The sequence below is a fragment of the Arthrobacter sp. TJ-263 genome (genome assembly GCF_058269155.1).
On record NZ_JBZCNE010000001.1, the window covers coordinates 458,504 to 571,975 of the forward strand.

General features: G+C 69.4%; 108 protein-coding genes, 1 tRNA gene, 1 pseudogene and 1 riboswitch (2 of these 111 only partly in view). Of the genes and pseudogenes, 68 read left to right on the forward strand and 42 right to left on the reverse strand.

What is annotated here, in order from left to right; translation table 11 throughout:
- Window positions 1-309 carry the start of a response regulator gene (locus AC4D2F_RS02135; protein WP_490909325.1) on the reverse strand. The gene continues 339 nt to the left of window position 1, outside the view, so the window shows 309 of its 648 coding nt (coding positions 1-309); its start codon is at window positions 307-309; its stop codon lies off the left edge, out of view.
- Window positions 306-1,454: a sensor histidine kinase gene (locus tag AC4D2F_RS02140; protein WP_490909326.1), complete on the reverse strand. Its 1,149-nt coding sequence runs from the start codon at window positions 1,452-1,454 to the stop codon at window positions 306-308. Before AC4D2F_RS02140 ends, AC4D2F_RS02135 begins: the two co-directional genes overlap by 4 nt.
- A gap of 162 nt (window positions 1,455-1,616) precedes the next feature.
- On the opposite strand from AC4D2F_RS02140, the gene AC4D2F_RS02145 reads away from it, so the two are divergent.
- The 4 genes from AC4D2F_RS02145 to AC4D2F_RS02160 all read left to right on the forward strand — a co-directional run bounded on the left by AC4D2F_RS02145 (window position 1,617) and on the right by AC4D2F_RS02160 (window position 4,367).
- Window positions 1,617-2,123, forward strand: a complete 507-nt coding sequence (locus AC4D2F_RS02145; RefSeq protein WP_490909327.1) for a DUF6326 family protein — start codon at window positions 1,617-1,619, stop codon at window positions 2,121-2,123.
- A gap of 27 nt (window positions 2,124-2,150) precedes the next feature.
- Window positions 2,151-2,288, forward strand: coding sequence for a hypothetical protein (locus AC4D2F_RS02150; protein ID WP_490909328.1), 138 nt, complete (start codon window positions 2,151-2,153; stop codon window positions 2,286-2,288).
- Between the two features lie 540 nt (window positions 2,289-2,828).
- A complete protein-coding gene (locus AC4D2F_RS02155; RefSeq protein ID WP_490909329.1) occupies window positions 2,829-3,572 on the forward strand; it encodes a universal stress protein in 744 nt (247 codons plus the stop codon).
- A gap of 468 nt (window positions 3,573-4,040) precedes the next feature.
- Window positions 4,041-4,367: a hypothetical protein gene (locus AC4D2F_RS02160; protein WP_490909330.1), complete on the forward strand. Its 327-nt coding sequence runs from the start codon at window positions 4,041-4,043 to the stop codon at window positions 4,365-4,367.
- 113 nt (window positions 4,368-4,480) lie between these two features.
- On the opposite strand, the gene AC4D2F_RS02165 is transcribed toward AC4D2F_RS02160, so the two are convergent.
- Together AC4D2F_RS02165 and AC4D2F_RS02170 are read right to left on the reverse strand one after the other, a co-directional pair.
- The gene (locus AC4D2F_RS02165; protein ID WP_490909331.1) at window positions 4,481-6,610 is read right to left on the reverse strand and encodes an acyl-CoA dehydrogenase family protein; all 2,130 of its coding nucleotides are present in this window, start codon (window positions 6,608-6,610) and stop codon (window positions 4,481-4,483) included.
- Window positions 6,607-7,398, reverse strand: coding sequence for a TetR/AcrR family transcriptional regulator (locus tag AC4D2F_RS02170; RefSeq protein WP_490909332.1), 792 nt, complete (start codon window positions 7,396-7,398; stop codon window positions 6,607-6,609). The genes AC4D2F_RS02165 and AC4D2F_RS02170 overlap by 4 nt, the downstream gene beginning before the upstream one ends.
- A gap of 64 nt (window positions 7,399-7,462) precedes the next feature.
- Between AC4D2F_RS02170 and AC4D2F_RS02175 the strand changes: the two genes are divergently transcribed.
- The 6 genes from AC4D2F_RS02175 to AC4D2F_RS02200 all read left to right on the forward strand — a co-directional run bounded on the left by AC4D2F_RS02175 (window position 7,463) and on the right by AC4D2F_RS02200 (window position 14,311).
- Window positions 7,463-8,776: an acetyl-CoA C-acetyltransferase gene (locus AC4D2F_RS02175; protein WP_490909333.1), complete on the forward strand. Its 1,314-nt coding sequence runs from the start codon at window positions 7,463-7,465 to the stop codon at window positions 8,774-8,776.
- A 2-nt stretch (window positions 8,777-8,778) separates the two neighbouring features.
- Window positions 8,779-10,155: a 3-oxoacyl-ACP reductase gene (locus AC4D2F_RS02180; RefSeq protein WP_490909334.1), complete on the forward strand. Its 1,377-nt coding sequence runs from the start codon at window positions 8,779-8,781 to the stop codon at window positions 10,153-10,155.
- Entirely contained in the window at window positions 10,152-11,060 is a 909-nt protein-coding gene (locus AC4D2F_RS02185; RefSeq protein WP_490909335.1) for a MaoC/PaaZ C-terminal domain-containing protein, read from the forward strand. Before AC4D2F_RS02180 ends, AC4D2F_RS02185 begins: the two co-directional genes overlap by 4 nt.
- Window positions 11,061-11,214: 154 nt before the next feature.
- Window positions 11,215-12,165, forward strand: coding sequence for a trypsin-like serine peptidase (locus AC4D2F_RS02190; protein ID WP_258069670.1), 951 nt, complete (start codon window positions 11,215-11,217; stop codon window positions 12,163-12,165).
- A gap of 113 nt (window positions 12,166-12,278) precedes the next feature.
- Window positions 12,279-13,559 (forward strand): kynureninase, encoded by a 1,281-nt coding sequence (locus AC4D2F_RS02195; protein WP_490909336.1) that lies wholly within the window; start codon window positions 12,279-12,281, stop codon window positions 13,557-13,559.
- Between the two features lie 11 nt (window positions 13,560-13,570).
- Complete coding sequence (locus tag AC4D2F_RS02200) at window positions 13,571-14,311, forward strand: M50 family metallopeptidase (RefSeq protein WP_490909337.1); 741 nt, start codon at window positions 13,571-13,573, stop codon at window positions 14,309-14,311.
- A 2-nt stretch (window positions 14,312-14,313) separates the two neighbouring features.
- Here the strand turns inward: AC4D2F_RS02200 and AC4D2F_RS02205 are convergent, their stop codons facing one another.
- Window positions 14,314-14,634, reverse strand: a complete 321-nt coding sequence (locus AC4D2F_RS02205; protein ID WP_490909338.1) for a hypothetical protein — start codon at window positions 14,632-14,634, stop codon at window positions 14,314-14,316.
- Between the two features lie 258 nt (window positions 14,635-14,892).
- Here AC4D2F_RS02205 and AC4D2F_RS02210 point away from each other — a divergent pair.
- The 5 genes from AC4D2F_RS02210 to AC4D2F_RS02230 all read left to right on the forward strand — a co-directional run bounded on the left by AC4D2F_RS02210 (window position 14,893) and on the right by AC4D2F_RS02230 (window position 20,277).
- Window positions 14,893-14,976: transfer RNA gene (locus tag AC4D2F_RS02210), tRNA-Leu, on the forward strand.
- Window positions 14,977-15,144: 168 nt separating this feature from the next.
- Window positions 15,145-16,896, forward strand: coding sequence for an alkaline phosphatase D family protein (locus AC4D2F_RS02215; protein WP_490909339.1), 1,752 nt, complete (start codon window positions 15,145-15,147; stop codon window positions 16,894-16,896).
- A gap of 350 nt (window positions 16,897-17,246) precedes the next feature.
- Window positions 17,247-17,609, forward strand: coding sequence for a cupin domain-containing protein (locus AC4D2F_RS02220; RefSeq protein WP_104166640.1), 363 nt, complete (start codon window positions 17,247-17,249; stop codon window positions 17,607-17,609).
- A gap of 162 nt (window positions 17,610-17,771) precedes the next feature.
- Entirely contained in the window at window positions 17,772-19,073 is a 1,302-nt protein-coding gene (locus tag AC4D2F_RS02225) for a M20/M25/M40 family metallo-hydrolase (protein ID WP_104164971.1), read from the forward strand.
- A 28-nt stretch (window positions 19,074-19,101) separates the two neighbouring features.
- Window positions 19,102-20,277: an acyl-CoA dehydrogenase family protein gene (locus AC4D2F_RS02230; RefSeq protein WP_490909340.1), complete on the forward strand. Its 1,176-nt coding sequence runs from the start codon at window positions 19,102-19,104 to the stop codon at window positions 20,275-20,277.
- Window positions 20,278-20,320: 43 nt separating this feature from the next.
- Here the strand turns inward: AC4D2F_RS02230 and AC4D2F_RS02235 are convergent, their stop codons facing one another.
- Window positions 20,321-20,554, reverse strand: a complete 234-nt coding sequence (locus tag AC4D2F_RS02235) for a DUF5703 family protein (protein WP_104120479.1) — start codon at window positions 20,552-20,554, stop codon at window positions 20,321-20,323.
- Between the two features lie 40 nt (window positions 20,555-20,594).
- On the opposite strand from AC4D2F_RS02235, the gene AC4D2F_RS02240 reads away from it, so the two are divergent.
- Window positions 20,595-20,861, forward strand: coding sequence for a hypothetical protein (locus tag AC4D2F_RS02240; protein ID WP_104164975.1), 267 nt, complete (start codon window positions 20,595-20,597; stop codon window positions 20,859-20,861).
- Between the two features lie 52 nt (window positions 20,862-20,913).
- Here AC4D2F_RS02240 and AC4D2F_RS02245 read toward each other — a convergent pair whose 3' ends face one another.
- Window positions 20,914-21,840 carry an aldo/keto reductase gene (locus AC4D2F_RS02245; protein WP_490909341.1) on the reverse strand — a complete coding sequence of 309 codons (927 nt, stop codon included), beginning with the start codon at window positions 21,838-21,840 and terminating at the stop codon, window positions 20,914-20,916.
- 50 nt (window positions 21,841-21,890) lie between these two features.
- Between AC4D2F_RS02245 and AC4D2F_RS02250 the strand changes: the two genes are divergently transcribed.
- Entirely contained in the window at window positions 21,891-22,715 is an 825-nt protein-coding gene (locus tag AC4D2F_RS02250) for an undecaprenyl-diphosphate phosphatase (RefSeq protein ID WP_490909342.1), read from the forward strand.
- Window positions 22,716-22,738: 23 nt separating this feature from the next.
- On the forward strand, window positions 22,739-24,013 hold the full coding sequence (mshC, locus tag AC4D2F_RS02255; protein ID WP_490909343.1) for a cysteine--1-D-myo-inosityl 2-amino-2-deoxy-alpha-D-glucopyranoside ligase: 1,275 nt from the start codon (window positions 22,739-22,741) through the stop codon (window positions 24,011-24,013).
- A gap of 51 nt (window positions 24,014-24,064) precedes the next feature.
- Here the strand turns inward: mshC and AC4D2F_RS02260 are convergent, their stop codons facing one another.
- A complete protein-coding gene (locus tag AC4D2F_RS02260; protein WP_258069786.1) occupies window positions 24,065-24,922 on the reverse strand; it encodes a PAC2 family protein in 858 nt (285 codons plus the stop codon).
- A gap of 136 nt (window positions 24,923-25,058) precedes the next feature.
- Here AC4D2F_RS02260 and AC4D2F_RS02265 point away from each other — a divergent pair, with 136 nt between their 5' ends.
- The 18 genes from AC4D2F_RS02265 (at window position 25,059) to AC4D2F_RS02350 (ending at window position 46,010) form a co-directional block, all read left to right on the forward strand.
- Window positions 25,059-25,859, forward strand: a complete 801-nt coding sequence (locus AC4D2F_RS02265) for an HAD family hydrolase (protein WP_490909344.1) — start codon at window positions 25,059-25,061, stop codon at window positions 25,857-25,859.
- Window positions 25,856-27,022, forward strand: a complete 1,167-nt coding sequence (locus tag AC4D2F_RS02270) for a site-2 protease family protein (protein WP_104164983.1) — start codon at window positions 25,856-25,858, stop codon at window positions 27,020-27,022. The genes AC4D2F_RS02265 and AC4D2F_RS02270 overlap by 4 nt, the downstream gene beginning before the upstream one ends.
- 96 nt (window positions 27,023-27,118) lie before the next feature.
- Entirely contained in the window at window positions 27,119-28,189 is a 1,071-nt protein-coding gene (locus tag AC4D2F_RS02275; RefSeq protein WP_181033526.1) for a tRNA (adenine-N1)-methyltransferase, read from the forward strand.
- A gap of 136 nt (window positions 28,190-28,325) precedes the next feature.
- The gene (gene arc / locus AC4D2F_RS02280; protein ID WP_104164987.1) at window positions 28,326-30,083 is read left to right on the forward strand and encodes a proteasome ATPase; all 1,758 of its coding nucleotides are present in this window, start codon (window positions 28,326-28,328) and stop codon (window positions 30,081-30,083) included.
- A 77-nt stretch (window positions 30,084-30,160) separates the two neighbouring features.
- Window positions 30,161-31,726, forward strand: coding sequence for a depupylase/deamidase Dop (dop, locus tag AC4D2F_RS02285; RefSeq protein WP_490909345.1), 1,566 nt, complete (start codon window positions 30,161-30,163; stop codon window positions 31,724-31,726).
- A gap of 46 nt (window positions 31,727-31,772) precedes the next feature.
- The gene (locus AC4D2F_RS02290; protein ID WP_490909346.1) at window positions 31,773-31,982 is read left to right on the forward strand and encodes a ubiquitin-like protein Pup; all 210 of its coding nucleotides are present in this window, start codon (window positions 31,773-31,775) and stop codon (window positions 31,980-31,982) included.
- Between the two features lie 3 nt (window positions 31,983-31,985).
- Window positions 31,986-32,813, forward strand: a complete 828-nt coding sequence (gene prcB / locus AC4D2F_RS02295) for a proteasome subunit beta (RefSeq protein WP_490909347.1) — start codon at window positions 31,986-31,988, stop codon at window positions 32,811-32,813.
- A 3-nt stretch (window positions 32,814-32,816) separates the two neighbouring features.
- Window positions 32,817-33,551 carry a proteasome subunit alpha gene (prcA, locus tag AC4D2F_RS02300; protein WP_490909348.1) on the forward strand — a complete coding sequence of 245 codons (735 nt, stop codon included), beginning with the start codon at window positions 32,817-32,819 and terminating at the stop codon, window positions 33,549-33,551.
- Window positions 33,551-34,912 (forward strand): Pup--protein ligase, encoded by a 1,362-nt coding sequence (pafA, locus tag AC4D2F_RS02305; RefSeq protein WP_104164993.1) that lies wholly within the window; start codon window positions 33,551-33,553, stop codon window positions 34,910-34,912. The genes prcA and pafA overlap by 1 nt, the downstream gene beginning before the upstream one ends.
- A 172-nt stretch (window positions 34,913-35,084) precedes the next feature.
- Window positions 35,085-36,059, forward strand: a complete 975-nt coding sequence (locus tag AC4D2F_RS02310) for an FKBP-type peptidyl-prolyl cis-trans isomerase (protein ID WP_104164995.1) — start codon at window positions 35,085-35,087, stop codon at window positions 36,057-36,059.
- A gap of 31 nt (window positions 36,060-36,090) precedes the next feature.
- Window positions 36,091-36,486, forward strand: a complete 396-nt coding sequence (locus AC4D2F_RS02315) for an FKBP-type peptidyl-prolyl cis-trans isomerase (protein ID WP_490909349.1) — start codon at window positions 36,091-36,093, stop codon at window positions 36,484-36,486.
- A gap of 120 nt (window positions 36,487-36,606) precedes the next feature.
- Window positions 36,607-38,595: a helix-turn-helix transcriptional regulator gene (locus AC4D2F_RS02320; RefSeq protein WP_104164998.1), complete on the forward strand. Its 1,989-nt coding sequence runs from the start codon at window positions 36,607-36,609 to the stop codon at window positions 38,593-38,595.
- A 9-nt stretch (window positions 38,596-38,604) separates the two neighbouring features.
- A complete protein-coding gene (locus AC4D2F_RS02325; RefSeq protein ID WP_104165000.1) occupies window positions 38,605-38,967 on the forward strand; it encodes a hypothetical protein in 363 nt (120 codons plus the stop codon).
- 37 nt (window positions 38,968-39,004) lie between these two features.
- Window positions 39,005-39,397, forward strand: a complete 393-nt coding sequence (tatA, locus tag AC4D2F_RS02330; protein WP_490909350.1) for a Sec-independent protein translocase subunit TatA — start codon at window positions 39,005-39,007, stop codon at window positions 39,395-39,397.
- 69 nt (window positions 39,398-39,466) lie between these two features.
- Complete coding sequence (gene tatC / locus AC4D2F_RS02335) at window positions 39,467-40,252, forward strand: twin-arginine translocase subunit TatC (protein WP_104165002.1); 786 nt, start codon at window positions 39,467-39,469, stop codon at window positions 40,250-40,252.
- 101 nt (window positions 40,253-40,353) lie between these two features.
- On the forward strand, window positions 40,354-43,176 hold the full coding sequence (locus AC4D2F_RS02340; RefSeq protein WP_490909351.1) for a DEAD/DEAH box helicase: 2,823 nt from the start codon (window positions 40,354-40,356) through the stop codon (window positions 43,174-43,176).
- A 48-nt stretch (window positions 43,177-43,224) separates the two neighbouring features.
- Window positions 43,225-44,865: an amidohydrolase gene (locus tag AC4D2F_RS02345; protein WP_490909352.1), complete on the forward strand. Its 1,641-nt coding sequence runs from the start codon at window positions 43,225-43,227 to the stop codon at window positions 44,863-44,865.
- A gap of 419 nt (window positions 44,866-45,284) precedes the next feature.
- Entirely contained in the window at window positions 45,285-46,010 is a 726-nt protein-coding gene (locus AC4D2F_RS02350; RefSeq protein WP_490909353.1) for a polyprenol monophosphomannose synthase, read from the forward strand.
- Window positions 46,011-46,078: 68 nt separating this feature from the next.
- Here the strand turns inward: AC4D2F_RS02350 and AC4D2F_RS02355 are convergent, their stop codons facing one another.
- The 4 genes from AC4D2F_RS02355 to AC4D2F_RS02370 form a co-directional block, all read right to left on the reverse strand.
- Window positions 46,079-46,426 carry an RNA polymerase-binding protein RbpA gene (locus AC4D2F_RS02355; protein ID WP_043445375.1) on the reverse strand — a complete coding sequence of 116 codons (348 nt, stop codon included), beginning with the start codon at window positions 46,424-46,426 and terminating at the stop codon, window positions 46,079-46,081.
- A 206-nt stretch (window positions 46,427-46,632) separates the two neighbouring features.
- Entirely contained in the window at window positions 46,633-47,565 is a 933-nt protein-coding gene (locus AC4D2F_RS02360) for an SPFH domain-containing protein (RefSeq protein WP_104165008.1), read from the reverse strand.
- A 74-nt stretch (window positions 47,566-47,639) separates the two neighbouring features.
- Window positions 47,640-48,116 (reverse strand): NfeD family protein, encoded by a 477-nt coding sequence (locus AC4D2F_RS02365; protein WP_104165010.1) that lies wholly within the window; start codon window positions 48,114-48,116, stop codon window positions 47,640-47,642.
- Window positions 48,117-48,217: 101 nt separating this feature from the next.
- On the reverse strand, window positions 48,218-49,108 hold the full coding sequence (locus tag AC4D2F_RS02370; RefSeq protein ID WP_490909354.1) for a putative RNA methyltransferase: 891 nt from the start codon (window positions 49,106-49,108) through the stop codon (window positions 48,218-48,220).
- A 71-nt stretch (window positions 49,109-49,179) separates the two neighbouring features.
- On the opposite strand from AC4D2F_RS02370, the gene AC4D2F_RS02375 reads away from it, so the two are divergent.
- Window positions 49,180-51,225 carry a S9 family peptidase gene (locus AC4D2F_RS02375; protein WP_490909355.1) on the forward strand — a complete coding sequence of 682 codons (2,046 nt, stop codon included), beginning with the start codon at window positions 49,180-49,182 and terminating at the stop codon, window positions 51,223-51,225.
- An 18-nt stretch (window positions 51,226-51,243) separates the two neighbouring features.
- Here the strand turns inward: AC4D2F_RS02375 and AC4D2F_RS02380 are convergent, their stop codons facing one another.
- On the reverse strand, window positions 51,244-51,900 hold the full coding sequence (locus tag AC4D2F_RS02380) for a peptide deformylase (RefSeq protein ID WP_490909356.1): 657 nt from the start codon (window positions 51,898-51,900) through the stop codon (window positions 51,244-51,246).
- 156 nt (window positions 51,901-52,056) lie between these two features.
- On the opposite strand from AC4D2F_RS02380, the gene AC4D2F_RS02385 reads away from it, so the two are divergent.
- Window positions 52,057-54,444, forward strand: a complete 2,388-nt coding sequence (locus AC4D2F_RS02385) for an ATP-binding cassette domain-containing protein (RefSeq protein ID WP_490909357.1) — start codon at window positions 52,057-52,059, stop codon at window positions 54,442-54,444.
- On the opposite strand, the gene AC4D2F_RS02390 is transcribed toward AC4D2F_RS02385, so the two are convergent.
- The 4 genes from AC4D2F_RS02390 to cls all read right to left on the reverse strand — a co-directional run bounded on the left by AC4D2F_RS02390 (window position 54,434) and on the right by cls (window position 58,107).
- A complete protein-coding gene (locus tag AC4D2F_RS02390; protein ID WP_490909358.1) occupies window positions 54,434-55,735 on the reverse strand; it encodes an alpha/beta fold hydrolase in 1,302 nt (433 codons plus the stop codon). The genes AC4D2F_RS02385 and AC4D2F_RS02390 overlap by 11 nt on opposite strands.
- Window positions 55,736-55,816: 81 nt before the next feature.
- Window positions 55,817-56,281 carry a hypothetical protein gene (locus tag AC4D2F_RS02395; RefSeq protein WP_490909359.1) on the reverse strand — a complete coding sequence of 155 codons (465 nt, stop codon included), beginning with the start codon at window positions 56,279-56,281 and terminating at the stop codon, window positions 55,817-55,819.
- Between the two features lie 11 nt (window positions 56,282-56,292).
- Complete coding sequence (locus AC4D2F_RS02400) at window positions 56,293-56,511, reverse strand: hypothetical protein (RefSeq protein ID WP_490909360.1); 219 nt, start codon at window positions 56,509-56,511, stop codon at window positions 56,293-56,295.
- A gap of 111 nt (window positions 56,512-56,622) precedes the next feature.
- Entirely contained in the window at window positions 56,623-58,107 is a 1,485-nt protein-coding gene (gene cls, locus AC4D2F_RS02405) for a cardiolipin synthase (protein ID WP_490909361.1), read from the reverse strand.
- Window positions 58,108-58,454: 347 nt separating this feature from the next.
- Here cls and AC4D2F_RS02410 point away from each other — a divergent pair, with 347 nt between their 5' ends.
- Complete coding sequence (locus AC4D2F_RS02410; RefSeq protein ID WP_258069674.1) at window positions 58,455-59,291, forward strand: alpha/beta fold hydrolase; 837 nt, start codon at window positions 58,455-58,457, stop codon at window positions 59,289-59,291.
- Between the two features lie 49 nt (window positions 59,292-59,340).
- Here the strand turns inward: AC4D2F_RS02410 and AC4D2F_RS02415 are convergent, their stop codons facing one another.
- A complete protein-coding gene (locus tag AC4D2F_RS02415; RefSeq protein ID WP_104165028.1) occupies window positions 59,341-59,556 on the reverse strand; it encodes a transcriptional regulator in 216 nt (71 codons plus the stop codon).
- Between the two features lie 521 nt (window positions 59,557-60,077).
- Here AC4D2F_RS02415 and AC4D2F_RS02420 point away from each other — a divergent pair.
- Entirely contained in the window at window positions 60,078-60,611 is a 534-nt protein-coding gene (locus tag AC4D2F_RS02420; RefSeq protein ID WP_490909362.1) for a universal stress protein, read from the forward strand.
- A 35-nt stretch (window positions 60,612-60,646) separates the two neighbouring features.
- Here the strand turns inward: AC4D2F_RS02420 and AC4D2F_RS02425 are convergent, their stop codons facing one another.
- A complete protein-coding gene (locus AC4D2F_RS02425; protein ID WP_490909363.1) occupies window positions 60,647-60,823 on the reverse strand; it encodes a CsbD family protein in 177 nt (58 codons plus the stop codon).
- Between the two features lie 719 nt (window positions 60,824-61,542).
- On the opposite strand from AC4D2F_RS02425, the gene AC4D2F_RS02430 reads away from it, so the two are divergent.
- The 4 genes and pseudogenes from AC4D2F_RS02430 to AC4D2F_RS02445 all read left to right on the forward strand — a co-directional run bounded on the left by AC4D2F_RS02430 (window position 61,543) and on the right by AC4D2F_RS02445 (window position 66,278).
- A complete protein-coding gene (locus tag AC4D2F_RS02430; protein WP_490909364.1) occupies window positions 61,543-62,037 on the forward strand; it encodes a universal stress protein in 495 nt (164 codons plus the stop codon).
- Between the two features lie 76 nt (window positions 62,038-62,113).
- Window positions 62,114-63,249, forward strand: a pseudogene (locus AC4D2F_RS02435) (lycopene cyclase family protein).
- Window positions 63,250-63,842: 593 nt separating this feature from the next.
- Window positions 63,843-65,321 carry a DUF4389 domain-containing protein gene (locus AC4D2F_RS02440; protein ID WP_490909365.1) on the forward strand — a complete coding sequence of 493 codons (1,479 nt, stop codon included), beginning with the start codon at window positions 63,843-63,845 and terminating at the stop codon, window positions 65,319-65,321.
- Between the two features lie 51 nt (window positions 65,322-65,372).
- A complete protein-coding gene (locus AC4D2F_RS02445; protein WP_490909366.1) occupies window positions 65,373-66,278 on the forward strand; it encodes a hypothetical protein in 906 nt (301 codons plus the stop codon).
- Between the two features lies 1 nt (window position 66,279).
- On the opposite strand, the gene AC4D2F_RS02450 is transcribed toward AC4D2F_RS02445, so the two are convergent.
- Window positions 66,280-67,146, reverse strand: coding sequence for a universal stress protein (locus AC4D2F_RS02450; protein WP_490909367.1), 867 nt, complete (start codon window positions 67,144-67,146; stop codon window positions 66,280-66,282).
- Window positions 67,143-67,637: a universal stress protein gene (locus AC4D2F_RS02455; protein ID WP_490909368.1), complete on the reverse strand. Its 495-nt coding sequence runs from the start codon at window positions 67,635-67,637 to the stop codon at window positions 67,143-67,145. Before AC4D2F_RS02455 ends, AC4D2F_RS02450 begins: the two co-directional genes overlap by 4 nt.
- 205 nt (window positions 67,638-67,842) lie before the next feature.
- Between AC4D2F_RS02455 and AC4D2F_RS02460 the strand changes: the two genes are divergently transcribed.
- The gene (locus tag AC4D2F_RS02460; RefSeq protein WP_490909369.1) at window positions 67,843-68,532 is read left to right on the forward strand and encodes a response regulator; all 690 of its coding nucleotides are present in this window, start codon (window positions 67,843-67,845) and stop codon (window positions 68,530-68,532) included.
- On the opposite strand, the gene AC4D2F_RS02465 is transcribed toward AC4D2F_RS02460, so the two are convergent.
- On the reverse strand, window positions 68,480-70,099 hold the full coding sequence (locus AC4D2F_RS02465) for a GAF domain-containing sensor histidine kinase (RefSeq protein WP_490909370.1): 1,620 nt from the start codon (window positions 70,097-70,099) through the stop codon (window positions 68,480-68,482). The genes AC4D2F_RS02460 and AC4D2F_RS02465 overlap by 53 nt on opposite strands.
- Window positions 70,100-70,305: 206 nt before the next feature.
- Here AC4D2F_RS02465 and AC4D2F_RS02470 point away from each other — a divergent pair, with 206 nt between their 5' ends.
- Entirely contained in the window at window positions 70,306-70,755 is a 450-nt protein-coding gene (locus AC4D2F_RS02470; protein WP_490909371.1) for a pyridoxamine 5'-phosphate oxidase family protein, read from the forward strand.
- On the opposite strand, the gene AC4D2F_RS02475 is transcribed toward AC4D2F_RS02470, so the two are convergent.
- Window positions 70,685-71,608 carry a universal stress protein gene (locus AC4D2F_RS02475; RefSeq protein ID WP_490909372.1) on the reverse strand — a complete coding sequence of 308 codons (924 nt, stop codon included), beginning with the start codon at window positions 71,606-71,608 and terminating at the stop codon, window positions 70,685-70,687. The genes AC4D2F_RS02470 and AC4D2F_RS02475 overlap by 71 nt on opposite strands.
- A gap of 295 nt (window positions 71,609-71,903) precedes the next feature.
- On the opposite strand from AC4D2F_RS02475, the gene AC4D2F_RS02480 reads away from it, so the two are divergent.
- The gene (locus tag AC4D2F_RS02480) at window positions 71,904-72,167 is read left to right on the forward strand and encodes a hypothetical protein (protein ID WP_490909373.1); all 264 of its coding nucleotides are present in this window, start codon (window positions 71,904-71,906) and stop codon (window positions 72,165-72,167) included.
- Window positions 72,168-72,603: 436 nt separating this feature from the next.
- Here AC4D2F_RS02480 and AC4D2F_RS02485 read toward each other — a convergent pair whose 3' ends face one another.
- On the reverse strand, window positions 72,604-73,032 hold the full coding sequence (locus AC4D2F_RS02485) for a hypothetical protein (RefSeq protein WP_490909374.1): 429 nt from the start codon (window positions 73,030-73,032) through the stop codon (window positions 72,604-72,606).
- Window positions 73,029-73,310: a hypothetical protein gene (locus AC4D2F_RS02490; protein ID WP_146067365.1), complete on the reverse strand. Its 282-nt coding sequence runs from the start codon at window positions 73,308-73,310 to the stop codon at window positions 73,029-73,031. The genes AC4D2F_RS02485 and AC4D2F_RS02490 overlap by 4 nt, the downstream gene beginning before the upstream one ends.
- Before the next feature lie 180 nt (window positions 73,311-73,490).
- Here AC4D2F_RS02490 and AC4D2F_RS02495 point away from each other — a divergent pair, with 180 nt between their 5' ends.
- From AC4D2F_RS02495 to AC4D2F_RS02540, 10 genes are all read left to right on the forward strand, one after another.
- On the forward strand, window positions 73,491-73,760 hold the full coding sequence (locus tag AC4D2F_RS02495) for a BON domain-containing protein (RefSeq protein WP_490909375.1): 270 nt from the start codon (window positions 73,491-73,493) through the stop codon (window positions 73,758-73,760).
- Window positions 73,761-73,967: 207 nt separating this feature from the next.
- The gene (locus AC4D2F_RS02500; RefSeq protein WP_490909376.1) at window positions 73,968-74,696 is read left to right on the forward strand and encodes a hypothetical protein; all 729 of its coding nucleotides are present in this window, start codon (window positions 73,968-73,970) and stop codon (window positions 74,694-74,696) included.
- Window positions 74,697-74,799: 103 nt separating this feature from the next.
- Window positions 74,800-74,927: riboswitch (SAM riboswitch) on the forward strand.
- Window positions 74,928-75,063: 136 nt separating this feature from the next.
- Window positions 75,064-76,725 carry an ABC transporter substrate-binding protein gene (locus AC4D2F_RS02505; protein WP_490909377.1) on the forward strand — a complete coding sequence of 554 codons (1,662 nt, stop codon included), beginning with the start codon at window positions 75,064-75,066 and terminating at the stop codon, window positions 76,723-76,725.
- Entirely contained in the window at window positions 76,726-77,658 is a 933-nt protein-coding gene (locus AC4D2F_RS02510; RefSeq protein WP_104165063.1) for an ABC transporter permease, read from the forward strand. It begins immediately after the preceding gene.
- Entirely contained in the window at window positions 77,655-78,578 is a 924-nt protein-coding gene (locus AC4D2F_RS02515; protein ID WP_490909378.1) for an ABC transporter permease, read from the forward strand. The genes AC4D2F_RS02510 and AC4D2F_RS02515 overlap by 4 nt, the downstream gene beginning before the upstream one ends.
- Entirely contained in the window at window positions 78,575-80,317 is a 1,743-nt protein-coding gene (locus AC4D2F_RS02520; RefSeq protein ID WP_490909379.1) for a dipeptide ABC transporter ATP-binding protein, read from the forward strand. The genes AC4D2F_RS02515 and AC4D2F_RS02520 overlap by 4 nt, the downstream gene beginning before the upstream one ends.
- Entirely contained in the window at window positions 80,314-81,783 is a 1,470-nt protein-coding gene (locus AC4D2F_RS02525; RefSeq protein WP_490909380.1) for an LLM class flavin-dependent oxidoreductase, read from the forward strand. Before AC4D2F_RS02520 ends, AC4D2F_RS02525 begins: the two co-directional genes overlap by 4 nt.
- Window positions 81,784-81,792: 9 nt before the next feature.
- The gene (locus AC4D2F_RS02530; RefSeq protein ID WP_490909381.1) at window positions 81,793-83,070 is read left to right on the forward strand and encodes an acyl-CoA dehydrogenase family protein; all 1,278 of its coding nucleotides are present in this window, start codon (window positions 81,793-81,795) and stop codon (window positions 83,068-83,070) included.
- A gap of 44 nt (window positions 83,071-83,114) precedes the next feature.
- Window positions 83,115-83,687 (forward strand): MOSC domain-containing protein, encoded by a 573-nt coding sequence (locus tag AC4D2F_RS02535; protein WP_104165071.1) that lies wholly within the window; start codon window positions 83,115-83,117, stop codon window positions 83,685-83,687.
- Between the two features lie 181 nt (window positions 83,688-83,868).
- Window positions 83,869-84,732 carry a helix-turn-helix domain-containing protein gene (locus AC4D2F_RS02540; protein ID WP_490909382.1) on the forward strand — a complete coding sequence of 288 codons (864 nt, stop codon included), beginning with the start codon at window positions 83,869-83,871 and terminating at the stop codon, window positions 84,730-84,732.
- Between the two features lie 4 nt (window positions 84,733-84,736).
- On the opposite strand, the gene AC4D2F_RS02545 is transcribed toward AC4D2F_RS02540, so the two are convergent.
- The gene (locus AC4D2F_RS02545) at window positions 84,737-85,600 is read right to left on the reverse strand and encodes a helix-turn-helix transcriptional regulator (protein WP_490909383.1); all 864 of its coding nucleotides are present in this window, start codon (window positions 85,598-85,600) and stop codon (window positions 84,737-84,739) included.
- Between the two features lie 205 nt (window positions 85,601-85,805).
- Here AC4D2F_RS02545 and AC4D2F_RS02550 point away from each other — a divergent pair, with 205 nt between their 5' ends.
- From AC4D2F_RS02550 to AC4D2F_RS02565, 4 genes are read left to right on the forward strand one after another with little or no spacing between them, the layout of a single operon-like run.
- Window positions 85,806-86,051, forward strand: coding sequence for a LapA family protein (locus AC4D2F_RS02550; protein ID WP_490909384.1), 246 nt, complete (start codon window positions 85,806-85,808; stop codon window positions 86,049-86,051).
- Window positions 86,051-87,127, forward strand: coding sequence for a glutaminase A (gene glsA, locus AC4D2F_RS02555; RefSeq protein WP_490909385.1), 1,077 nt, complete (start codon window positions 86,051-86,053; stop codon window positions 87,125-87,127). The genes AC4D2F_RS02550 and glsA overlap by 1 nt, the downstream gene beginning before the upstream one ends.
- A gap of 56 nt (window positions 87,128-87,183) precedes the next feature.
- Window positions 87,184-87,612, forward strand: a complete 429-nt coding sequence (locus AC4D2F_RS02560) for a DUF3054 domain-containing protein (RefSeq protein WP_490909386.1) — start codon at window positions 87,184-87,186, stop codon at window positions 87,610-87,612.
- 34 nt (window positions 87,613-87,646) lie between these two features.
- On the forward strand, window positions 87,647-87,928 hold the full coding sequence (locus tag AC4D2F_RS02565) for an Lrp/AsnC family transcriptional regulator (protein WP_104165081.1): 282 nt from the start codon (window positions 87,647-87,649) through the stop codon (window positions 87,926-87,928).
- Window positions 87,929-87,956: 28 nt separating this feature from the next.
- On the opposite strand, the gene trpD is transcribed toward AC4D2F_RS02565, so the two are convergent.
- Window positions 87,957-89,015 (reverse strand): anthranilate phosphoribosyltransferase, encoded by a 1,059-nt coding sequence (gene trpD, locus AC4D2F_RS02570; RefSeq protein ID WP_490910509.1) that lies wholly within the window; start codon window positions 89,013-89,015, stop codon window positions 87,957-87,959.
- Between the two features lie 150 nt (window positions 89,016-89,165).
- On the opposite strand from trpD, the gene ctaE reads away from it, so the two are divergent.
- The 4 genes from ctaE (at window position 89,166) to qcrB (ending at window position 93,460) form a co-directional block, all read left to right on the forward strand.
- Complete coding sequence (ctaE, locus tag AC4D2F_RS02575) at window positions 89,166-89,804, forward strand: aa3-type cytochrome oxidase subunit III (protein ID WP_104165083.1); 639 nt, start codon at window positions 89,166-89,168, stop codon at window positions 89,802-89,804.
- Between the two features lie 85 nt (window positions 89,805-89,889).
- A complete protein-coding gene (gene qcrC, locus AC4D2F_RS02580) occupies window positions 89,890-90,681 on the forward strand; it encodes a cytochrome bc1 complex diheme cytochrome c subunit (protein ID WP_104165085.1) in 792 nt (263 codons plus the stop codon).
- A gap of 69 nt (window positions 90,682-90,750) precedes the next feature.
- Window positions 90,751-91,773, forward strand: coding sequence for a cytochrome bc1 complex Rieske iron-sulfur subunit (gene qcrA / locus AC4D2F_RS02585; protein ID WP_490909387.1), 1,023 nt, complete (start codon window positions 90,751-90,753; stop codon window positions 91,771-91,773).
- A gap of 1 nt (window position 91,774) precedes the next feature.
- A complete protein-coding gene (qcrB, locus tag AC4D2F_RS02590; protein WP_490909388.1) occupies window positions 91,775-93,460 on the forward strand; it encodes a cytochrome bc1 complex cytochrome b subunit in 1,686 nt (561 codons plus the stop codon).
- 115 nt (window positions 93,461-93,575) lie between these two features.
- Here qcrB and AC4D2F_RS02595 read toward each other — a convergent pair whose 3' ends face one another.
- The 6 genes from AC4D2F_RS02595 to AC4D2F_RS02620 form a co-directional block, all read right to left on the reverse strand.
- Complete coding sequence (locus AC4D2F_RS02595) at window positions 93,576-94,367, reverse strand: GntR family transcriptional regulator (RefSeq protein WP_104165091.1); 792 nt, start codon at window positions 94,365-94,367, stop codon at window positions 93,576-93,578.
- Between the two features lie 113 nt (window positions 94,368-94,480).
- Window positions 94,481-94,882, reverse strand: a complete 402-nt coding sequence (locus tag AC4D2F_RS02600; RefSeq protein ID WP_104165093.1) for a cytochrome c oxidase subunit 4 — start codon at window positions 94,880-94,882, stop codon at window positions 94,481-94,483.
- Entirely contained in the window at window positions 94,879-96,606 is a 1,728-nt protein-coding gene (gene ctaD, locus AC4D2F_RS02605) for an aa3-type cytochrome oxidase subunit I (RefSeq protein WP_490909389.1), read from the reverse strand. Before ctaD ends, AC4D2F_RS02600 begins: the two co-directional genes overlap by 4 nt.
- Window positions 96,606-97,478: an aa3-type cytochrome oxidase subunit II gene (ctaC, locus tag AC4D2F_RS02610; protein ID WP_104165097.1), complete on the reverse strand. Its 873-nt coding sequence runs from the start codon at window positions 97,476-97,478 to the stop codon at window positions 96,606-96,608. Before ctaC ends, ctaD begins: the two co-directional genes overlap by 1 nt.
- A gap of 170 nt (window positions 97,479-97,648) precedes the next feature.
- Window positions 97,649-98,029 (reverse strand): HesB/IscA family protein, encoded by a 381-nt coding sequence (locus tag AC4D2F_RS02615; RefSeq protein WP_104165099.1) that lies wholly within the window; start codon window positions 98,027-98,029, stop codon window positions 97,649-97,651.
- Window positions 98,030-98,186: 157 nt separating this feature from the next.
- Window positions 98,187-99,611, reverse strand: a complete 1,425-nt coding sequence (locus AC4D2F_RS02620) for a dipeptidase (RefSeq protein WP_490909390.1) — start codon at window positions 99,609-99,611, stop codon at window positions 98,187-98,189.
- 107 nt (window positions 99,612-99,718) lie between these two features.
- Between AC4D2F_RS02620 and AC4D2F_RS02625 the strand changes: the two genes are divergently transcribed.
- Window positions 99,719-100,309, forward strand: coding sequence for a DUF3043 domain-containing protein (locus AC4D2F_RS02625; protein WP_490909391.1), 591 nt, complete (start codon window positions 99,719-99,721; stop codon window positions 100,307-100,309).
- An 81-nt stretch (window positions 100,310-100,390) separates the two neighbouring features.
- Here the strand turns inward: AC4D2F_RS02625 and AC4D2F_RS02630 are convergent, their stop codons facing one another.
- Window positions 100,391-101,473, reverse strand: a complete 1,083-nt coding sequence (locus tag AC4D2F_RS02630; protein ID WP_104165105.1) for a quinone-dependent dihydroorotate dehydrogenase — start codon at window positions 101,471-101,473, stop codon at window positions 100,391-100,393.
- Window positions 101,474-101,559: 86 nt separating this feature from the next.
- On the opposite strand from AC4D2F_RS02630, the gene AC4D2F_RS02635 reads away from it, so the two are divergent.
- On the forward strand, window positions 101,560-102,594 hold the full coding sequence (locus tag AC4D2F_RS02635; protein WP_490909392.1) for an alpha/beta hydrolase: 1,035 nt from the start codon (window positions 101,560-101,562) through the stop codon (window positions 102,592-102,594).
- Window positions 102,595-102,607: 13 nt separating this feature from the next.
- On the opposite strand, the gene AC4D2F_RS02640 is transcribed toward AC4D2F_RS02635, so the two are convergent.
- The 3 genes from AC4D2F_RS02640 to leuA form a co-directional block, all read right to left on the reverse strand.
- Window positions 102,608-103,408 (reverse strand): isoprenyl transferase, encoded by an 801-nt coding sequence (locus AC4D2F_RS02640; protein WP_490909393.1) that lies wholly within the window; start codon window positions 103,406-103,408, stop codon window positions 102,608-102,610.
- The gene (recO, locus tag AC4D2F_RS02645; RefSeq protein ID WP_490909394.1) at window positions 103,405-104,151 is read right to left on the reverse strand and encodes a DNA repair protein RecO; all 747 of its coding nucleotides are present in this window, start codon (window positions 104,149-104,151) and stop codon (window positions 103,405-103,407) included. The genes AC4D2F_RS02640 and recO overlap by 4 nt, the downstream gene beginning before the upstream one ends.
- An 81-nt stretch (window positions 104,152-104,232) precedes the next feature.
- Window positions 104,233-105,975 (reverse strand): 2-isopropylmalate synthase, encoded by a 1,743-nt coding sequence (gene leuA, locus AC4D2F_RS02650; RefSeq protein WP_104165112.1) that lies wholly within the window; start codon window positions 105,973-105,975, stop codon window positions 104,233-104,235.
- A gap of 228 nt (window positions 105,976-106,203) precedes the next feature.
- Here leuA and AC4D2F_RS02655 point away from each other — a divergent pair, with 228 nt between their 5' ends.
- Complete coding sequence (locus tag AC4D2F_RS02655) at window positions 106,204-108,162, forward strand: M13 family metallopeptidase (RefSeq protein ID WP_490909395.1); 1,959 nt, start codon at window positions 106,204-106,206, stop codon at window positions 108,160-108,162.
- 75 nt (window positions 108,163-108,237) lie between these two features.
- Here the strand turns inward: AC4D2F_RS02655 and AC4D2F_RS02660 are convergent, their stop codons facing one another.
- The 5 genes from AC4D2F_RS02660 to AC4D2F_RS02680 all read right to left on the reverse strand — a co-directional run.
- On the reverse strand, window positions 108,238-109,800 hold the full coding sequence (locus AC4D2F_RS02660) for an LCP family protein (RefSeq protein WP_490909396.1): 1,563 nt from the start codon (window positions 109,798-109,800) through the stop codon (window positions 108,238-108,240).
- 154 nt (window positions 109,801-109,954) lie between these two features.
- Complete coding sequence (gene era / locus AC4D2F_RS02665; protein ID WP_490909397.1) at window positions 109,955-110,884, reverse strand: GTPase Era; 930 nt, start codon at window positions 110,882-110,884, stop codon at window positions 109,955-109,957.
- Window positions 110,871-112,181, reverse strand: coding sequence for a hemolysin family protein (locus tag AC4D2F_RS02670; RefSeq protein WP_490909398.1), 1,311 nt, complete (start codon window positions 112,179-112,181; stop codon window positions 110,871-110,873). Before AC4D2F_RS02670 ends, era begins: the two co-directional genes overlap by 14 nt.
- Window positions 112,178-112,651: an rRNA maturation RNase YbeY gene (gene ybeY, locus AC4D2F_RS02675; protein WP_490909399.1), complete on the reverse strand. Its 474-nt coding sequence runs from the start codon at window positions 112,649-112,651 to the stop codon at window positions 112,178-112,180. Before ybeY ends, AC4D2F_RS02670 begins: the two co-directional genes overlap by 4 nt.
- A protein-coding gene (locus AC4D2F_RS02680) for a PhoH family protein (protein WP_104165121.1) crosses the window boundary here: on the reverse strand, window positions 112,648-113,472 show its 3' portion. It continues 210 nt past the right edge of the window; only the last 825 of its 1,035 coding nucleotides appear in the window; its start codon lies off the right edge, out of view; its stop codon occupies window positions 112,648-112,650. The genes ybeY and AC4D2F_RS02680 overlap by 4 nt, the downstream gene beginning before the upstream one ends.

Below are 113,472 nucleotides of genomic sequence, written 5' to 3' on the forward strand. Positions count from 1 at the left end.
GCCCCGGGCACCGGCCTTCAACGCCCCATGGACGTACTCGTCGAGGTCGAAAGTGGTGATCACGATGATCGGCAGGGGGTCGGCGACTTCGGGTCCGGCGAGCTGGCGGGTGGCTTCGATACCGTCCATCAACGGCATGCGGATGTCGAACAGGCACACGTCCGGGTGCAACTGACGCGCCAGGCCCACCGCCTGTCGCCCATCGGTGGCGGTGCCCACGACCTCGATGTCGGGCTGGGCGTTCAGCAGCATCGTCAGGCCGGTGCGCACAATGTCCTGGTCGTCGGCGACAAGCACCCGGATGGTCATCGGGGAGCGCCCGCTCGGGGCAGCATCGCCTCGACCCGCCAGCCACCGCCCGCGCTCGGGCCGGCGTGGAACGTGCCACCCAGCAGCGTGGCGCGTTCCCGCATACCGACCAGGCCGTAACCCGACGGGCTGCCGCCGGCTGCACTGATGGCACCATCGTCATCGACCGTCAATTGCACCCGCTCGGCGTCACCCACGACACGCACGGCAACCCGCGTCGCGTAGCGGGCGTGCCGTCGCGCGTTCGTGACCGACTCCTGGGTCAGGCGGTAGAGCGCGGCCCCGACCGCGGGGCTGAGATCGTCGAGTTCACCGGACAGCTCCACGTGGACCTGTGGCCCTCCCTCGGCTCGACCGGCGAGACGCCCGAGGTCGGCCACGCCCCGGCGTGGCGCGAAGTCCGCCCCCTCGGAGGCGCGCAGGACACCGACCATCGTGCGCAACTCGGTCAGCGTTCGCGAGGCGGCGTCCTCGATGACGGCAAGGACCTCAGTGGCACGCTCGGGGTGCGACGTTGCGACGGCACGTCCGGCCTGGGCCTGGATGGCGATGCCGGAGACGTGGTGGGCGACCGTGTCGTGGAGGTCACGTGCCAGCTGCTCGCGCTCCCGGGCTTTGGCCTCGTCGATGTCGCGAGTGCGCGTGTACGCGTGGTAGCGGATTGCAGCGCCCAGCGCTGCGGCGAACAGGAAGAAGGCGTATGCAGCCACCGTATCTGCCGGGCTGGTCAGGTCGGCGACGTGGGTGATGACCAGCCAGACCAGGATGACTCCCAGGCCGATGGCGGCCTCACGGCCGGCTCCCCACCGGAACAGCGCGTAGGTCAGGACGAGCACGCCCGAGATGCTCATCAGCAGCGGAGCCTCCTCGCCCGCGAGGATCCTCGCGACGTCGACAGCCGTCAGAGTGCCGAAGGAGATCGCGACCGCCGCCAGGGGGTGAGTGCGGCGCCACCACAGGGGAGCAAGGACCACGAATACGACGGCGAGCACCAGCGGGCGCGACGTCAGGTCCTCGCGGAGCACCACCTCCACCACGGACCACGCCAGGAGCACCGCGACGAGCGCCCCGTCCCGCCACACCCGCCGCGGGGGGTCCGCAGGTCGAGGCTCCGACCACAACGAGCGCAGCACCTTCGTCACCATCTGTCCAGCGTAGGGCCAGCGCGGCAGCGGCGGATCAGCCGAAAGCACGAGGGAGAGACCATGCCATCGGCCGGGCGAACTCCGGCCTCCGGGACGATGTGCGGGCCGCCGGGCTCAGCGATCGTGGAACTGCCGATCCCCACTACAACAACGGAGCCCATCATGAGAACACGTCAACCCACCATGACCGCACTGGAGAACCAGCGGATCCCGGTGCAGGCCAAGCTCGCTGCCGCCTGGACCAGCTTGATGTTCTTCGTTATCTACGTCGACTACTTCCACCTCTACAAGCCCGGCGCCATCGACCAGATCCGGGGTGGCGAGATCTTCGAGTTCGACATCACCCCGACGTTGTTGACCATTTTCGTCGCGGTCATAGGCATCTCGGCCCTGATGATCCTGCTCTCCATGACGCTGCCCACCGGGGTGAACCGCGCCACGAACCTCGTCGTGGCATCGCTCTACATCCCCGTCATGGTGTTCAACGCGGTAGGTGAGTCCTGGGAATGGGCCTCCTTCTACGGCCTTTCCATCGGAATCGAGGTGCTGATCCTGGCCTTCATCCTGCGCTCCGCCTGGACCTGGCCCCACACCGCACCGTCAGCGACCATGCCGACCATGCCGACCAGCCCGGACCGTGAAGCCGTTCGCGCCCAGCAGCAAGCGTGACCCCAAGAGCAGTCCACGACGACGCGCTTGATCACGGACTGGACCGGCCTGGCCGGGGCCGTGACCGAGCGCGTCGGCGGGTTCTCCCTCGGCCTGAGCCGACACCTGGGCATCGCCGCCACCACCCCGAAACATCGGCGGCGACGCGTCGCCCTTCAGGGGTGATGATCCCGGATCAGGGACTAAAGGCCCTGACGAGGTTGGTTCTTCCCGGCAACAATCAATGGGTGACCTGCATCTGGCAAGGCAGTGATGAACGTCCAAGCCGCAGAGGGACCCAAGAGCACAGTGATGTGGGGGAGTTCCTTTCGTGGACACGTCAACGAGCAGGACACCACAAATGAAGGCTCAACACGGCAACACCAGCCGGCAGCGAGCAGGTAGCGCTCCGACGAATTCCGGACCCCTGTGCGTCGCATTCCTGCGCGACCTCGGACAGGTCCGGGTCCCGGTCCGGGTGCCTCTCCGGGGGCGAAACTCGGTGACGCCGCCTTGGCGTCGCGCCCGCGGTGGACACGCAGGGGTACCGGTTGTCGTCCAGGGCGAATTCGGTGGGTTCCCGTGCTGACAGCTTCGCGTGCCTCTGATCGAGTCCTGTCGCCCCCGATCGACCTGCCAGGAGTCCTGGTCGCGGTGCGCGCACCGTTGTTCGGCTATTGGTGTCTTCAGTGGGCTGCGTGCCGGGCACGGGAGTCGGGTGTTCCGGTGACCCTGATCCACAGTGTTGCCGCCGCCGATTCACTGCCTCGTGGAACCTGCGACGCTGATGCTGTCCGCGCGGGTAGCTCGCTGCTGCGACGTGAAGCGTCTCGCCTGTCGTCCGGATTTCCGGCACTGCAGGTAGACGTCGGCCTCTACCGTGGCAGCTTCGTCCAGGTGCTGGTCGGGCTGTCCGCGAGTGCGTCGCTGCTGGTGGTCGGCGCGGACCGGGTTGCTCTCGGCCCTGGTGGGGTTCAGGATCCGGTGGTGCTGGGGGTCGTGTCAGGGTCTCTTGCTCCTGTCCTGGTGGTGCCGGCCAGCCCGCGGGGGGTCGGCTCCCATCAGAGGACCGTCACGGGTCATGTGGTGGTCGGGGTCGATGGATCGGCGCAGTCCTCCGTGGCACTGATGTACGCGGCGGCCGAAGCCGACCGGCTTGGTGCGGCCCTGCGGGTCATCATGGCGCTGAAGTCGGGATCGGCGGAGTCCAGGACACTGATAAGCGGAGCTTCCGCATCTCTTTCGAAAGTGCAGACCGACTTTCCTCACCTTGCCGTGAGCTGGATCGTGGACGTGCTGCGCAGCCCTGTTCATGCCCTGATGCGGCACAGCCGCGACGCCGTGTTGCTGGTGGTCGGCCGCCATGGCGAGGGCGCCAGGGCCGGGGGGAAGCCGGGCTCGGTGACGCGCACCTTACTCCTGTGTCCGCCGTGCCCGACGCTCGTCGTACCCGCCACCGAGAGCCCCTGACTCCCGAGCAGCGACGGTCCGGTACCAGCGTTCGTATCTTGCGGCACGTGCAGGATGCTGCGAACCTCGCTGCCGCGATCCGTGATCGGCCCGCCCTTGTTGTCCACGCCGATCACTTCCTGAATCCTTCGCCCATCAGGTACGCGGAAGGTCGTCCTTCGCCGGAGGGTTTCCGGGCGGACACCTACGACTACGCGGCCCTGTGCGACCAGGGAGCAATCGCGACCCCGAGCATCGTTCGATGCGCCGCTATGTCAATGGTCAGCGCCTCTATTTCGAGGCCGTACGACCTCGGGAACGTGCCACGGTCATCGTGGACCACCGGGATTCCACCGCACCGGGGATCATTCCCTCGGACGCGGTCCCGGCTCTCCGGTGACAGGACATCGCATTCGAGAAGAACGATGATTGCACGATGACCGGTCACCAGGTTGCACTGATCCGCAGCGTCATCGGAGTTCTGGCCTTATGACAGCGGTCGCCGTGGCAATCGGTGGCCTGGAGGCGGCTCTGCTGGCGGCGTGGCATTTACTTTCCGCCCGGAAGAAGGGGAGGCCGCCTGGTCGCTCGAAGCAGTGGGTCGATGCAATGGCGGTGTCCCTCTGTCTGATGGCACTGCTCATCGCGGGGATCTGCCTTCACGCCGGGTCCGTCGCCAGGGTCGGCGGCCCGGCGATGTTGTTGGGGCTCCTCGGTTCCATTGCCTTTGTCGCCGTCGTGATCGTTTCCAGGAGCAGGGCACTCGCCTGCGTGCTGGACGGGGACGGCACCGTCTCCCGTGTCAGGTCAGGCTGATCCATGGATGCTGAGGACCTCCCGGTGAGGGCGGAGCCTGGAAGCTCCACCTCACCGGGAGGTCCTCGTGGGTCATCCGGCCCGACCGCTCGTGACCTCGGGCCGCCGTACCGTCAACCCGCGGCAGGCGTCGACGCTGTCTTCCGGGCCTTCTTCACCTTCTTCTCCCGGGCCTCGCGGGCCAGCAACGTCTTCTCATCGATCGGCGCGTCGCCGCTGGCCCGCCGACGCCGCATGTACTCGGCGGCCTCCTCCTGGCGTTCCTGCTCCGCGCCGCCGGCGATCGCCGAGCGCAGGTGCTCCTGGCCGTAGCCGAACGCCTGCACGAGGTCGAGGGCGTGCGGACGGATCTTCACCAGCAGGCGGTTGATGTAGCCGTCGAGGGTGCGGGCACGCTGCGCGGAGAGTCGCCCGTTCATGAGGAACCATGCCAGGTCCTTCTCGATCAGACACAGGCCGAACAGGTCGCGCAGGCGCGTGAGGACCTGTCGCGTGCCCGGGTCGGTGATCCTGTGGAGGCCGCGTGTGAATGCCTCCCACTGCAGCAGCTCCGCGTGGGCGTGAGCCACCTCGATGAGCTCGTTCTGGTGCTCGTTGAAGAGCGCGGCGGCCTTCTCCTGCGACATCCCCTTCGCGGCGCGCAGGGCGGCGGCGAGATCGACGACGCGGGACTGCACACGATCGGTCAGCAGCTCGCGCTGGGTGTCCTCGTCACGCAGGGCGATGGCCGACTTCTTGCCTGAGCCCGTATCCGCAAGGGTCTGGGCGACGCGGCGCAGGCCCGAGCGGTGCAGCGTCCTGCCGGCGGCCTGCGACACCGCATAGCGGGCCAGGACACCGAAATCCACGCCCGTGAACTCCTTGGCGTAGTCCGTCAGGAGTCGCTTGGCCACGAGCTGCAGCAGGACGTTGTTGTCTCCCTCGAAGGTCACGTACACATCGAGGTCCGCGCGCAGCGAAGTGAACCGGTTCTCTGCCAGGAAGCCCTGCCCGCCGGTCGCCTCTCGGCACTCCTGCAGGGTGTCGAGTGCCAGCCAGGTGCTCAGGGGCTTGAACGCGGCGGCGAGGGTCTCGAGGTCCTGGCGGTCCTCGTCGGTGTCGAGCTCACCGGAGAAGACACCGTCGAACTTCTCGAGGAGCTCCTCGTGCGCGAAGGATGCGGCGTAGGTCGCGGCAAGGCGAGGCAGGAGCCTGCGCTGGTGCCGCTGGTAATCCATCAGCACCTCTTCCTTGAGGTTCGAGGACGCGTTGAACTGGCGGCGCTGGGTCGAATAGGTGATCGCGGCGGTGAGGGCGAGCTTGCTCGCCGCGACCGCCGCGCCGTCGAGCGAGACGCGGCCCTGGACCAGGGTCCCGAGCATCGTGAAGAAGCGGCGTCCCGGAGATGCGATGGGCGAGGTGTACGTGCCGTCCTCGGCGACGTCGCCGTACCGGTTCAGCAGGTTGGTCCGGGGGATCCGGACGCCGGTGAAGTGCAGGCGGCCGTTGTCGATGCCGTTGAGGCCACCCTTGATGCCGTCATCCTCTCCGCCCACCCCGGGCTTGAAGGACCCGTCCTCGTTGCGCAGCTCCACATAGAAACCGTGCACGCCGTGGCTGACGCCGTTGGTGACCAGCTGGGCGAACACGACGGCGGCCCGGCCGTCGATGGCGCCGTTGCCGATGTAGTCCTTCCAGGCTGCGCGGAAGGGCGTGTCGATGACGAACTCCTCCGTGGAGGCATCGAAGGTGGCGGTGGTGGCGATGCTCGCGACGTCGCTGCCGTGGCCCGTCTCGGTCATGGCGAAGCAACCGGGGATCCGCATGTCCATGATGCCCGGGAGCCATGCCTCGTGGTGCTTCTCGGTACCGAGGTGCATGACGGCTGAGCCGAAGAGACCCCACTGCACGCCCGCCTTGATCTGCAGCGACGGATCCGCGACGACGAGCTCCTCGAAGCCCGCGACGTTTCCACCGTGGTCGTCGTTGCCGCCCAGGGCCTTGGGGAACGCGCGGTGGACGGCCTGCTGCTCCACGAGGTAGTGGAGCTGGTCGAAGCAGCGCAGCCGGTGATCGGTGTGGGTGAGGCCCTCGATCTTCTGGACCTCGGGGCGGCCTGCGAGGTCCCGTGCGGTGCGGCGGATGTGTGCCCACCGGCCGAGGAGCAGCTCCCCGAGCTCGGCGGTGTCCACGGTGGCCTGCTCGTCGTCCTTGATGTCAGCCGTGGCGGGGATCTGCTGCGGCCGGGTGATGGTCTGGGTCATGGCGTGTCCTTCGCGCGTTGGCGGGTTGGGGAATGGGGGGCCGCCGGTGGCACGAGTGCCTCGTACCGGCTGATGCCGTCGAAGAGCCAGCCGGTGACGTGCCGGGCCATCTGCTCCTCGGTCGGTTTGTCGGGGGTGTCGGGGGAGGAGAGCCAGTGCTCGCCGGCGGCCCGGACCATGCCGATCGCGGCGGCGGGCCAGTACTCCGGTGCGGCATCGTCGGGAGCCGAGGGTCGGTCCGGGGAGAGCAGGTAGCCACGCATGGGACGCGCGATCATGTCGGTGACCGCGGCGAGGAAGTGCGCGAGGGTGTCCTGGCCGTCGATCGCCGTGGAGGCGGTCGAGGAAGCTGGAGCGGACGTCGCCGACGGTTCGGCGACACCGACGCGCGTGACGAACGCATAGACGCTGGGCGAGGTCCGGGCCATCTGCAGGTAGGCGAGCACCATGGCGTAGAGGCCCTCCCGAGGGGTGGGCGCGGCCTTCGCAGCGTCGAGCACCTTCTGCTGCATCTGGCCGATGACCACTTCCGCCATGGCCCGCTGCAATCCGGTCTTGTCCCCGAAATAGCGGTAGTACACGGACTTCGAGGTCTCGGCCGCTGCGGCGATGTCCTCCATGGAAGCCCCGGGACCGAGCGCGTCGACGGCGCGCCTCGCGGCCTTGATCAGCTGCCGCCGCCGCTCGGCCCGGTGCCCCTCCCATCGGCTCGACCGGCCGTCCTGGACGGGGGCCGCGCGGCCGGCATTCTTCGCGGAGGCACCCTTGAGGGCTTGGGCAAGCTTCATGATACCCAGCGTATCAGGTACGCTAGGTATCGGTAATCCACCTTCTCGTACCAGGAGCACTCCCATGGCAGATCAGGCCGGGGCGCACACCGCCGCCCTCCCACCGCGCACGGCAGTCGTCATCGGCGGCAACCGCATCCCCTTCGCCCGTTCCGGCGGCGCCTACGCCTACTCGTCCAACAAGGACATGCTCATCGCCGCGCTGGACGGCCTCGTGGCGCGCTTCGGCCTGCAGGGCGAGCGCATCGGGGAGGTCGCGGCCGGTGCCGTCCTCAAGCACTCGCGGGACTTCAACCTCACGCGGGAGGCCGTCCTCGGTTCGGCGTTGTCCCCGGAGACGCCTGCCTACGACCTGCAGCAGGCCTGTGCCACGGGCCTCGAGACCGTCGTCGGCCTCTCGAACAAGATCAGGCTCGGCCAGATCGACTCCGGCATCGCCGGCGGCGTCGACTCCGCCTCCGACGCCCCGATCGCCGTCAGCGAGGGTCTCCGCCGCGTGCTGCTCGACCTCTCCCGCGCCAAGACGACGCAGCAGAAGATCAAGGCACTCGCCACGCTCCGTCCGAAGGACCTCTCGCCCAACGCACCGACCACGGGTGAGCCCCGGACGGGCCTGTCCATGGGGGAGCACCAGGCCCTGACCACCGCGGCCTGGGAGATCACGCGCGAAGCGCAGGACGAACTCGCGTACCGCAGCCACCACAACCTCGCCGCCGCCTACGACCGCGGGTTCTTCTCCGACCTCATGACGCCGTACCGGGGCCTGACGAAGGACGCCAACCTCCGGGCGGACACCTCGCTGGAGAAGCTGGCCACCCTGAAGCCCGTCTTCGGCAAGGGCCTCGACACCCCGGCCACCATGACCGCCGGCAACTCCACCCCGCTCACGGACGGCGCCGCCGTCGTCCTGCTCGGCAGCGAGGACTACGCGCGGGCCAACAACCTCCCGATGCTCGCGACCATCGTCGACGCAGAGGCGGCGGCAGTGGACTTCGTCACCGGCGAGGAGGGCCTGCTGATGGCCCCCGTGCACGCGATGCCCCGTCTGTTGCAGCGCAACGGATTCACCTTCGACGACTTCGATTTCTTCGAGATCCACGAAGCCTTCGCCGGGACGGTCCTCAGTTCCCTCGCGGCATGGGAGGACCCGGACTACTGCAAGCGCGTCCTCGGTCTCGACGGCGCCCTCGGCAGCATCGACCGCTCGAAGGTCAACGTCAATGGGTCCTCCCTCGCCGCAGGCCACCCGTTCGCGGCCACGGGCGGGCGCATCGTCGCCTCGCTCGCCAAGACCCTCTCCGAGAAGGGCGGCCGCGGCCTCATCTCCGTCTGCGCTGCCGGCGGCCAAGGCGTCGTCGCGATCCTCGAGGCGAGGTAGGCATGACCGACAACTACCTGAACCTCGTGAACAGCCCCCTGCCCGGCAAGATCGCCAAAGCCCTCGGCCTGCCGCGTCCCTCCGTCCTGCGCCGCTACACCCCAGGGGAGTCCATCGCGTCGAAGCCGGTGCTCGTCACCGGATCGGGTGCCGGGGCCGAGGCGCTCGCCGACGTCCTGCTGAGCTGGGACGTCGAAGTACGGCGCCACGTCCTGCCGGGCGAGAAGCTCAGTGCCGCCGTCGTCGTGCTGGACCGGGCGGCCTCGCCCGCGGATCTCGCGGCACCCCTGCTCGAGCTCGGGCAGGCGCTCAAGGTGCTGGTGCCGGGCGGTCGCGTGGTGGCGGTCTTCCGCTCCTCCGCGGACACCACGGACCCCGCAGTGGCGGCGGCACGGCAGGGCATCGACGGCGCCATCCGGTCCGTCGCCCACGAACTGCGCGGTGGAGCCACGGCCAACGGCATCATCCTGCGCGGGGACGCGACGACGACGGATGCCACCACGCTCGGCGCCCTCCGGTTCTTCCTGTCCGGCAGGAGTGCTTACGTCGACGGCCAGTTCCTCGAGGTATCGGGGACGCCGGCCGAGAGCCTCGCCGGACTCGCGGCCGCCACGACGGCGGTGGGGGAGGGCGTGCCCGACCGACCGCTGGCGGGCAAGACCGCCGTGGTCACGGGAGCGGCCCGCGGCATCGGCGCGAAGATCGCCGAGATCCTCGCCCGGGACGGAGCCCGCGTGGTCGCGGTCGACGTCCCGGCGGCGGGCGAGCAGCTCGCGCAGGTCGCGAACCGGGTGGGCGGGACGGCCCTGCAGCTCGACATCACCGACCCCGACGCGGCGGCACGGATCCTCGAGCACGTCGGGGGGCGCTACGGCACCCTCGACGTCGTGGTGCACAACGCCGGCATCACGAGGGACAAGCTGCTGGCCAACATGGATGCCTCCCGGTGGGACTCGGTCATCGCCGTCAACATCGCCTCCCAGCTGCGCATGAACGAGCAGTTCCTCGCTTCATCGGTCTTCTCCACGACAGGGCGGATCATCAGCCTCGCCTCGACGAGCGGGATCGCCGGCAACCGCGGGCAGAGCAACTACGCGGCGTCGAAGGCCGGCGTGATCGGCATGGTCCGGGCGCAGGCCGCCTCCTTCGACGGCGCCGGCCGGACCGTCAACGCCGTCGCCCCCGGCTTCATCGAGACGGACATGACGGCGAAGATCCCGCCCCTCACCCGCCAGGTGGCCCGCCGGCTGAGCAGCCTGCAGCAGGGCGGTCTTCCCGTGGACGTGGCCGAGGCGATCGCCTTCCTGGCCTCCGACGCCGCGGCGGGCATCAACGGGCAGGTCCTCCGGGTGTGCGGGCAGAACCTCGTGGGCGCATGAGCGGGACACCCCGCGAGGAGGTGATGCTGCTCGGTGTGCCGGCCCTGCCCGGGCTCTACCGCCAGGCCCTCGGGCTGGCCGCTCGGCGGAGGATGCTCCGGGCGGCCGTCCCGCCCGCCGTCCCCGCCGTGCAGCACCGCGCGGACGGCGTCCGGGTGGACCTCGGTGCGCTCACCCGGTTCCAGCAGCTGCTCGGGTCCGCAGCGCGGGACACTGTGCCGTCCGCCTACGTCCACACGCTCGCGTTCCCCGTGGCCATGAGCGTCCTCGCGCGACCCGACTTCCCGCTGCCCCTGCTCGGCATGGTTCACCTCAGCAACGAGGTGCACCAGGAGCGCCCGATCGACGCTGCCGAGACGTTGAACGTCGTGGCCTGGGCGGAGCACCTGCGCCCGCACGCGGCCGGCACGCAGGTCGACGTCGTCATCGAGGTGCGTATGGGAGCCGAGCTCGTGTGGACCGGGCGGTCGGTCTACCTGGCGCGCGGTGTCCGGCTCGACAGTGCAGGCTCGGACGGGCGCCGTGACGAGGACAGGCCGTCCTTCACCGCGCCCACGCCCACGGGTGTCTGGCGGCTCGGCGCCGACACGGGCCGGCGGTACGCCGCGGTCTCGGGCGACTGGAATCCCATCCACCTCAGCGCGCTGACCGCGAAGGCGCTCGGGATGACGACGGCGATCGCGCACGGCATGTACCTCGCCGCCCGCATGGTGGACCAGGCCGTCCCCGCGCCGTCCGGAGCCCTGCAGTGGCGCATCGATTTCGCCACGCCGGTGCTCCTGCCCGGGAGTGTGACGACGTCGTTCACGCGGGCCGGTGACGAGTCCGGGCGCCGGACGGACGTGGTCGGGTGGTCCGCGAAGCGCCGCCGCCCCCACTTCACAGGCTGGGTGCGCGCGGAATAGTTCCATGCCGGCCGGGCCCTGTCCAGACACACCGTGATTTTCGGGGGCAATCCGTGGAAAATCCGTCGTTCGACTGGGCAGGCGCCCGCTCGTCGGGGCAGACTCCGACTACCAGCCCCCGACGGCTGCCCCACTGTATGGAAAGAGGAGTCCCGTGAACTCTCGAGGTCTCAAAGCAGGGCTGATCGCAGCCTCGGCCCTGATGGCATCAGCGCTGATGACAGCCGGTCCCGTCCAGGCAGCACCCTCCACCGACGCCGCCACCGTGTCCCACACGCAGAACGAAGGCCAGGCCGCCCTTGACGCCTACTGGACGGCGGACAGGATGGAGAGCGCCAAACCCGCCAACACGATCAACTCCGGATGGGCCGCCGAGGGCCGCTCGGTCATGCCGAAGGCAGGACAGCAGTCGGTGGCGAAGGCACCCAAGGAACCCCTCGTTGAGGCGCGTGCCACCGCGCAGTCGCCGGTCCCGCGCATCGGGAAGGTGTTCTTCACCCAGGGCGGACAGAACTACGTCTGCTCCGGCAACGCGGTCCAGAGCGGGAACCAGAGCGTCGTCGCCACCGCAGGACACTGTACGCACGATCTCTCGACCGGATGGGTCACGAACTTCGTCTTCGTCCCCGGTTACAACAACGGCGCCGCGCCCTACGGCAAGTTCACCGCGCGGTCACTGCACCCGACCAGCGAGTGGGTGGCCCGCAACGACATCAGCTATGACGCCGCCTTCGCCGTCATGAACACGCTCAACGGCAGGACGCTCTCCGCGACCGTCGGTGCATCGAGCATCGGTTTCAACATGGCGCGCGGCCTCACCTACAGTGCCTACGGCTACCCCGCGGCGACCCCGTTCAGCGGCGAGCGCCTCCTCAGCTGCTACGGGAAGGCCTCGGCGGACCGCATCGGCGGCACCCAGTCCCAGGGCATCCCCTGCAACATGACCGGTGGTTCCTCCGGCGGCCCGTGGTTCATCGGCTCCGGCTCCACCGGGACCCAGAACTCGGTCAACAGCTTCGGCTACAGCACCCAGAGCAACGTGATGTACGGCCCGTACTTCGGCAGCTCCATCCAGTCCGCCTATTCCACGGCGGCCAGCCGGTAGTCCAGCCGGTCAGCCAGGAGGAGTGCACGGGTGGTTCCCTCACGGGGGACCGCCCGTGCCTCGTCCGGCCCCGCCCCGCCGCCCTCGTCCCTGCCGCCCCTAGACTTAGGCGCATGACCGGCTTCGACCTCTTCACCCGCGCGGCGGAGCTCGACGCCGCTGACCCCCTCGGCAGGCACCGGACCTTGTTCCTCGGCACCGACGACCACACCGTGCTCTCGTACCTCGACGGCAATTCCCTGGGGCGTCCCCTCGCCGCGACCGCGGACGGCCTGGTGTCGTTCGTCCGGGACCAGTGGGGCGGTCGCCTGATCCGCGGCTGGGACGAGGGGTGGCTCGGGCTGGCGGAACGGATCGGCGACCAGCTGGGCCGGGTGGCGCTCGGGGCGGCCGCGGGCCAATGCGTCGTGGCCGATTCGACGAGCGTGATCCTCTACAAGCTCGCCCGGGCGTCGGTGGCCGCCCGCCCCGGGCGGACGGAGATCGTCATCGACCGCGACAACTTCCCGACGGACCGGTTCATCGTCGAGGGGATCGCCCGCGAGCGCGGCCTGACCCTCCGCTGGATCGACGTCGCGTACGACGGCGGTGCGACGCCCGCGGATGTCGCCGCCGCCGTCGGCCCCCGGACGGCGCTCGTGCTGCTCAGCCACGTCGCGTACCGCTCCGGGTTCATCGCCGACGTGCCCGCCATCACGAGGATCGCCCACGACGCCGGCGCCCTCGTCCTGTGGGACCTCAGCCACTCGGTCGGGTCCGTTCCGGCGGACCTCGATGCCTGGGATGTCGACTTCGCGGCGGGCTGCAGCTACAAGTACCTCAACGGTGGGCCCGGAGCGCCGGCGTGGGCGTATGTCGCGAAGCGGCACCTGCCGACCCTCGACCAGCCCATCCTCGGCTGGCTGGGCAGCGCGGACCCGTTCGCCATGGGCTCCGCCTACCAGCCCGCCGACGGCGTCCGGCGCCTGGTCTCGGGCACGCCCCCGATTCTCGGGATGCTCCCGATGCGCGACATGCTCGCCCTGATCGAGGACGTCGGCATGCCGGCCGTCCGGGCCAAGTCGGAGGACCTGACCGCCTTCGCCGTCGATGCCGTCGACGCCGTGCTGGCCCCGTACGGCGTTCTCCTCGCCTCGCCGCGTGCCGCGCAGACCCGCGGCGGCCACATCACCATCGACCACCCCGATTTCGCCGGGATGGTGCCGGAGCTGTGGCGGGACGGCGTCATCCCCGACTACCGCAATCCGAACGGGATCCGGCTCGGCCTCTCGCCCCTGTCGACGTCGTTCCACGAGGTCGCCGTCGCCGTCGCGGCCATCGCCGCGCGCCTGGAGCAGGCGGCCCAGGGGTCCGACGCCGAGCGACTGGACCCGGCGGCACGCGGGGCCGGGTAGGGGGAACGGCAGTGGAGACCCTGCCGGGGCAGCTCTGGGAGCGGATCACCGACGGCTTCCTCAGGGTGGCTCCTCCCGCGATCGGCGCCGTCGGACTCGTCGCGATCGTGCTGGTGGCCGTGGCCCTCTCGGTGCCCCGTCGCTCGTGGCGGGTCTTCGGGCTCTTCGTCACGGTGGTCCATGAGCTGGGCCACGCGACCGCCGCCCTGCTGACCCTGCAGCGCGTCACGGGGATCACGCTCCGCCTCGACCACTCGGGAACCACGACGAGCCTCGGCCGTCGGGGCTGGCGGGCGGCCTTCATGACCTTCTGGGGCTATCCGGTGCCCGCCGTCGTCGGCTCCCTGCTCCTCTGGGGTACCGCGCACGGCTGGGCGCCGGCGGCGCTGTCGATCAGTGCGGTGGTCCTCGTGGCGGCGCTGGCCCTGATCCGGAACGGGCAGGGGGTGCTCATTCTCGGCGGCAGCGCTGCCGTGTCGCTCGGCCTCGTCTGGTTCGGGGGAGCGGCGGCCGCCGGCTACGCCTGCCTGGTGCTCGGCGTCGCGCTGCTGGTCGGCGCGTGCCGCGACTGGGTGAGGGTGGTGCGGGTCCACCGACGACGGCGGGACCTCGTCTCCTCGGACGCCCACCTGCTCCGCGTGGCGACCCGTATCCCGTCGCCGGTGTGGCTCGGCATGTTCGCGCTCGTCATCGGCGCAGCCGTGGCCCTGTCCTTCACGCCGCTCGCGCTGATCGCCGGGGCGTCGTCCTGACCTCAGCCGTCGCCGCGGCGGAGGTGCCCTGAACTGTAAGGGGCTCCCTGCTGCCGGCAGAGATCGTCGTAGAGCTCGTTGACGGCCTGCGAGATGCAGTCCCGCTCGTGTGCCGGGAGCTCGATCAGGCCGTGCAGATAGGCGGTGACCTCGTACTCGTCCACGCCTCCGCCCATGCTGAAGTAGTGCTCCCACAGGTCGCCGATCGAGATGTTCGCGCGTTCCATGGCGTCGCTGGTCAGGGCGTGCTGCTCCCGGTCGCGTTTCTCGTGCGGCTCCGTGTCGTGGTCCCGGTCGGAATCGGCGTGGTCTTCGTGGTCCATGTGGTTCCTTCCTTCCACTCCTGGCGCTGCGGGCACCGGTCAGTCCTCGTTCCAGCATAGGCGTGGGGCGACGGCGGCGGGCGGGGTGCGGCTGATGTTGCCCTTTCCCCGGCAGTACGTATGGCTGCCGTCGTCGACCGGATCCATGGGGGATACGGTGGTCGCCCCCCCTAGCGCCCGCCGATTCAACAACCCGGGTGAAGTCGTGTTAGAGTATTTCTCGTTGCTTTCGCCGGTTTCTACGGTGAAAAACCACCCGCGCGGGTGGCGGAATGGCAGACGCGCTAGCTTGAGGTGCTAGTCCTCTTATTGAGGGTGGGGGTTCAAGTCCCCCTCCGCGCACAAAGAAAACCCCGGTTCGCCGGGGTTTTTTTGTGCCCTCGACCTTGTGGAGGCGGATCCGACCACGCGAGTGCCGCCTTCGGCCATCCGTGGGCCTGCGGTTCGCATGGTGATCTGCAAGGCAAGCTCTTCTGTATCAACCTGCGTGCCGAAGGGTAGAACATACGTATGACACCAAATCCTCTGGTCCTCGGCCCCATACTGCGGTACGTCGACGAAACCTCGGCCAGTGTCTGGGTGGAGGTCGGTGCCGCGGGTCGCGTCGTCGTCCGGGCCGCCCGGCGATCCTGGGAAGCACGCACCTTCGCGGTCCACGGGCACCATTACGCGCTCGTCGAGGTGGACGGACTCGAGCCGGGAAGCGTCACCGCCTACACGGTGGAGATCGACGGACACCAGGCCTGGCCGGACCCCGGATCCGTTCCCGAATTCCCGCCGTCGAGCATCGCGACACGCACCCCGGGGAAGCCGCTGCGACTGGCCTTCGGGTCCTGCCGCACGAGCGTCCCCCACACCAAGGAGGGCAATCGGACCCACGGCATCGACGCCATGCGTGCGTACGCGCTCCACCGGACGAAGGACGACAGTTCACCGCGGCCGGACCTGATGCTCTTCCTCGGCGACCAGGTGTACGCCGATTCCACCAGTGAGGAGATGCAGCAGTTCATCCGCGGGCGGAGGGACATCGAGGAGGAGCCCGGCGCCGAGCTGAAGGACTACGAGGAGTACGCCCACCTGTACAACCTGGCCTGGTCCGACAGTGCCAACCGCTGGTTGCTGTCCACCCTTCCCAGTGCCATGATCTTCGACGACCACGACATCCGTGATGACTGGAACGCCTCCACCTCCTGGAAGCAGGAAATGGAGGCCACCTCCTGGTGGCAGGACCGGATCGTCGCGGGCCTGGCGTCGTACTGGGTGTACCAGCACCTCGGCAACCTGTCACCGGACGGGCGTGCCGAGGACCGCATCTGGCAACGGATCGTCAACCATCACGACGCCGCCGAGCTCGACCTGAGCGAGGAGCTCGACGCCTTCGCCGACCGGGCGGACAAGGACCCGGCCAGCTACCGCTGGAGCTACTGCCGCGACTTCGATGACACGCGCCTGATCGTGGTCGACTCCCGCGTATCCCGCGTGCTGACACCCGATGCGCGCTCCCTGCTCAGCGAGGAGGAGACGGCGTGGCTGGATCACAGGATGGTGGGCGGATTCCGGCACCTGCTGGTGGGAACCTCGCTGCCGTTCCTCCTGCCGCTGGGGCTGCATCACATCGAGTCGTGGGACGAGGCCCTCGCTCAGGGTGCGTGGGGCGCGCTGGGCGCACGGCTGGGCGAGAAACTGCGGCAGGGCATGGATCTCGAACACTGGGCCGCCTTCCAGAACAGCTTCCGCGCCGTGGCCCTCATGGCGACGGACGTGGCGGACGGCAACCGGGGCCCGGCACCGGAGACGGTGACCTTCCTGTCGGGAGACGTCCACTTCTCGTACGTCGCGGAGGTGGACAGGACGTCGGGCAGCCGTATCCTCCAGGTGGTCTGCTCCCCGATCCGTAATCCGCTGCCGCGGCTCCTGCGCTCCTCCACGGCCATCCTGTCCTACGCCGTGGCGGCACCTCTCGGGGCACTCGTGGCGCGCTCCGTGAAAGTTCCCGATCCACCGTTCCGCTGGCGGAACATCAGGGGACCGTGGTTCGACAACAACCTCGCGTCGCTCGAGGACACCGCGGACGGGCTCACGCTGTCGTGGCAGTCGGGCACGGTGGACGGTGACGACCATCTCCACCCCCGGCTCAAGGAGGTCGCCGCCATGACAGTGCCGCGGCGTGGGTCCGGAAACGTGCCGGGAGGGGAAGCTGTGCCCGAGGCAGCGCTCTCGACGTCCAGGAACACTCGGGCACGGAGAGGACGGCGGAAGTAGGGATCATGCGCCTCCCCGTGCTGCCGCCGGAACGGCGCGGAACTCGAGATCGGGTCCGATGTGCTCTTGACCCCTCGGGACGGCAGGTTCATTCTGGTCCCACAAAACAGGCAGAACCAGCTGGATGTCCCCGCCCGAAGCCGTGTGCAGGGGCATCGCCTGAGCTGCGCAGACGTCACCGGAGGGTGAGACTGAGCTGCGCAGACGTCACCGGAGGGTGAAACGACATCGCCGCCTTCTCGGAATGGATGCACATTCTCCCCACGGTGCACGGACCGGACGAGCGGCCCCGGAGCAGCCGCCGGCGCTTCACCACAACGAACGATCACTACGACCCACAGGAGGTCACGATGCCTGGTTTGATTCGGAAGAGCCTTGATGCGCCCGAGGAGACGCGTCCGTTCGAGGGCGACTCGGGCCAGCTCCAACTCGTCGATTCGGAACGGGGCCCGGTGGGCCGCGCCACGTTCCATCCCGGCTGGCACTGGTCCGAGCACGTCAAACCGATCGCGAAGACCGACAGCTGCCAGGCCGCCCACGTGGGCTACTTCGTGTCCGGCCGGATGAGGGTCGTCATGAACGACGGAGAGGAGATGGAGTACGGGCCGGGTGACTTCGCCGCCATGGCCCCCGGGCATGACGCCTGGGTGGTGGGAGACACACCGTGTGTCTTCATCGACTGGCAGGGGTTCGCCGACTACGCCAAACCCTGAATCCGGGAACGCAGTACGCCCCGAAGACACGTGCCCTGCACCAGTCAGGCCCTGGTCGGACAGATCCGGCCGGGGCCTTCTCGTGTCTGCAGGCAGGTCGGCCGGACCCGGGGGGCGGGCGCTCGGTAGGCTGGAGTCGCAACCGCTACCGAGGAGGACCACGTGGGCATCACACCCGAAGATGAAGTCGTCAGGATCTGCCAGGAACTGATCCGCATCGATACCTCGAACTTCGGGGACAACGCGGGCCCGGGGGAGCGGAAGGCCGCCGAGTACACCGCCGGACTCATCGAGGAGGTGGGACTCCCGACCCAGCTGTTCGAGGCCGCTCCAGGCCGCACCTCCGTTCTCGCCCGCATGGAGGGCACGGACTCCTCCCTGCCCGCGCTCGTGGTGCACGGCCACCTCGACGTGGTCCCCGCGCAGAAGGAGGACTGGGCGGTCGACCCCTTCGGCGGCGAGGAGAAGGACGGTCTGATCTGGGGCCGCGGCGCGGTGGACATGAAGGACATGGACGCCATGATCCTGTCCGTCCTGCGGTCCATGCAGCGCGACGGCATCAAGCCCAAGCGGGACCTCATCTTCGGGTTCTTCGCCGACGAGGAAGCCGGCGGGGCCTACGGTGCGTCCTGGCTCGTGGACAACAAGCCGGAGGTCTTCGAGGGCGCCGCGGAGGCCATCTCGGAGGTGGGCGGGTTCTCCGCGACGATCGGCGGCCAGCGGACGTATCTCCTGCAGACGGCGGAGAAGGGCATCTCCTGGCTGCGCCTGGTGGCCCACGGCCGCGCCGGTCACGGTTCCCAGATCAACACCGACAACGCCGTCACCGCCCTGGCGCGGGCCGTCACGCGCATCGGCGACCACGCCTGGCCCATCGAGCTGACGCCCACCACACGCCAGTTCCTCGACGGCGTCACCGAGCTGACCGGCGTCGAATTCGACCCCGACAACCCGGACGTGCTCCTCAGGGAGCTCGGCACCGTGGCGCGTTTCGTCGGGGCGACTCTGCAGAACACCGCCAACCCGACGGTGCTCAAGAGCGGCTACAAGCACAACGTGATCCCCGGGACCGCCGAGGCGCTGATCGATGTGCGCACGCTGCCCGGCCAGCAGGACCAGGTGCTGGAGATCATCCGCGGGCTCGCGGGCGACGGCGTCGAAGTGAGCTACGAGCACAAGGACACCTCGCTCGAGGTGCCGTTCGCCGGCAACCTCGTGGACTCGATGATCGACGCCCTGCACGCGGAGGACCCCGGCGCGAAGGTCCTCCCGTACACGCTCTCGGGCGGCACGGACAACAAGTCGCTGAGCCGCCTCGGCATCACCGGCTACGGCTTCGCGCCCCTGCAGCTGCCCGACGAGCTCGATTTCACGGGCATGTTCCACGGCGTGGACGAGCGCGTGCCCACCGACTCGCTGCGCTTCGGTGCGAAGGTGCTGGCCCGTCTGCTCACCACCTACTGAGCAGGATCCGACCACCCCGGGAGGCGCCATGACCACCACGACGACGGCTCACGGAGTCGGGCAGCTCCTGCCGGAGGATCTGCTCGAGCGGTTCCGGGGACGCGCCGCCGGCTACGACGCCGCGAACACCTTCTTCACCGAGGACTTCGAGGAGCTGACCGCGCTCGGGTACCTGCGCCTCCTGACGGATACACCGCCGGGCGACGCGGGCGGGATGGCGCTGGCCGCCGCAGCCCAGCGGCGGCTCGCCGCGGCCGCCCCCGCCACGGCACTTGGCATCAACATGCATCTGGTCTGGACGGCCGTCGCCGGCCTCCTCGCGGACCGCGGCGACTCCTCGCTGCGGTTCGTCCTCGACGACGCCGCGGGAGGAGAGGTCTTCGCGTTCGGCGTCTCGGAGCCGGGCAACGACGCCGTCCTGTTCGACTCGCTGACACGGGTGGAACGCCTGGCGGACGGCGGGTACAGCTTCACCGGCACGAAGGTCTTTACGAGCCTCTCACCCGTGTGGACCCGCCTCGGGATCTTCGGGAAGCTCGAGGGCGGGAACCGCGGGGACGACACGATCCTCCACGCCTTCGTCCCCCGCGGCACCCCGGGGGTGGAGACCCTCGAGGACTGGAATCCGCTGGGGATGCGCGCCACGCAGTCCAACACGACCCGCCTGGCCGGAGTGAGGGTCCCCCCGGACGCGGTCTTCCGCACCCTGCCGGTGGGGCCGAATGCGGACCCGCTGGTCTTCGGGATCTTCGCGGCGTTCGAGACGCTCGTCGCGTCCGTCTACCTCGGGATCGCGGACCGCGCCCTCGAGCTCACGGTGGACGCCATGACGCGCCGCCGGAGCCACGTGGGGGACCGCGCACTGTCCGACGACCCTGTGCTGCGGAACCTGCTGGCCGGGCCCGCCATGCGGCGGACCGGCGCGGAGGCGGAACTCCGGCAGGTCACGCGGGATCTGGACGCACGGGCGGGCGAAACGGCGCAGTGGTTCGCGCGCCTCGTGACGCTCAAGACGCATGCGGTGGAGGCTGCGGTGGACGCCACCACGGCAGCGCTCCACGTGGGCGGGGGGTCGGGGTTCTCGGCGTCGTCGGAGACTGCCCGCCTCCACCGCGACGCGCTGGCCGGGCAGTTCCATCCGTCGACGGAGGAGTCCGCGCGGGCCACGGTGGCGACCGCGCTGCTGGGTCCGCCGTCGGGCTGACGGGCCCACCCACCTGCTCGGGACCTCCTCGAAGCAGGGGGGTTCAGGCGGTGCGTTCGACGCGGAGCACTTTCCGCCGCAGCCAGTACCGTCGGCCGCCCCCCATGTAGATGCAGCTGCGCTCGAGTTCCCACTTGCCGTACTCGGCGTGCTCGGCGACGAGTTTGCGCGCGGCCGGCAGCGGTTCCCCGGCGTTCACCGTGAGGACCAGGTACTCGTACTGGCGGCCGTAATCGCGCTCCCGGACGGCTGTGGCGTTCAGAAAATGTTCTCGCATATCCCTCCAATTCGGTCCACTTTACCGATAACGTCTAGCCATGAGCATAGATCCGCGTGTCGCGCTCCAGTCCCTCGTGACAGCCCTCGAGGAGCACCTTGCGGCCTCGGCATCACGACGGCGCGAGGACGACCCGGCCGTCGAGGCGGCCTACGTGGGGATCGCCGATGCGTTCGAGGTCTACGAGGAGGCCCTCTACGACGCCTTCGGGGAGGTCACCCCCCTCGAGATCTACGAGGAGGCGGACGACGAGGACGACGACGCCGAGTATGCGCCGGACCTCGTGGAAGCCGAAGTGGAGAACTGACTCCTCAGAGCTGACCCCTGAGGCCCGACCCCTGAGGCGGAGACCTCGTGCTTCAGGCAGAAACCTCGTCGAGGACCGCAGCGATGGGTTCCGCCACGGGCGAGCCGCTGGTCTGCAGGATCTCCTTGAGTTGCTGCGGCGTCCGGGCGCCCACGATCGCCGAGGCAACACCGGACCGGTGGAGGAGCCAGCGCAGGGCGAGTTCGTGGGGCTGCAGATCCAGTCCGCGCGCCGCCGTGCACAGCGCCTCCGTGATGCGCTGGGGTTTCCCGGCGAGGTAGGGCTCCACGTACGGCGCCCACACATCGGAGGCTCCACGTGACTCCGTGGGGATCCTGCCGCGGTACTTGCCGGTCAGGACGCCGCGGCCCAGCGGCCCCCAGGCGAACACCGCGGCCCCGAACGCCTCCGCGGCGGGGAGCACGTCCCGCTCGGCGCCACGGTTCACGAGCGAGTACTCGACGTCGTTGACGAGGAGCGGGAAGGACGCCGTCGCGGCCGCGCGGGCGAACTCCCAACCTGCGTAGTCGGAGACGCCGACGTAGCGCGCCCGACCGGTCACGTAGGCCGCTTCCAGCGCGCTCAGCGTCTCCTCCAGCGGCACGGCGGAGTCAGGGGATGGCGCGAGCCACACGTCGACGTGGTCCGTGCCGAGCAGCGACAGGGAGGCGTCGAGCGAATCGAGCAGACCCCGGCGCGAGGCGTCGAGGCGTCGGCTCCCGGTGCGGGTGGTGCCGCCCTGCACCACGAGGACGAGCTCCGAGCGGGCCACGGTGTCGCCGATGAAACCGCCCAGTATTGCCTCCGCCTGGCCCTCGCCATAGCGTGCCGCGGTCTCGATGAGAGTGCCGCCGGCATCGGCGAAGAGGCGGAGCTGCTCCCGGGCGGCCTCCTCGGACACTTCCTGGCCCCAGTTCATGGTACCCAGCCCCAGAGCGGACACGGTCAGGCCGCTCATCCCCACATTTCGCCGTTGCATGAGGCCAAGCCTAAAGCCTGCCACCCGCCGCATGGCTTAGGGTCGTAAGAGTGAATTGGATAGAAGCGATCATCCTGGGGTTCGTCCAGGGCCTCACCGAATTCCTACCCATTTCATCGAGCGCACACCTGCGCATCGTGGGCGAGTTCCTCCCGAACGCGGAGGACCCGGGTGCGGCGTTCACCGCCATCACCCAGCTCGGCACCGAGACCGCCGTCGTCGTGTTCTTCTGGCGGGACATCGTCCGGATCGTCAAAGCCTGGTTCGGCGCGCTGAGGGGCACGGTTCCGCGGAACGACCCGGACGCGCGCATGGGCTGGCTGGTCATCATCGGCAGTGTGCCGATCGTCGTGCTCGGGCTCCTGTTCCAGGAGCAGATCGAGGGCTCGTTCCGCAGCATGTGGATCGTCGCGACGATGCTGATCGTCTTCGGCATCATCCTGGCTATCGCCGACGCCGTCGGACGGCAGACACGGGACCTCAGGAGCCTCACCTACCGGCACGGCATCCTGTACGGACTGGCTCAGGCCCTGGCGCTGATCCCCGGCGTGTCGCGCTCCGGCGGCACCATCACCGCCGGGCTGCTCATGGGCTACACCCGCGAAGCCGCGGCACGCTACTCGTTCCTGCTGGCCATCCCTGCGGTGTTCGGCAGCGGCGTGTTCCAGCTCGTGAAGAGCTTTGACGAGACCGGTCCGTACGGGCTCGCGGAAACCGCCCTGGCCACCGTCGTGGCCTTCGTCGTCGGCTTCGCGATCATCGGCTGGTTCCTCCGGTACGTCACGACCCGCGGCTACGGCCTCTTCGTCTGGTACCGCATCCTGCTCGGCCTCGCCCTGTACGTGCTCCTCGGCTTCGGCGTCATCAGCGCCTGACGGCGGCCCGTAAGGTTGACACTGTGATTGCGTGGAATTCGACCCCTGTCCCAGTACTCGACGGCACCCAGTCGGGTATCAGCCTGTTCGACACGGCGCTCCAGGGGCCGGCACCCCTCGGGAACCTCCCCGAGCAGAGTCTCTACGTCTGCGGCATCACCCCCTACGACGCCACGCACCTCGGCCACGCGTCGACCTACGTGGCCTTCGACCTCCTCAACCGGACCTGGCGTGATGCGGGCTCCACGGTGCGCTACGTGCAGAACGTGACCGACGTCGATGACCCCCTCCTCGAACGGGCCACCGCCACGGGCGTGGACTGGCAGGACCTCGCCGCCGACCAGATCGCCCTGTTCCGTGAGGACATGGAGGCCCTGAACGTCCTGCCGCCGGATCACTACATCGGCGCCGTGGAGTCGATCGACTGGATCGTCCCGATCGTCGAGAAGCTGGTGGACCGCGACCTCGCCTACGCGGTGCCGGGGGAGGGCGGGGAGCCCGACGGCGACGTCTACTTCTCGCTCGACGCGGCAGCCGCCCTCGACCCGGACGACACCGCCCGCTGGTTCCTCGGGCAGGTCTCGCACCTCGATGTCGAGACCATGCTCGCGCTGTCGGCCGAACGCGGCGGCGACCCCCGGCGGCCCCACAAGCGCAACGCACTCGATCCCCTCCTCTGGCGCGTCGCGCGGCCGGGGGAGCCGAGCTGGCCCGCCGGGTCGCTCGGCGAGGGCCGGCCGGGCTGGCACATCGAGTGTGCCGTGATCGCCCAGCAGTTCCTGCCGGCCCCGTTCACCGTGCAGGGCGGAGGTTCGGACCTCGTCTTCCCGCACCACGAGATGAGCGCCTCGCATGCCTGGGCCGCCGGCGGCACACCCCTGGCGCAGCACTACGCCCACGCCGGGATGGTCGGTTACGACGGCGAGAAGATGAGCAAGTCGCGCGGGAACCTGGTGCTCGTGTCGAGGCTGCGCCAGGAAGGCGTGGACCCGGCGGCGATCCGTCTGGCGATCCTCGCCCACCACTACCGCGCGGACTGGTCGTGGACGGACGGCGTCCTCGACGCCGCGATCCGCCGTCTCGCCACGTGGCGCCGGGCGGCTCGGTCCGCGACGGAGCAGGACGTCGTGGAGGTCCGGGACCGGGTGCGGGCGCACCTGGCGCACGACCTCGATGCGCCGTCCGCGCTGGCCGCGATCGACGCGTGGGCCGCGGCGCAGCCCGCGCGGACCGGCGGCTGGACCGGTGGACGTGCACTGGGAGACGTCGTCGACGCCCTGCTCGGCGTACGGCTCTAGGCGTACTTGCTTCAGGCGTAGCTGCTCCAGGCGTACCGGGCGGCGGCCGGCCTACTGTTCGCGCCGGCGCTTCTTCAGGTACCGCTCGAACTCGCGGGCGATCGACTCGCCGCTGGCCTCCGGGAGGTCCACGGTGTCCTTCGCCTCCTCGAGCTGGCGCACGTAGGCGGCGACCTCGGGGTCCTCGGTGGCGAGCTCATCGACCCCGCGTTCCCAGGCCTCCGACTCCTCCGTGAGGACGTGCGTGTCCACAGCGATCTGCAGGATCTCCTCGAGCTTGTTCAGGAGTGCGAGCTGCGCCTTCGGTGAGGGCGACTGACCCACGTAGTGCGGCACGGCGGCCCACAGGGACATGGTGGGGATGTCCGCGAGCAGGCCCATCTCCGCCAGCACCCCGACGATCCCGATGGGACCCTCGTACGTGGACGGCTCGACGTCGAGGCTCTGCCGGACGAGGTCGTCGTCGGACGTGACGGTCACGGGGATGGGACGCGAGTGGGGTACATCCGCGAGGAGAGCGCCGACCAGGACGATGCAGTCCACGCTGAGCTCCTTCGCCAGCGCGACCAGCTCGGCGGTGTAGGCCCGCCATTTGTAGGAGGGCTCCACGCCGTTGACAAGGATCAGGTCGACATTCGAGTGGGGCACGACGGTCTTGCTGATGCGTGTGTTGGGCCACTTGATGCGGCGCTGTCCCGAGGAGTTCCGCTTGATCATGGGGCGGGTGAACTGGAAGTCGTAGAACTCGTCGGCGTCGATCGTCGAGATGCGTTCACTGCCGAAGAAGCGCCCCATGTACTTCAGCGCGTCGCTGGCCGCCTCACCGGCGTCGTTCCATCCCTCGAAGGCCGCGAGCATGATCGTGATCCTGCGCTCGGGCTCGTCCGCGTCCTGGAACAGATCCTGCACGCCGACCGGCTGGTTCTCTTCGAAGCTATCCACGCTCTCACCCTAGACCCCGGTGCGCGGCCATGTCAGGCGGGCTCCCGCCGCCGCGGGGGCACGGCGGCGGGTCCGCCCGGACCGCCACCGTAGACTTGGAGGCATGGCAACCCACCCCACCGGCAGCACGCACATCCTTGCCCCCGACGAGGCCGACGACGGGCGGGCGGCCGTCGCCGGGAACTCCGGGGGCCTCCGCGGCGTGCTCTGGGACATGGACGGAACCATCGTCGACACCGAGCCGTACTGGATCCGGGCCGAGAAGGACCTGGTCGAGGCGCACGGCGGGACCTGGACGGACGAGCAGGCCACCACGCTGGTCGGCCAGGCCCTCGAGTTCTCCGCCGGGCAGCTCCAGCAGGCCGGGGTGGACCTCGGCATCCGCGACATCATCGACCACCTCATCGGGCGCGTGGCGGCCGACGTCAGCCAGGCCGTCCCCTGGCGTGCGGGAGCGCGGGAACTGCTCGCCGCGCTGCACGCCGAGGGCATCCCCTGCGCGATGGTCACCATGTCCGAGACCCTCCTCGCGAGCGCGGTCGCCGCACACCTGCCGGAGGGGACCTTCACCCACCTCGTCACCGGGGACCGCGTGAGTGCCGGCAAACCCGACCCGGAGTCCTACCAGCTGGGCTTCGACCTGCTGGCCGCCGACCACCCGGGACTGGACAAGCACCAGGTGGTCGCGATCGAGGACTCCCTGCCCGGGGTGACCGCCGCCCTCGCCGCCGGGCTCACCACCCTCGCCGTCCCGCACTTCGTGCCGCTGCCGCCCGACCCACGCCGCACCGAGTGGGACACACTCGCCGGACGCACGCCTGCGGATCTCGCGGCACTGCTGCCCGCGGCCGACGCCGAGGACGAGTTCGAGGACGAGTTCGAGGACAGCGAGGACGTCGCGTGAGCGGAGTCCAGGACGCACCGCGGCAGGAGAAGACCCCCGGCCTGCCGCTCGGCCGGATCGCCGGTGTTCCCGTGGTCCTGGCGTGGTCCTGGTTCGTGATCACGGCCTTCATCGTGCTGGTCTTCGGACCGCGCGTGGGCCAGCTGATCCCCGGGATCGGCGCCGGCGCGTATGCCGTCGCCCTCGGGTATGCCCTGCTCCTCGCGGCCTCCGTGCTCGTCCACGAACTGGCGCATGCCCTCACGGCCCGCGCCTTCGGCTGGCCCACCACGCGGATCGTGCTCAACCTGTGGGGCGGACACACCCAGTTCGCGAGCTTCAACGCCTCTCCGGGACGGTCCCTCCTCGTCGCCCTCGCAGGGCCCGCCGCGAACTTCGTGCTCGCAGGTCTCGGCTGGGTGATCCTCCAGGCGGTGGCACCGGGCGGTGCCGCCTACCTCCTGACGACCATCCTCGTCTGGGCGAACCTGCTCGTCGCGGTCTTCAACGTGCTGCCGGGGCTGCCCCTGGACGGCGGGCGGCTCGTCGAGAGCGCGGTCTGGCGGGTGACCGGGAGCCAGGAGAAGGGCACCGTGGCCGCCGGCTGGGCCGGACGCATCCTCGTGGTCCTGCTGCTGGGCGGCGTGGTCGGCGTGCTGCTGGTCCAGGGCCGCGGTCCCGACCTCACGTTCATCCTCATCGCCGTGGTCATGGGAGCGTTCCTGTGGATGGGTGCGACGGCCGCCATCACGAACGCGCGGATGCGCCTGCGCCTCCCCGCGATCAGCGCGGGCCGACTGCAGGAACCCGCCGTCGGCGTTCCGGCGGGCACCAGCGTGCTCGCCGTCCGGCGCATCCTCCGGGAGAACCCGGGTGTCTCGGTCGTCCTGACCGGGGCCTCCGGCGTCCCCGAGGCCGTGGTCGACGACGCCGCGCTGCTCGCCGTCCCGGACGAGGCCGCGGCCGACACGCCCGTCAATGCCGCCGCACGCCGCCTCGCCGCCGGCGCCTACGTCCCGGAGTGGGCGGAGGGACAGGAGCTCGTGCAGTTCCTCGCGCGGCTGGAGGGCAACCAGTACGCCGTCGTGAACCGCTCGGGCGCGGTCACCGGCCTGCTCCACCAGCGGACGGTGGTGCAGGCCATCACCGGCAAGAGCGCACTGGGAACCCCGCCCGACGCCTGACCGGCGGCCGCGCTCCAGCCCACCCGCCCCCACCTCCTCACGAGCCAACCCGCCTCATTCATGCCGGCCCCGCCGGCCCGCGCCGAAGGACCACCCATGAGCACCACCCCCACACCCGAAGCATCCGCCGACCCGCATGGTGCAGCAGCCCGCCGCGGGCCGTTCCGCGCCGGCGAGCGCGTGCAGCTGACCGACGAGAAGGGCCGGATGAATACCATCACCCTCACACCCGGTGGCGCATTCCACACCCACAAGGGCTTCCTCCAGCACGACGCGCTCATCGGCGCCACCGAGGGGACCATCCTCGAGAACACCACCGGTCAGCTGTACCAGGCCCTGAGGCCGCTCCTCTCGGACTTCGTCCTGTCCATGCCGCGCGGCGCGGCAGTCGTCTACCCGAAGGATGCCGGGCAGATCGTCACGATGGCCGACATCTACCCGGGCGCACGCGTGGTCGAGGCCGGCGTGGGCTCCGGCGCACTGTCCATCTCGCTGCTGCGGGCCGTGGGCGACCACGGCTACCTGCACTCCTTCGAGCGCCGCGAGGAATTCGCGGACATCGCCCGCGGCAACGTCGAGACCATCTTCGGCGGGCCCCACCCGGCCTGGCAGATCACGCTCGGCGATTTCCAGGAACAGGTCCTCGCCCAGGAGGCCCCCGGATCGGTGGACCGCGTGGTGCTGGACATGCTGGCCCCCTGGGAGTGCCTCGACGCCGTCGCCACGGTCCTGGCCCCCGGCGGCGTCTGGATCAGCTACGTGGCCACGGTCACCCAGCTCTCCCGCACCGCCGAGGCCATCCGCGCGGACGGCCGCTTCACCGAGCCCGAGGCCTGGGAGTCAATGGTGCGCGGCTGGCACCTCGAGGGCCTCGCCGTGCGTCCCGACCACCGCATGGTCGCGCACACCGGGTTCCTCCTCACCACCCGCCGCCTGGCGGAGGGCGCCACCGGCTTCACCCCGAAGCGCCGGCCGTCCAAGACGGGCTTCAGCGAGGAGGACCTCAACGCCTGGACGCCGCAGGCCGTGGGGGAGCGCGACGTGTCCGACAAGCGGTTGCGCCGCGTCGCCCGGGATGCGGCGTCCACCATCCAGCGCGGGTCCCTACCCGCCGAGGAGGCCCAGGCCCGCCGCGACGCGATCGCCGACGGCGGCACCGTCGAGTAGGCCTGCCCACGGGCGGCGGGAAGAGACCGGCCGCCCTCGTGCGTTGTCACCTCGCAGCAACAGTACGCATGGCGGACAGACGTCTGCGCTAAGGTCGAAAGACAGCCGAAGGTCGAACCGAAGGTGGCGAACCGAAATGCCGGAATCCGATGACCACGCTCCAGCCGCCGGATCGCGCGAGCCGGCCTCCCCTCTCGTCGACCACTCCTCCGCGCAACGCCAGCTGAACGTCCTGCGGGACAAGCTGCGCCAGATCGACCGCCAGCTGGGGTCGGCCACCCAGAACAACGGGAAGCTCGTCGCGGCGCTCGAGGCCGCGCGCACCGAGATCGTCCGGCTGAAGGCGGCCCTCGAGAAGGAGGGCGCGGCCCCGTTCAGCTTCGCCACCGTGATGCAGGTGAACCCGAAACGCCCTTCCGAGCCCGGCACCACCACCGAGGCGACGGTGCAGGACACCGCGGACATCCTGCAGTCGGGGCGGAAGCTCCGGGTCACCGTCAGCCCGCTCATCAACGTCCGCCAGCTCGCTCCCGGTCAGGAAGTGCTGCTGAACGAGTCCCTGACCATCGTCGCGGCGCTCGGCTTCGAACGCGCCGGGGAGATCGTCACCGTCAAGGAGCTCCTGGGCGCGGACCGCGCGCTCGTCGTGGGGCGCACGGACGACGAACGCGTCATCAAGCTCAGCGGCCCCCTGCAGGCCGAGAAGATCCGCGTGGGCGACGCCCTCGCCGTCGACACGAAGTCCGGCTACGGCCTGGAGAAGGTGCCGCGCAGCGAAGTGGAGAACCTCGTGCTCGAAGAGGTCCCGGACATCGCGTACGGCGACATCGGCGGCCTCGGCCCCCAGATCGAGCAGATCCGCGACGCGGTCGAACTCCCGTTCCTGCACCCCGACCTCTACCGGGAACACGGACTCAAGCCGCCCAAGGGCATCCTCCTGTACGGACCGCCGGGCTGCGGCAAGACCCTGATCGCGAAGGCCGTCGCCAACTCGCTGGCTGCCCGCGCGGCCGAACGCGCCGGCGTCGAGCAGATCCGCAGCTACTTCCTCAACATCAAGGGCCCCGAGCTGCTGGACAAGTACGTCGGCGAAACCGAGCGCCACATCCGCCTCATCTTCGCCCGCGCACGGGAGAAGGCCTCGGACGGCAGCCCCGTCGTCGTGTTCTTCGACGAGATGGACTCCCTGTTCCGTACCCGCGGTACCGGTGTGTCCTCCGACGTCGAGACGACGATCGTGCCGCAGCTGCTCAGCGAGATCGACGGCGTCGAGAAGCTCGAGAACGTGATCGTCATCGGTGCCTCCAACCGCGAGGACATGATCGACCCGGCCATCCTGCGGCCGGGGCGCCTGGACGTGAAGATCAAGATCCAGAGGCCCGACGCCGAGGGCGCCGCCGAGATCTTCGCGAAGTACATCACGGCGGACCTGCCGCTGCACGCGGACGACCTCGCCGAGAACGGCAACGACCCCCAGACCACCATCGCCGAGATGATCCGGCGCACGGTCGAACAGATGTACTCGACGGACAAGTCCAACGAGTACCTCGAAGTGACCTACGCCAACGGGGACACCGAGATGCTCTACTTCAAGGACTTCAACTCCGGAGCGGTCATCCAGAACGTCGTGGACCGTGCCAAGAAGTACGCCATCAAGGACCTCCTCCTCGACGGCAGCAAGGGCCTGCGCATCGAGCACCTGATGCGGGCCGTGGTGGACGAGTTCCGCGAGCACGAGGACATGCCCAACACCACGAACCCGGACGACTGGGCGCGCATCTCCGGCAAGAAGGGTGAGCGCATCACGTACATCCGCACCATCGTGCAGGGCAAGGCCGGGCAGGAGCCGGGCAAGTCGATCGAGACGACGGCGAACACGGGCCAGTATCTGTGATCGTCACGGGTGGACGGGGAGCCGGACGGCCGGGGGAGCTGCCCGCCGTCGGTGACGGTGTCTCCGTCCACCGTGTCATGGGGACCGAGACCGAGTACGGCATCATCGCGCCGGCCCTGCCGTCGGCGAACCCCACGTTGCTGTCCTCGCAGGTGGTCAACGCCTACGCCGCCACGCTGCGCGAGGGGCTGGGCAACCTCGTGGGCACGCGCTGGGACTACACGGACGAGACGCCGCTGACCGATGCCCGCGGTTTCCGGATGGACCGCGGCAGTGCCCACCCGAGCCAGCTGACGGACGAACCCGTGGAGCTCACCGCCGAACAGATCGCCCTCGAGCGCGGGGAGCCCGCCGAGGTCGCCGTGCTCATGAACCTCGTGCTCAACAACGGCGCCCGGCTCTACGTGGACCACGCCCACCCGGAGTACTCCTCGCCCGAGGTCACCAATCCCCTCGACGCCGTCCTCTGGGACCGCGCCGGGGACCATGTGGCCGTCGCCGCGATGGACCGCATCAGGACCACTCCCGGCTTCTCGCCCGTGATCCTCTACAAGAACAACACCGACAACAAGAGCGTCTCCTACGGCTCCCACGAGAACTACCTCGTCCCCCGGAGCGTGCCCTTCTCGAAGCTCGCCGAAGCGCTCATCCCCTTCTTCGTCTCGCGCCAGGTCATCTGCGGCGCCGGTCGCGTGGGCCTCGGCCCCGTGAACCAGGAGCCCGGCTTCCAGATCAGCCAGCGGGCCGACTTCTTCGAGAACGAGATCGGCCTCGAGACGACCGTGCGGCGCCCGATCATCAACACGCGGGACGAGCCCCACGCGGTCGCGGAGAAGTACCGGCGGCTGCACGTCATCATCGGCGATGCCAACCTGAGCGAGGTGTCGAACTACCTGAAGGTGGGGACCACCGCCCTCGTCCTGTCCCTCATCGAGCAGGGCCTCGCGCCGGTACCCGAACTCGAGGACCCGGTCGAGGCGCTGCGTGCCATCAGCCACGACCCCTCGCTGACGGTGGAGGTCAGGCTGAAGGACGGGCGGAGCCTGACCGGGCTCCAGCTGCAGGAACTCTACTGCGACGCGGTCCTGGCCGCGCTGCCGGCGGACGCGGACCGGCAGACCCGCGACGTCGTCGACCGCTGGCAGGCGCTGCTGGCGACGCTGCGGCGCGATCCGATGGAGGCGGCCCGCGAGGTCGACTGGATCGCGAAGCTGAAGGTCCTGGAGGCGTACCGGGCACGGGACGGCCTGGCATGGACGGATCCCCGGCTCGCGCTCATCGACCTGCAGTACGCCGACCTGCGGCCCGAGAAGGGCATCTACCAGCGGCTGGCCCGCCGGGGCGACATCGAGCTCCTCGTCGATCCCGCCGACGTCGCGCGGGCGGCCGTCGAACCGCCCCGGGACACGCGCGCCTACTTCCGCGGCCGGTGCATCGCCGAATACCCCGCCGAAGTGGTGGGCGCGAGCTGGGACTCGCTGATCTTCGAGCTCCCGGGGGAGCGGCGGCTGCAGCGTGTCCAGACCCGCGAACCGCTGCGCGGCACGGAGGCGCTCACCGGGGCGTTGTTCGATGCAGCCACGGATGCCGAGGATTTCCTCGCCCGATTGTTGAGCGGCCCGGATCGGCGCGTGGCACCATAGGAGCCTGACCACCGAATTGATGACGACGACGGAAAGGGTGGATACCGTGGCGACACAGGACCGCAGAAACACCAGCGGCGCCTCCTCCGCAGCGGAGGAGGAGGACCTCCCCGACGCCGCCCCCGCGGCTCCCGCGGCGGCGCAGGATTCCAGCCAGACCCAGGGCGTGGACGACCTCCTCGACGAGATCGACGGCGTCCTCGAGTCCAATGCGGAGGAGTTCGTCCGCGGCTTCGTGCAGAAGGGCGGCCAGTAGCGGATGCTTCCGGATGATGCCGCGGCAGCGGTCCCGCGGGCCGCCTCGACGTCCTTCGCCGACTACCTGGGCGCGCACCATCCGGGCATGCTGCCGTCGAACCGGATCCTCGGGCCGGTCACGGCGACCTCCGACGCCTCCCATCTCGCCCCGCACGCGACGACGATCGTGTCGCTCACCTTCCCGGGCGGCGTGCTCATGGCCGGCGATCGTCGGGCCACGATGGGCAATGTGATCGCCAGCCGCCACATCGAGAAGGTGTTCCCTGCGGATCGCTCCTCGGTGCTCGGGATCGCCGGCAGCGCCGGCATCGGCGTCGACCTGGCGCGGCTCTTCCAGGTGGAGCTGGAGCACTACGAGAAGATCGAGGCGACCATGATGAGCCTGGACGGCAAGGCCAACCGCCTCGCGGCGATGGTCCGGCAGAACCTCCCGATGGCCATGCAGGGCCTCGCCGTCGTGCCGCTCTTCGCCGGCTTCGACACGGACCGGCACCTCGGGCGCCTCTTCTCGTTCGACGTCACGGGAGGCCGCTACGAGGAGCACGAACACCACTCCATCGGATCCGGCTCGGTCTTCGCCCGGGGGGCCCTGAAGAAACTGTGGAACCCGCGCCTCGACGAGGCGTCCGCCGTCCACGTCGCGGTCGAAGCCCTCTACGACGCCGCGGACGACGACTCCGCGACCGGCGGACCCGACATCGTGCGCGGCCTGTGGCCCGTGATGTACGTCGTGGACGCGGCCGGCACGCGTCGCGTCCCGGAGCGTGACCTCGAAGCCGTCGCGCACACCATCATCGACGCCCGTTCCTCCGCGGGCCGGGAGGCATAGGCCATGACCCAGCAGTTCTACGTCTCGCCCGAACAGCTGATGAAGGACCGCGCCGACTTCGCGCGCAAGGGCATCGGGCGGGGCCGGTCGGTGGTGGTGATGAGCTGCCGGGACGGCATCGCCCTCGTCGCCCAGAACCCGTCGCCCTCCCTGCACAAGCTCGGCGAGATCTACGACCGCATCGCCTTCGCGGCGGTCGGCAAGTACAACGAGTTCGAGAGTCTCCGCCAGGCCGGGGTCCGCTACGCCGACGTCCGCGGGTACTCCTACGCGCGCGAGGACGTCACGGCACGCGGGCTCGCCAGCGTGTACGCGCAGAGCCTCGGTGCCGTGTTCACCGCCGAGAGCAAGCCCTTCGAGGTGGAGCTCGTGGTCGCCGAGGTGGGGCGCATCCAGGACGCCGACCATCTCTACCGCCTCACCTTCGACGGCTCGATCGCCGACGAGGCCGGGTTCGTGGTCATGGGCGGCGCGGCCGACGCCGTCGTCGGCGCCCTCCGCGGCACCTGGTCCGCGGACGTGGGCCTGACCGACGGCGTGCGGGCCGCCGCCCGCGCCCTCGCGACTCCCGCGGGGGCCGACAGCGACCGACCAGGCACTCCCGCCCTCGATCCCTCCGTCCTCGAGGTCGCCTTCCTCGAACGCGACCCGGACACCCTGCGGGGCAGCCATCGCGCGTTCCGCCGGATCGGCGGACCCGAACTCGAGACCATGCTCCAGGGCGGACAGGACAGCTGATGGACCGGCGCATCTTCGGGGTCGAGACCGAGTTCGGCATCTCCTACTCGGGGCCCAACTCCCGCCCGCTGTCCCCCGAGGAGGTGGCCCGCTACCTTTTCCGGAAGGTCGTCAGCTGGGGCAGGTCCTCGAACGTCTTCCTGACCAACGGGTCCCGGCTGTACCTGGACGTCGGGTCCCACCCCGAATACGCGACGGCGGAGTGCGACGACCTCGCGCAGCTCGTCGCCCACGACCGCGCCGGCGAGCTGATCCTGGAGGATCTCGTCTCCGAGGCGCAGCGGAAGCTGTCCCATGAGGGCTACGACGGGCGGATCTACCTCTTCAAGAACAACACCGACTCCGCCGGCAACTCCTACGGCAGCCACGAGAACTACCTCATCCCGCGCAAGCTCGAGTTCGCCCGGCTCGCCGACATCCTCATCCCGTTCCTCGTGACACGCCAGCTGCTCGTCGGGGCCGGCAAGGTCCTGAAGACCCAGACCGGGTCCATCTACGCCTTCTCCCAGCGCGCGGACCACCTGTGGGAGGGGATCTCCTCCGCCACGACCCGCTCGCGGCCCATCATCAACACCCGGGACGAGCCGCACGCCGATGCCGAGCACTACCGTCGGCTGCACGTCATCGCCGGCGACTCCAACATGTCCGAGACCACCACGCTGCTCAAGGTGGGCTCCGTGGACCTGCTGCTGCGGATGGTCGAGGCGGGGGAGCTGATGCGCGACTACCGGCTGGAGAACCCGATCCGCAGCATCCGCGAGATCTCCCACGACCTCACGGGCCGGCAGCTCCTCAAACTCGCCAACGGCCGCCATATGACCGCGCTCGAGATGCAGCGCGAGTACCTGGCGAAAGCGACGGCGTTCGTGGAGCAGGACGGCGCGCACAACCAGCACGTGCCCGCCATCCTGGACCTGTGGGAACGCGTCCTGGACGCGGTGGAGACGGGGAACACCGCGCGCATCGACCGGGAGGTCGACTGGGCGATCAAGAAGAAGCTGATCGACCGCTACCTGGCGCGCTCCGGCGACGACCTCGATTCGGCGAAGGCCGCCCAGCTCGACCTCACCTACCACGACATCTCCCGCACGCGCGGCCTGTTCTTCCTCCTCCAGGCCAGAGGGGAGGCCGCCCGCGTCGTCGAGGAGACGGCGGTGAAGGAGGCGGTGGACGTCCCTCCGCAGACCACCCGGGCGCGCCTCCGCGGAGAATTCGTCCGGCGCGCCAAGGAGGCGAACCGCGACTACACGGTCGACTGGGTGCACCTCAAACTCAACGACAGGGCGCAGCAGACCATCCTCTGCAAGGACCCCTTCGCCTCCGTCGACGAGCGCGTCGAGGCACTCCTGCAGCAGCTGTGACGGCGAGGGCGCTGCCCGCCGGCCTCCGCGGCCGTGCCCGTCATCCCGTCCGCAGGGTCCTGTCAGGGTGCTGGCGGGACATTCACAGGAGCAACCCGGCCCCCGTTGCCGTTAGGCTTGTCAGGGCCCTTTGTTCCACGGGCGGACCGGACACCAACCCGAAAGTAGCTTCGTGCGAAAAGTACTCACAACCTCCCTTGCACTCACGCTGTTCCTGTCAGCCTGTGGCGGGCCCACGACGGACGACCTGACGGGGGACTCGTCAGGGGACGCGTCGGGGACGTCCGCCGGCGCCGCCGAGATCCTCGAGTCGGTCGCCGTGACCGGCGGAACCGACGAAGAGGCACCGACCGTCGAGTTCGACGAACCACTCGACATCACCGGTGTGGCCGTGAAGACCGTCGTGGAGGGAGATGGGGACGCGATCGAGGCCGGCGAACAGGTGCGCTACCAGCTCGTGTCGCTCAATGCCGAGGACGGCGAGGTCCTCGGTGACACCTACAGCCAGGGCGACCCCCAGGTCCTCCCCGTCGACGACATGCTCAAGGAGCAGGACGCCGAGCTGTACGAGGTCCTGACGGGTTCGAAGGTCGGCGCGCAGGTGGCCTACACCCGACCCGCTCCCGAGCCCGCGGAGGGCCAGCAGGCCACCCCGGAACAGCTGATCGTCCTGAAGGTCATCTCGGCCGAGCAGCCTCCGCCCGAGCCCGAGGTCCTCTCACCGGAAGACGTCAAGAAGCTCGACGACGACGGCCAGCTGCCCACGTTCACCTTCGATGACAAGGGCGCGCCCACGGTCACCATCCCCGACAACGAGCCCTCGGAGGACCTCGTGGTGAAGGTCCTCAAGGAGGGTACGGGCGAGGAAGTGACCGAGGCCGATACCATCACCGCCAACTACAGCGGATGGCGCTGGGAGGACGGCGAGCAGTTCGACTCCAGCTACGAGCGCGGCGAGGCCGCCGAGTTCCCGCTCACCGGAGTGATCGAGGGCTGGACCAAGGGCCTCGCCGGGCAGAAGGTCGGTTCCCAGGTCCTCCTCGTCATCCCCGGAGCCTGGGGCTACGGCGACCCGGCCCCCGAGGGACGCCCCTCCGGCACCCTCGTGTTCTACGTCGAGATCACCGGCAAGACCGCCGCCGAGTAGCACCACCCACCACCGAACCCAAGGAGTACCCATGTCATTCGGCCACCGCCAATTCGACCGCCAGAAGCCCGAGATCGACTTCCCCTCCCACGACGTCCCCACCGACCTCGTGATCGAGGACATCATCACGGGGACGGGTGACGAGGCGAAGCCCGGCAACACCGTGTCCACCCACTACGTCGGCGTGGCCTTCTCCACGGGCGAGGAATTCGACGCCTCCTGGAACCGGGGCGCCCCGCTCGACTTCAAGGTCGGCGTCGGGCAGGTCATCCAGGGCTGGGACCAGGGACTCCTCGGCATGAAGGTCGGCGGCCGCCGCCGCCTGGAGATCCCCTCCCACCTCGCCTACGGCGCCAGCGGCGCAGGATCGGCGATCGGCCCCAACGAGGCGCTGATCTTCGTCGTGGACCTGCTCGGCGTCCGCTAGCACCACCCGCGCGGCCGCGACCCGGCGGCCGCGCCCCCGCACCACCACACGGAAGGGACGTACGTCGACCACGGTCGGGGTACGTCCCTTCCGCCGCTCCCGTGAAGGTAGGGTTTCACCGTGTCCGCAAAACGTACCGAACGCCTCCTCACCCTCGTGATCATGCTCCTGTCGAGCCGCCGCGGGTTCACGAAGGAGGAATTGTTCGAGGAGATCGACCTGTACCGGGAGGCGACGTCGGTCGCGGCCCGCGAGAAGCTCTTCGACCGCGACAAGGCCGCCCTGCGCGAGCAGGGCATCCCACTGGAGGCCTTCAGCGAGGACGCCCTGTTCGACAACGACAACACCGTGCAGCGGTACCGGATCAGCGCCGAGGACTACCGGCTCGGCGGCGTGACCTTCCTGCCCGAGGAGTACGCCGTCCTCAACCTCGCCGGCGGCGTCTGGGACCAGGGTTCGCTCGACTCCGCGGCGTCCCGCGCCCTCCGGAAGCTCAGCTCCCGCAGCATCGACGGCGGCATCGAGCTCACCCCGCTCATCCAGCCCCGCATCACCACGGACGCGCCCTACTGGGACACCGTGTGGCAGGCCCTCACCTCCCGCGCCCCCCTCCGGTTCCCCTACCGCGCCGCGAGCACGGGTCGTGAGGAGGTACGCACGGTGCACCCCTGGGGCATGGGCGCGCGCTTCGGCCACTGGTACGTGGTCGGCTTCGACACCACCCGCAAGGCCGAGCGCTTCTTCCGCCTCTCACGCATGACCGGCGAGCCCGTCATCCTGCAGGGGACGTTCGAGGTCCCGCCGTCCTTCGACATGAACCAGACGCTGTCCTCCCTGTCGCGCAGCGAACCCGACCGCACCGCCGTGATCGCGGCGCGGCCCGGCTCCTGCCAGGTGCTGCGCGTCCGCAAGGACACCGAGATCGTGCAGACGGGGGAGGAGTGGGACGTCCTCCGGGTGCCGTATGCGGCATCGAGTCCCATGGCCGCGACCATCGCGGGGCTGGGCACCAATGCCCGGGTCGAGGAGCCCCCGGAACTGGCGGCAGAGGTCCTCCGGCTCCTCGACGGGGCCCACGAGGCGGCCCTCGGGGCGCCCGAACACCTCGAGATCACCGGACATGCCCGCCCGGCGCCCCGCCGCAAGTCCTCCTCCCAGGACCACCTGCTGCGCCTGCTCGACCTCGTCCCGTACCTCCTGGCGCATCCGGGGGCGGACGTCGGGGACACCGCGCGCAGGTTCGACGTGACCGAGAGCCAACTCACCAAGGACCTCGACCTGCTGTTCGTCAGCGGACCGCGCCACTACCCCGACGGGCTGATGGACGTGAACATCGAGGACGACAGGATCTACCTCACCAACGCGCGCGACCTCGCCGAGCCCGTGAAGCTCAGCATGGACGAGGCATGCTCCCTGATCGTGGGACTGCAGGCCCTCCGGGAGCTCCCCGGCATGAGGAACAACGAGGCGATCGTCAGCGCCCAGACCAAGCTGACCGCCGCGACCGGCGACGCGGCGCGCATCGGGACGGCCGTGGCCACCAAGCTCACGGAGGACGACGTCGACCCGACGCTCGAGGTCCTGCAGGCCGCCCTGCACTCGAACGTGCGCGTGGACGTGGACTACTTCGTGCCGACACGCGACGAGATCACGCACCGCCTCCTCGAACCGGTCCGCATCTTCCTGCACCAGGACACGTGGTACCTCGAGGCCTGGAGCGTGGACTCCGACGGGCTGAGGAACTTCCGGCTGGACCGCATCCAGCGGGCCACCCTGACGGAACAGCCGGCCACCGCGGCCCTGGACGAGGAGTTCCTCGCCCGGGACCGCCGGAGCGTCTCGCCCTACCGCTCCGGCGACGCCGATCTCACCGTCACGCTGCTGCTCGAGCCCCGGGCCCGCTGGATCGCGGCGCAGTACAACGCCGACGCCGTGCAGGAGCTCGGCGAGGACCGACTGGTGGCGCGCCTCAAGATCGCGTCCAGCACCTGGATCCCGGGCCTCGTGGCCGGCCTCGGAGGGTCGGCGGCGGTCATCGCTCCGCCCGAACTGCGCGAGGAGACCCTCCGCTGGCTCGAGGCCGCCCGCGCACACCAGCCACTGGCCTAGACTGGGGTCATGCTCTGGTGGATGTGGATCGTGCTGTGGGTCGCGCTGGTGGCCGTCAGCGTGATCTTCCTCGTCGTCGTCGGCTTCCGCGTCTTCCGCCGCGGAATGCGAACACTCCGTGAATTCGGGGAAGCCATGGACCGCCTGCAGGTGGACGCGCCCTCCGCCGACGCCGTCGACGACGGAGCGGCAGCGGCCCGCCCGGGAGCGCCGGGCATCCCCGTCCCGGCCGTCTTCACGGCTCCGGCGACGGTCCGCGCGGCCCGGGACCTGGCGAGGACCCGCCGCATCGACGACCGCCGCGCGCGCCGCGTCGCGAAGCGGGCCGAGCGCGAACAACCGCAGCTCCTGCAGGACATGCCCCACCTGTGAACTAAACTCGAGGGTGAACCAACGAGAGGAAATGGGCATGAGGCTCGAAGGCTGGCACATCGTCATCATCATCGTTCTTGCGATCGTCCTGTTCGGCGCGCCGAAGCTGCCCGGACTGGCACGGAGCGTGGGACAGTCCCTGCGGATCTTCAAGTCCGAGGTGAAGCAGATGAAGGACGAGAACAACACGGGTGAGACCGGCACGGATCCCGTCGAGGGCCGGGTGGTGAACACTCCCGCGCCGCACACCACCGCGCAGACCTACACGCCCACCTACCAGGCGCCGGCCCAGAATCCCATTCCGCCGCAGGGTGCTGCGCAGCAGCCCCACACCACGTCCCCGGCCACCGATGCCCGGGTCGCCGGCACCGACGCCCAGGGTTCCGCGGGTCCGTCGCAGCAGAGCGGTAGCTCGCACACCAGCCAGTAGGCAGGATCTCCTTTCGTGTCACCCGCATCGGCGCGCAAGCGCGGCAGGAAGGCCAACCCCGAGGGGCGGATGGCCCTGAAGGAGCACCTCCGAGAGGCCCGTAACCGGCTGTTCAAGTCCGCGGTCGCGGTGATCGTCGCGACCGTGCTGGGCTTCTTCGTCTACGAGCCGGTTCTGCGCGCCCTGGCCGCCCCGATCATCGCGATCAACGAGCAGGAGGGCCGCACGGCGTCGCTGAACTTCGACAGCGCGGCCTCCCCGTTCGACCTCCTCATCCAGGTCTCGGTGTTCCTGGGCCTGGTGCTCTCCAGCCCGGTCTGGCTGTACCAGCTGTGGGCGTTCATCACGCCGGGGCTGAAGACCAAGGAACGCCGGATCGCGCTGGCCTTCATCGCCGTCGCCTTCCCCCTGTTCCTCGCCGGCATCGCCCTGGCGTGGCTGATCCTTCCCAACGCCGTGCGGGTGCTGACCGAGTTCACGCCGGAGGACTTCTCCAACTACATCAGCGTCTCGGTGTACTTCGCGTTCGTGCTGCGGCTGATGCTGGCCTTCGGGATCGCGTTCCTGCTCCCCGTGGTGTTGGTGGGCCTGAACATGGTGGGCCTGATCTCCGGCAGGCAGGTCCTGAAGGCCTGGCGCATCACCGTGTTCCTGGTCTGCCTGTTCGCCGCGATGGCGGCGCCCGGCGGAGACGCGCTGAGCATGTTCTACCTCGCGGTGCCCCTGCTGCTGCTGTTCTTCCTCGCGATCGGACTGTGCCTGCTCAACGACAAGCGGCGGGCCCGCCGCACCGCGGCCCGCGAGGCCGCCGTCGACGCCACCGCCGACACCGCCACCCCCCTCGACGCCCTCTAGGCCGAGGCACGCGGGAACGCCCTCCGGCAAGCGAGGTCCCCGGCCGGGCCCGCCGCCGGGCACCGCGTGCCCGGTACCTGCGGAGCGTCTAGGCTGGAATGATGAACACCCCCGCGGAGAGATACGCAGCTGCAAGGGCCCGCACGAACCACTCCCGGACGCAGCTGTTCCATTTCGAACAGACCCTCGACTTCGAGCTCGATCCGTTCCAGCGGGAAGCGTGCACCGCACTCGAGGCCGACAGGGGAGTGCTCGTCGCGGCACCCACCGGGGCCGGCAAGACGGTGGTCGGCGAATTCGCGGTCTTCATGGCGCTGCAGCACGGCCTCAAGGCCTTCTACACCACGCCCATCAAGGCGCTCAGCAACCAGAAGTACTCGGAGCTGGCCGCCGTACACGGCAGCGACCGCGTAGGACTGCTCACGGGGGACACGAGCATCAACGGTGATGCCGACGTGATCGTGATGACCACCGAGGTGTTGCGCAACATGCTCTACGCCAATTCGGACGCCCTGGACAACCTCGGGTACGTGGTGATGGACGAGGTGCACTACCTGGCCGATCGCTTCCGCGGCGCCGTGTGGGAGGAAGTGATCATCCACCTGCCCACCGAGGTGAAGCTGGTGTCCCTCAGTGCCACCGTGTCCAACGCGGAGGAATTCGGCGCATGGCTCGACACCGTGCGGGGGGACACCGACGTCGTCGTGTCCGAGCACCGGCCCGTTCCCCTCTGGCAGCACGTCATGGTGGGCCACGACCTGGTGGACCTGTTCGCCGGCGACGTCGCCTTCGACGAGGCGGCGCCCGCCGGGGCGGAAGCCGGCGCCCGCGACCAGTACGACGTGAACCCCGAGCTGCTCGAACTGGCCAGCAGCGAGATCCGGATGAACCAGCGCGCGGGGTGGGGTGCCGGCGGCCGGCGCGGCAGGCAGCGCAACGGCCGGGGCGGGCCGCCCCCGACGACGATGGTCCGCCGGGCCACGAGGCCCCAGGTGATCGCGGCCCTGGACCGCTCGGACCTGCTCCCGGCCATCACCTTCATCTTCTCCAGGGCCGGGTGCGAGGCCGCCGTCACCCAGTGCCTGCACGCCGGCCTGTGGCTCACCACGGAGGACGAGCGCGACGAGATCAGCGAGACCGTCGACGCCGCCACGATGGACATCCCCCGGGACGACCTCGAGATCCTCGGGTTCTGGACGTGGCGCGAAGGCCTCATCCGCGGCTTCACCGCCCACCACGCCGGGATGCTGCCGACCTTCAAGGAGATCGTCGAGAAGCTGTTCGCCGCGGGTCTCGTCAAGGCCGTGTTCGCCACCGAGACCCTCGCCCTCGGCGTGAACATGCCCGCCCGCACCGTGGTGCTGGAGAAGCTCGACAAGTTCAACGGTGAAGCCCACGTGAACGTGACGGCGGGGGAGTACACCCAGCTCACGGGCCGGGCCGGGCGGCGTGGCATCGACGTCGAGGGCCATGCCGTCGTCCTGTGGCAGCCCGGTACGGACCCGGGAGCGGTGGCGGGCCTCGCCTCACGGCGCACCTATCCGCTGAACTCGAGCTTCCGCCCCACCTACAACATGAGCATCAACCTCATGGCCCAGTTCGGTCAGGAACGGTCCCGGGAGATCCTCGAGACCTCCTTCGCGCAGTTCCAGGCGGACCGCTCCGTGGTGGGTCTCGCGAAGCAGGTGCGCAGCCGCGAAGATTCCCTCAAGGGCTACGAGAAGTCCATGACGTGCCACCTCGGGGACTTCCGCGAGTACGCGAACCTGCGGCGCGAACTGTCCGAGCTCGAATCGAGGGCGTCCCGGGACAGGTCCCGGACGCTGCGCTCCGCGGCCGAGTCCTCCCTCGAATCCCTGCGGCCCGGGGACGTGATCGACGTGCCCGGCGGGCGCAGCCAGGGGTTCGCCGTGGTGCTGGACGGCGACACGTCGAGGGAACCCCGCCCCACGGTCCTCACGCTCGAGACGCAGATCCGCCGCGTCGGCGTGCAGGACCTCGACGGGCCCGTCGAGGTGCTCTCCCGCATCCGCATCCCCAAGCACTTCAGCGCGCGCAGCCCGAAGGACCGGCGCGACCTCACCTCGTCCCTCCGGAATGCGCTGCAGGAGAACCGGCCGCCCCGCCAGGGTGCCGACCGGGTGTCCGCCGGGTACTCGGCGTCGGCAGCCGCGGAGGAACGCGCGATCACGGACCTCCGTCGCCGACTCCGCGCCCATCCCTGCCACGGCTGCAGCGAACGCGAACAGCACGCGCGCTGGGCCGAGCGCTGGGGGAAGCTGCGCCGCGAGACGGACAGGCTCGCCGGCCAGATCCGGGGCCGCACGAACACGATCGCCAAGACCTTCGACCGCGTCTCCGAGGTCCTCGGGCACTACGGCTACCTCGAATACACCGACGACGGCGTCGTCGTCAGCGCCTCCGGCCAGAAGCTCCGGCGGATCTACGGGGAGAAGGACCTCCTGATCGCCCTGTGCATCGAGGAGGGCGCGTTCAGCGACCTCGACGCCGCCGAGCTCGCCGCGGTCATCACCGTGCTCGTGTACCAGGCCAAGCGCGAGGAACGGGGCCTGCGCCCGGTCATGCCGAGCGTGGCGCTGGAAGGGTCCGTCGAGACGATCATCCGCCGGTGGTCGCAGCTCAACGACGTCGAGGAGCAGCACCGGCTCCCCGTCACCGGAGAACCGGAGCTCTCGCTCGTGTGGCCGATGTTCAAGTGGGCGCAGGGCCGGTCCCTCCAGGCCGCCCTGAGCGGGACCGAACTGGCGGCCGGTGACTTCGTGCGCTGGTCCAAGCAGGTCATCGACCTCCTCGACCAGCTCGCGAAGGTGCCCGACCTCCCCGGGAACCTGCAGCAGACCTGCAAGCGCGCGATCGCCCTGGTCCGTCGGGGCGTGGTGGCATACTCGAACATCAGCGAGTGAGTCCCCGCCGTCGGACACGCCCTCCACAGAAAGCCGTCCAGCACCCCCATGCCAACTCCTGAGCGCCCCACGCCCGTCCTGTACCGCAACGGGTCCGTCTACAGCCCCGCCGACCCCTTCGCCACCGCCATGCTCGTGGACGGCGGGACGGTGGCGTGGGTCGGAACCGAGCACGCCGCCGCCAACCTCACCGGCCCGGGCGTCCGGACCGTGGACCTCGACGGCGCCCTCATCGCCCCCGGGTTCGTGGACGCACACACGCACACCACCGAGACGGGCATCGCCCTCGGATCGATCGACCTCACGGGGTGCCGTTCACTGCAGGAACTGCTCGATGCCGTGTCGGCTGCGGCGTCCTCCGGCGCCTCCACGATCCTCGGGTTCGGCTGGGACGAGTCCCGGTGGCCGGAGAACCGGGTGCCGACCGCCGCGGAGCTCGATCGCGCCGGCGACGGCGCCCTCGTCTACCTCGTGCGCGCCGACATCCACTCGGCCGCCGTCTCGGGCGCGCTGGCGGCGGGCCTCGGCCTCGCGGGCACGGACGGCTGGGACGACGGCTTCGTGGTCCGGGACGCCCACGAAGCCGCCCGCCGGGCCACCCGGAGCCTGTCGGCGGAGCAGCGGCGCACGTACCAGCAGGCGGCCCTGCTCCATGCCGCCTCCCGCGGCTACGTCGCGCTCACGGAGATGGCCGCCCCGCACATCGCGCCCCTCGAGGACCTGGAGACACTGCTCTCCATCGACGGCCCGGCACGCGAGCTGCCGTTGCCCGAGGTCATCCCCTACTGGGCGCAGCTGACGTCCTCGCGACAGGAGGTGCGCGAGCTCATGCTGGGCTTCGGCGGACGCCTCGCGGGTCTCGCCGGGGACCTCAATGTCGACGGGTCGATCGGTTCCCGCACCGCGGCCCTCCGCGACCCCTACGGCGACGCGCCCGGGAGCCGGGGCACCCTCTACCTCAGCGCGGACGACGTCGCCGGTCACCTGCTCGCCGCGACGGCCGAGACGGTCCAGGCCGGCTTCCACGTCATCGGGGACGCCGGGCTCGACGTCGTCCTGCAGGGTCTCGAGCGGACAGCACGGGAACTGGGTGTGGACGAGGTACGCCGCGCCCGCCACCGCCTGGAGCACGTGGAACTCGCCGACGACGCCGCGATCGCCTCCCTGGTGCACTACGGCGTGGCCGTCAGCGGTCAGCCGGCCTTCGACGCTCTCTGGGGCGCCGAGGACGGCCTGTACGCCCAGCGGTTGGGGGAGCGGCGCACGGGCATGAACCGTTTCGCCTCGCTCCTGTCCGCGGGCGTGCTCGTGGCACTGGGTTCCGACAGCCCGGTCACGCCGCTCGACCCCTGGGCCTCGGTGCGGGCCTGCCTCCGCCACAGCAACGCCTCGGAGACCATCTCGGCGCGTGCCGCGTTCATCGCCCACACGCGCGCGAGCTGGCGGCTCGCCGGACGCAGCCCCCTGATGGGACAGCTCGCGCCGGGGACCCCCGCTTCCTTCGCGGTCTGGAAGGTCGACGAGTTGATGGTGCAGACCCCGGACAACCGGGTGCAGTCCTGGAGCACCGACCCCCGGGCGGGCACGCCGCTGCTGCCGGCGCTCGATACCGAGAACGCACCGGAGTGCCTGGAAACCGTCCACGACGGGCACCGCCTGTACATCGCCAGGGGCTTCGCGGACGCCTGACGCCGCGCCCGTCACCCCACATCCGGTGGAGGAACCGAACAGCCCCCTGACCTGCACCGGAACACGTTTCCGCAGGTCAGGGGGTTGTTGACACGTCCTCCACAGCACGTAAGCTCTTGAGAACGGGTTAGAGGAACTCCTGCGGGAGGGAACCTGGCTGGTCTCCGCAAAGCGCAACGCATCGGCCTTCTCTTATGGCGCGCGTTGCCCATCTCACCGGAGCCGGCATTCGAAGGGCAGGTCCACACGCCAGTAGAAAACGATGGCCGCACACTGCGGGCACCGGTACGAAGGTGTGCGGGCCTGCCCGAGTGCTCTCCCCGAAGGCCTTGCCGCCCCGGTCGCCTATACTTGCAGACTGGCTCCGCGTCCGGAGCAGTCCTGCGCGATGCGCATCCCGATGGAAAGGCCCCACCTGCGTGCGAGTCGTCACGATCATCCCCACGTACAACGAGATCGAGTCGCTGCCGGTGACCCTGGCCCGCCTGCGCGCCGCCGTGCCGGCCTCGGACGTGCTCATCGTGGATGACAACAGCCCGGACGGCACGGGTGACCTCGCCGACCGGGCGGCCGCCGCCGACGACCAGGTGCACGTGCTGCACCGGACGGGCAAGGAGGGCCTGGGGGCGGCCTACATCGCCGGGTTCCGCTGGGGCCTGGAGCGGGACTACGACGTCCTCGTCGAGATGGATGCCGACGGCTCCCACAGGCCCGAGCAGTTGCAGGGCCTCCTCGACGCGGTGCACCGGGCCGACCTCGTGATCGGCAGCCGCTGGGTCCGCGGCGGCAGCGTCGTCAACTGGCCCCTGCACCGGAAACTCCTCTCGCGCGGTGGAAGCACCTATTCGCGGCTCATGCTGGGCCTGCCGGTGCGCGATATCACCGCCGGCTTCCGCGCGTTCCGGCGCTCCACGCTCGAGGCGCTCGACCTCGCGGCGGTGGACTCGGTGGGCTACGGCTTCCAGGTCGACATGACCTTCAGGGTCGCGCGCCTGGGCCTGACCATCGTCGAGGTACCGATCACCTTCGTGGAGCGGGAGCTCGGGGACTCGAAGATGAGCGGGAACATCGTCGTCGAGGCGATCGCCAACGTGACCCGGTGGGGCCTCCGGGCACGCTGGGCGAAGCTCAGCGGCCGGGCCTGAGACCGGGACGACAGCACAAGAAAGGCACCCGCCGCGGCGGGTGCCTTTCCCTTCGGAGCGTGTGCGGCCTAGGCGGACCGGCGCTCACCGCGACGCTCGCGGAGGATCGTCAGGCGATCCTGCAGGATCTGCTCGAGTTCCTCGACCGAACGGCGCTCGAGGAGCATGTCCCAGTGGGTACGCACCGGCTTGTCGTTCGAGGTGTCGGGCTTCTCGCCGTCGACGAGAAGGGCTTCCTTGCCGGTCTTCGAGACCCAGGTCGCCGGGATGTCGGCCTCGGAGGAGAACGTGACGAACACCCGTTCGCCGTCCTCGCACCGGTACTCCACGCGCTGTCGGGGAGCGGGCTCGACGCCGGACTCCGTTTCCATCGACTGCGCACCGAGGCGCATGCCGCGCAGGCTGCGATCGCTCATGTTGTTCTCCTAGTCACCCTTGCCCCCGTCGCCGGGGACCGTTGCCGCTGTTGTTTCACCGGACGTATCGACCGGTCCGTGCCGCCGGCACGGGCCGGGACCGTCGCCGCCGGAAGGCGACGCGGAAGCTGTCTGCATAACACCGCACGCCTCGGTGTTGTTCCTGCGGGCGCACGGGCAAACATCTAACTATACAGGGGAGCCGCTCACGTGCGGGTCGCGAGCTCCGGACCGTCGGACGGCGAGTCGGGTGTGGTGGTGCCCAGGACGTTGCCGATCCCCTTCAGCGCCTCGCCGACCTCGCTCGGGATGATCCAGAGCTTGTTCGCGGAGCCGTCGGCGAGTTTCGGGAGGGTCTGCAGGTACTGGTAGGCGAGGAGCTTCTGCGTCGGATTCCCCTTGTGGATGGCGTCGAACACCTTGTGGATGGCCTGGGCCTCGCCGTCCGCCCGGAGGATCGCCGCCTTCGCGTCGCCTTCGGCCGCGAGGATCGCGGCCTGGCGCTGGCCTTCCGCCGTGAGGATCTGCGACTGCTTGGTGCCCTCCGCGGTGAGGATGGCCGCGCGGCGGTCACGCTCGGCGCGCATCTGCTTCTCCATGGAGTCCTGGATGGAGTGGGGCGGGTCGATGGCCTTGAGTTCCACGCGTCCCACCCGGATCCCCCACCGGCCCGTCGCCTCGTCGAGGACGCCGCGGAGCTGGCCGTTGATCTGGTCGCGCGAGGTCAGGGCCTCTTCGAGGTTCAGGCCGCCGACCACGTTCCGGAGGGTCGTCGTCGTCAGCTGTTCGACGGCCTGGATGTAGTTGGCGATCTCGTAGGTGGCCGCGCGGGGGTCGGTGACCTGGAAGTACACCACGGTGTCGATGGACACCACCAGGTTGTCCTCGGTGATCACCGGCTGGGGCGGGAAGGAGACGACCTGCTCGCGGAGGTCGAGCAACGGCAGGAGCCGGTCCACGAACGGGATGAGGATCGTGAGTCCGGGATTCAGCGTCCGCTGGTACTTGCCGAGGCGCTCGACCACTCCCGCGCGCGCCTGCGGGATGATCCGAACGGACTTCACGAGGATGACCAGGACGAAGATGATGAGGACGATCAGTAGGAGGGTGACCCCGATCGTTCCTGCGGAGGCGTTCATGTATCCCCTTTGTTGTGGTGGGTGCGCTCCGCCCGGCCGTCCGGCCGGAGAGCGTGACAGCTAGCGGCGCGCGATCACGGCTCGGCGACCGGAGGGGCGGGGCGCTCGGATGCGGGCTCGACGACGGCCGTGGCGCCGTCGATCCTCGCGACGGCCAGGCGGGCCCCGACCGGGAGGGAGGCGCCGTCGGCCGACCGCGCCGTCCAGGTGTCCCCGCCGATCTTCACGGTGCCGGAGTGCGCGGTCACGGGCTCGAGGGCGACGGCCGCGGCACCCACGAGGCGGTCGATGTTGTTCAGCTGGTCCTCCGGGCCCCTCTTGAGATGGCGGACCGCCACGGGCCGGACGAGCAGGATCATCAGGAGGGACACGACCGCGAAGACGACGATCTGGAGGACGAGGCCCGCGCCCATGAAGTAGGCCACCAGGGCAGCCATCGCCCCAACGGCGAGCATGATGAAGAGCAGGTCGAGGGTGAGGGTCTCCACCACGGCCAGTCCCAGGAACAGGACCAGCCAGAAGATCCAGCCGTTGGCGATCATCCAGTCCATCGAGCAATCCCTCCCTTGGCGCACCTGATCGGAGCGCTGTTCCCATCATGGCAAACGGGTCCGGCATAACCTAGGGATCGGTGGCCCCGATCGCGGAGTTGTTACCCATCCGTGCCGTCGGCGGGAAGCGTACTGCACTCCTCGCCGCCCCCGGCCCGTCCGGCGAGGGCGAGGACCTGCACGGTGAAGCGCGCAGCCACCTCCACCGGGGCGCGCTGCCCGTCGGGCGTCGTCGTGCCCGCCGCGCCCGGGTGGTGCGCGGCGGGGCCCATCACGAGCGCCGAGCGGGCGAGGTCCCGCGGCAGGGTCATGGTGTAGTCGAGGTCCTCGCGTCGCGTCTCCACGAGGGCGCCGTGGAAGGCCGCCCGCACGTCGTCGGCCTTCTGGGCCGGCACGGACAGGAGCGGCCCCACCTCCTCGAGGCCGGCGAGGTGACCCGGCCGCGGGGTGACGACCACGAGGCGGCCGCCGGGTGCCAGTACCCGCACGAACTCTCCGACGTTCCGCGGCGCGAAGACGTTGAGGAGCACGTCCACCGACGAGTCGGCCAGGGGGAGCGGTCGCCAGACGTCCCACACGATGCTGACGCCGCCCGGAAGGCGCCTCGCCGCGCGGCGGAGGGCGATCTTCGAGATGTCGAGCGCGACGGGGAACAGACCGGGCACCGCCGCGGCGAGGCCCTCCAGGTAGTAGCCCGTCCCCGCCCCGGCGTCGAGCGCCACCGCCGGCGCCCCTGCGCCCTGCACGGCGGCCGCGACCACCGATTCGCGCAGCGGCGCATAGTGGCCCGAGCCCAGGAACGCCTCCCGGGCCTCGACCATCTCGGCCGTGTCACCCTCGAACGGGGAGCCCTTGCCGGTCAGCAGGTTGACGTAGCCCTGGCGTGCCGCATCGAAGCGGTGTCCGTGCTCGCAGGCCAGGGTGCGGCCGACGTCCTGCAGCGCGCGCGTGCAGACCGGGCAGGTCAGGAGGTGCAGGGGGAGTGCGGGCATCGTCCCATCCTAGGCAGGGGACCGCGGCTTACCCGTTGACTCAGGCCACTGTTTCGGGTCTGATCGGGAGGGTGAAACCTGACCAGATAGAACTCCTGACCACCACCGGCGCCCCGACCCTCCACCCGGACGGCACACGGCTCGTCGTCGCCGCGACCCGCCCGGACCTCCGCGCCGACTCCTACGTCGGCCAGCTGTGGGAGATCCCGCTCGACGGCGGCCCCCGCCGTCGTCTGACCCGCGGTTTCCGCGACACCGCACCGCGCTACTCGCCCGACGGCGAGCTCCTCCTGTTCCTCCGGGCGGCGCCCGAGGGCAAGCCCCAGCTGTTCGCCGTCCGTGCCTCGGGCGGGGAGCCCGTCCAGGTGACGGACCAGCCCCTCGGGGTGGGCCGGTTCGACATCTCCCCCGACTCGCGGACGGTGGTCTTCGCCGCGCGGGTGCCCGAGCACGGGCGTTACGGGACGATCGACGGCGTCGGTGCCGGGCTGGAGGATCCGCGCCTGGTCACGCAGTACAAGTACCGGATGAACGGCCTCGGCTACGTCACGGACAAGCGCTCGCAGCTGTTCTCGGTGGCGATACCCCATCCGGATACGGAACCCTTCGTCGCAGCGGTGGGCCGCCTGAAGGAGCAGCACAAGGAAGGCCCGGGCGCCCTCGAGGACGAGGGCGCCGTCCCGAAGGCGACCCGGCTCACCACGGCCGACGCCGACCACGTGGAGCCCGTCTTCTCCGCGGACGGCCGCAGGATCTTCTTCACCGCTGCACTCCAGCCGGACGCGGACTCGACGCTCGTGACCGACGTCCACTCGATCGACCTCGACGGCGGGGATTCCCGGCAGCTCACGAACCAGGGCGGGGACACGCGCCTCGGCTGCGGCGCACCGCGACCGAGCGCCGACGGGGCCTCGCTGTTCTTCCTGGCCACGGACCTGTCGCCGTCGGGCCTCGACTTCGTCGCCCGCAACACGGCCCTCTACGTCCTGCCGCTGGGGGACCCGCAGGACGTCCGGCGCCTGACCGATCCGGAGACGATCGACTTCGGGGACGTCCAGGAGATCATGCCGGACGGCCCCGACTCCGTGCTCGTGTTCAACCGCTCCCGTGGGATGGGGGAGCTCCTGCGCGTCTCCGCCGGAGGGGTGTCGGACACCCTCGTCACGGGGCCCACCGTCGTCGACGGGGCCGCATCGACCGGCAGCACCGTCGTCGTCTCCTACACCGACCCGGGGACGTCCGGGGACGTCGCCGTCGTCGAGGGCGGCTCCCTGCGTACCGTGTCCGACTTCTCGGCCGCCCTGCGCGCCGACACGCGCGTCGGCGAGCTGCAGGAACGCACCTACACCGGGCCCGACGGCACCCCTGTGCACGGGTGGGTCGTCCTGCCCGAGGGCGAGGGACCGCATCCGGTGCTCCTCGTCATCCACGGCGGACCGTTCGCCCAGTACGGCTGGGGGTACTTCGACGAGGCCCAGGTGTACGCGGCAGCCGGCTACGCCGTCCTGCTGTGCAACCCGCGCGGTGCGTCCGGCTACGGTCAGGCCCACGCACGCGTGATCAAGGAGGCCATGGGCACCGTGGACCTCGACGACGTCCTCGCCTACGTCGACGGCGCGCTCGCCGACTTCGACGCCCTGGACAGGGAACGGCTCGGCGTCATGGGCGGCTCCTACGGCGGCTACCTGACGGCATGGACCATTGCCAACGACCACCGCTTCCGGGCGGCCATCGTGGAGCGGGGCTACCTCGATCCGCCGTCCTTCGTCGGCTCGTCCGACATCGGCTGGTTCTTCTCCGAGGAGTACACCGGCACCGATCCGGCGCACGTCGCGGGGCAGAACCCGTTCGCGAAGATCGCCGACGTGCGGACGCCGGCGTTCGTGATCCACTCCGAGGAGGACCTGCGGTGCCCGATCGAGCAGGCCCAGCGGTACTACACGGCCCTGAAGAAGCAGGGCGTGGAGACGGAGCTGCTCGTGTTCCCGGGGGAGACGCACGAGCTGTCCCGGTCGGGGTCGCCGTGGCACCGTAGGCAGCGCTTCGAGCACATCCTCCGCTGGTGGGCGAAGTACCTGCCCACGACGGCGAACCCTCCGGTCGTCGCGGACCGGTAGGAGTGCGGGCCGGCGGGGTCAGAAGCCGAGGCCCCGCCGCGCCTCGTCGACCGTCGGCTGGGCCCACCGATGGTGCTCCTGGTTGGCGGTGAGCGAGCGCAGGATCGCCCGGTCGAGGTAGAGCATCCCGTCGAGGTGATCCGTCTCGTGCTGGACGATCCGCGCCGGCCAGCCCTGGAACCCCGTGGTGACGGTGCGGCCGTCCGGCTGCGTGTAGGTGGCCTCGATGCGGTGGTGTCGCTCGACGACCGCCTGGTAGCCGGGCACGGAGAGGCAGCCTTCGTAGAACGCATCACGCTTGTCCTCGACGGCCGCGTAGCGCGGGTTGATGAGGACGGTGAAGGGCAGGGGAGCGCGGGTCCGCACCGCGGCGACCACCGGATCGGCGGTCCCCTGGTCCTCGAGGACGGCGATCCGCAGGGGGAGGCCGATCTGCGGTGCGGCGAGGCCCACGCCCGGTGCAGCGTGCATGACACGGCGCATGGTGGCGATCAGCCGGACGAGGGTGCCGTCGTCGAGTTCTCCCTCGTAGTCCTGCGCGGGACGGCGCAGGACCGGGTGGCCGGCGGCGACGATCGGCGGGAGGTCCGCGGCGAGGACGGACTCGACGTGGGCTGCGATCGCCTCCCGCGGCAGCGGGGCGACGACAGGGGTCCGTGGAGCATCGGCGGTCATCCCTCCAGCAAAGCACAGACGCGGACACGAACGGGCGCCCGGCCCATTGCCCGGGGACGGCGGGAGGACCGAGAATCGGAGATGCCGCGCCGAGCCCGACGCCGCGGTGCCCGGCGGGATACCGGAACGGGCTTTCACACGGTCATTGGAGGCCCCATGAGCACCATCACCACCGACGTCGACCCGACAGCGGCGCATGCGGCGGACAGCCACGACCTCATCCGGGTCCGGGGTGCACGGGAGAACAACCTGAAGGACGTCACGATCGAGATCCCGAAACGCCGGCTCTCCGTCTTCACCGGCGTCTCGGGGTCGGGCAAGAGCTCCCTGGTCTTCGGGACCATCGCGGCCGAGTCGCAGCGGATGATCAACGAGACGTACAGCGCGTTCGTGCAGGGCTTCATGCCCACGCTCGCCCGGCCCGACGTGGACGTGCTCGACGGCCTGACCACGGCGATCATCGTGGACCAGGAGCGCATGGGAGCGAATCCCCGGTCCACCGTGGGCACCGCCACGGACGTCAACGCCATGCTGCGTATCGTGTTCTCCAGGCTGGGACAGCCGCAGATCGGCTCGCCGCAGGCCTTCTCCTTCAACGTCGCCTCCATCAGCGGGGCCGGCGCCGTCACGATGGAACGCGGCGGCACCACCGTGAAGGAGCGTCGCAGCTTCACCGTCACCGGGGGGATGTGCCCGCGCTGCGAGGGGATGGGATCCGTGACGGACGTGGACCTCACCCAGCTCTACGACGACACCAGATCCCTAGCCGGGGGAGCGCTGACCATCCCCGGGTACAGCGTGGAGGGCTGGTACGGGAGGATCTACGGCGGCTGCGGATTCTTCGACGCGGACAAGCCCATCCGCGAGTTCACGGAGCACGAGCTGAAGGACCTGCTCTACAAGGAACCGACCAAGATCAAGGTCGACGGCATCAACATCACCTACGAGGGCCTGGTCCCGAAGATCCAGAAGTCGATGCTGTCGAAGGACCGCGAGTCGATGCAGCCGCACATCCGCGCGTTCGTGGACCGCGCCATCACCTTCACCCGGTGCCCCGCATGCCACGGCACCCGGCTGAGCGAGGCCGCTCGTTCCTCGAAGATCGGCGGCATCAGCATCGCCGATGCGTGCGCCCTGCAGATCAGCGACCTCGCCGCCTGGGTGCGGGGGCTCGACGAGCCGTCGGTCGCGCCGCTGCTGTCGGCGCTGGGGGAGACCCTCGACTCCTTCGTCGAGATCGGGCTCGGCTACCTCAGCCTCGACCGTCCGTCCGGCACGCTCTCCGGGGGCGAGTCCCAGCGGACCAAGATGATCCGCCACCTCGGGTCCTCGCTCACGGATGTCACGTACGTGTTCGACGAGCCGACGATCGGCCTGCATCCGCACGACATCCAGCGCATGAACGACCTGCTGCTGCGCCTGCGGGACAAGGGCAACACGGTGCTGGTGGTCGAGCACAAGCCCGAGATGATCGCGATCGCCGATCACGTCGTCGACCTCGGCCCGGGTGCCGGCACGGCCGGAGGGAGCGTCTGCTTCGAGGGGTCCGTGGAGGGCCTGCGCCGCAGCGGCACGCTCACGGGCCGCCACCTCGACGACCGCGCCGCCCTGAAAGCGTCGGTGAGGCCGCGGCACGGCGCGCTGGAGATCCGGGGGGCGTCGGCGCACAACGTGCGCGACGTCGACGTCGACATCCCGCTGGGCGTCCTCTGCGTCGTCACGGGTGTGGCCGGATCCGGCAAGAGCTCGCTCATCCACGGGTCGGTCTCCGGGCGGGACGGCGTGGTCGCGGTGGACCAGGGGGCCATCAAGGGCTCGCGCCGCAGCAACCCGGCCACCTACACCGGGATGCTCGAGCCCATCCGCAAGGCGTTCGCGAAGGCCAACGGCGTGAAGCCGGCCCTGTTCAGTGCCAACTCCGCGGGCGCGTGTCCCACCTGCAACGGCGCAGGGGTCATCTTCACGGACCTGGCCATGATGGCGGGCGTCGCGACGACCTGCGAGGTGTGCGACGGCAAGCGGTTCATGGCCGAGGTGCTGGACTACACCCTGGGCGGCAAGGACATCAGCGAGGTCCTCGCGATGCCCGTCTCGGACGCCGCGGCGTTCTTCGGGACCGGCGAGTCGAAGGTGCCCGCCGCCGCGGCGGTCCTCAACAGGCTGTCCGACGTCGGGCTGGGGTACCTGAGCCTCGGGCAGCCGCTGACGACGCTGTCCGGCGGCGAGCGCCAGCGCCTGAAGCTCGCCACCCACATGGGGGAGAAGGGCGGCATCCTGGTCCTGGACGAGCCCACCGCTGGGCTCCACCTGGCCGACGTCGAGAACCTGCTGGGCCTACTGGACCGCCTGGTGGACGCCGGGAAGTCGGTCATCGTCATCGAGCATCATCAGGCCGTCATGGCGCATGCGGACTGGATCATCGACATGGGCCCGGGGGCCGGCCACGACGGCGGCGCCATCATCTTCCAGGGCAAGCCGGCCGACCTCGTCGCCGCACGCTCGACCCTCACCGGGCGCCACCTGGCGGAGTACGTCAAGGACTAGCGTCGCGCTCGCGGGCGGCGGAGACGGCGTCGAGGATCCCCTGGGCGGTCTGCGCTGCGTCCTGTTCGGTGCCGAGCAGCGAGCCGTGCGTCGCCCCCTCGATGACGCGGTGCAGGGAGTCGCCCGACAGCGCGGCGAGGGCGTCCTGCGACGCGGCCCACCCCGGCCTGGTCCCACGGCCCGCCGACAGCACGACCAGGGGCTTGCCGTCGAAGGTCCGCAGCTCCGCGGCCTGGTCCACCGAGGACCCGGCGAGGAGGTACTCGTCGACCGTGCTCCGCAGGTGGTCGGCCGACTCCACACCGAGGAGGCGGCCGACTCCCAGCCGACCACCGGCGGCGACGAGCGCGGAGATCCGCTGCGTCGTGTCACCGGGGTCCGCCGCTCGCGCCGGGTCGGGGGGCGGGTCCGATGCCGGCGCGGTCGAATCGACCAACACCAGACCGGCCACCTCCTCGGGGTAGCGGGCGGCGAAGGTGAGGGCATACAGACCGCCGAAGGAATGGCCTGCCAGCACGTAGGGGCCGGGCTCGTCCGCGAGCTGCAGCAGCGTGTGCAGGTCGGCGGCGACCCGCGCGCCGTCCTGCGGGACGTCCGACGGGTCGCTCCACCCTCGCCCCGCGCGGTCGTAGACACAGACCCGGGTCTCGCGGGCCACGGCGGGGGAGACCAGGGCCAGGTCCGACGACGCCAGGCCCGCGCCCGGTTCGATCACCACGGTGGGCCCGCCGGACCCGGTGCAGTGCAGGTACAGGCGGTGCCCGCCCACGTCGATCAGCCGGCCCTGCTCCGGGATGCTTCCGGCACGGACGGCGCCCCGCACGGTCTCGTACCCGCCGGTCAGTGACGCGAGGACCAGCAGCGCGATCACGGGGTAGAGCAGCATGCGGGCGCCCCTGCTCCGGAGCTGCCGGTGGATCCTCGACGCCGTCCAGATCATCAGCACCAGGAGGGCGGGAGGCCAGATCCAGGCGAGCGCTTCCCGCATCGGGGCACCGAACACGATCAGGAGCAGACCGCCCAGGCCCATGAACACCGCGGGAACCCCGGCCCACCCCTGCGGCTGGTCGGAGAATCTCACCGACAGCACCGCTACCAGGGCCCACCCGAAGGCGAACCCGAGGAGCAGGGCCCCCGTCACGCCGCTTTCCGTCGCCGGGATGAAGGGAGCGGCCGCCAGCACCAGGGCAAGGAGGAGCCCCGCCCCCGATGCGCCGGCCACCAGCCACCCGAGGCGCCCCTTCCGGAGGGGATCGGGGCGGTGCGAGGCAGTCAGGGCATCTCGGTCCATCGCCCGAGTGTACGTACGGTCCCCTCGACGTGCATCCTCCCGAAGACGTCCTCTCCGAGGCGTCCGCGGCTCCCGCGCGTCCTACCGGGCGAGGGCCTGCAGATCGGCGCGGCTGATGCCGAGGCGGTCGATGGCGCGGGCGGTGGTCCCGTAGTCGAGCCGTGCGGCCGACGCGATGATGTCGACGGCGCGCAGGGGCGCTCGCCGTGCCCGGGCACTCCTGCGCGCGTCCTGGAACACGGCCTGGGCGGCAGAGGTGCTGTGCAGGGCACCCCGCGGTTCCTCGTCGATGGGAGTGCTGGTTCCGGCGACACCGAGGGATCCCAGGGCATCCGCATGCACGGCGATCACGGCGGCGCGGAACCGCGGCCCGTCGAGCGGGAGGGGGGCGAGCTCGGAGCGGTCGAGGTCTCCGCGATCCAGCGCGGCGATGACCAGGTGTTCGGCGCCCATCACCGGGTCTCCCAGGTCGTGCGCGATGCGTTCTGCGGCGGTGAAGAGCGACTTCATGAAGGAGACGTCGGAGACTGCGGTTCTGATGCCCATGATGATCCTGTTCAGTCGTAGGAGGGTCGGCGACGGCCGGGGGAGAGCCTCTTGTGTGCAGCCTGTGCGCTGAGGTTCAGCGCAGCACCGATCTGGGCCCAGGTCCATCCCTGGGCCAGGGCCTCGTCGACCGCGGAGCGCTCGAGGGATGCGGCGAGCCGGCGGAGGGCGACGACAGCAGCGAGAGCGTCCGCCGGTGTTTCGGGAGGAGGCGGCGAGGTGAGGTCCATGACATCAACTTATGTTGATGAGATCGGGGTGTCAACATTTGTTGATGACCGGGGTTCCCGTGGGAGGAAGTCCCCAGAACGGCGGGGGAGTGCCCCTGGAGTGGCTGCCGGTTACTCCAGGGCCGAGGTGAGCCGCGCGACACCGTCGAGGCTGGTGGACGAGAGCGGTTCCCGTGCCCACTCGTCGCGGGTCAACTCACTCGACACGGACCGGTAGTGCTCCTCGACCTCGCGCATCCGTTGCACGAAGACGCGGCCACGCACCAGGAGCGACACTTCGAGATCGAGGTTGAAGGAACGAATGTCCATGTTGCTGGACCCGATGACCGCGATGTCGTCGTCGATCGACAGGTGCTTCGCGTGCAGGATGTACGGCGCCGGGTAGCGGAAGATCCGCACCCCGGCATCGAGGAGCTCCCCGTAGTAGGAACGCTGGGCGTGGAAGACCGGACCTTGATCACCGATCTCCGAGACGAAGAGCTGGACATCGAGGCCGCGCTGGCAGGCGGACGTGATGGCGTACATCATCGCCTCATCGGGGACGAAGTACGGGCTCGTGATGATCACTCGTCTCGACGCCCCGTACATCAGGGACAGGAACAGGCGCAGGTTGTTCTCGGTCTCGTAGGACGGTCCGCTCGGCACCACCTGGCATTCGATGGCATCCGGGGACCGATCGAAGACGGCACTGCGAACAGGCAGATTCGCAGTCGGCGATGCCGGATCGAGCTGTTCCCCGGTCTCGGTCAGCCAGTCCGAGTGAAACACGGCGTTCAGACCGGCCACCACCGGTCCCTCGAGCCGAGTCACCAGCTCCTGCCACTGCAGACCGCGTCTGATGTTCTTCGGAGCGTTGTAGCTGCGGTCGATCAGGTTCTGCGAGCCCATGAAGCCCACCCGCCCGTCGACCACCACCAGCTTCCGGTGGTTGCGGAGGTCGGGCCGTTGATACTTGCCCTTCAGTGGCATGACCGGCAACATGTAGCTCCATTGCACGCCGATGCGGTCGAGTTCAGCGAAGGTCTCCTTGCTGTGCACTGTTCTCGCGGAGGAGACGTGGTCGGCGAGCAGGCGCACCGTGACGCCACGGCCGACGGCGGCTTCCATCGCTGCGAAGAAACTTCTGGTGGTGTCGTCGAAGGACACGATGAAGAACTCCACGTGCACGAACCGCACTGCAGTGTCGATCTCCGCGGCCATGGACTCGATGGACTGTCGATAGTCGCCCAGGAGAGTGCCGGTATTGCCGCCGACGACCGGGATGCCGCCCAGCAACTGGTTCTGTCGGGTGACATTGGCGAACCACTCCGGCCAGCTGTCGCGTTGCGGGGTCAGGTCGAGTCCTTCAGCAGCCGCAGCGATCAGAGCGGTGATCCGCTTCTGTTCCGCGCGGCGTCGCTTGGGCAGTTTGGGCGAGCCGATGACGAGGTAGACCACTACGCCGACGACCGGGAGCAACACGATGGCCAGAAGCCATGCCATTGCCGCCGTGGGCTTGCGCCGCTTCGGAATGACGATGAGCGCAACGATACAGACGGCAAGGTGTGTGAGCACCCCGATGATCCACACGAGGTTCGTGCTGAGTACCGGATCCATCAGTCCGCCTCTCCGTGGTCGGTGATGAGGTACCGCCGTCGAGGGATCATCGGTCCACGCTAGGGTGATGCGCCGCCTCTCACATCACCCCCGGGGAATGACGTGGGACGCCGGCTCGGGCGCTACCGTCGACGCATGGTGGTCGGTGATCCACGAGGGAGCACTCATGCGGGCTGCGCTGGGCCGGGTGCTCGCCGCTGCCGTAGCTGCCGAGGTGAGGTCCGCGCCGACCCTCGCGACCCTTCCGCTTCCTTCTCACCCCCGGAGTCGACATGACGACCGACGTGCCAGGCCTACCCGGATCCCGACGCAGGGGACGAAGGCCGCCCAGGCGGGCGGCCTCGGCGTTGGCGGAACGCTGGACGAGGATCGACGGGGTCGACGTCTTCTACCGGGAATCACCGGCCCGGCCCGACGCGCCCGCCATGATGCACGTGCACGGCTTCGGCCTGTCCGGCCGGTACCTACTGCCGACGGCGGAACGTCTCCGCGACGAGTTCCATACCCTGGTCCCCGATCTTCCGGGGTTCGGACGCAGCGGGAGGGCGGTAGACCCCCTCGACGTGCCGGATCTCGCCCACGCGGCCGCCAGGTTCCTCGATGACCGTCACGTCACGTCGGCCACGCTCGTCGGCAATTCGATGGGCTGTCCGGTCATCTGCGAGTTCGCCTACCGCTATCCCGAGCGCCTGGACCGGGCGGTCCTCGTCGCGCCGGCCGGGGGAGCGTACAACCAGCCGCTACGACGCGCCGTGCGGCAGCTCGCTCGCGACGGCGTACGCGAGCCGGTCGGGATGTTGCGCGTGGCAGCGCCGGACTATCTCAGGTTCGGCGTTCCCAGCACCGTCAGGATGTTCCGCGCCCTCACCCGATACCCGTCCCTCGATCGGTTGCTGGCCTTGAAGGTCCCGACCCTGGTGGTCATCGGCGACCGGGATCCGCTGATGCCGAGCCCCGACCGGGTCCGCGAGGTCGCGAGCCGCACGGACAACCACGTCCTCGTGGTGATCATGAAAGGGGCCGCGCACGCGATCAATTTCAGCAATCCGGGCGAACTCGCTCACGTCATCCGCCAGTTCATGGCAGATCAACCGATCGTCGACGATCCTGAGGAGCCGGGGTACTCCGAGTCCTATGAGATCCACCGTGGGACCCTTCACCCGCACCATGGATCACAGACCTAGCGACAGGTGGAGAGCTGTGAGCCCGGCGCTGCGACGGGGATCGGCAGAACTACCGCCGGCCGTACCTCTTGTGCACGGCCTGCTTGGACACCCCGAGGCTCTGCGCGATGGCTTCCCACGAGAGCCCGGACTGGCGAGCACTACGGACCAGCCCGGCCTCACTGCGCGCCACCTCCCGCTGGAGCTCGGCGACGATCCGCAAAGCCTCCGCCGGCCCCTTACCATCCATCGATCCGACAAGCGTCTTCATCCTGTCCACCTCCATTCGTCAATGATAGTTGACGAATGGAGGTGGAGGCAATCGAGCGGCTCATCAGGCCGCCGGGAATCGATCCTGCGCGAGGACCCTGCCGATCCGCTGCGAACCGGCCATGGACGCACGCTTTGGGGCGCGCATGGAGCCGGCCCTCCGATGCAGCATGTGACTCCACACAGGTCGGTCGGGTGGTCACCCGTGTGGAAATATCCGGCAGTGGAGAAGCCGGCGGGAACCCCTCTCGAGGCTTTCCCTGAATCGCCGATAATCTACATTATGTCAACTAATAGCGAGCGACACCTCTACCCCGGCGGAGTCCCGACAGCATGCGCATCGCGATCCTCGCCCGGACACCACGCCTCTGAGCAGACGGTTCGAGCGGCAGTAGGATCCACGGGTCCGATCATGACCTCGGCCACCCCTCGCGGGGTGGATGGGGACGAAAGGCCCTACGTGGAAGGACTGACAGCGGAGATCGTGCAGAGACAGAGCATTTCATGCCACCGTTGTGATACAGAAGGAGAAGCGTCGTGAGCCCTGCGCCCGCCTCACAGATCGTTGTCGGTGTCGATGGATCAGAACAGTCCATCGCCGCACTGCGGTTCGCCCAGAAGTTGGCTCCCGTCCTCGACGCGACCATCCGCGCCGTCGCAGCATGGGACGACCCCGCCGAGTACCCCGCATATGTCCCCCTCGGCCGCAGCGAATACACCCACGCCGCCCGCAAGGAACTGGACGAGGCCCTGGCTGCCGCCTTCGGAGAAGACACTCCCCCAGGCCTCGAGGCGTCAGTGGTCTTCGGGCACCCTGTGAAAACCCTCGTGAAGGCCTCGCGGGACGCCGCCCTGCTCGTCGTGGGCAGTCGCGGACATGGGACGTTCAGGGGGCTACTCGTCGGCTCCATCAGCAGCGCCTGCGTGGCCCACGCCCACTGCCCCGTCCTGGTCGTCCGTCCGCCGACTGATGCGGGACAGCAGGATGAACCGACCGGCCGAACCGCTTCCGACGCTGGTTCACCGCACTCGTCCCCGCCCGCACCGATGGACCGTGACGCCAACGAGTGAGCAGGGGCGGCCCACTGCGTGGCCACGCCCCGCCGCTAGCGCTTCCGGAAGGCGTCCCGTACCTTCTCGGCAGCCTGCCTCAGGTCCGCCTTGACCTGATCCCTTTTCCCCTCTGCCTCGAGTCGCTCGTCTCCCGTCGCCCTGCCTGTGGCCTCCTTGGCCCTGCCGGCAAGCTTCTTCGCCGCATTCGTGATGCTGCTGCGCAGGCTCATGGTGTTCTCCTTCGGCGTGCACGCCCGACCGCCTGTCGAGGGATCACGATCGCATGCGGCCCATCGTCCGGCTCAGTGGCCGGACCCCGACTGCACCACGAAGACGCTTCCTGATCATCGGGTTCGTGGGAGGTCGGCTTCCAGCCCCGAACCGTGTGGCGAGCACGGTCATGGCGGGTGTCGACACCTCCCGGCCGCGGGAGCCTGATCTGAATGCTCACCCGTTCCCCAGGAGTGGCCCTGAACCGGGCCGGTTCGCGGTCGCGCAGAAATGCGACGCACATTGATCCTGGACCGTCCGGGACGCCACCCGGTGCTTGCCGGCCGGCACTGCCCTGTGGACTCTCACCGGCGATGTACTGCTCCCTCACATGTCACGAACTCCCGCACCCGATTGTGCGCCGGGTTCGCATCACGGCCCGGACGATCCTTGCTGTCCGTCGAGATGCAGATCACCCGGCAATTGTTGCCGGGATGCTCCATACCCATCAGGGTCTTTGGTCCCTGATTCACGGTTGCCTCCTACCGGCCTACTCGGCGGCCCGTCTCACGGGAGGTGGCATCGAGCCATGTTGGAGGTTGCAGCGAGTGAGCTCCAGGGCCACAAGGACTGCCTCCCGCTGCTCATAGGACGAAAGCCCCTATCGCCCCCTGCAAGCGATGGGCACGCTTCAGGCAGCACCACCACCCTGATCGCAGCGAGCCCGAGGAGAAACCCCATGAGCACAGCAGCCGGCCCTCGAATCGTCGTCGGCGTCGACGGTTCGCAGCAGTCCGTCGAGGCGTTGCGGTACGCTCAGCGGCTGGCACCCGTCTTCGACGCGACGATCCTGGCGGTCGCGGCGTGGGACTACCCGGCCGAATACCCCGGGTACGTTCCGCTCGGCACCAGTGAGTTCGCCGACGCCGCGAAGATCCACCTGGAGCATGCCATCACCACGGCCTACGGAGAAGATGTCCCGACCGGCCTCGAGACCACGGTGATATTCGCCCACCCCGGCAAGGCTCTCGTTCAGGCCTCCCGCGACGCCGCTCTGCTCATCGTGGGCCGGCGGGGTCACGGAACATTTCGCGGGTTGCTCCTGGGCTCCGTGAGCGCCAGTTGCGTCTCCCACGCCCACTGTCCGGTCCTCGTCGTTCATGAGGTGGCGGAGAGCGAGCCACGGGAGGGCAAAGCGGGCAAGGGCAAGGTAACCGAAGACGCAGACGCTTGAGGATCCCGCCACCGCCCTCCCTGCGTCGTCGGCGCGTCCTGGCCGGATGCGGGGCCCGTCGGGCGAGCACGTCGTCATGAGTCGTGAACCTGCGCAGTTCGACATCATCGTCGCCGGCGGTGGACTGGCCGGACGAAGCCTCGCCTATTTCCTGAGCGGGCACCCCGGCCTGGGCGAGATGCGGATCCTGCTCGTCGACGACAGCCGTCACTACCAGCACCGGTCCATCATCTACTGGTACGACGGCGTCCTTCCGCTGCGGCTGACCCCCTCGGCGAGCTACACGATGCTCGCGGTCGATACCGTCGGAGGCTTGCGCAACCTGTCCCTCGAGCGCCACACGCTGTCCCTGACCTCCTCACAGAACATCTTCGAGTGCCTGGATCGGGTGATCAACGCCGATCCTCGCATCACCCGACTCGACGCCCACGTCACGGGGATCCGCGCGCGGAGGGATCGGGTCGCGGTGGTACTCGCCGACGGCCGATCCTTCACGGCCTCCTACTGTTGTGACAGCACCACCCCACCGCCCGGTGCGACTCCTCCCCTGCTCATGACCGGTGAGATCCGGCAGGTCCGGACCGCGAGCGAATCCTTCGACCCGTCAGTGCCACCTTCATGGATTTCAAGTCGTGCGACGGCCGGCAGCCTGTCCGCCTCCACTGCCTCCTGCCGGTGTCGACACGCGAAGCGTTCGTGGAGACGACGAGGATCACCCGTGGTGATGCACCGGCCCTGGGCTGGCCCTTCGGAACGGCGGCCGCGGCATACCTCCGCAACACCTGTGGAGTGACGGACTTCTCCACGCTCGCCGTCCAGCGAGGGGTGATCCCGCTCGGTCTTCGTCGCCAGTCGTCGCGAGGACGACATCTCCACGTTGGCACGGCCTCCGGGATCATCAAGGCGACGACGGGGTACGGCTTCACCCGCATCCTCCACCAGGCCGAGCACGTCGCCTCGTCGTTCGCCGCGACCGGCTCGCCGAGCGGACCCGACCCCCCGCGCCGCTTCCACTTCTACGACAAGCCCGTCCTCAAGATGTGGCTGCACGACCCCGACTCGGCAGTCCGCTTCATGAGAGCGGCGTTCGCGTCGCTGGACGCGGATCTGATCCTGGACTTCCTCGACGAACACACCACCCCGCTGCAGGAACGCGAACTCCTTGGCTCCATGCCGGTCCGCGCGCTCCTGCGCCCCCGCCTCTGGCTGTGACTCCTCCGCAGGTCCGATCGCCTGTCGCACCACGCAGCGCCCCTGGGACTGCCAGCGGCGATCGCAGCGGCCGCCGCAATGGTGACGAAAGTCCCTAGAGTACCGACCCACCCCGCAGGACACTGGGACGCAACCCTTTCGGGAGTGGTCGTCGTGCGACGCCGGCGAGAAGCACACGGGAAGCATCAACCGGTCGTCGACCACTTCACGAACGAACGAAGGACAGATGAATGAGCTCGACAGAGCGACCGATTGCCTCAACAATCCCCGCACCTCCCCCTATCCACCTCGACCCCTCCACCGAAGACGAAACTTTCAGGCCCATTGGTCTCAGGCCCACCGGATCCGACCTCAAACGCCTGATGGAGCGTCGGCGGGAAGCAGAGCGCAAGCTTGCCCTGCATATCCAGAAATACCGGGAGACGCACCCGCTCCCCTCGAAGGAGTAACCCGGAAGCTCGCGCCCGTGCCGGAGTAAGGGGTGCTCCTTCCTCATCCAGGTACCACCACGGAGGACGCCCGCCATGAGTTCGAGTTCGTTGAGTACCACTCCCCCGCCCGCTCGGACGCCCATGCGGCCAGGACCGTTGATCATGGTCCTCCTCGGCGCTTTGCTCGTCTCGATAGCAGCGGGCCTTGCATTCGGCGGACTGCTCGTCAGCGCTCTCGCCGGCTTCCAGCGGGGTGGGCAATTCCTGACCACATCCACGGAACGCTTCGACTACGACTCCTACGCGCTGACCACCCGGCTGCAGGACGTCCAACTCGATACCGACGAGGGCGTCCTCCCCGCGGGTATCGCGACGATCCAGCTGGCGGCCACGGGCGTGCCCAGCACCGAGGCGGTCTTCGTCGGCGTGGCACGGCAGGCCGACGTCGACGCGTACCTGTCGTCGGTGCAGCACACAGAGCTGACCGATGTCCGCACCGACCCCTTCCGCGCCGGCTACCGCGAGATCCCGGGCTCCTCGGCTCCGCGCCCACCCACCGAACAGACGTTCTGGACGGCGTCGGCCTCCGGTACCGGTACGCAGGTGATCTCCGTGGACGTGCGTTCCGGGAGCTGGGCGGTGGTGGTGATGAACGCCGACGGCAGCCAGGCCGGCGTCGTCGATCTGCAGGCAGGCCTCCGGTCGAGCCTCTTCGCGCCCGTCGGCTTGACGATGCTCCTGATCGCGGGTGTCCTGGTGCTGGTCGGCGTCCCACTTATCCTCATCGGGGCGAACGCCCTCGGAAAGGGGATCGATCCGTCCCTGGCCGCCGACGAGAACCGGCGTCGGGGGCTCCCGGAGGACCTCCACCGCACCGCGTCGGACGACCCCGCGCGTGACTTCCTGGCCCACCCGGCCCGCCTCACGGGCTACCTGCAACCCCGACTCTCCCGGTGGCTGTGGCTGGTGAAGTGGTTCCTCGTGATCCCGCATCTGGTGGTGCTGTGGCTGCTCTGGACTGCGTGCTTCGTGAGCACGGTGGCCGCCGGCGTCATGATCCTGTTCACCGGGCGCTATCCGGCAGGCCTGTTCGCCTTTGCCGTGGGGGTCTTCCGCTGGACGTGGCGCGTGCAGTTCTACGCCTCCGCGCTCGGAACAGACCTGTATCCGCCCTTCACCCTGGCCCGCGTACCGGACTATCCCGCCGATTTCGAGGTCCCCTACCCGTCCAGGCTCCACCGCGGCCTCGTCCTCGTGAAATGGTGGCTGCTGGCCCTCCCGCACCTCCTCGTCGTCGCTGCCCTGACGGGTGCCTGGTCGACGACCGTCGTCGTCATACCCGGCTCCGGCGACGTGGTCCGGACCACCGCGCCGTCACTGCTGGGCCTGCTGGTGATCGTCGCCGGGGTCGCGCTCCTGTTCACGGCCCGCTACCCGGCGCCGCTCTTCGGCCTGGTGATCGGCATCCACCGCTGGACCTATCGCGTGGCAGCCTATGTGTTCCTGCTCCGTGACGAGTATCCGCCGTTCCGCCTGGATCAGGGACCGGAGGAGCCGGAAGCCCGGCCACGCGCCACCGCCGGTTGGGGGACAGCACGAAGGGAACCGCCGCCGCCCCCGGCCCGTCCGCCCGGCCTCTGACCGTCTGCGACACCTCCCACCCACCGATCACGACGGAAAGGCCCACCGATCATGACCCCCACTCACCCCCACGAGATCATGGATCTCTCCCTCCTGCAGCGTGGCGCGGAGGGCACCGCCGTACTGGGCCACAGCACCCCCGTGAGCGTGGAGATCCGCGCGACCCGCCGCGTACGGGTGACCTCCGTCCAGTTCACGCTCGTGCACTCGCTGGAACTCACGCAGATGCGTGGGAACCAGTTCGGCGGAACCTACCATGCCGCCGAGCGCAGCTCGAGGGACATCGGGAGCACCCTGGTCAGCGCGAACCCCACCCTGCGCGAGGGCGAGTCGTGCTTCGAGGTGGGCCAGCTGATAGTGCCCGCCGAGGCGATCCCCACTCTTCACGGGAAGCTCGCGCTGTCCGGCTGGTCGGTGCGTGCCCGGGTGTCCTCGGAGGGCAACGGGGACGTCGTCCGCTCCCATCCGCTGGTCGTCCAATCGGACGGAACCGGGACCGGGGTCGACGTCGACCCCGGCGTCGACCCGACGGACGGGCGCCGTGCCGCAACGGATCTGCACGTGTCCGAGCTGTCCACCCATTCAGTGCATCCGGGGGTGGAGGTGTCCGGCGTCGTGACGGTCAGCGACTCCAGGGCACGCACCCTGAGCATCAGTATCGTCATGCAGGAGGAAGTCATGTATTGGGCCGGGCAACGTGCCGAGAAGGAGCACCATGCCGGCAACTTCCTCGTCGAGGAGACGGTGATCGATGAGGTCCGCGTCCCCGCGCACGCGGCCAGGGGTTCGGTTGTGCCGTTCACCCTCACGGCCGGGACCGTTCCCGCTCCGACGGTCACCTCGCCCGTCCTGCGGGTGCGCTGGTTCCTGCGGGCAGCGCTCGAGGTGCCGTTCAGGCGCGATCCGGAAGTGACGGTGCCCCTGGCGGCGAGCACCAGGGTCCATTCACGGGCCTGACCTACCGCACGACGACGACGTTGCCGCTCGCGTGGTGCAGTACCGCGTGGACCGTTGACCCGAGCCGGATGCCCAGCGTATTGCGGCCCTTCGCTCCGAGCACGACACAGGCGGCTTTCCGGGCCTCCTCCACGATGCTGCCGGGAACGGAGGCCGCGAGGAGGAGGTCCCGTTTCGTCGTCAGCCCCGCGTGCTCGCCGAGCAGCGCGGAAGCCTGTTCGAGGACCGGATCCTGCTCCTGGGCACGCGAAGAAGCCTCCGCCTCCCCACGCCGGTGAGGGCCGCCGACGTGCAGGAACCGGAGTGATTTGTGCAGGGTGCGGGCCAACTCAGCGGCAACCAGCACCGCGCGGTCGCTCTCGGGGGAACCGTCGACGGCGACCAGGACGGTGTCGTGCGTAGGACGGGCATCACGGACGACCGTGACGGGACACGACGTGGTGGAGACGAGATGGAGGCTCACCGAGCCAACCAGCAGACCGGAGAAGCCGCCGAGGCCCCGCGTTCCCGTGACGAGGAGGGAGGCCTCCTCCGAGAGCGTCGTCAGGACAGCAGTGGGGGCGCCTGTCACCATCCGGTCCTGCACCTCGAGATCCGGTTCGGAGCGCCGCGCCAGTTCACGTCCTTCCGCCACGATCCGGAGTGCTTCCCCACGCAGCCCGCTGTCCTCGATACCCGCCACCGGTCCCAGCCGGTCGGTGAAGTACGGCCAGATGAAGGCATGGACGACGACGAGCGAGAACTGGGCCACGCCGGCATAGCGTGAAGCCCACAGGAGAGCTCTCTTCGATTCGTCGGACCCGTCGTAGCCGACCATCACCGGCTTGCCCTGACGGAACCCCGAGGTACCGCCCGTGGTGGAGGTCATGCCGAGGCGGTGGCGGGCCGGGCCGCGGCGGGCTCGCCGTCGGATGCGGGGAGCGCGCCGTGCGCGATGACGACCGGGCAGGCGGAGCGCTCCGCGACGGCGGAACTCACGGAGCCGAGGAGGAGTCCCACGAACCCGCCGTGACTCCGCGATCCGACGACGACCATCGATGCCTTCCGGCTCTCCTCGATGAGCACCTGGGCCGGGGCCCCCTGGAGGACCCGGCGCTCCAGCGGGCAGGGTGGCTCACCCTGGAACGCTGCCGACAGCGCGTCGTCGAGTGCCTTCCCGGCCAGTTCGTCGGGGTTCCAGGTGATCGGGGCGAAGGTGCCGAACCCTATGGGGTACTGCCATACCGTCACGGCCCGAATGACGTCACCGGCGAGCGGGACGAGCCTGCCTGCGAGTTCCAGTGCGGCGATCGACTGCTCCGACCCGTCGACGCCGACCACGATGACGCGGGATCGGCGGGGTGGGGGTGTCATGTCCATGATGGGGTTCTGCTCCTTCGCCGCCGGTGAACGTGCGCCCCGTCATCGTCTCCGGCCCCTCGTGGGCGAGATAGGGCCGAAAGACCCACCCGATTGGGGGCCATTGTGCCCTGACCGCGAGCGCGGCACCGGGTGATGATGGTCCTTGGACACGAGGCAGCCGGACCGGTAGCGTCGGGCGCGTCGACGACGTCGGAGGTTGGAGATGGACTACCCCGCGACCGGTGGGCATCCGGAGGAAGCAACGGTGTTCCTCCTCGATGACCATGAGCTGGTCCGGCGTGGGTTGCGCGAGCTGCTGGAGAGCGAGGGTTTCTCCATCGTCGGAGAATCCGGATCCGCGGAGGAGGCGGCCCGGAGGATCCCTGCCCTGTCACCGGACATCTCGATCCTCGATGCGAGGCTGCCCGACGGCACGGGGATCGAAGTGTGTCGTGACGTGCGCTCGGTCGACCCTTCGCTGGCCTGCGTGATCCTGACCAGTTACGACGATGAGCAGGCGCTGCGGGGCGCTGTACTCGCGGGTGCCGCCGGATACATCCTCAAGGAGATCCTCGGCTCCGACCTCGTGGAGAAGGTCCGCCGTGCGGCGTCCGGTCAGTCATTGTTCGCCGCCGGGGTGACGGAACGGATCACCTCCGGACTCCTGGACACCCCTGCGGAGGACCCGCGGCTGACGGGCCTGACGAGTCAGGAGAAGAAGGTACTGACGCTCATCGGGGCCGGGCTGACCAACCGGGAGATCGGCACGGAACTGTTCCTGGCGGAGAAGACCGTGAAGAACTATGTGTCGTCCTTGCTGTCGAAGCTGGGGTTCCAGCGCCGCACCCAGGCAGCGGTGTTCATCTCCCGCCCGTCGGGTCCGTTGTCTCCGTCGAATTCAGAGGGATCCTGAGGTGGACCTCGGTCCCCGCACCAAGTTCACTGAGGATGGAGATCGTGCCGTCGCACAGCTCCGCGCGGCGCTTCATGTTGGCGAGGCCGCTGCTGCGGATGGGATTCTCGAACCCACGGCCGTCGTCGGTGATCCTCAACTCGAGGTGTTCGCCGATCGCTCGCAGCGTGACCGTGATGGTCTGCGCGTCGGCGTGGCGCAGCGCGTTCGACAGCCCCTCGAGCAGTACGGCTCGGACATGATCGGCTCGCTCGTCATCCAGCGCCGCGTCGAGCGGGCCGGACAACTGGAGGACCGGCGCGAGGTCGTGGCCGTCGAATGCATCCGCCACGAGGGAGAAGATGGTGGAGGTGAACGTCGGGGTGACCTGCGGAACCGTGCGCAACGAGTAGATGGTGTCACGCAGTTCCCGGATGGTCTCGTCCAGCTCCGTCGTCACCGCCGAGATGCGGTTCAGGGCCTCCATGTCCGGCGTGTACTTCCGCAGGCTCTGGATGCTCAGGCCGGCCGCGAAGAGCCGCTGGATCACCAGGTCGTGCAGGTCACGCGCAATCCGGTCGCGGTCGCCGAAGACTGCCTCCTGTTCCCGCTGGCGATGAACACGCAGCAGTTCGAGGGCCAGGGACACGTGGGATACGAAGGTGGTCATCATTTCGTGGTCGACGTCGGAGAACGGCGACCCGCCCGGTGAGCGGCCGACGACGAGGAATCGGCGGTTGCCGTCGCCCGGGAGCTTGCTGCAGAGCGCCGTCCCTATCATTCCTTCCGGGGCGCCGGGAAGCACCTGGGCGAATTCGTCCGCGTCCAGGACGATCGGCGACAGCGTGGTCGGAAGCCTGTCGAGCAGCGTCGGATCCAGGCTCGACTGGCCGAGAAGGGCCTCGACCTCGACGCCGTCCACTGCCTCGCAGCCCACTCCGCGATGGTTGCCGAAATCCCTGAGGACGGCCGCGAGGATACTCTGCGAGGCATTCAGCGCGTGGGTCGCGAGGATGTCCAGATCATGGCGCGATTCGTCATGCTGGCCGAGCAGTTCCCTCACGGCATTCAGTCCACCCTCGAGCCAGCGGGTGCGTCGATTCGCTTCATCGAAGAGCCGCGAGTTCTCGATCGCGACCCCGGCAGCCGAGGCGAGCGCCACGACGAGCTGTTCGTCGTCGACGGAGAAATCCGCACCTCCGTTCTTCTCGGTCAGGTACAGGTTGCCGAAGACGCGGTCGTGGATACGGATCGGAACGCCGAGAAAGGACTTCATCGGCGGGTGGTCCGACGGATAGCCGTAGGCGAGGGGATGTTCGCGCAGATCGGAGAGGCGGAGCGAGTGCGGCACCGAGATCAGCAGACCGAGGATTCCGTGCCCTGTCGGGAACTGGCCGATCCGCCGGATCTCGTCGTCCTCCAGGCCGACGGTGGTGAAGTGACCAAGGGTACGGTCCGGGCCGATGACTCCGAGGGCTCCGTAGCGGGCATCGACGAGTCGGCAGGCCGCCGAGATGACGCGTTCCAGCACGGTGTCGAGCCCGAGGTCGTCCGCTATGGCCGCAAAGGCAGCGAGTAGGTCTTCCATCCCGGCCAACGCCGTCGTCCGAGGGGACACTCCGTTGGGCAGTTCTTCAGAATAGGTGACCACGTGCCGCACTCCGTACTGTCGACGTGTGGCCCCGCCCCCCGGGGACCCACGATCCGTCCACTTTGAATGAGACCTGACCGGCGGGCCGGGAAAAGGGTCAGAGTGCCCTATCCGGCCTGTGGGCCACTTCGTAGTGTCGATCTATGGAAGCCGAGAATACACCTACGGAAATCCTTCCAGCGCACGAATGCTGGAAATTGCTCCGGGATGCTCCCTTCGGGCGCCTCGCCCTGTGCAGCCAGGGGGTTCCGGGCATCTTCCCGGTCAATTTCGTCGTGGAACACGGCACGATCGTCTTCCGGACCTCGGAGGGGACGAAGTCCCGATTCTCCGAGAAGGCGCCGGTCGCTCTCGAGGCGGACGGTTTCCTCAACGGGGGCGCACTGGTGTGGAGTGTGATCGTCCACGGACAAGCAGCGACCATCAACCAGACGGGGGAACTCATGGACACGGTCACCTTGCCGCTGCATCCGTGGGAAATGGGCCGTAAGGACCGCTTCATGCGACTGGTGCCCGAGACGATCACCGGACGCTCATTCGCTCCTCTGCACGCGGCGGCGCATTCACGGACGGCTCGGGCTCACGACGAGTGAGGACCAGGGTGGGACAGGGTGGATCGAGGAGCAGCGTATGCGTGACCGAGCCGAGCGACATCGCTGATCGCGCACCGCTCCCATGGCGGCCGATGACCAGCAGATCGGAACCGGAGCCGTAGAGCGCAAGGGCCTCGACCGGCGTATGCAGGTCATCCACGATCCAGCTCACGAGGAGATCCGGATAGCGCGTGCGCACGGCCAGGAGCATAGGCGACGCACCGACCGCCATACGCTGCGGTGACGACCCCAGTGCGGTCACCACCGTCAGGACCACGCCTGCCCTGTGGGCCTCCTCAGCCGCTCTCATGAGGGCGGCCCGCGACACGTCCGAGCCGTCCACCCCCACGACCACTCCCCCTCTGGCCTGCCTGGAGTCCATCCGATAGCCGTGCCCCGGTGGCACGACGGCGACGGGCGTCGCGGAGTTCAGCGCCACCTGCAGCGCTACGGAGCCCTTGAACTCGCCACTGGATGGATCGCGCCGGTCCGCACCCACGACGATCATGGGCGCGGCGGCGGACAGGCCCAGCAGCGCCTCGACGACGTCACCGCAGTGGAGGTACGTGCTGACCCGCAGTCCCGGATACCGGTGGGCGACGCGCGATGCCTCGCGACTGACCATGACGCGCCCGGCGATCACCTCGTCGCCGTACAGGCGGCCGGGCGGCATCAGGGACGGGTCCGCGACGGCGTGCAGCACCGTCAGCGGAGCCTCGAGAGCCGCCGCCCGGGCGGCAGCCCATTCCACCGCGGTGCGGTCCGCCGCGGAATCGCGCACCGCGACGAGCATCGGCTCGGAACGCTGGATCGAGGGTGTGGTTGCTTCCGCCTCCGGGAGGACCGTGGTCATGATGCATCCTTAGCCTGCTGATTCTGATCGGGAACGACGACCGCCCCCCACGCGCATCCTTCCTGGCGCCGACTACGGCCGGCGGACCGACCCGCAGGGCGGCCGTGAATATCCGGCGTCGCGGGGAGGTGAGGCACCGTCCCACGATCACAGATCCCGGGAGCGCTGATCAGGGCCTTTGGACCCTGATACGGAGGGCGAAGTGTTTGTAGCGTCGACAGAAAGCACCCCTCAGCCCCGGAAGCACCTGGTGCGACGCGCGATCGGACGACCCCCAGGGACGAAGGAGGACACGGTGTCGACACCGCCATGTCAGGACACCATCGCCAGCAGCTTCCTCGAGCACGCAGGATTCCAGGTCGGTCTCACCGAACGGAGTACCCGGAGTGGGCGGACCGTCCTCGCCAACGGACCAGCCACCCGCGTCGACGACCCGGCCTTCCTCACCACCCTCTGGGGCAAGGTCTCGGAGGAGCCGTGGGCGCCCGGCATGCGCGACCTCTTCTACGAGATGGCCCCCACCCGGATGCGTGACCGCCGCCTGTCGACCGCCCGTTAGCCCCCGGCAGCCATGTCGACCATCCGGATCGGGAGTCAGGAATCATCCGCAGTCCATCCCCTACGACGGCGGATGCGAAATGACGCATTCTGGACAAAGGACACATCATGGACACGAAGGCCATCCGTGAACGGGCAGTCCGGCAGGAGCGTCCTCGTGGACTGGTGCCGGTCTGCCTGACCTGCGGCTCGGACGAGGCCCTCGTCTATTCCGCCTACTCCGAACAGGTGGTCCTCCCCAACGGTCGCACCCGACACGCTCGGGCGAGATACTGCTGCGCCCGCTGCGGATGCCGTCGCGATCACGAGGTTCCGTCGAGCTGGCGCCCACCGGGCTGGTTCTGGTGCACCTGAAGGACCCGCGAGCGCGGGGCCCACCTCGGTGCACCCCGCGCTCGCCGTTGAACCCAGGGTGCACCTGTCCGTTGCCCCGCACCCTAGGGTGCGGGCGGTATGACCCCCAGAGGGAAGGGCGCGGGTGCGGTCCCCTGCGCGGTCAGACGCGCGGTGATCGACTCGGGGCGAAGATCGGTCCGCACCGAGTCCCAGGCCTGCGCTTCGCTCAGGTCGAGAACGACGTTCGTTCCCGGTGACAGGGTGGCTGCCCGTCTCACCACGAGGTCGAGGGCGTGCAGGTTGACCGCAGACACGCAGCCGTGCACGAGGATCTGCACGATGTGCGCTTCGGCGTCGGCGCTGACGAGGATCTTGAGCTTCCGGTTGGAGGCCGAGGGGTGCATCGCCATCGCGCGCCGCCGCATCGTCTCCTCGGACTCGGCACCGAGGGCAGTGGTCCCTCCCCGACGGTAGGCGGTCCTCGCCGATCCCCGGGTCACACCGCCGGCCGCGATTGGACGCCTCCTCACCGGTCCAGCATCTCTGCGTGGTCGTCCCATCGGATGCTGCCCTGCCCATCCGCGCTGTACCCGCCGAGTTCCTGTGCCCGACGACGCGCCTTCAGGAACACGAGCTCCTCGCCGGAGAACCAGTACTCCCCGTGGTCGTCCGCATGCAGGCTCTCGCCGATGCTTGCTTCCACCCGATTCACCAGAGTGCGCGGCAGGACCAGGCATCCCGGGTTCGCGAGAACCCACTGCTGCACTCCAGGATCGATCCTCGTCCAAATTGAACTGATGTTGGTCACTGTGCGAACCTCTCGGATCGGTGTCTCGCTTTGCACGAACATCACACGCGAGTCATCAACCGACTACTAGGGCCTAAAGTCCCATCCGGCGTCGTCCTCCGCCCGGACCCGCGGGCCGGGACGGCCGGGGAAGGACCTTGGACCCTGCACGGGAACCGGTGCCCGGCGCACAGTGGACGGATGACGACGTCGGTCGACAACCACCTCGTCGAGGATGGAGGAGTACGCGGGGCGAGTAGTCCCGCATCACTCGAGGATCTGCTGCGCCACGCGGTCCGCCGCGCGGCCGACTGCGCGATCCTGGACATCACCGTGACGGAGGGCATCGTGGTGCTTTCCGGAATCGCCTTGCGCCGCGAAGACAAGTCACGCGCAGGCTTCGCCTGCTGGTGCGACCCGGCCGTCCGCGCCGTCTACAACAACCTGACCGTCTCCTCGGGACCCACCTGACCACCTCACGCGATGCCTGACACGCTGGCGGATCGGGGCACAAGGGCCCTGCACGCCCTCCGTGCCGCGGCCTAGGCTGACGCGCATGCACATCGGCCGCCGCGCAGATCATCGCGACGTCCTATTCCCCCGGGCTCGCGACCGTACAGGCTTTCGGCATGCTCAAGGACATCCGGAGGGCCATCGGGCGTCGACCTCCTGGCGTTGATGGCCATCGTCACGACAGCCGTCACCGGCGAGTACCACGCAAGCATCGTCGTCGTGCTGATGATCGCCTGCGGGCAGGCACTGGACGAGTTCGCGTCCGCACGCGCCCAGACGCAGCTACGGGCACTGCTCGAGCGGGCACCCCGCTCGGCTCACCCAGGCGTTGGAGCAGCTCGCGCGGGCCCGGAGCGTCGCCTTCGACACGACCGGCACCCTGACCTCCGTCACGCCACTGATGGGCGGGATCGTCCTCGCCCCGACGGCGGGACCCCTCACCGAGGACGAGGTCCTCGCGCCGAGGTCGCGGGGACCGCGATCGCCGTCGGCAAACGCCGCTTCGTGGAAGGCATCGTCGGGCGCGTCCCGGACCCTCCCCCGGCTCCGGGGGAAACCGCCGTCTACGTGGGGGCGCCGGGATCGACGGCGGCCAGCGAATCGGCGGAGGTGATCATCACCGTCGACGACCTCGCGAAAGTCACAGAGGCCGTGATCATCGGCAAGCGGACCCTGCGCATAGCGCTGCAGAGCATCGGCATCGGCATCGCCCTGAGCCTCGTGTTGATGACGGGCGCCGCCCTGGGACTCGTCCCCCCACTGGCCGGCGCGTTCGGCCAGGAGGGGATCGATCTCCTGACCATCCTCTACGCGCTGCGCGCGGCACGCGCCCCAGGGACCGGTGCCCGCAGCACGTGGCGACATCTGCCGGCGGGCCGGCGCTTCCGATCGTGATACCCGGCCTTATCCCCGGGCGCTGCCGGGCCCGCGCATAGTCGTAGTCACATAACTTCTTGTTGACCGAATCGATCGAGGGGCATGCTTATAGTAATTGCAGCTTCAAGAGACGCGGCCGCCAAGCTCCGACTAGGCCGCGCACCAACCCCATGTTCGTGGGTGGTTCGGATGACGAAGCGGCCTTCGCCTTGGCACTCAGTGCCGGTCCGGCGCGGGCAAGAGCACTTCGAAAGGCACTCATCATGAGCTGTACCGCCTTCCCCTAGCAGGATCCCGGCGCCTTCTGCGCGTCTTTCCCTTTTCTTCCCATTCCCTGCGTAATGCGCTGTGCGTTGCGCCGGAACGCCTTTCCGAGGAATTCTCCATGAATGCATCCGTACTTCGTCCTGCCCGAAATCGAAACTACTTCGGACATGTCACCGCCCTGTCCGCCGTCGGCCTCCTCGCCCTCCTGACCGGTTGCGCCGGGCCGGCGAGCCCGTCCGCCGTCACCGACGGCGAGCCGGTGGCCGGCGGCGTCCTCGACGTGTCCATCTCGGCCGAGCCGGGGTGCCTCGACGGGCACGGCATCTCGGCGACGCAGCAACAGTTCCTGGGGCGCCTGATCTACGACAACGTGGTGACCCTCGACGAGAACGGGGAGATCGCGCCGTACCTCGCGGAGTCCTGGGAGGTCTCGGAGGACGGCAAGACGTACACGTTCCGCCTGAAGCAGGGCGTCACCTTCAGCGACGGCTCCCCCTGGAACGCGGAGGTCCTCGGGCAGAACTTCGAGCACATGAGGGACCCCGCCACGAAGTCGCCCCTCGCCGCCGCGTACATCGCCCCGTACGTGGACGGCACCGTGATCGACGAGTACACCTTCGAAGCGCACCTCGCGTACCCCTACACGCCGTTCCTCTACACGCTCGCGCAGTCCTGGCTCGGCATGAACTCGGGCAAGGCCATCTCCGAGTCCCCCGAGACGCTGTGCCAGGAGCCGATCGGCACCGGTCCCTTCACCGTCGCCGACTACAAGCCTGGCCAGAGCATCAGCTACACCAAACGGGACGGCTACGACTGGGCGCCGGAATGGCTGGACGGTGACGGCGAAGCGCACCTCGACGGTGTGGAGGTCACCCTCGTCAGCGAACCCGTCATCCGCCACCAGTCCCTCGTCTCGGGGCAGTACGACCTGACCGAGAACCTCGCGCCGCAGAACGCCGCCGCGGTCCAGGCGGACCCGGACTTCACCTACGAGAACCTGCCCCGCACCGGCAGCCCCTACGTGCTGAGCTTCAACCTCGACCGGGCGCCGTTCGACGACCTCGCGGTCCGCCAGGCGTTCGCCGCCGCCGTGGACACGGGAGCCGTCACGGAGAGCCTCGGCTTCGGCACCTACACCCCGATCGACGGCTTCCTGTCGAAGGAGAGCAAGTACTACGACCCGTCCGTGGAGGGCGTGCTGACCCACGACCCCGAGCGGGCGAACCAGCTGCTCGACGACGCCGGCTGGACCGGGCGGGACGACGAGGGCTTCCGCACGCGGGACGGGAAGCGGCTCACGGTCGAGGTGCCCACGGTGGAGAGTTCCACGCCGAGCCCGCTGCTCGTGCAGCTCCAGGGTGAGGCGCGGAAGGTCGGCTTCGACCTCCAGATCATCCAGCTCCCCCAGGCGCAGCTCACCGAACTCCGCTACGCCGGCGACTACGACGCCCTGGCCGGGGTGTGGCACACCAACACCACCGACGTCCTGTTCATCCGCTACCACTCCTCCGAGATCACAGGTGAGCGGATCGGTCAGAACTCCTCGTACGTGAACGACCCGCAGCTCGACGCGTTGCTCTCCGCGGCCCGTGAGGCCGATGACGGACCCGCCGCCGAGGAGGCGTACTCGAAGGCGCAGCACCGGCTGCTCGAGATCGTGCCCGGCGTGCCGCTCTACGAGAATCCGAGCCAGTTCGCCTACGCGAACACCCTGCACGACGTCGCCGTGGACACCTCCCACCCGGTGCCGGTCCTCACGTACGCCTGGAAGGCCGAGTAGATGGCCGTGCTCCGGCGCGTCCTCACGCGGCTCGCGGTCGGGATCGGTGTCCTCTGGGGAGCCGCGACGCTGACGTTCCTCGCGGTCTACCTGATCCCGGGCGACACGGCGCTGCTGATCCTCGGAGGACCCGATGCACGGCCCACCGCCGAGACGCTCGCGCAGGTCCGTGCCGACTACCTGCTCGACCAGCCCTTCATCGTCCAGTACGGCAGCTACCTCGGGAACCTCCTCCAGGGGGACCTCGGACAGTCCTACCGGTTGCGCCTGCCCGTCACGGAAGCCATCGGGCAGCAGATCGGCGCGACGGCGGCGCTCGCTGCGGCCGCCGTCGTCGTGGCCCTGCCGCTGACGTTCGCGGTCGCGATCCTGTCCGCGCACCGGGCCCCCTGGATCCGGTCGATCGTCTCCGGCATCGAAGTGGTCTTCGCGGCGACGCCGACCTTCATCATCGGCTTCGCGCTGCTGATCGTCTTCTCGTTCACGCTGCGCTGGTTCCCCATCGGCGGGAACCAGGGGCCCGCCGCCCTGGTCCTTCCCGCCCTCACCCTCGCCCTGGCGATCTTCGGGACCCTCTCGCAGGTCCTGCGGAACGAGCTCGAGGACGTCCTGGAGCAGCCGTTCATCCTGACGGCCCGCTCCCGCGGCATGCGAGACCTCCCGGTGAGGATCCGCCACGCCCTCCGGCACGCGGCCATCCCCGTGATGACCATGTCCGGGTTCGTCGTCGCGGCCCTGCTCGGCGGGTCGGTGGTCGTCGAGACCCTCTTCAGCCGGCAGGGCATCGGATCACTCACCCTGGCGTCGGTCTACAACAAGGACCTGCCGGTCATCATCGGGATCGTGCTCCTCGCGGCCGCCGTCTACGTCGTCGTGAACCTCGTCATCGACCTCCTGTACACGCTCATCGACCCGAAAGTGGTGACCGCATGAGCATCGCCTCGCGCACCATCGCACCCGCCGTCCCCTCCGCAGCCGCCCCGCCGGCAGGGATCCCGGACCGCCCGGCGGCCCCTGTCGAGACCCCGCGGACGCGGCGCCGCCGGTGGCGGGTGCGTCCCGGCATCCTGGCAGCCTCCGCGTTCCTCCTGTGGCTGGCGGCGGCGGTGCTGGCCCCCGGCCTGCTCGCTCCGGCCGACCCGTACGCCGTGGACCCGGCCAGGAGTTTCGAGGCACCCGGCGCTACCGCGTGGTTCGGCACCGACGACTCCGGCGCCGACAACTACACGCGGATCGTCCACGGAGCCGCCACCTCGCTGTACATCGGCGTCGGCGCGACCGCGATCGGCGTGGTCGGCGGGACCGCCATCGGCCTCCTCGCCGGGCTCAACGGGCGGCTCGTCGAAGCCTCGGTGATGCGCTTCCTCGACGTCACCCTCGCCATCCCGGAGATCCTCCTCGCCCTCGTGGTGATCGGCATCATCGGCGGAGGGACGGAGAACGCGATCCTCGCCATCGGTGCCGGCAGCATCGCCTACTACGCACGGATCACGAGGGCGCAGACACACCTCGTCCGGCGGTCGGGCTTCGTCGAGGCCGCCCGCACCCTCGGCCTGCCGGCGTGGCGGATCCACGTCACCCACACCGTGCCGAACGTCCTCAAGCCCGTCCTCGTCCTCGCCACGATCGGCATCGGCTCGGCGATCGGGGCCGGGGCGTCCCTGAGCTTCCTCGGACTCGGGACGCCTCCCCCCGCCCCCGAATGGGGAGCCATGCTCTCGGCCGGCCGCAACTTCATCTCGAACGCACCCTGGATGATCACCTTCCCCGCGGCGTTCCTCGTCGCGACCGTCCTGTCCATCACCGTGATCGGGCGCGAGCTCCGACGCCGTGCCGAAGGGAGGCTCACATGAGCCCCACCGCCCTGACCACCCCCGCCGGTTCCACCCCGACCACCGCGGCGGACACTCCCGTCGTCGAACTCGAAGGGCTCTCGGTGGCCTTCGGTCGCGGCATCCACCGCCGGGAGATCATCCACGACCTCAGCCTCTCCATCCGACCGGGCGAATGCCTCGCGCTGGTCGGCGAGTCCGGTTCCGGGAAGTCCGTGACCGCGCGCACCCTCGTGGGACTCACCGGCCCCGGTGCCGACGTCCGCTCCCGCGCGCAACGCTTCCGCGGCCGCGACGCCTCCGCCTGGGGTGAACGCCAGTGGACCCGCGTCCGGGGGAAGGAGGCGGGGTTCATCCTGCAGGACGCGCTGTCCTCCCTCGACGCCCTGCGCACGGTCGGCGACGAGGTGGGAGAGGTCCTGCGCCTGCACGGAGACCTCGACCGCGGTGCCCGCCGGCAGCGCGTCGTCGAACTCCTCGCCTCCGTGGGCGTCCCCGACCCGGAGGTCCGCGCCGGGCAGTACCCGCACGAGCTCTCCGGCGGACTCCGCCAGCGCGCCCTGATCGCCTCCGCGATCGCCGCGGACCCGGGCTTCCTCATCGCGGACGAACCCACGACGGCGCTGGACGCAACCATCGCGGCGCAGGTCCTCCGCCTGCTCGGCGACCTCAAGGGAGGCAGCACCGCGATGCTCGTGGTCAGCCACGACCTGGCCGTCGTCGCGGACCTCGCCGACCGCGTGGCCGTGATGCGCCACGGCGTGATCGTGGAGGAGGGCAGCGTCCAGGGGGTCCTCGAGGACCCCCGGCACCCCTACACGCAGGGATTGCTGGCGGCCATCCCGTCGCGCTCCTCGCGCGGACGGCGCCTGACCGTCGTCGGATCCGACCGGGGACACGGACACGACCGCTCGCAGCCCGACGGCGGGCAGGGCATCGCGGCCCTCCGGGAGGCCCCCACGCCGGGCCGGCCCTCCCTGACGGTCGAGGGGATCACCAAGGCCTTCGGCGGGCCCGGCCGCGGCCGCCGTACGGCGGTCGACGGCGTGTCCTTCACGCTGCACCGGGGCACCACCCTCGGGATCGTGGGCGAATCCGGGAGCGGCAAGAGCACCGTGGCGCGCATCGCCCTCGGCGTCGAAGCACCCGACGCCGGGACGGTCCACGTCCGCGGACGCACCTGGGGCGAGCACCGGGCGTCGAGGGACCTCGTGGCCCGCCGCTCCGTGCAGATGATCTACCAGGACCCGCTGCAGTCCTTCGATCCCCGCAAGACCGTGCGGCAGGTGATCGGACAGGCCGTCGCCGCGGCCGGGACCCCGCGGACCGCACGGGCCGGACGCGTCCTCGAACTGCTCGACCTCGTCGGGCTGCCCGCCGACCGGGCCCGTGCCCGACCGCTCGACCTGTCCGGCGGCCAGCGGCAGCGGGTGGCCATCGCCCGCGCCCTGGCCGCCGAACCGGAGGTCATCATCTGCGACGAACCCGTCTCTGCACTCGACATCACCGTGCAGGCCCGCATCCTCGACCTCCTGACGGACCTGCAGGACCGCTTCGGGCTCAGCTACCTGTTCATCTCCCACGACCTCGGCGTCATCCAGCACATCAGCCGCGAGGTGCTGGTCCTGAAGGACGGCGTGGTCCTCGAGCACGGGCCCGTGGCCGAGGTCTTCGACCAGCCAGGGCACGAGTACACGCGCCACCTCATCAACGCCATCCCCGAACTCCCCGCCGTCCGGAAGGACCTGTTCCGCCCATGACACGCCAGATCGCCTTCAACCTCTTCGAGATGAACTGCGTGGGACACATCTCCCACGGTCTCTGGGTGCACCCGGAGAACAACCGCCACCGCTTCAACGACCTCGGCTTCTGGGTGGAGACCGCGAAGATGCTCGAGGCCGGGCTGTTCGACAGCGTCTTCCTCGCCGACGTCGTCGGTGCGTACGACGGCTACCGCGGGGGCCCGGAGACGGCCCTGCGCGAAGCCGTGCAGATCCCGAGCAACGACCCCCTGCTGGTCATCCCGGCGATGGCCGCGGCGACGACGCACCTCGGCTTCGCGGCCACGTTCTCCACGACGTACGAACCGCCGTTCGCCTTCGCCCGGCGCGCGTCGACCCTCGACCACCTCACCAAGGGTCGGTTCGCCTGGAACATCGTCACGTCCTACCTCCCCAACGCGGCCCGGAACTTCGGCCTGGCGGACGAGGTGGAGCACGACCAGCGGTACGCCATCGCGGACGAGTACCTCGACGTCCTGTACAAGCTGTGGGAGGGCTCCTGGGACGACGACGCCGTGATCGAGGACCGCGAGCGGCGCATCTACACCGACCCGTCGAAGGTCCGCTACATCAACCACCGCGGACCGCACTTCTCCGTGGCCGGACCGCATCTGAGCGCACCCTCCCTCCAGCGCACGCCGGTGCTCTTCCAGGCCGGGAGCTCCATCGCGGGCAAGGCCTTCGCGGCGCGGCACGCCGAGGGCGTGTTCGTGGGCGGCCGTGACGCCGCGGCCTACCGGGACAACGTGGCCGACCTGCGTCGTCTCGCCGTCGCCAACGGCCGGGGCGCCCATCACATCAAGACGTTCGCGAGCGCCGTCGTGATCGTCGGCAGGACGTCGAAGGACGCCCGGCGCAAGGCGGACGAGTACCGTCGACTCTCCAGCGCGGAAGGCTATCTCGCCCACGCGGGAGGCGACGGCATCGACCTCGCGGCCTACCGGCCCGACGAGGTGATCGACGACATCCTCGCGCGGGAGGACCGGCCCGGCCGTGACCGGCAGCCCAGCAACCGGCGGCACCCGGCGGGGACCACGGTCGGCGAGGCCCTCGAGCGCATCACGCGCTTCGACCGCGGGCCCTTCGTGGCCATCGGCACACCCACGGAGGTCGCCGACGAGATCGAGCGGTGGGTCGAGGGCACGGACCTCGACGGCTTCAACCTCCGCCAGTTCCTCACCCCGGGCACCGCGGAGGACTTCGTCGAACTCGTGGTCCCCGAACTGCAGAAGCGCGGCCTGTACCGCAGGTCGTACGAGGAATCGACCTTCCGCGAGCGACTGTTCGGGCGCGGGTCCGCACGGCTCTTCGACGAGCATCCCGGCGCGCGGTACCGCAACGGGGCCAACCTCGGCCACGACGCTGCGCCTCTCGACGTGCCCCTGGTCGGCGGCATCCCGCCTGGACCTGCCGGGACCATCCCGCCCGCCCCGTCCTACGCCTAGGAGTCCATCGTGCCCACCACGACCACCCATCAGTCCCTGACGAGCGAGCCTGGCCCGGCGGCCACCCCGCCGACGACCGCAGCCCTGAGGGAACGGTTCCGTCCGCTCTTCGACACCATCGCCGCCGGAGCGGCCCGCCGGGAGCAGGACCGCGTGCTGCCCTTCGACGAGGTCGCGGCCCTGAAGCAGGCGGGATTCGGCGCCCTGCGCATCCCCCGGGAGTACGGCGGATCGGGGGTGTCCCTACGGCAGCTCTTCACCCTCCTCACCGACCTGGCGGCGGCGGACTCGAATCTCACGCAGCTGTGGCGCGGCCACTTCGCCTACGTCGAGGGGACACTGCTCCAGCCGCCGTCGGCGCACCGGGACCGGTGGCTGTTCGACATCGCGGCGGGGACCATGGTCGGCAACGCCTCGAGCGAGCTCACCGGCACGTCGCTGCGGGACATCCGGACGGCCCTGACGTCCCCGGGCCCTCCCGACGGCGCGTCGACGCTCACGGGCACCAAGTACTACAGCACCGGGAGCCTCTACGCCGACTGGATCGCCGGCAGCGCCGTGCACGACGGCGAGCGCGTCGGGTACGCGGTCCGGGCCACGGCCCCCGGCGTGGAGCGCATCGACGACTGGGACGGTTTCGGCCAGCGGCTCACCGGCAGCGGCACCACCCACTTCACGGAGGTGCGCGTGGACCCGCGGAACGTGCGCCCCTTCTCCCCCGACGCGCCGAGCCATGTCCACGCGTTCTTCCAGCTGGTGCTCGTCGCGTCGCTCGCCGGGATCGCCCGGGCCGCGGCCGACGATGCGGCAGACTTCGTCCGGCCCCGCACGCGGTCCTACATCAACGCGACCACGGCGCTGCCGCGCCAGGATCCGCAGGTACTGCAGGTGGTGGGCGAACTGGGCAGCCGCGCGTTCGCGGCCGAGGCCGTCGTCCTCGCGGCCGCCGACCACCTGGACACGGCCTACGAGCGGCTCCGGACCGCGATGCCCTGCGACGGGCCCGACGACGGGACCCCCGGGCGGCAGGCTGCCCGGGCGGCGGTGGACGAGGCCGACCTGGCGGTCAGCCGGGCGCAGCTCGTCGCCGTCGCCCAGTCACTGCTGGCGGCCACCGAGCTGTTCGAGGTCGGCGGGGCGTCGGCGACCTCGACGGGCCGGGCGCTCGACCGGCACTGGCGCAATGCGCGGACCATCGCCTCCCACAACCCCGCCATCTACAAGGCCCGCTCGCTGGGCTACTGGGCGGTCCACGGGGAGCGCGAGCCGCAGCCGGCCGGTGTCTGAGCCGGAGCGGCGACGTCACGAGCGGGACCGGCTAGCGTGGGACCATGACGCACGAGTTCCGGTACGACGTCGACATCCTGCACCTGCTCGTCTCGCCGGACCACGCCTACTTCGGGCGTGCCCGGGACGGGGCAGCCGATGTGGCCACCGTCGATGCGGACCGCGCGGAGGTGGTGGCGGGCAAGGGCATCGCGGGCGACCGCTTCTTCGGAAAGGCCGCCCACATGGATGCCGCCGTGACCCTGTTCTCCATCGAGTCGCTCGAGGCCATCGCTGCGGAGCTCGGAGCGGCCCCCTTCGATCCACTGCTCCCGCGCCGCAACGTGGTCCTCCGGGGTGCCGAGCTCACCCCGCTGATCGGCGAGGACTTCACCCTCGAGAGTGCGGGCGGGAGCGTCTCCCTCCACGGCGGGCGGCACGCCCACCCCTGCGCCTGGATGGACCGCGTCCTGGCGCCGGGTGCCCATCGGGCCATGCGCGGCCGGGGTGGCCTCCGGTGCCGACCGCTGGACAGCGGAACCCTGTATCGGGGGCCGGCCGTCCTGGTCAGCCCGGTGCCGCTGGACGCGGCCCGGGCACACATGGCGGCGGTGCGGAGTCCCTCCCGGCTGCCCTAGGGAAGGCCGCTGTCCTGCTTCCCATGCACCCGGGTGGACCAGCGACCGATGCCGTTCACCCACGGGAGGTGATCCGGAAGCGCGCTCCGCCGTCGCACTCTGGGAAGGATCCGCCAGGAAAGGACCGGGCGTCGCAATTCCCCGCCGTCGCGCTGGAAGGGCGCCGGGGAAGGAGCGACCAGTGCCGGCACGCCCCGCCCGCAGCGTCACCGACCGGTCACGGACGATCGGCGACCTGACGATCAGCTGCCTCCCCGGATCGACCGTCCCCGCCCTGCAGGCACGGGAACCCACGGGCCGGAGGCTCCAGGCCGTCATCCCCCTCGACGGGTCGATCACGCTGGGCGGGCCGGTGGGACCACTGCTCGCCCTCCCGCAGGGGGCGCTCGCCGTCGTTCAGGGTGACCTGCGTATCGCGGACGACGGCCGGGACCCCGCACTGATCCTCCTCCTGCGCCTGCCGGCGCACATCCTTGCGGCGCGGGGATTACGCCTGCGCGGCGGTGTGGCACGAGCCTGCCCGGGCAGCTCCCTCTCCGCGCCGCTCGGGGAGTTCGCGCACGCCCTGCTGCGGTCGGGTCCGGCCCTGCGGGATACGACGACGTCCAGGGCGACCGAGCGCAGCCTCGTGGAACTCCTGACGGGCGCCCTGCTCGAGTCCGACCCGCCGCGGACCGACGGCGCCGCACTCAGGGCGCTCCTCCGCGAGCGCGCCGTGGGCGTCGTCGACCGGCGGTTCGCGGATCCGTCGCTGCGCCCGGCAGGAATCGCGCGGGAACTGAACGTGTCACTGCGGCATCTCCAACGCAGTTTCGAGGGCTCCGGCACCACGCTGGCCCTCGAGATCAGGCGCGCCCGCAGCGAGTACGCCGCGCTCCTCCTGACCACCCTCACCGGTCCGGACCGCTCGGACCCGCGCATCGCCCTCCGCGCCGGCTTCTCCTCGGCCGATCAGCTGCGCACCGCCTTCGAAGGGCATTTCGGCGTGCCGATGGCGCACTACCGGAACGCGCGCGCCGCGGAGGTCCTCCCGGCCTCCGCCTGACGCGTCACGGCGGCGTCCCGATGGGGTCGCGTGGGCCTGCCGGAGGTCCGGACCGTCGCAGCTCCGAGGGTGGGACGCCGAACCTCGCACGCACCCGCGAGCGCAGTTCGAAGGCGGACGAGAAACCTGACCGCCGGGCCACCTCGCTGACCGTGAGCTCACGCGAGGCGGGTGCGGTGAGCAGCACGAAGGCATTCTCCGTCCGCCGGTTGCTGATCTCCGTGGCGATGGTCGTCCCGCTTCCCTCGAAGCAGCGCTGCAGGTGCCTCAGCGAGACGCCGACACCGGCCGCGATGGCCGCCGGTGTCAGCAGGGCATCGCTGAAGCGTTCATCGATGAGATCGATCGCCGCGCGCCGCACCCGGCGGCGCCGTTCCGGCCGTGGGTCCGCCTCCTCGTGCGCGTCGCCGTACACCGCGACCACCAGGTTCTCGAGGACGCGGGCCGCGACGACGTCGCTGACCGGACCGGCGTCCTCCGGCCCCTCCGCGAGGGAGGAAGCGAAGGCGGCGACAGGGCCTGCGAGTGCCCCACCCCGCTTCTCGCCCCGGCCGGCGCGGACCGGGACGCCACGCTCGCACAGCCTGGATGTGGTGACGAGCACATGGACCCAGCGCGTGGGGACCAGGCTCTCCAGGACGACGCCGAGCGGTTCCGCGAGCAGGACGGCCTCCCCCGGGTGGATGGCCAGAACGGACCCGTCCGGCACCCGTGCTTCTGCACGTCCGCGGACCAGGAAGCCGAGGTAGGTCATGCCCTGCAGCTCGGGCCCGATCACGGAGAGCCTGGGTGCCGACTGCGCTGTCGTCGCCACGGTCATGGCCCCGACCCGGCGGACCTTCCCCCCGTGGACCAGCTCCTCCCACACGGTGCCACCTCCCGTCGCGGTTCCACGACTCCGGCCAGCTTCTGCCACGTGACAGACGGTGCCCACACCCCGCACGGGTGATCCGCGCCAGCACGGGAGCAAATCGGCGTCCGTCGATGATCAGCGCCCGAGGCGTCGGGACATACTGGGAGCCGGTCGGCTCGGCGAGCCGACCGGCCACGACCCATCGAGAAGAGGGATCGTCATGACGGACCGCAACAGGGCCAAGGGTACGACCGCGGCGAAGCATGGGGGGCACCGGCTCACCGTGGGCCGGATCGTCGCAATCGCCCTCGCCGTTCTCGCCGTGACCTTCATCGCCCAGAACAGGCAGGACACGAGCGTCTCGCTGCTGTTCGTCACGGTGACGCTCCCCCTGTGGATCACGCTCACGTGTGCCGCCGTCGTCGGCATCGCCGTGGGGTGGCTGCTCAACCGTCGGTCGGCCTAGTGGCGTCCCTGGACGGCGGCGACCTCGACCTCCTCAACCCGGTTCGTACCGCGGACCCGCCCGGTGACGCGCCCTTCACCTCGACGGGCCGCCTTCCCTCCCGTCCGACAGTGACCGGTCTCCTGCGCGACGCCCATGCGACCTATGCCACGCTCGACGACGGCACGGTGGCCGACTACATCCCGTCGCTCGCCGCCGCTGATCCGGGCCGGTTCGGCATCAGCGTCTGCGGGGTGGACGGCACCTCGTTCTCGATCGGCGATGCACAGGACGCGTTCTCCATCCAATCGGTCTCGAAGGCCTTCACGTTCGCCCTGGTGTGCGAGGCCATCGGTCATACCACCGTCCGGGAGGCGGTCGGGGTGAACAACACGGGACTGGCGTTCGATTCGGTGATGGCGCTCGAACTCAACGGTGGCAGCCCCAGGAATCCGATGGTCAATGCCGGGGCGCTCGTCATGATCAGCCTCGTCCCAGGGGACTCCGCCGCCGCCAAGTGGCAGTTCCTCCAGGAAGGCATGTCCCGGTTCGCCGGCCGGCGGCTGCTGCTCGACGTCGAGGTCTACGAATCGGAGGCGGCGACCAACCACCGGAATCGTGCGCTCGCGGCCCTGCTCAGGAGCTATGGGCACATGTCCTACGATCCCCTGCTCACCACGGACATCTACACCCGGCAGTGCTCGCTCCTCGTCTCGGCCAGGGATCTCGCCGTGATGGGCGCGACGCTGGCGGACGGCGGGGTCAATCCCCTGACGCACGAGCGGGTCGTCGACCCTTCCGTCTGCCGGGACACCCTCGCCGTCATGGCCGCCTCCGGCCTGTACCAGCGCTCGGGCGACTGGCTCTACGAGGTCGGGCTGCCGGGCAAGAGCGGCGTCTCCGGCGGCATCGTCACCGTGGCACCGGGCAAGGGCGGCTTGGCAGCCTACTCCCCGCGACTCGACGCGGCCGGTACCAGCATCCGAGGGCAGCACGCCATACGGAGCCTGTCCCGAAGCCTCGGCCTCGATCTCTTCGCGTCCGCTCCGGTAGCCGGCCCGGCGGCCTCGGATAGACAGTCTGAACGCACCACCTGAGTCTCCACGTCACCGGTGCCGGGAAGCACATGGGCGTCAGCCACTAGGCTGATGCCATGCCCCGCAGCGCCTCCCTCCGCCCCGCCGACCGGTCGTCCCGGCCGGCACCTGCCCGCAGGACTTCGATCGTCTGGGGAGTCGCCGACGTCGTCCTCATCCTCGTCTTCGCGGCGTCCGGACGCCGCACGCACGAGCACGGCGTCACCGTCGCCGGCGTGCTTGACACCGCCTGGCCATTCCTCCTCGCCTACGCCGTCGCGACCGTGGCCGTCTGCGCGTGGCGGGCGCCGGGCGCACTCTGGCCCATCGGGGTGGTCCTGTGGCTGGTGACGGTCGCCGGCGGCCTGGCGGTGCGGGCGCTGTCGGGCGGCGGGGTCGCGCTCAGCTTCCAGATCGTCACGCTGATCGTCCTCGGTGCGTTCCTGCTGCTCCCGCGCATCGTCGTCCTCCGCGTGGTCCGGCGCCGCCGCCGGCCGGTAGCGTAGGTCCGATTCCCCTTCCTGTCCCGAAAGGCATGCCATGATCACCGCATTCGTCCTCATCCAGACCGACGCCTCGCGCATCCCCGAGAGCGCACAGGCGATCTCGGAGATCGCCGGCATCAGCGAGGTGTACTCGGTGACGGGCGAGTGGGACCTCATCGCCATCGCACGTGTGAGCCGCCACGAGGACCTGGCCGACGTCATCGCCGACCGCCTCTCCAAGATCGAGGGCATCCGCTCGACGACGACGCAGATCGCCTTCCGCTCCTACTCCCAGCACGACCTCGACGCAGCCTTCAGCCTGGGGTTCGACAGCTAGGAGCCGACCGCGGCGCCCGGCACGACGGTCAGTACGAGCGGCTGACCTCGACCCAGCGCTCCAGCACGGCCGCAGCGGCACCGGAATCGATCGATGTCTGCGCACGCTCCATGCCCGCCGTGATGCGGTCCACGAGGCTTCCCTCCGCGGCCGGGTCCAGCGCCACGAGGCCGGCGGCGGCGTTGAGCACGACGGCGTCCCGGACGGGCCCGGTCAGGCCGCCCAGCACCGACCGGACGACCGCCGCGTTCCCCGCGGCGTCGGTGCCGCGCAGCGCGTCGACGGGGACGACCTCGAGCCCGAAGTCCCCGGGGTGCACCTCGTGGGACTCCACCTGCCCGTCGCGGACCTCCCACACGGTGGAGGACCCGCTGGTGGTCAGCTTGTCCCTGCCGTCGTCGCCCCGGAAGACGAGGGCGCGGATCCCCCTCGCCGCGAGGACGCCCGCCATCAGGGGCGCCATCCTCGCGTCCGCACACCCGAGCGCCTGCGCGCTGACGCCGGCCGGGTTGCTCAGCGGCCCCAGGAAGTTGAAGGCCGTGGGGACACCCAGCTCCCGCCGCGGCACCGCCACGTGCTTCATGGACGGGTGGAAGACCTGCGCGAAGCAGAACGTGATCCCGGCCCGTTCGGCCGTCCTGGCGACGTCCGCCGGTGGCAGATCGAGGCGGACCCCGAGTTCCTCGATCACGTCCGCCGCGCCGGATGCGGACGAGGCGCCCCGGTTCCCGTGCTTGACGACCCTCGCGCCCGCACCCACGGCCACAAGCGAGGACATCGTCGAGATGTTGAGCGTGCCCAGCCCGTCACCGCCGGTCCCGACGATGTCCAGCGTGGGACCGTCCACCCGGATCCGGTGGGCCCTGCCGAGCATCGCCTCGACGAGCCCGGCGAGCTCGTCGACGGATTCCCCCTTGGCACGCAACGCGATCAGGAAGCCTGCGATCTGGGCATGACTCGCCTCACCCGCCATGATCGTGTCCATCGCCCAGCGGCTCTGTCCCACACTCAGATCCGCCCTCGCGAGGAGGGACGAGAAGATCGACGGCCAGGTGGGCTGCACTGCGGCAGGGCTCGTTGTCGGGATCACCGTCCAAGATTATCTACGAATTGTAGAAAGTCATCCCGGGGAACTTCCGCGGAATCACGGGCGTAACACGTCCCCCGCCCCGCCACGGCCCTCGCGACGGCCGTTTCGCGTTGGTGATCGCGCTGATCTTGGGGACATAATGAGTCTGTGACATCTGCGACCCAAGCCCCCAGCGCCGCCCCGCATCCCGCTCTGAACCGCCCCAACATGGTCTCCGTCGGAACCGTGGTGTGGCTGTCCAGCGAGTTGATGTTCTTCGCCGGCCTCTTTGCCATGTACTTCACCCTGCGCTCCACCTCGGGCGAGATGTGGGCGATGGAGACCGAGAAGCTGAACGTCCCGTTCGCGCTCGTGAACACCGTCATTCTGGTGTCGAGCTCGTTCAGCTGCCAGTTCGGCGTGTTCGCCGCGGAGCGCCTCCAGCCCCGCAGGACGGGCGGGCTCTTCCAGTTCTCCCGCTGGGGCATGGTCGAGTGGTTCCTGCTCACGTTCCTCCTGGGCGCGATCTTCGTCTCGGTGCAGGCGTACGAGTACGCCGAGCTGGTCGCGGAAGGCGTCGCCCTGAGCTCCAACGCCTTCGGATCGGCCTTCTACATCACCACCGGCTTCCACGGGATCCACGTGGTGGGCGGCCTCGTCGCCTTCCTGCTGATCATCGGCCGCGCATTCATCGCCCGCCAGTTCGGGCACTTCGAAGCCACCTCCGCCATCGTCACGTCCTACTACTGGCACTTCGTCGACGTGGTCTGGATCGGCCTGTTCATCATCATCTACTTCCTCCAGTGACTCCTCCTGTAGGCTCTTCTACTAGAGGTAGAATTCACTGAAGAATCTCCGCAGCGCTCGCATCGAAAAAGGCAGGAACCACCCCGTGAAGGCACTCTCCCAGAGGCGGCGTCACCCACTCGCAGCGTTGGCGCTGCTCCTGATGGCACTCCTCCTCACCGGCGGAATCTACGCCGCAGCCAGTACCGCCAACGAGGCGCAGGCTCAGACCACGACCTTTACTGCCGACGACGTCGAAGAGGGCAGCAAGCTGTTCTCGGCGAACTGTGCCTCGTGCCACGGCATGGGCGCCACGGGGTCGGACGCCGCACCGTCGCTCATCGGCGTCGGCGCAGCCTCCGTCGACTTCCAGGTCGGCACGGGGCGCATGCCCATGCAGATGGACGGCCCCCAGGCGCAGGCCAAGCCGGTCCAGTTCACCGAGGAGCAGATCAGCCAGATGGCCGCGTACGTGGCCTCGCTCGGCGCCGGTCCCTCGATCCCCTCCGAGGAGATCCTCGACGCGTCCGAGGGCGACCCCGCCCACGGTGGGGAGCTGTTCCGGGTGAACTGCGCGATGTGCCACAACGCTGCAGCCGCCGGTGGCGCCCTGACCCGCGGCAAGTACGCCCCGTCCCTCGACGGCGTCAGCGAGAAGCACATCTACGAAGCCATGGTCACCGGCCCGCAGAACATGCCGGTCTTCAGCGACGCCAATGTGAGCCCCGAGGACAAGCAGGACATCATCGCCTTCCTGAAGACGATCGAGGAGCAGGGCTCCCCGGGCGGAGCGGATCTGGGCTCGCTCGGACCGGTCTCCGAAGGCCTGTTCATCTGGGTCGCCGGGCTCGGCGTCATCATCGCGTTCACCGTGTGGCTCACGTCGCGCTCCTCCTGACCATCCGGGAGCGCCCCGTGAACGAATCAATTACAGACTCGCAGTACCTAATGAAAGATAAGAGGGATCATGGCCGACTCTAGTCACGGCGCTCCCGGAAGCTCGGTCACCGTTGCGACGCCAGGGCGGGCGCTGGACGAGTTCGAGAACCCGGGCCTTCCGCCCCACCGCCCGCGCCTCGCGGACCGGGATCCGCGTGCCGAGAAGCGTGCCGAACGCCAGGTCGCCCTGCTGTTCTTCATCTCCGTCCTCGGGACGCTGCTGTTCTTCGCGGGGTACTTCCTCGTACCGCTCGACGAGACCATCGCGCGGCTGCGGCTCCAGAACCTGATGCTCGGTCTGGGGACCGCTTTCGCGATGCTGGGCATCGGCGTCGGGATCGTCCACTGGGCCAAAACACTCATGCCGGACCACGAGGTCACGGAGCAGCGTCACGAGATCCGTCCAGAGCAGGACCGCCGCGACGCCGAGAAGATCGTCAACGACATCCTCGACGAGTCAGGCATCAAGCGGCGTCCCCTCATCCGGAACACCCTCCTGGGGGCCGCTCTCCTTGCTCCGCTCCCGGCGATCGTCATCTTCCGCGACCTGGGCCCCCTCCCGGGGAACGTGCTGAGGCAGACCATGTGGGACACGGGTGTCCGCCTGACCCGCGATCCCAGCGGCACGCCGATCCGCGCGTCGGACGTGACCATCGGTTCGGCATTCCACGTCATCCCCGAAGGACTGAACGAGGCAGAGCACAAGCTCGAGGAGAAGGCCAAGGCCGTCGTCCTCCTCATGCGCCTCGATCCCGAAGAGCTCAACCCCTCCCCCGGGCGCGAGGACTGGGCGTACGACGGCATCGTCGCGTACTCCAAGATCTGCACCCACGTCGGCTGCCCGGTGGCACTGTACGAGCAGCAGACGCACCACCTGCTGTGCCCCTGCCACCAGTCCACCTTCGACCTCGAACAAGAGTGCAAGGTGATCTTCGGTCCGGCTGCGCGTCCGCTGCCACAGCTACCGATCGAGGTCGACGACGAGGGCTACCTCGTCGCGTCCAGCGATTTCCAAGAACCCGTAGGACCTAGTTTCTGGGAGCGAGGCTGACATGAGCAGCTCAACCGCGGCACAACCCTATGCGCCGAAGACACGCACGGGTAAGGTCACCGACTACGTCGACTCACGGGTCGGCGGCTCCGGAATCGTCAAGGAGTTCGGGCGGAAGATCTTCCCGGACCACTGGACCTTCATGTTCGGCGAGGTGGCACTGTACACGTTCGTCATCCTGCTGCTCACCGGCACGTTCCTCACCTTCTTCTACGATCCCTCGATGGCCGAGACGCACTACGAGGGCAGTTACTTGCCCCTCCGCGGCGTCGAGATGTCCGTCGCCTACGCATCCTCGCTGGATATCTCCTTCGACGTCCGTGGCGGGCTCCTGATGCGCCAGATCCACCACTGGTCGGCCCTGCTCTTCGTCGCCTCGGTCGCGGTGCACATGCTGCGCGTGTTCTTCACCGGGGCCTTCCGCCGCCCGCGCGAGTTCAACTGGGTCGTCGGCTGCACCCTACTCATCCTCAGCCTGGCTGCCGGCTTCACGGGGTACTCCCTCCCCGACGATCTGCTCTCCGGCAACGGGCTGCGCATCATCGACGGCGTCATGAAGGCCATCCCCGTGGTCGGAACCTACCTGAGCTTCTTCCTCTTCGGAGGGGAATTCCCGGGCACCATGATCATCGGCCGACTCTATGTGCTGCACATCCTCCTGATCCCGGCGGTCATCCTGCTGCTGATCGGTATCCACCTGTTCATGGTGGTGCTGCACAAGCACTCGCAGTTCCCCGGCCCCGGCCGGACGAACACGAATGTCGTCGGCTACCCCGTCGGCCCCGTGTACGCCGCGAAGGCCGGTGGATTCTTCTTCATCGTGTTCGGTGTCCTCGCCGCGATCTCCGCAGCGTTCACGATCAACCCGATCTGGAACTACGGCCCGTACGACCCCTCCCCCGTGTCCGCCGGTACCCAGCCCGACTGGTACATCGGCTGGGTGGACGGCGCGCTGCGCCTCATGCCCGGGACGCTCGGTGACAACTTCGACTTCGAGTTCCTGCTCCCCTTCCCCTGGGGCGTCAACACGTTGTCCCTGAACGTCCTGATCCCCGCCCTCGTCCCCGCCATGATCGTGTTCACCGCGATGTTCGCCTGGCCGTGGGTCGAAGCCTGGGTCACGAAGGACAAGCGGGAGCACCACCTGCTCGACCGTCCCCGCAATGCCCCGACCCGCACCGCGATCGGCGTCGCAGGAGTCACGTTCTACTGCGTCATGTGGGCGGCCGCGAGCTCCGATCTCATCGCCACGCACTTCATGGTGTCGCTGAATGACGTCACGTACTGGCTGCGCTTCCTCGTGATCTTCGGTCCGATCCTCGCGTTCATGGCGTCACGGCGGATCTCCCTCGCGCTGCAGCGCAAGGACCGCGAGATCGCCCTCCACGGCCGCGAGACCGGACGCATCGTGCGCCTGCCGCACGGCGAGTTCATCGAGGTCCACGAACCGGTGGACGACTACAAGCGGTACAAGCTGACCGCCTTCGAGTCGCCCGAGGTCACGGTGCCGAAGCCGGACGAGAACGGCAAGATCTCGCTCCTGGACAAGGCCCATGGCCGTGTGTCCCGCTTCTTCTTCGAGGACCGTGTGGTACCGGTGACGCCGAAGGAACTCGAGGCGTCGCACGGAGATCACCACGGCGAGGTCGCCGGCGCGAAGGACCGCGAGTCCATCGCCAGTCACTAGCGGCCAACCCCCGGCAGGCTGACAGAAGGACCCGGACGTCACCGTCCGGGTCCTTCTGCGTTCCCGTGGGCTTCCTGGAGCGTGCGCCCCAGCGGCTCAGGACGGCCGGCTGGGGCTAGTGAAGGCGTTGGGCGCTGTAGGCGCGCGGCGTGCGGACGCCGGGGCGCTGCAGGGGCACCCACAGCTTGTACCGGTCGGCGCGGTAGTAGGAGACGGAGTAGTCGACCATGGTGCGGGCCACGTACGCGTGCCGCTGGATCCTCAGCAGGGGCGCGTTCATCTCCACGTTGAGCAGGCGCGCGATCGACGGCGAGGCGGCCGTCGCCTCGATGGTGTCCTCGCCCCACTCCATGACCAGCCCGTACTTCTCGCTCAGGACGTTGTAGAGAGACGTGGGTGGAGGATCGTCCAGGATACCCGGCACGCGGTGGGACGGGATGAAGTTCTCGTCGACGCTCATGGGCTCACCGTCGGCGAGGAGCTGGCGTCGAAAGCGCACCACGGGCTGCCCGATCTCGATCCGGAGTTCCCGCGCAACGAGGGGCGAGGCCCCCTGCTGCTCGAAGCTGAGGACCCGCGCGTCGGGGACCATCCCCCGGCGGATCATCTCCTCGGTGTAGGACGTCATCTTCATGTGCAGATCCATCTTGCTGCGCGCGACGAAGGTGCCGAGACCCACGACGCGCTCCAGCACCTCCTCGGCGACGAGGGCGTCGATGGCGTGACGGACCGTCATGCGCGCGACCCCGTAGTAGCTGCCGAGAGCCCGTTCGGACGGTATCCCCGCTCCGGGTTCACCGAACCGGCGGATGTAGCGCCTGAGGCTCTCGCGCAGCTGCACATGCTTCGGTGTTGCTGATGCGTCGTCGAGCGGTTCGGCGTCGAAGCGTCGCGGCACCACGGCCATACATTCCATCTCCTGTGATCGGGGCGTCGGACGGCACTACGACTGTACGACGCCGGACGAACGAAAGGGAGCCCGCACATGGCGGGCTCCCTTTCGGATTACGGGGGTTCGGATCAGTGGGCGTGGTACCCGCGGCTGTATTCGTATACCCAGCCGACCAGGGCGATCACGGCGAGCCCCATGCCGATGTAGAGGATCCAGAAGCCGACCGCCAGGCCGGCGAAACTGGTCGCGGCGGACAGGCCGAGCACCAGGGGCCACCAGCTCCACGGGCTGAAGTGCCCCTGCTCGCCGGAACCCTCGTGGATCTCCGCGTCGAGTCGGTCCTCCGGGCGGTCGCCCACGCGCTTGCCGGTGAAGCCGAGATAGAAACCGATCATCCCGGAGAGGCCGGCCGTGAGGTACAGACCGAGGAACCCGACCGGCTCCATCCATTCGACCATGAACCCGTACACCGTGCCCACCAGCAGGAAGAACGGCGTCAGGTAGGTGAAGAGCTTCGTCTCGATCCTCATGCGTCGGCGTCCTTTCGGTCAGCGGCACCCATGAAGCTGGCGGCACTGTCATCGGGGGTGTGCGTCTGCTGCAGCTCGGGGTGGTGCAGGTCGAGTGCGGGGCGCTCGGACCGGATGCGCGGCAGTGAGGTGAAGTTGTGACGCGGCGGCGGGCATGACGTCGCCCACTCCAGCGAGGCGCCGAAGCCCCACGGGTCGTCGACCTCGACCTTCTTGCCGGTCCGCCAGGTGATGTACACGTTCCAGAAGAACGGGATCAGCGAGGCGCCGAGCACGAAGGACCCGATGGTGGAGAACTGGTTCATCGCCGTGAAGCCGTCCTCCGGCAGGTAGTCCGCGTAGCGGCGGGGCATGCCCTCGACGCCGAGCCAGTGCTGGATGAGGAACGTGGCGTGGAAGCCGAGGAACAGCATCCAGAAGTGGATCTTGCCGAGGCGCTCGTTGAGCATCTTGCCGGTGAACTTGGGCCACCAGAAGTAGAAGCCCGCGAACATCGCGAACACGACGGTCCCGAAGACCACGTAGTGGAAGTGCGCGACCACGAAGTAGGTGTCGGAGACGTGGAAGTCCAGCGGCGGTGACGCCAAGATGATGCCCGTGAGCCCTCCGAAGAGGAACGTCACGAGGAAGCCGAGGCTCCACAGCATTGGCGTCTCGAACGTGATGGACCCGCGCCACATGGTGCCGATCCAGTTGAAGAACTTCACGCCGGTGGGTACCGCGATGAGCATGGTCATGAAGGCGAAGAACGGGAGCAGCACGGCGCCGGTGACGTACATGTGGTGCGCCCACACGGTCACGGAGAGTGCCGCGATGGCGATCGTCGCGTAGACGATGCCCTTGTAGCCGAAGATCGGCTTGCGACTGAAGACCGGGAAGATCTCGGAGACGATGCCGAAGAACGGCAGCGCGATGATGTACACCTCGGGATGGCCGAAGAACCAGAAGAGGTGCTGCCAGAGGATGGCTCCACCGGCCTCCGGGTCGAAGATGTGGGCGCCGAAGCGACGGTCGGCGCCGAGCGCGAACAGCGCGGCGGCGAGCGGCGGGAAGGCCATCAGGACGAGGATGGAGGTGATCAGTGCGTTCCAGGTGAAGATGGGCATGCGCCACATGGTCATGCCCGGGGCACGCATGCAGATGATCGTGGTGATGAAGTTGACGGCACCGAGGATGGTGCCGAAGCCCGACAGCGCGAGACCGAAGACCCACAGGTCTCCACCCACGCCCGGCGAGAACGTCGTGCTGGACAGCGGCGCGTAGGCGAACCAGCCGAACGACGCGGCACCCTGCGGGGTGATGAAGCCGGAGACGGCGATCGTGCTGCCGAAGAGGAAGAACCAGAAAGCCAGGGCGTTCAGGCGGGGGAAGGCGACGTCGGGGGCGCCGATCTGGAGCGGCATGATGACGTTCGTGAAGCCCGCGAACAGCGGGGTCGCGAACATCAGGAGCATCACGGTGCCATGCATCGTGAACAGCTGGTTGTACTGTTCCTTCGTCTGCAGGACCTGCATACCCGGCTCGAACAGCTCCGCCCGGATGATGAGGGCCATGACGCCGGCGAAGCAGAAGAAGACGAAGGACGCGATCAGGTACATGTACCCGATGGTCTTGTGGTCGGTCGAGGTGATCCAGTTGACGACGATGCGTCCCTTGGACCTCGGAACTACACGCGGAGCCGCGACGGTGCCGGCTTCCTCAAGGGTGTATTCGAAGGTGGACATCAGCTGCTGCTCCTGGCTGGGTCGGTATCGGGATCGTCCTCGGGATAGGAATCGCGGTCGTACTCGTCGCCGAGCTGGCCGTCCTCGAGCTGCGCCATCCGCGCGTCGAACTCCTCCTGCGAGACGACCTCCACGTTGAAGAGCATCTCCGAGTGGTACTGGCCGCACAGCTCGGCGCACTTGCCGGCGAACACCCCCTCCTTCGTCGGAGTGAGGTTGATGTAGTTGGTGCGGCCCGGGTACAGGTCGCGCTTCATCAGAAATCCGGGGACGAAGAACGAGTGCTGCACGTCGCGTGCGTTGAGCTGGAGCTCGACGGACTGGTTGACTGGCAGGTACAGGGTCGGCAGGTTCTCGGGTACGCCCTCTTCACCGTTCAGGTTCCCCTGGACGCCCGTGGAGTACTTGTCTTCCTTGACGTAGTTGAAGTCCCACGACCACTGCTTGCCGCGGACGTCCACGATGACGTCGGGATCCTCGACGCGGGCGTCGATGGTCGCGATGTCGCGCTCCGTGAAGTAGAAGAACACGAGGACCATGAACAGCGGGATGGTCAAGTAGAAGATCTCGAGCGGCAGGTTGTAGCTGATCTGCCGGGGGTACCCGGTGTCGTTCTTGCGGCGACGGTACGCGACCATGCACCAGATGATCAGGCCCCACGTGATGATGCCGACGACCATGGCCGCGATCCACGAGTTGACCCACAGATCGGTGATGGCCCCGGTGTGGTTGGTGTTGTCCCGGTCTGCCGGAAGCCAGCCCCTTTGGGCTTCTGCCGAACAGCCGGTCAGTAGGAGGGCGCCGACCAGCGAGATGCTGGAGATCTTCGTGATCCTGACGCGCTTGCTACCGGTTCGGTCCTGCGAAATCACAGACGGACCTTCCTTTTCTACGTGCGTTGCCACCCGCCCGTGAAGCGGCCCGGGGTGCACATCCAGTTTTACTACTCACTGTAGAGCTTACCCGGAAGACCCGCGATCCGGTGACACGCAAAAGGCCCGGAACACACCTCGTCGGTGACGTTCCGGGCCCTGTCGGCGTGCTAGTGGAAGGAGTCCCCGCAGGCGCAGGATCCGCCCGCGTTGGGGTTGTCGATGGTGAAGCCCTGCTTCGAGATGGTGTCCTCGAAATCGATCGATGCGCCCGACAGATACGGGACGCTCATCTTGTCCACGATGACCTCGACGCCGTCGAAGTCGCGGACCGCGTCACCGTCGAGGACACGCTCGTCGAAGTACAACTGGTAGATCAGGCCGGAGCAGCCGCCGGGCTGGACCGCGACGCGCAACCTGAGGTCGGTCCGGCCTTCCTGCTCGAGGAGGCTGCGCACCTTCCCTGCCGCGACGTCGGACAGGTTGACCTCGTGCGCGGTGAGTTCCGCGGAATCCTGGACGGATCCGGTGTCGGTGGTCGATGTGCTCATGGTGTTTCTCCTCGCTCGGACCCCACCGTGGTGTGTCCGCTCTCAGTGCCGTCCGCGGTATGGCGCGCACGGCTTTCCTTCATCGTACGCCGGGCCCGCACCAGTGATAACGGACGGCGGGGCGGAAACATTTCCGCCCCGCCGCGTTCTTCACCGTTCAGCTACGGGTGAGTCCGCCGTCGTTGATGCGGGCGAGGAGGATCGCCTCGGCCAGGACCGCCTTCCGGAACTCGTCGAGGTGCAGTGATTCGTTCGCGCTGTGCGCACGGGAGTCCGGGTCCTCCACGCCGGTGATGAGGATCTGCGCGGACGGGAACAGCTCGGTGAGGTCGGCGATGAAGGGGATCGAGCCACCCATGCCCGCCTCCACGGCCTGGACGCCCCAGGCCTCCTCGAGCGCCGACAGGGCGAGCCGGGATGCGGGTTCCGTGGTGTCCGTCCGGAAGGGGCTTCCCGTCTCCCCCGGCGTGAACGTCACCCGGGCGCCGAACGGTGCGTGGGCTTCGATGTGGGCCCGGACGGCCTCCATCGCGGCCCGGGGGTCCTGTCCGGGGGCGAGCCGCAGGCTGAACTTGGCGCGGGCCCGCGGAAGGAGCGTGTTGGAGGACAGTGCGACGGACGGGATGTCCATGCCGATGATGGACAGTGCGGGCTTGTGCCACAGCCGGGAGGCGATGGACCCGGTCCCGGCGAGGCGTACGCCGTCGAGCACCGAGGCATCCGCCCGGAAGTCGTCCTCGTCGTAGTCCACGTCCGCGTGGTCCCCGCCGTGCAGGCCCGCGATGGCGACGTCGCCGGCGTCGTCGTGCAGTGTCGCGATCAGCCGGGACAGGAGCGTCGGGGCGTCCAGCACGGGGCCGCCGAACATGCCCGAGTGGACGGCGTGGTCGAGGACCTGCACCTCGATGGTGCCGTCCACGAGTCCCCGCAGGCTCGTGGTCAGGGCGGGCACGCCCACCTTCCAGTTGCTGGAGTCCGCGACCACGATGACGTCGGCCTGGAGGTCGTCCCGATAGGTCTCGAGGAAGGACCGGAAGGTCGGCGAACCGGCTTCCTCCTCCCCCTCGATGAACAGGGTCACGCCCACGCCGAAGGCGTCGCCGAGCACCTCGGTGAGCGCCCCGAACGCGCCGATGTGCGCCATGATGCCCGCCTTGTCGTCGGCCGCGCCGCGGCCGTACAGCCGGCCGTCGCGCTCCGTCGCGACGAACGGCTCGGACTCCCAGAGCGCCGGGTCCCCGGGCGGCTGCACGTCGTGGTGGGCGTAGAGGAGGACGGTCGGCTGCCCGTCGGCCGCGGCGCGGCGGGCGACGACGGCGGGACCGCCCGGCGTGCCGTCGTTGTCGACGCGCAGGATGCGGACGTCGTCGATCCCCACGCCGCGGATCAGGTCCGCGACCGCCTCGGCGCTGCGGTCGAGCTCGTGGGCGTCGAATGCGTCCCAGGCGATGCCCTGGATGGTGACGAGGCTCGAGAGCTGCTCGACGATGCGGGGAAAGGACGCGTCGACGCTGGCGCGGAGCCGGTCGCCGACACGCGGGGAATCGTGCGGGTGGTCGGTCGGGGTGTTCACGGAAGTCATGCCAGAACCCTACACACGCCGCACCCGGAGGTCGGAGGCCGGCGCCCCGCCGGGAGCGGTGGTCGGGGCTCGGCCTCCGGCGGGCGCGGACCCGGTATCCTGAGGGGGTGTTCGGACGAAACAAAGAAGCCCCCTCTGCCCAGGAAGCCGTTGACAGCGCTTCAAGCACCCCCGAGGCGCAGCGCGCGCAGCGAAAGGGCGCGCCCACGCCCAAGCGCAGCGTGCAGGAGGCCGCCCGCAAGCGGCCCCTCGTGCCCAATGACCGGAAGGCGGCGCGCGACCAGAGCCGCACCACGGTGCGGGACGAGCGCGCGAGGATGCGGCGGGCGCTCGACACCGACGACGAACGCTACCTCCCCCTGCGCGACAAGGGCCCGAACCGCCGGTACATCCGCCAGTTCGTCGACGCCCGGGTGAACATCGGCGAGTTCCTCATGATCGCCGCCCTCGTGTTCGTGATCCTCAGCTTCTTCCAGTCCCTCGCCGTGCAGAGTGCCGTGCTGATGGCGTTCTGGGTCCTGATCGTCGCGGTGATCGTGGACTGCGTCCTGCTGCGCCGCAAGCTGAAGAAGAAGCTGACCGAGAAGTTCGGGTCCCCCAACCAGGGCGACCTCTGGTACGGCGTCACCCGCGCCCTGCAGCTCCGGCGCCTCCGCCTGCCCAAGCCGCAGGTCCGCCGGGGCCAGTACCCCGCCTGACCGTTCGACACGCACCGTGCAGGTGCGGTGCACCACCGAGAGCCGGGCCCGCGGGCCCGGCTCTCTCGCGTCCACCGCAGCTCAGGCCGGTGAGGTGCGCCGGGCCCGCAGCAGTCCGCGATTGATCCTGCGCGCCCAGAACGGACCCTCGTAGAGGAACGCCGTGTACCCCTGGACCAGCGTGGCACCTGCCTCGAGCCGCTCCAGGACGTCGTCGGGCGTCTCGACGCCGCCCACGGAGACGATGGCCAGGTGGTCGCCCACGGCGGACCGGAGCCGGGTGAGGACCTCCAGCGAGCGTGCCTTCAGGGGCGCCCCGCTGAGGCCGCCGACGCCCATGGCCATCACGGTGGCGGGGTCGGTGGCAAGATTCTCGCGCGTGATGGTGGTGTTGGTGGCGACGATCCCGTCGAGGCCGAGGTCCAGGGCGAGGGCGCCGACGTCGTCGAGGTCCTGGTCCGTGAGGTCGGGGGCGATCTTGACGAGGAGCGGCACATGCCGACCCGCCGCGCTGTCCGCCGTGCTGCGCACCGCCTCGAGCAGCGGGCGGAGCGATTCGACGCTCTGCAGCAGCCTGAGCCCCGGCGTGTTCGGCGAGGACACGTTGACCACGAGGTAGTCGGCCACGGGGGCGAGCTGCTCGGTACTCACGAGGTAGTCGGCGACGGCGTCGGCGATGTCGACCTTCTTGGTCTTGCCGATGTTCACGCCGACCACCGGCCGCTGCTGTCCGCCGGAGCGGCGCGTCAGCCGCTGCCGGGCCGCCCGGAGGCGGGGAGCGGCGGCGACGGCGCCGTCGTTGTTGAAGCCCATCCGGTTGATGACGGCCCGGTCCTCGACGAGCCGGAACAGGCGCGGCGCAGGGTTGCCCGGCTGGGCCCGGCCGGTGATGGTGCCGATCTCCACGTGGCCGAATCCCAGCGCGGTGAGGGCGAGCACTCCCCTGCCGCCCTTGTCGAAGCCCGCGGCGAGTCCGAACGGCGAGGGGAACTCCACGCCGAAGGCGGTGGTGGCGAGGCTCGGGTCGGGCGCGCAGAGACGGCGCAGGGCCCAGCCGACCGGTGTGAGGTCGACCGCCCGGATCAGGGCGAAACCGATCCTGTGGGCCCGTTCGGCGTCCATCCCGGAGAAGACGATCCTGAAGAAGGTCGGGTAGAAGCGCATGGCACCAGAGTTCCACGCTGCCCCGGCGGGCGCCAACTCGACAGGAGGACCCGGCGCCCGGCGGGGCGCGCCGGTAGGGTCGGGGCATGGACGAGAGCTGGTCGGTGGACATCCTGGGCGATCCCTTCCGCACACTGACCCTCCCTCTCGAGCCCGACGACGAGGGCGCGCGGGTGGCGACCCTCGTGGCGTACGAGCCGGACGCGTCGCCCGGTGCCCGCACCGGACCATCGAGCCCCACCCGGGCCGTGCTCTACATCCACGGTTTCAGCGACTACTTCTTCCACGCCGAGCTCGCCGAAGCGCTCTCCGCGCGGGGCTGGGCGTTCTTCGCGCTGGACCTGCACAAATACGGCCGCAGCCTGCTGCCCGGCCAGACACCCGGCTTCGCCCTGTCCCTCGAGGAGTACGACCCCGACATCGAGGCGGCACTGGCCGCGCTGCGGGCGCGGCTGGCGGCGCGCGCGGGAACCGGGATCGACCCGGAGGTCGTCCTGATGGCGCACTCCACCGGCGGGCTCACCGCGACGCTGTGGGCGGCCCGCAACCCGGGGAGGATCGCGGCGCTCGTCCTCAACAGTCCGTGGCTCGACACCCAGGGCAGTACCCTGCTGCGCACCGCCGCGCAGGGCATCCTGGAGACCCTCTCGCGCCGTCGGCCGAAGGCACGGCTGCGCCTTCCCGCACTGGGGTTCTACTTCAGGAGCATCAGCGACACGCTCGACGGCGAATGGCGGATCGACCCGGTCTGGCGGCCCGAGACGGGCTTCCCCATCCGGGCCGGGTGGCTCGCGGCCGTCCTGGCGGGCCACCGGGCCCTGGCCCGGGGCGTCACGGTGGATGCTCCGGTCCTGGTCCTGTGCTCCACGGCGTCCGTGATCGGCGCCACCTGGAACGAGTCGATGCTGGAGTCCGACATCATCCTCGACGTGGTGCCGATGGTACGCCGGGCGGCGGAACTCGGGCACGACGTCACCATCCGGCGCCTGCCCGGCGCACTGCACGACGTCTTCCTGTCCCGACCCGAGGTCCGCGGCGCCGCGGTCCGGGCGGCCGCCGGGTGGATGGACGCGCAGGTCCCCGTGGGGTACCGGACGCCGGGGCGGCCCCTTCCCGGCTGAGGCCGCCGACGCGTCAGGAGGACACCCGGTCCGCCGCCTGGTCCACCGCTCCGCCGTACCGGCGGTCGCGCGCGGCGTACTCCTCGATGGCGCGCCACAGGGTGCGGCGGTCGACGTCCGGCCACAGCGTGTTCATGAAGACCATCTCCGCGTAGGCGGACTGCCACAGCATGAAGTTCGACAACCGCTGCTCACCCGAGGTGCGCAGGAACAGGTCGACGTCGGGGAGGTCCGGCTCGTCGAGGTAGCGCTGCACGGTCTTCTCGCTCACCGACGAGGCCTTCAGGGTGCCGGCCGCGACGTCCTCGGCGATGGCCCGCGCGGCGTCGGCGATCTCCGCGCGTCCGCCGTAGTTGACGCACATCGTCAGGGTGCAGGTCGTATTGCCCGCGGTGTGCCGCTCGGCCTCCTCCAGTTCGCGGATGACCGACTGCCACAGCTTCGGCCGGCGCCCCGACCACCGGATCCGGACCCCCCACGCGTCGAGCTGGTCGCGCTGGCGCCTCAGAACGTCCTTGTTGAACCCCATCAGGAACCGCACTTCCTCGGGGGACCTCTTCCAGTTCTCGGTGCTGAAGGCATACACGGAGACGTGGCGGACGCCGATCTCGATCGCGCCGGCCATGACGTCGAGCAGGGCCGCCTCCCCGGCCTTGTGCCCCTCGGTGCGGGGCAGGCCGCGCTCGTTGGCCCAGCGGCCGTTGCCGTCCATGACGATCGCCACGTGGTCGGGGACGAACTGGCGCGGGATGGACGGTGCCTGCTCACCGCTCGGGTGGGGCCACGGCGCCACGGGTCGGGCCGGGTTGTTCATACACGCTCCACATGTTTGAGGGAGGCGACCCCGCGTTCGAGGTGCCATTGCAGGAAGGCGGCGACGAGACCAGCGGCCTCGCGCCGCGCGCCGGCCTCCGACGCGTCCGCGACCGACCAGTCGCCCGTGAGCAGCGCGCCGAGCAGTTCCATGGTCGCGGGTGCCGGCGAGGCCGAGCCGGGCGGCCGACAGGCCGGGCAGACCGCGCCACCGAGCGGCGCGGAGAAGGCGGAGTGGGGGCCCGGCGCACCGCAGCGGGCGCAGTCCGTGAAGCTCGGGGCCCACCCCGCCGTCGCCAGGGCGCGCAGCAGGTAGGAATCGAGGATGAGCTCCGAGGGGTGCAGGTCGCGGCTCAGGGCGGAGAACGCCCCGGCGACGAGCGCGTACTGCGCCCCTCCTGCCTCTCCGAGGTCCGTGAGGCGTTCGGCGGTCTCGGCGATGGCGGTGGCGGCGGTGTAGCGGCCGTAGTCCGAGGCGATGCCGTGGCCGTAGGCGCCCTTCGTCTGGGCCTGGGTGACGACGTCGAGGTTCCGTCCGTGCGCGAGCAGGAGATCCACGGCCATGAACGGTTCCAGCCGGGAACCGAACTTGCTGCTGGTCCGGCGGACGCCCTTGGCGACGGCACGGACCTGCCCGTGCTCCCGCGTCAGGAGGACGATGATGCGATCCGCCTCGCCGAGCTTGTAGGTGCGCAGAACGACACCTTCGGTGCGGTAGGTGCGTGATGCTGACGAGGAGGGCACTGGACCATTCTTCCACCTGCCACCCCCGCAGGTCCGCTCGGCGCGGGACGGCGGGGGCGGCAGGTCGGGACCGGACGGGGTTCAGGCGGCGTCGCGGATGGCCCGGTTGACCGCCGAGACGACGGCCTTCAGCGCAGCCATCGTGGTGTTCGCGTCGATACCGACGCCCCACAGCACGCGTTCACCGACGGCGCACTCCACGTAGGCGGCGGCACGCGCGTTGCCGCCCGAGGACAGGGCGTGCTCGGTGTAGTCGAGGACACGGACGTCCACGCCGTCCTGGCCGAGGATGGTGAGCAGGGCATCGATGGGACCGTTGCCCTGGGAAGCCTTCCGCTGCTGCACGCCGTCGACCAGGAGCGTCGCGACCAGCTTGAACGAGCCGTCCTCCGCCGTATCCGTGTTGACCGAGGTGAGCTCGTAGTGGCCCCAGGCCTCCGAGCCGCCCTCGGTGCGCGTGGGCAGGTACTCGTCCTGGAACACCGACCACAGCTGCGCACCGCTGACCTCTCCGCCCTGGGTCTCCGTACGGCGCTGGATGACACCGGAGAACTCGATCTGCGCGCGGCGCGGCAGGTCGAGGCTGTGCTCGTTCTTGAGCAGGTAGGCCACCCCGCCCTTGCCCGACTGCGAATTCACCCGGATGACGGCCTCGTAGGACCGGCCGATGTCCTTGGGGTCGATCGGCAGGTACGGGACGGCCCATGGGAGGTCGTCGACACCGACGCCGGCGTCGGCGGCGTCGCGCTCCATGCTCTCGAAGCCCTTCTTGATGGCGTCCTGGTGGGAGCCGGAGAAGGCCGTGAACACGAGGTCGCCGCCGTAGGGGGACCGCTCGGGCACGCTGAGCTGGTTGCAGTACTCGGCGGTGCGCCGGATGCCGTCCATGTCGGAGAAATCGATCTCCGGGTCGATGCCCTGGCTGAACAGGTTCATGCCGAGCGTCACCAGGTCCACATTGCCGGTCCGCTCGCCGTTGCCGAACAGGCACCCCTCGATGCGGTCGGCGCCGGCCAGGTACCCGAGTTCCGCCGCGGCCACCCCGGTGCCGCGGTCGTTGTGGGGATGCAGCGACAGGATGATGCTGTCCCGGTCCGTGAGGTTGCGGCTCATCCATTCGATGGAGTCCGCGTACACGTTCGGCGTCGCCATCTCCACGGTGGCGGGCAGGTTCAGGATCACCTGCCGGTCGGCGGAGGCCTCGAACACCGCTGAGACCTCGTTGCTGATGCGTGCGGCGAACTCGAGCTCGGTCCCCGTGAAGGATTCCGGGGAGTACTCGTAGGTGATCGCCGTGCTGCCCATGTTCTCCTCGAACTTGCGGCACAGCCGGGCGCCCTGGAGGGCGAGGTCGATGATGCCGTCCTGGTCCTGGTTGAACACCACGCGCCGCTGCAGCACCGACGTGGAGTTGTAGAGGTGCACGATCGCACGGTCCGCCCCCTCGAGGGACGCGTAGGTCCGCTCGATCAGGTGTTCGCGCGACTGCGTCAGGACCTGGATGGTGACGTCGTCGGGGATGCGGTCCCCCTCGACGAGCTGGCGGACGAAGTCGAAATCGGTCTGCGACGCCGACGGGAAGCCGACCTCGATCTCCTTGAAGCCCATCCGGACGAGCAGATCGAACATCTTGTGCTTGCGTTCGGGGTTCATCGGGTCGATCAGGGCCTGGTTCCCGTCGCGGAGGTCGACGGCACACCAGCGGGGCGCCTTCGTGATCACGCGGTCCGGCCAGGTGCGGTCGGGCAGTTCAACGGTGATCTGGTCCTGGAAGGGGCGGTACTTGCCGAACGGCATACCGGAGGTCTTCTGTGCGTTTCGCATGGGGAAATCGGCCCTGTCTATGGGAACTGAGTGTGCCGGCGGCCGGGCAACGCGAACACCGCGGCGAGGGGTGGCCAGTGGCTCTGAGTCCTAGTTGGCCTCGCCGCGGCACCGAAGAAAAGTTCTCTGTGCACGCACAGTGCCACGATAGCACGGCACATAGGATGGCTCCCGGGGGCGCTCGGACGAGTGCCGGCCCGCCGCACCACGAGGAATCAGGAAGCCATCATGACGATCAGCACCTTCCATCCGGCCACTCTCGACACCACCATCCGGCCCCAGGACGACCTCTTCCGGCACGCGAACGGCGTGTGGCTGAAGGACACGGTCATCCCCGACGACCGACCGCTCACGGGCTCGTTCACCGCCCTGCGCGATGCCTCGGAGCTCGCCGTCCGGACCATCATCGAGGAGGCCGCGGCGCAGGCGGCGGACGGTTCCACGGAGGGGCTGGACGCGAAGATCGGCACCCTGTACGCGGACTTCATGGACACGGCGCGCATCGAGGCCGAGGGTACCGCGCCGATCGTGCCCCTGCTCGAACGCATCCGGGCGGCGGCCACGGTCGAGGACCTCGTCGACCTCAGCGCCGGCCTCACCCGCTCCGGCGTCCAGGGCTTCGTGGCGCCGTACGTGAGCAACGACGCCGGCAATCCCGAGCGCTACCTGCTGCACCTGTACCAGTCGGGCCTCGGCCTGCCCGATGAGTCCTACTACCGCGAGGAGGGTTTCGCCGAGACCCGCGACAGGTACCGGGAGCTCCTCGCGCAGCTCTTCGAACTCGGCGGGACCACTGATCCGGCCGGCGCCGCGGCCCGCGTGCTCGCGCTCGAGACGCGCCTCGCGGCGTCGTCGATGGGGTCCGTGGAGCGGAGGGACCCGCAGAAGACGTACAACCTGGTGCAGCACGACGCCGTCGCCGGGCTGTCGGACCATCTCCTCCCGTGGCTGCGCATCATCACCGACACGTCGGACCAGGCTGCGGAGCTCGTGGTGAACCAGCCGGAGTTCGTGCGCGGACTCGACGCCGCGCTGCGCTCCGAGGACCTCGGCACCTGGCGCGAGTGGCTCCAGAGCCGCGTCCTGCTGCACGCGGCCGACTACCTCGACGAGCGGTTCGTAGATGCCGCCTTCGCGTTCTACGGCACGCACCTCGCAGGGACTCCCCGCATCAAGGACCGCTGGAAGCGTGGCGTCGCCCTGGTCGAGGGTGCGGTCGGCGAGGCGATCGGGCAGCGGTACGTCGAACGGCATTTCCCGGCGACACACAAGGCCGCCATGCTCGAACTGGTCGGCAACCTCATCGCCGCCTACGAAGCGAGCATCACGTCCCTGGCGTGGATGACGGACGAGACGCGGGAGCGCGCCCTCGAGAAGCTCTCGCAGTTCACCACGAAGATCGGCTACCCGGAGACGTGGATCGACTACGGCCCGCTCGAGGTGCAGGCATCCGACCTCCACGGCAACGTGCTCCGCGCCGCCGAGTTCGAGCACCGTCGGCAGCTCGACAAGCTGGGCGGACCGATCGACCGCGGCACCTGGCTTATGACACCGCAGACCGTCAACGCCTACTACATGCCCACCATGAACGAGATCGTCTTCCCGGCGGCCATCCTCCAGCCCCCGTTCTTCGACATCGAGGCCGACGACGCCGTCAACTACGGAGCGATCGGTGCGGTCATCGGCCACGAGATCGGCCACGGCTTCGATGACAAAGGGTCCCAGTTCGACGGCACCGGGCGCCTGCGCAACTGGTGGAGCGAGGCGGACAGGACCGCGTTCGACGCCCTGACCGGGCGGCTCGTCGCCCAGTACGCGGCGCTCGAACCGTCCGAGGTCGCGGGACAGAGCGTCAACGGCGAACTCACCCTGGGCGAGAACATCGGCGACCTCGGCGGGCTCGGCATCAGCTACCGCGCGTACCTGCTGAGCCTCGGGGGTGCTCAGGCGCCGGAGATCGACGGACTGACCGGGACCCAGCGCTTCTTCCTCTCCTGGGCCACGTGCTGGCAGCAGAAGATCCGGCCGGAGGAGGCGAAGCGCCGCCTGACCGTGGATCCGCACTCCCCCAACGAATTCCGCTGCAACCAGGTGGTCCGGAACCTGGACGAGTTCCACGCGGCCTTCGGCCTCGGAGCGGAGGACCGGCTGTGGCTGGAGCCCGAGGACCGCGTGCGGATCTGGTAGGCCGCACCGCAGGGAACCGACCGGCCCCCGTGTCCCCCGGACGCGGGGGCCGGCCTGCGTCCCGGGGAGCCTTCCCTACAGGCCCGACGAGGACTGGCAGGTGACCTCGTCCGCGGTCTGTCCCTCCAGCGCGCTGCCGAGCGGCGGCACGACGACCCTGGAGCCCGTCGCCAGGTCCGCACCGACGAGCAGTTGGACCCCGGCCGCCGACTCGTCGAGGGTGACCTGGCTCTGCGGCACGCCGAACCGGGCGGCGAGATCCGCCGCGGCCGCCTCGTAGCCCGAGCTGAAATAGACCTGCGACAACTCCGCCGGCACGGACGGGTAGGGTGCGGCCTGCGTGTACCCGGCCGCGACGAGGATCTTCTGCACCTCGGCCGCCCGCTCCGGGTCCGAGGTGGCGTTCACGACGAGGACCGGGACCGACCCCGGATCGACCACCGGGGCCTCCGGGGTGGCGGGGGCCTGCGTGGTGGGTGCCTGCGTCGCGGGAGCGGTCGGCGTGGCCGAGGGTTCCGGTTCGTCCTCGGTGAGGCCCCGGTCCTCGCGCAGCGCGTCGAAGAGCGGCGCGGCCGCCTCCTCGTCGAGCACGAGGCGGTTGGGATCCTCGACCCACTGCTCGGTGGGGACCGTCACGAAGGCGATGTTGCCGAGGTCGACGTCCTTCATGCGGTCGGCGATCTTCAGCAGTTCCACGGGCCTGGACAGGCCCTCGTCCACCGTGAGGTTGCGTGTGACGGTGTCGGCGATCGCATAGAGACGGGGCAGATTGGTCAAGGTGCCTTCGGCGCGCACCTTGCGGGCCATGGAGGCCATGAAGGACTGCTGCGCCGCGATGCGCCCCGTGTCGCCCCCGTCGCCGAAACTGTGGCGCGTCCGCAGGAAGGCCAGGGCCTGGTCCCCCTCCACCTCACTGGTCCCTGCGGGCAGGGTCAGACCGGAGTACTCGTCGTCCACGGGTTCCTCGACACAGACCTCGACGCCGCCGAGGGTGGAGGACAGCTCCTTGACCGCATCGAAATCCGCCATCATGAAGTGGTCGATCGAGAGTCCGGTCAGATTGTTGATCGCAGCGACGGTGCATCCGGGACCGCCCTCGCCGAGCGCGCCGTTCAGCTGGCCGAGATCCATCGCCGGGGAGGCCTCCCCCGTCTCGGGGTTCACGCAGCTGGGCAGGGGCACCAGCAGATCACGGGGGAACGAGACGACGGCGACGTCCTCCCGGTCGGCGGAGAGCGTCAGCAGCATCATGACGTCCGAATTGCCCTCCCCGGCCGAGTCGTCCTCGCTGCCGAAGAACTTCCCCGAGTTGCCCGTCCGCGTGTCCGTGCCGAGGATGAGGATCTGGACGGGGTCAGTACTGGAGTCGACGGGAAGCGCCGATTCCCCGTTCTGCCCCAGGTTGAGCGGGGAGGTGGCGACGTTCGACTGCAGGCGGAACACCTGGACCGCGACGAACACCACGGCGGCGAGGAGCACGGATGCCATCACCATGGCCCCGACGGCCAGCCCGCGGTGCCGCCTCCCGCGGCCCAGGTGCCGCCCGGCCGGGGCCGTGTCGACGGACGCATCACCCGGGACCGCCGCGGGGGCGTCGCCGGCGCTCTGCGCGCCATCGCTGGATGGTCGGCGGGTCATGCCGGGGCTCCTTCGGGTGCTTGGTCGGACGTACGGGACGGCGGCCGGACGGCGCACCGGTGCACGGTGGCAGGTGAGAAAGTCGGTCGGCCGGATGGGCCTGCAGGCGGCGTGTCCCGGCGGTCCAACGAGCGGTGCCGGGAAGTAGTGCCCGCTAGAACCCTAGCTTGACGAGCTGCTTGGGGTCGCGTTGCCAGTCCTTGGCCACCTTGACGTGGAGGTCCAGGTAGATCCTCGTCCCCAGCAGGGCCTCGATGCCCCGGCGCGCGTTCGTCCCCACCTCACGGAGCCGTGCGCCACCCTTGCCGATGATGATGGCCTTCTGCGACGGACGTTCCACGTACAGGTTGACGTGGACATCGAGCATCGGATCGTCGTCCCTGCGCCCCTCCCTCGGGATCATCTCCTCCACCACGACGGCGAGGGAATGCGGGAGTTCGTCGCGGACGCCCTCCAGGGCGGCCTCGCGGACCAGTTCGGCCACCATGACGGCTTCCGGTTCATCCGTCAGCTGCCCGTCCGGGTACAGGACGGGGGATTCGGGCATGTGCCTGCTGAAGACCTCGGCGACGGTGGCCACCTGGAATCCGTCGGCGGCGGAGACGGGAACGATGTCGGCCCACCCGTCGGCACCCGCCACCTCGGTGCCGAGCTTCGCGACGGCGAGGAGCTGTTCCGTGAGGGCCTGCCGGTCCACGAGATCCGTCTTGGTGACCACCGCGATCAGGGGCTTGCGGTTCAACCGGGCCAGCTGCTCGGCGATGAAGCGGTCGCCGGGACCGATCTTCTCGTTGGCGGGAAGGCAGAAGCCCACGGCGTCCACCTCGGAGAGGGTGTCGGCGACGAGGTCGTTGAGCCGCTGGCCCAGCAGCGTGCGGGGGCGGTGGAGTCCGGGGGTGTCGACGAGGACGATCTGCGAGTCCTCGCGGTTCACGATCCCCCGGATGGTGTGGCGGGTGGTCTGCGGCTTGGCCGAGGTGATGGCGACCTTCTGCCCCACGAGGGCGTTCGTGAGGGTCGACTTGCCTGCGTTCGGCCGTCCGACGAGCGAGACGAATCCGGCCCTGTGCTTAGCGTCGCTCATTGTCAGCCTCTATCGTCTCTCGTTCGTCGTGCGCTGCGTGCTCGGGCGGCAGGCGGTAGGTGATCACGTGGGAGACCCTGTTACGGCGCCCCTCCACGCGTTCGGCCCGCAGCCCGATACCGTCAATTGTGACCTCTGATCCGACGATCGGCACCCTGCCCAGGGTCTTGGCCAGCAGGCCGCCGACCGTGTCCACCTCTTCATCGTCCAGGTCGATCCCGAAGAGCTCACCGAGGTCGTCGATCCCCATGCGGGCGCTGACCCGGTACTCGCCGCCGTCGAGCTGTTCCTGCTCCGGCACCTCGGAGTCGTACTCGTCCACGATCTCGCCGACGATCTCCTCGATGAGGTCCTCGAGCGTGACCAGACCGGCCGTGCCGCCGTACTCGTCGATGACGATGGCCACGTGGGTGGACTCGCGCTGCAGTTCGCGCAGCAGGTCGCCGACCGGCTTGGACTCCGGGACGTAGCGCGCGGGTCGGCAGTCGGCGTCGACGGGACGGGAGAGGTTCGACGCGGGCCGTCCGTGGAGGTTCGCCACGACGTCCTTCAGGTACAGCAGCCCCCGGATGTCGTCCGAGCTCTCTCCGATGACGGGGATCCGGGAGTAGCCCGAGCGGAGGAAGAGGGACATGGCCTGGCTCAGCGTCGATCCGGACTCGATGGTGACCATGTCGGTGCGCGGGACCATGACCGAGCGGACCTTGGTGTCGCCGAGTTCGAACACCGAGTGGATCAGCTCCGCCTCGTTGTCCTCGATCATCTCGGCGTCGGACGCACGGGAGAGGAGTTCCCTGAACTCCTCCTGCGTGAAGAACGCGGCTTCGTCGCGGGCTGCGCCCGGTGTGATCGAGCTGCCGATGCGCACGAGCCACCGGGGAATCGGGCCGAGGATCACGCACAGGAAGGACACGAGCCCGGCCGTCAGGCGGACGACGGCCGGCGCGTGGGTGCGCCCCAGCTGACGGGGTGACACACCGACGATCACGAAACCGATGGCGGCCATCACAGCGGTGGCGAGGAGTCCCGCCAGCCAGATGCTGTCGAGCAGGTCGTGGAAGAGGATCGCGACGGCGACGGCACCGGCCATCTCGAACCACACCCGCCAGAACCGGAGGGCGTGCATGTGGGCGACGGGCGCGTCGAGGATGCGGCTGATCGACCCCCTCCGGGACTCCTGCACGAGGGCCTCGCCCTCCTGGCGCGGCAGGTAGCTGAAGGCCGCCTCGGCGGCCGTGACGAGGGCAGCCGTGAGCGCGAAGAGCAACCCCATCAGTGCGAGTAGCCAGATGGTCAAGCGCGCGTCTCCTGAGGGGCGTTACCGCCGAGGAAATCGGACAGGAGCTGGCGCTGCAGACCGAACATCTCCTTCTCCTCCTCGGGTTCCGCGTGGTCGTAACCGAGGAGGTGGAGGACCCCGTGGGTCGTCAGCAGCAGCAGCTCCTCATTCGTGCTGTGCCCTGCAGCGGCGCCCTGCGACGCCGCGACCTCCGGGCACAGGACGATGTCACCGAGGAGCCCGGCCGGCGTCACCCGGCCCGGCGTACCCGGTCGCAACTCGTCCATGGGGAAGGAGAGCACGTCGGTGGGTCCGGGCTCGTCCATCCACTCGACGTGCAGCTTCTCCATCGCGGCGACGTCCACGAGGATGACCGACAGCTCCGCCTCGGGGTGGACGAAGAGCGATTCGAGCAGGAAGTTCGCCAGGCGGACGAGGGACGCTTCGTCGACGTCGTGCCCGGACTCGTTGTTGACCTCGACGCTCATCGGACGGCCGCCGGCCGGCCGGTGTGCGCCTGGGCGGCGCGCTGGGTCTCGTCCCAGGTGCCGTAGGCGCTGACGATGTCCCCGACGAGCCGGTGCCGGACGACGTCGGAGGCGTCGAGCTCGCTGAAGTACACGTCGTCGACGTCGCGGAGGATCTCGCTGACGACGCGCAGGCCCGAGCTCGTGCCGCTGGGCAGGTCGACCTGGGTGATGTCGCCCGTCACCACCATCTTCGAACCGAAGCCGAGGCGCGTGAGGAACATCTTCATCTGTTCCGGGGTGGTGTTCTGGGCCTCGTCCAGGATGATGAACGCGTCATTGAGCGTCCGGCCACGCATGTAGGCGAGCGGGGCCACCTCGATGGTGCCGGCCGCCATCAGGCGCGGGATGGAGTCGGGGTCCATCATGTCGTGCAGCGCGTCGTACAGGGGGCGCAGGTACGGGTCGATCTTGTCGTTGAGGGTTCCCGGCAGGAATCCGAGACGCTCCCCCGCCTCGACGGCCGGCCGGGTCAGGATGATCCGGTTCACTTCCTTGTGCTGCAGCGCCTGCACGGCCTTGGCCATCGCCAGGTAGGTCTTGCCGGTACCTGCCGGACCGATGCCGAACACGATGGTGTTGCGGTCGATCGCGTCGACGTAGGTGCTCTGGTTGAGGGTCTTCGGGCGGATCGTCCTGCCGCGCGAGGAGAGGATGTTGACGGACAGCACCTCCGCCGGGCGGGCAGCGCTCTGCGTCTTCAGCATGCTGACCAGCTGCTCCAGGACCTGGGGCGAGACCGGCGCGTTGTTGGCCGCCATGGAACGGACCTCCGCGACGAG

Bases quoted from the DNA above. Each gene is read 5' to 3' on its own strand.
- AC4D2F_RS02510 (WP_104165063.1), top strand. From the start codon at position 76,726: ATGGCCGTGCTCCGGCGCGTCCTCACGCGGCTCGCGGTCGGGATCGGT.
- AC4D2F_RS02240 (WP_104164975.1), top strand. From the start codon at position 20,595: ATGAGCATAGATCCGCGTGTCGCGCTCCAGTCCCTCGTGACAGCCCTC.
- AC4D2F_RS02140 (WP_490909326.1), bottom strand. From the start codon at position 1,454: ATGGTGACGAAGGTGCTGCGCTCGTTGTGGTCGGAGCCTCGACCTGCG.
- AC4D2F_RS02560 (WP_490909386.1), top strand. From the start codon at position 87,184: ATGCCCCGCAGCGCCTCCCTCCGCCCCGCCGACCGGTCGTCCCGGCCG.
- AC4D2F_RS02620 (WP_490909390.1), bottom strand. From the start codon at position 99,611: ATGACTTCCGTGAACACCCCGACCGACCACCCGCACGATTCCCCGCGT.
- AC4D2F_RS02360 (WP_104165008.1), bottom strand. From the start codon at position 47,565: ATGAACGCCTCCGCAGGAACGATCGGGGTCACCCTCCTACTGATCGTC.
- AC4D2F_RS02430 (WP_490909364.1), top strand. From the start codon at position 61,543: ATGAGCACAGCAGCCGGCCCTCGAATCGTCGTCGGCGTCGACGGTTCG.
- AC4D2F_RS02365 (WP_104165010.1), bottom strand. From the start codon at position 48,116: ATGGACTGGATGATCGCCAACGGCTGGATCTTCTGGCTGGTCCTGTTC.
- AC4D2F_RS02515 (WP_490909378.1), top strand. From the start codon at position 77,655: ATGAGCATCGCCTCGCGCACCATCGCACCCGCCGTCCCCTCCGCAGCC.
- AC4D2F_RS02425 (WP_490909363.1), bottom strand. From the start codon at position 60,823: ATGAGCCTGCGCAGCAGCATCACGAATGCGGCGAAGAAGCTTGCCGGC.
- era (WP_490909397.1), bottom strand. From the start codon at position 110,884: ATGAGCGACGCTAAGCACAGGGCCGGATTCGTCTCGCTCGTCGGACGG.
- AC4D2F_RS02185 (WP_490909335.1), top strand. From the start codon at position 10,152: ATGAGCGGGACACCCCGCGAGGAGGTGATGCTGCTCGGTGTGCCGGCC.
- AC4D2F_RS02345 (WP_490909352.1), top strand. From the start codon at position 43,225: ATGCCAACTCCTGAGCGCCCCACGCCCGTCCTGTACCGCAACGGGTCC.
- cls (WP_490909361.1), bottom strand. From the start codon at position 58,107: ATGGATCCGGTACTCAGCACGAACCTCGTGTGGATCATCGGGGTGCTC.
- AC4D2F_RS02460 (WP_490909369.1), top strand. From the start codon at position 67,843: ATGGACTACCCCGCGACCGGTGGGCATCCGGAGGAAGCAACGGTGTTC.
- AC4D2F_RS02205 (WP_490909338.1), bottom strand. From the start codon at position 14,634: ATGGACCACGAAGACCACGCCGATTCCGACCGGGACCACGACACGGAG.
- AC4D2F_RS02355 (WP_043445375.1), bottom strand. From the start codon at position 46,426: ATGAGCGATCGCAGCCTGCGCGGCATGCGCCTCGGTGCGCAGTCGATG.
- prcB (WP_490909347.1), top strand. From the start codon at position 31,986: ATGCTTCCGGATGATGCCGCGGCAGCGGTCCCGCGGGCCGCCTCGACG.
- AC4D2F_RS02275 (WP_181033526.1), top strand. From the start codon at position 27,119: ATGAGCACCACCCCCACACCCGAAGCATCCGCCGACCCGCATGGTGCA.
- AC4D2F_RS02450 (WP_490909367.1), bottom strand. From the start codon at position 67,146: ATGACCTCCACCACGGGCGGTACCTCGGGGTTCCGTCAGGGCAAGCCG.
- AC4D2F_RS02180 (WP_490909334.1), top strand. From the start codon at position 8,779: ATGACCGACAACTACCTGAACCTCGTGAACAGCCCCCTGCCCGGCAAG.
- AC4D2F_RS02445 (WP_490909366.1), top strand. From the start codon at position 65,373: ATGACCCCCACTCACCCCCACGAGATCATGGATCTCTCCCTCCTGCAG.
- AC4D2F_RS02400 (WP_490909360.1), bottom strand. From the start codon at position 56,511: ATGGACCTCACCTCGCCGCCTCCTCCCGAAACACCGGCGGACGCTCTC.
- AC4D2F_RS02325 (WP_104165000.1), top strand. From the start codon at position 38,605: ATGCTCTGGTGGATGTGGATCGTGCTGTGGGTCGCGCTGGTGGCCGTC.
- AC4D2F_RS02500 (WP_490909376.1), top strand. From the start codon at position 73,968: ATGGCCATCGTCACGACAGCCGTCACCGGCGAGTACCACGCAAGCATC.
- AC4D2F_RS02235 (WP_104120479.1), bottom strand. From the start codon at position 20,554: ATGCGAGAACATTTTCTGAACGCCACAGCCGTCCGGGAGCGCGATTAC.
- AC4D2F_RS02655 (WP_490909395.1), top strand. From the start codon at position 106,204: ATGACGATCAGCACCTTCCATCCGGCCACTCTCGACACCACCATCCGG.
- qcrB (WP_490909388.1), top strand. From the start codon at position 91,775: ATGAGCAGCTCAACCGCGGCACAACCCTATGCGCCGAAGACACGCACG.
- AC4D2F_RS02230 (WP_490909340.1), top strand. From the start codon at position 19,102: ATGACCACCACGACGACGGCTCACGGAGTCGGGCAGCTCCTGCCGGAG.
- AC4D2F_RS02265 (WP_490909344.1), top strand. From the start codon at position 25,059: ATGGCAACCCACCCCACCGGCAGCACGCACATCCTTGCCCCCGACGAG.
- AC4D2F_RS02550 (WP_490909384.1), top strand. From the start codon at position 85,806: ATGACGGACCGCAACAGGGCCAAGGGTACGACCGCGGCGAAGCATGGG.
- AC4D2F_RS02495 (WP_490909375.1), top strand. From the start codon at position 73,491: ATGACGACGTCGGTCGACAACCACCTCGTCGAGGATGGAGGAGTACGC.
- AC4D2F_RS02535 (WP_104165071.1), top strand. From the start codon at position 83,115: ATGACGCACGAGTTCCGGTACGACGTCGACATCCTGCACCTGCTCGTC.
- AC4D2F_RS02220 (WP_104166640.1), top strand. From the start codon at position 17,247: ATGCCTGGTTTGATTCGGAAGAGCCTTGATGCGCCCGAGGAGACGCGT.
- leuA (WP_104165112.1), bottom strand. From the start codon at position 105,975: ATGCGAAACGCACAGAAGACCTCCGGTATGCCGTTCGGCAAGTACCGC.
- AC4D2F_RS02525 (WP_490909380.1), top strand. From the start codon at position 80,314: ATGACACGCCAGATCGCCTTCAACCTCTTCGAGATGAACTGCGTGGGA.
- AC4D2F_RS02340 (WP_490909351.1), top strand. From the start codon at position 40,354: ATGAACACCCCCGCGGAGAGATACGCAGCTGCAAGGGCCCGCACGAAC.
- AC4D2F_RS02505 (WP_490909377.1), top strand. From the start codon at position 75,064: ATGAATGCATCCGTACTTCGTCCTGCCCGAAATCGAAACTACTTCGGA.
- AC4D2F_RS02520 (WP_490909379.1), top strand. From the start codon at position 78,575: ATGAGCCCCACCGCCCTGACCACCCCCGCCGGTTCCACCCCGACCACC.
- AC4D2F_RS02640 (WP_490909393.1), bottom strand. From the start codon at position 103,408: ATGAACAACCCGGCCCGACCCGTGGCGCCGTGGCCCCACCCGAGCGGT.
- AC4D2F_RS02630 (WP_104165105.1), bottom strand. From the start codon at position 101,473: ATGCGCTTCTACCCGACCTTCTTCAGGATCGTCTTCTCCGGGATGGAC.
- AC4D2F_RS02455 (WP_490909368.1), bottom strand. From the start codon at position 67,637: ATGGACATGACACCCCCACCCCGCCGATCCCGCGTCATCGTGGTCGGC.
- ybeY (WP_490909399.1), bottom strand. From the start codon at position 112,651: ATGAGCGTCGAGGTCAACAACGAGTCCGGGCACGACGTCGACGAAGCG.
- AC4D2F_RS02465 (WP_490909370.1), bottom strand. From the start codon at position 70,099: ATGGAAGACCTACTCGCTGCCTTTGCGGCCATAGCGGACGACCTCGGG.
- AC4D2F_RS02215 (WP_490909339.1), top strand. From the start codon at position 15,145: ATGACACCAAATCCTCTGGTCCTCGGCCCCATACTGCGGTACGTCGAC.
- tatA (WP_490909350.1), top strand. From the start codon at position 39,005: ATGAGGCTCGAAGGCTGGCACATCGTCATCATCATCGTTCTTGCGATC.
- AC4D2F_RS02195 (WP_490909336.1), top strand. From the start codon at position 12,279: ATGACCGGCTTCGACCTCTTCACCCGCGCGGCGGAGCTCGACGCCGCT.
- AC4D2F_RS02395 (WP_490909359.1), bottom strand. From the start codon at position 56,281: ATGGGCATCAGAACCGCAGTCTCCGACGTCTCCTTCATGAAGTCGCTC.
- AC4D2F_RS02160 (WP_490909330.1), top strand. From the start codon at position 4,041: ATGACAGCGGTCGCCGTGGCAATCGGTGGCCTGGAGGCGGCTCTGCTG.
- AC4D2F_RS02475 (WP_490909372.1), bottom strand. From the start codon at position 71,608: ATGACCACGGTCCTCCCGGAGGCGGAAGCAACCACACCCTCGATCCAG.
- dop (WP_490909345.1), top strand. From the start codon at position 30,161: ATGGGGACCGAGACCGAGTACGGCATCATCGCGCCGGCCCTGCCGTCG.
- AC4D2F_RS02245 (WP_490909341.1), bottom strand. From the start codon at position 21,840: ATGCAACGGCGAAATGTGGGGATGAGCGGCCTGACCGTGTCCGCTCTG.
- AC4D2F_RS02600 (WP_104165093.1), bottom strand. From the start codon at position 94,882: ATGAGGATCGAGACGAAGCTCTTCACCTACCTGACGCCGTTCTTCCTG.
- pafA (WP_104164993.1), top strand. From the start codon at position 33,551: ATGGACCGGCGCATCTTCGGGGTCGAGACCGAGTTCGGCATCTCCTAC.
- AC4D2F_RS02440 (WP_490909365.1), top strand. From the start codon at position 63,843: ATGGTCCTCCTCGGCGCTTTGCTCGTCTCGATAGCAGCGGGCCTTGCA.
- tatC (WP_104165002.1), top strand. From the start codon at position 39,467: ATGGCCCTGAAGGAGCACCTCCGAGAGGCCCGTAACCGGCTGTTCAAG.
- AC4D2F_RS02565 (WP_104165081.1), top strand. From the start codon at position 87,647: ATGATCACCGCATTCGTCCTCATCCAGACCGACGCCTCGCGCATCCCC.
- AC4D2F_RS02370 (WP_490909354.1), bottom strand. From the start codon at position 49,108: ATGCCCGCACTCCCCCTGCACCTCCTGACCTGCCCGGTCTGCACGCGC.
- AC4D2F_RS02415 (WP_104165028.1), bottom strand. From the start codon at position 59,556: ATGGAGGTGGACAGGATGAAGACGCTTGTCGGATCGATGGATGGTAAG.
- prcA (WP_490909348.1), top strand. From the start codon at position 32,817: ATGACCCAGCAGTTCTACGTCTCGCCCGAACAGCTGATGAAGGACCGC.
- AC4D2F_RS02615 (WP_104165099.1), bottom strand. From the start codon at position 98,029: ATGAGCACATCGACCACCGACACCGGATCCGTCCAGGATTCCGCGGAA.
- AC4D2F_RS02470 (WP_490909371.1), top strand. From the start codon at position 70,306: ATGGAAGCCGAGAATACACCTACGGAAATCCTTCCAGCGCACGAATGC.
- AC4D2F_RS02380 (WP_490909356.1), bottom strand. From the start codon at position 51,900: ATGACCGCCGATGCTCCACGGACCCCTGTCGTCGCCCCGCTGCCGCGG.
- AC4D2F_RS02315 (WP_490909349.1), top strand. From the start codon at position 36,091: ATGTCATTCGGCCACCGCCAATTCGACCGCCAGAAGCCCGAGATCGAC.
- AC4D2F_RS02145 (WP_490909327.1), top strand. From the start codon at position 1,617: ATGAGAACACGTCAACCCACCATGACCGCACTGGAGAACCAGCGGATC.
- qcrA (WP_490909387.1), top strand. From the start codon at position 90,751: ATGGCCGACTCTAGTCACGGCGCTCCCGGAAGCTCGGTCACCGTTGCG.
- AC4D2F_RS02165 (WP_490909331.1), bottom strand. From the start codon at position 6,610: ATGACCCAGACCATCACCCGGCCGCAGCAGATCCCCGCCACGGCTGAC.
- AC4D2F_RS02390 (WP_490909358.1), bottom strand. From the start codon at position 55,735: ATGGACCGAGATGCCCTGACTGCCTCGCACCGCCCCGATCCCCTCCGG.
- AC4D2F_RS02595 (WP_104165091.1), bottom strand. From the start codon at position 94,367: ATGGCCGTGGTGCCGCGACGCTTCGACGCCGAACCGCTCGACGACGCA.
- AC4D2F_RS02175 (WP_490909333.1), top strand. From the start codon at position 7,463: ATGGCAGATCAGGCCGGGGCGCACACCGCCGCCCTCCCACCGCGCACG.
- ctaD (WP_490909389.1), bottom strand. From the start codon at position 96,606: ATGTCCACCTTCGAATACACCCTTGAGGAAGCCGGCACCGTCGCGGCT.
- arc (WP_104164987.1), top strand. From the start codon at position 28,326: ATGCCGGAATCCGATGACCACGCTCCAGCCGCCGGATCGCGCGAGCCG.
- AC4D2F_RS02385 (WP_490909357.1), top strand. From the start codon at position 52,057: ATGAGCACCATCACCACCGACGTCGACCCGACAGCGGCGCATGCGGCG.
- AC4D2F_RS02170 (WP_490909332.1), bottom strand. From the start codon at position 7,398: ATGAAGCTTGCCCAAGCCCTCAAGGGTGCCTCCGCGAAGAATGCCGGC.
- AC4D2F_RS02660 (WP_490909396.1), bottom strand. From the start codon at position 109,800: ATGACCCGCCGACCATCCAGCGATGGCGCGCAGAGCGCCGGCGACGCC.
- AC4D2F_RS02635 (WP_490909392.1), top strand. From the start codon at position 101,560: ATGGACGAGAGCTGGTCGGTGGACATCCTGGGCGATCCCTTCCGCACA.